We start from the raw sequence: 115,343 nt of genomic DNA on the forward strand, positions 1-115,343 counted from the left end.
CCTTCTCATCCCCCTGCTGAATCCTTTGGACGATTTCCTTCTCTATCTCCTCACCTCCTCAGTGCTGTTTTCACTTTATATACCCCGATAAAAAGCAAAATGTTTTCGTTTTCGATAACAAAATCTTAATAAATTCTGTATAAAGCCATTCATGAATTTTTTTATTTGCAATAGCAATTTCCTATAAACTCTTTCATACGATAAATAAAGCTTACTTGACATATCGGTTTTTAATCATTAGAGTAATTTTACGTGTCAGGAGGGATTGACGATGAATGTTTACCTAATCATTTTCAACATTGCTATATTGCTGTTATTGATTGGTGTTTTGGCCTATATGCAAAAGAAACATGTTTCCTTCTCCAAACGGGTGTTTACTGCTCTTGGACTAGGAATCGTCTTTGGTTTCGCATTGCAGGGAGTGTACGGGGCTGGTTCCGCTATCGTCCAGCAGTCCACCCAATGGTTTGACATTGTCGGCACAGGATATGTAAAGCTATTACAAATGATTGTTATGCCATTAGTTTTCATTTCTATCGTTATGGCGTTTACCAAACTTTCTATATCTAATCATTTAGGAAAAATTGCCACGCTCATTATTGGGCTATTATTGGGCACTACGGCGATAGCTGCTTCTATCGGCATCATGGCCTCATTAGGATTTCAATTAGAGGCGATGGAAATTCCTTCAGGAGAAGCGGAACAGACACGTGGACAGGAGTTAGAACAAAAATATGAACAAATTCAAAACCTGTCTTTCCCGCAAAAAATTATCGAGCTGCTTCCGGCAAATCCATTTTTAGATTTCACGGGACAACGCAGCACATCCACCATAGCGGTTGTTATTTTTGCGGCCTTTGTCGGCATTGCTTATTTAGGGGTTGCCAGAAAACAGCCTGAACAAGCGGAAATGTTCAAAAAAATAGTGGATGCCTTGTACGCTATTGTCATGCGTATCGTCACGTTGGTGCTCCGTTTAACGCCTTACGGAATTTTAGCCATTATGTCCCGAGTGACTGCGACAAGCGATATAGACGCAATCGCAAAACTAGGAAAATTTGTCGTCGCTTCCTATATTGCACTTTTCGTTATGTTTGCCATTCATTTGCTAATTTTAGCGCTGGCCGGACTAAACCCTATTACTTACGTAAAAAAAGTGCTGCCGGTACTGTCGTTTGCATTCACTTCCCGTTCAAGCGCGGCCACTCTTCCATTGAATGTGAAAGCACAAACAACCGCGCTTGGCGTTCCGGAAGGCATTGCCAACTTTGCCGGCTCATTTGGGCTGTCAATTGGGCAAAATGGCTGTGCCGGCATTTATCCTGCCATGCTTGCAGTGATGATCGCGCCAACCGTCAACATCGATCCAGCTTCCCTTTCCTTTATTTTGACGCTTATTCTAGTCGTCACCATCAGTTCGTTTGGGGTTGCAGGCGTTGGCGGTGGGGCTACGTTTGCGGCGATTTTAGTGCTATCGACTATGAATCTGCCAGTAGCATTAGCAGGATTGCTCATTTCCGTAGAGCCGTTGATTGACATGGGAAGAACTGCCTTGAACGTCAGCGGAAGCATGACCGCCGGTGTAGTCACCAGCCGCATCACTAAAGAATTGAATTTAAATGTCTATAACGAAGAAGCGCAAAAACTAGAAGCATAAGGCTTGGATATGTTTCTCGCTTTCCCGCACGCCAAAACATCCAGCTGCACTTGCACGCGGTAAATGAAAGAAGAAGGCCTAAATATGGTGAACGGGCATCGGTCAAACAGATACGTGTAAAAGAATTACGGCATGGGTTTAGTATTCAACAGAACCCATGCCGTATTCATTTGTGCTTCTTCAACAGTTTGCGGCGAAACGGAAACATGTCATGGCACCACAGATTATAGAAAAAATTCTGTTCTTCGATGGGAGTAAGAAATCGTTCACATTTTTAAATTCCATCCTGTATAAACACCTGCTAAAAATATTGTCGTAATCACAATAAAATGGAAGACAATCCATCCCCATCTTCCATAGCGAAAAGATTTAGATTGTATCGGTTTTCTTGAATGAGTTGGAACAATTTTTCCACCAATCCACTCAAAAAGAAGCAAATAAATCCACCACCATGTATAAGAGTCCCAAGCATCCCAGTTTTCTTTGTAATCCATTATCTTAACTGGGGGGAATAACACGAAAATTTCTAAAAGCATCGCGATATGAACCATCCCCCAGTAAAAGGGGATCTTCCATCCCCATTTAGCCGGACTATATCTCACTCCGAAAAGAACATAAAAAGGAATGACCGTAAACATTTCAATGATAGGTATTGGTGACATAGGGATAAGTCTAGCCGGAAAAGAGTAAAATCCGATAGAAACAAATACAAAACAAAGGAAAGCTCCCGTCAAACTGCTTATAAAATAGAGCAACCCATATCGTTCGAAATTGTTTCTTAATATAAAAAAACTTCCAATAAGACTAAGGATCACTGCTGTTATTTCCATCATTTGTGTCGCTTTTAACCCATATATCATCAGTACTTACCCCTTTGCAATGACCTCATTTGTATAACATCCCCAATTATCAGCTATTTAATGAAACTGCTCAGAGTTGAACATTCAACGTGAACCAGTCTATCTTAGTATTTCTAATGAATGTTTCTTCCCCTTCCCCATTATTCCCTAACAAAAAAAGAGAAACAGGAGCCCATCCCGTTTCTCTTGAAAAATTGTTTATTTTTCATCCTAACCAGTTCAGTAAACTGGATGGAGAAGGATTTTCCTTTTTCCTGTTATTTATCAAAACTTTACTTCGGTTTTGGCAAGAAGAGTTTTTTATTTTTAGCAAGAGTTTATTTATGCTCTTATCTTTAACACTAATCGCGCTACACTTTCTACATGAGCGGTATGCGGGAACATATCGACCGGCTGGATGTAATCGACATGGTAGCTTTCCGAAAGCACATCGATATCTCGCGCAAGGCTGGACGGGTTGCAGGAGACATACACAACCGTTTTCGGCTGGACACGGAGAATCGTTTGCAGCAGCGCCCTGTCGCAGCCGGTGCGCGGCGGATCGACGATGATGACATCGGGCTTCCAGCCTTCCTTCACCCATTTTGGAAGCAGCGTTTCCGCTTTGCCTGTCGTATACATCGTATTGGCAAACCCATGTTTTTTCGCGTTTTTCTTGGCATCTTCAATCGCTTCTGGAATGACGTCCATGCCGCGCACTTCACGGGCGTCTTTGGCAAGCCAAAGCCCGATCGTGCCGACGCCGCAATAGGCATCGACGACTTTTTCTGTTCCGGTTAAAGCGGCGGCCTTTTTCACTTCGTCGTACAGTTTTACCGTTTGCACCGGATTCAGCTGAAAAAACGCCCGCGCTGACAGTTCAAACGATAAGTCGCCGAGCACTTCCTGGATGTATTCTTCTCCTTCCAGCAGCTCCGTTTCTTCCCCGAAAATGAGGGATGTCTTCCGTCCGTTAATATTTTGCACAATCGATTTTACTTCCGGAAGACGCCGCTTTATTTCGTCAACCAGCAATTGTTTACGCGGAATATCTTTTGTCGCCGTAATGAGCACGAGCTGCACGTCCCCCGTATGAAACCCGACCCTAGCAACAATCGTGCGGACAACCCCGGTCTGCGTCCGCTCGTTGTAAATCGGAATGCGCAAATCTTGGAGAATCATTTTCACAATGTTGGTCACACGGTTCGTAGCCGGATGCTGGATGAGGCATTCGGAAATGTCAATGAGCTGATGGGAATTCAAGCCGTACAAACCGGCGATGACCGTTCCTTTTTTGATACCGACTTGAAACTGGCTTTTATTGCGGTAATGCCACGGGTCATCCATTCCGATCGTCGGGCGGATCGACAGCGTTTCCACCGGCAGCCGGCAATGCCGCTCGAGCGCCTGAATAACGATATCGCGTTTTTCGCGAAGCTGCGCTTCGTAATCAAGATGTTGCAGCTGACAGCCGCCGCATTGTTCGTAAACAGGGCATCTTGGGGTAACGCGGTATGGGGAACGCTTGCGAATTTTTTTGATTTTCGCTTCCGCGTATTTCGGATGAATGTTCGTCGCCTCTACGACGACTTCCTCTCCCGGAAGCGCGCCTGGGACAAACACCACTTGCTTTTTAAAATAGCCGACTCCTTCCCCATTGATGCCGAGCCGCTTAATCGTCAATGGAAACTGTTGCCCCTTCTTGATCGTAATTGCTTGCTTCGTCATATGCATGCCACTCCTCTATTCAATGCTTCTCCATAAGTATAACGATGCGTAGCTTAAATACGGCTCCCATCGATTGCTTAGCTCTTCCATTTGTTGGGCTGACGGCTTTTTCGAAAGACCGAAGAGGCGCTGGATCGCCCGCTGCAAACCGATATCTGCTTTTGGAAACACGTTTGGTTTTCCAAGCCCAAATAGAAGAAAATTTTGCACCGTCCATGGCCCGATGCCGCGAATCGATAACAATGCTTCCATCACTTCCGCCTCGCTTTTGTGCACAAGCTCCTCTAATGAAAGCTTCCCTTCGGCAATGAGCCGTGATGTATCAATGATATATTCTGCTTTTCGTCCGCTTAACTGCAGTTGTTTCAGTTCATCATAGGAAAGAGCGGCAATATCTTCCGGCCGCGGATAAAACCAAACGCCATCGATTTGTGTTCCGAACGTTTTTACAAACCGCTCTGTCAGGCGATAAGCAACTTTCAAATTTAATTGCTGGTGAATGAGACATTTCATTAAACAAAAATAAAGATCAAAATCTAAAATAAGCGGCATTCCTTGATATTCAGTAAAAAGCGGTTGTAATTCAGTCCGCTGAAAATGTTCATGAATCGGGGCAAGCGGCGTATTCCATTGAAACAAATGGGAAATCCGCTCGATGATTTCGTTTTTTCGTTCTGGATATGGCGCCGTAACAAGAAAGCTCGGCTTATCCTTTGTCCCAATGCTTTCGACCGTAACAGCGGCCGGGATCTGTTGAACATAAAGCGGAACAATGACTTTCTGTTTCGCTATATCCACCGATGTAAGAGGATCGAGCGCAAGCCGCTCCAGCGCGTGGGAAAAATCATACGGAGGGGCGACATCAACTCGCTGTTGCCACATAACCAATCACCTTATTCATCATCGTTAATACCCACATTATAACGAAAAATACCCCTTTAAACAAAACGTTCAAGGGGTAAAAAGCCATGGATGCAAATTCATTTTTTCGATCATCAGATCATCAAGGCTTTTAAACGTGTAACCTTGCTTGCGCAAATCGTCAATCACTTTCGCAAGCGCATCCGCATTGTCTTTCGAGACGGTATGAAGCAATAAAATCGCGCCCGGATGAATTTGTTTCATAATGTTATCGTATGCGTACTTCCATCCTTTTTGATTGTTCGTCTGCCAATCAACAAACGCAAGCGACCAAAATACATGGTAATAACCAAGCTCGCGGGCGATCGCCATCGTTCGTTCGCTGAAAATGCCCCTTGGTGGTCGAAGATACATCATTCCTTTTTGCCCCGTCAGCTCTTCCGTTTTTTTACGAACGGATTCCAGCTCCTCCCGCAGCTGTTCATCGCTCACTTGCGTTAAATCAGGATGATGCCACGAGTGATTGCCGACAATATGCCCTTCTTTTGCCATTCGTTTTACTAAATCAGGTGCGGTGTTTAAATAATGCCCCGTCACAAAAAACGTCGCTGGCACTTTTTTTTCTTTTAAGACATCTAAAATTTTCGCTGTATAACCGTTTTCATAGCCGTTATCAAACGTTAAATAAATTTCTTTTTTATTTGGATTTCCTAAATAAAATGCGTCGTATTTGGCAAGCAGTTGATCCAACTCTTTTCCCGCAGAAGGAGGCTCGTGATTCTCGCTTCGCTTAAACCCCCAATGAATCGCTTTATTGCTTGCGGCTTCCGCAGAAGCAGGAACAAATGATAAGATGATGGCACTGAAAAACAACCATATCGTCCATTTTTTCATCCGTCTTTCCTCCTTGTCGTGCTGCTAACCATTAGTTTTTTCCACCATTGCCGCTTTAACCGCGCCATTTTTTGCATAAAAAATCACCGCCAGCACTTAGCTGACGGTGATATATTTTTCTTATTTAAAAACCGGCTCTTTAAATTGCGCGAGTTTTTCTAATGACGATTTTTCTACATCTTCATGCAGACTGTTGCCATGAGAGTCCATCGTGACGACGGCGGTAAAGTTTTCGACGCGCAAGTGCCACATCGCTTCTGGGATGCCGAACTCCAATAAGTCGACTCCTTCTACCGACTTAATACAGTCCGCATAATATTGCGCCGCGCCGCCGATCGCGTTCAAGTAGACGCCGCCGTGTTCTTTTAGGGCTTGCAGCGTTTTCGCGCCCATTCCGCCTTTGCCGATGACTGCACGGACGCCGAATTTTTTCATAATGTCGCCTTGATACGGCTCCTCGCGGATGCTTGTCGTCGGGCCGGCTGCTTTGACTTGCCAATTGCCGTTCTCATCTTTCAGCATCACCGGGCCACAGTGGTAAATAATTTGTCCGTTCAGATCGACAGGCGCATCATGATCCATTAAATATTTATGAATCGCGTCGCGGCCGGTATAAATAATGCCGTTAATGCGCACGACATCGCCGACTTTCAGCTGGCGGATTTGCTCTTCTGTAATCGGCGGCTCGAGGACGATTTCACGCACTTCGCCAAGCTCCGCCGTCGCGGCTGTTTCCGCTTTTTCCAGCTCTTTTTCAAAGTCGACGTCTTCGCCTTCCTGATACAGCCATTCGATAATCTCGCCGGTCGCTGGATCAATTTTCACGCCAAGGCGGCGGAACGCCCAGCAGTTATAGGCGACAGACACGAAGAAGCTGGCCGGAATGCGGTGCATCACGCCGATTTTACAGCCTAACAGCGTCGATTCGCCGCCAAATCCCATCGTGCCGATGCCAAGCTTATTGGCGTTTTCCATAATATATTCTTCTAGGCGGCGCAAATCTTCATTCGGATTGACATCGTCAACGGAACGGAAAAGCTGGTCTTTCGCCAGTTCATAACCGGAAGCGCGATCGCCGCCGATGCCGACGCCGATAAACCCGGCGCTGCATCCTTGTCCTTGCGCTTGGTATACCGCATGCAAAATGCATTTGCGGATGCCGTCTAAATCGCGGCCGGCGCGGCCAAGACCTTCCAGCTCGCAAGGCAGGCTGTACTGAATGTTTTTGTTTTCACAGCCGCCGCCTTTTAAAATCAGGCGGACATCAATGTAATCGTTTTCCCATTGTTCAAATTTAATAACCGGAATGCCGACACCAAGATTGTCACCGCTGTTTTTGCCGGTTAGCGAATCGACAGAGTTCGGACGGAGCTTTCCGTCTTTTGTCGCCTGCACAATCGCAGCATGGATCGCTTCTTTCATTTTGATTTGGTTGACGCCGACCGGCACTTTAATTTTAAATGTCGGCAGCCCGGTATCTTGACAAATTGGCGACACGTTTTCTTCCGCCATCTTGATGTTTCCGGCAATCGTCGTCAGCGCCATCGCCGCGCGCGTTCCCGCGTTTTCCCGCGCTTTTGCCCGAGCGATCGCTCGACGCACATCCTTTGGCAGTTTCGTGGACGTCTCCACGATGAGTTGATACATGCTCTGCTGGAATTGTTCCATGTTCAACGCCCCTTCCCCTTTTGGTCGTCCTATGTAGTTGACTATCACTACAATCTTTATTTATTATACTCCTTTTCACTCTCTTGTGTAAAAACAAAAAGTTGTTACCATATTATTTATTCATAAAATTCCACTTATTTTTAATACTTTTATTTCCTGCTCCTTTCTAGCGGAATTTTACATATTCCCGTACAATGATAAATAAGTTAATTTTAAGGAAAAACGAGATTTGTTATTTCTTAGAATGAATGACGGGACGCAACTTCGATGAAGGAAGAGGAGAAGGCTATGAATTCATTGACACTTCAACCGATTACCCCATCCTATGATCCGTGGGAAGCGTATTTGGATGTCGAACAATATGGGGAACTTCAGTTGACAAATGTGGAATTCACCACAACTGCGTTGTGCAATATGCGCTGTGAACATTGCGCCGTCGGCTACACGCTGACAACAAAAGACCCGGAAGCACTCCCGCTTGATTTGCTTATCAAGCGGCTCGAGGAAATCCCGCATTTGCGCTCGCTGAGCATCACCGGCGGCGAGCCGATGCTATCGCTGAAATCGGTAAACGACTACGTCGTTCCCCTGTTAAAATATGCCCGCGAGCGCGGGGTGCGGACACAGCTCAACTCTAATTTGACGCTCGATTTAGAGCGCTATGAAAAAATTATTCCTTATTTGGACGTCTTGCATATTTCCCATAACTGGGGGACGATCGAGGATTTTATCGAGGGCGGGTTTGCAATGATGGAGCGCAAACCAAGCATCGCTCAGCGCGAAAAGTATTTTCAGCGCATGCTCGATAACGCCAAAGCATTGTCGAGGGCGGGAGTCATGGTTTCTGCAGAAACTATGCTAAACAAACGGACGGTCCCTCATTTAGAAACGATTCATCGGCAAGTGGCCGGGGAAATGCAGTGCAAGCGCCATGAAATCCATCCGATGTACCCGAGCGATTTCGCCAGCTCGCTCGAGGCGTTAAATTTAGACGAATTGCGCCAGGCGATTCACCACCTTTTGGATATTCGTGATGAAAACGTATGGATGTTGTTTGGAACGCTGCCGTTTTATCCTTGCAGCGCCAACGAAGAAGACTTAACATTATTAAAGCGGCTTTACACAAGCAAAAACGTCACGGTCCGCAACGATCCGGACGGGCGGTCACGCTTGAATGTCAACATTTTTACCGGCGATATCATTGTCACCGATTTCGGCGATGAGCCGGCACTTGGCAACATTCAGCATGATACCCTGCTTGACGCATACAAAAAATGGCGGAAGTCCGCCCTTGCCAAGCAGCTCCTTTGTCATTGCCCTTCCGTTCAATGTCTCGGACCAAACGTACTCGTCAAAAACACTTATTATAAAGATGTTGATTTTACAAAGCGGAAAGCGCGGATCTAAAAATAAAACGTCAAGGTTTTTCCTTGACGTTTTATCTTGGCTGCTCGCTGACAATGTATGAAAAATAAAGGCGGTCTTGCACCGGAATCCAGGCGCCGACTCCGCGTGTCGTTACGTTTTTCACAACAATTTTCTTTTTATTTCCTTTCAGCACGATATACACTTCGCCATACGTCACTTTCCCTTTTTCATTGACAGCTGGTGCATATGCATACAAATAGCCGATCTTTTTTGCCGGCACTTGATACGGCTGATCTTTTTTTGTCCCAATCCCTACTACCGTACTAAACGCCAGCGGTAAGTTCGTCTTTTCCATCGCCTTATTTAGCATCATTTTTTGCACCGCTTCTTCGTTTGGAATTTGCGCCGTCAGCCCGCCGCGCACATGCTTTTGTGTTTCCTGTTTATAGTACAATTTTTGCGAAACATTCCCGCCACGGTTATCGAGAAAATTCGTATTAACTTTTTGATATTCCCAGTTCGTTGACGTTTCGAGCGACTGATAATTCAGCGGCCACTGTCCTAAATAAATCGTTGCCCGATATCCAAGTGCAAACGGAGTGCTCGAAACAGAAGATTCGTTAAGAAGATGAATCAATTCTGGATTTTCGATTTTTACGTTGGCTGAATCCAGGAGCTGCTTTGTGAATTTGCTTGGCTCTAAATGCGGCAAATCTTGCGTCGGGTTTGGGTACGTATTTTCTTTTGTAATATCCACCACCGTGCTCGGCTGCGCTTGTCTAGAAGCCGCATCGGCGGTAAAAGCCGTCATATACATCGTTAATACGCTAATAAAAAAGCAAATACTCCATTTTTTCATCCTATCGACTCCTTTCACCGCTATTTTCACCGTTATTTTCTTTCAAAAAAATAGTGTTTATCCGTATAGAAAAAAATTTATCATCTTTGTTCAGAATATTTTTTAATTCGCGATAAATCATTACGTTTATTGCCAGATAGAAAGAGGCTCTGCCGTCCAAGCAGAGCCTCTTTCTTATCCCTGACTACAACAAATAAAAACCGATGCCCATAATCGTGTAGGCGGCAAGCAGCGTTGCCCCTTCAAACCAGTTTGTATCCCCATCGTTGGACAGAACGATCGTCAACAATACCGATACCACCATGGCGATTAACTCTGGAAGCGAAAAAACAAGCGGCATCTTCTCTGGAAAAAGCAGTGAAACAAGCACCAGCACCGGCGCGACAAACATTGCGATTTGCAAGGTCGAGCCGACAGCGATTTCGACCGCGACGTTCATTTTGTTTTTGTATGCCATAATGACAGCAGAAGCATGTTCCGCCGCGTTGCCAACAATGGCGACAATGATAATCCCGATAAACAATTCGCTCCAGCCGAAAGATTCCGCCACCGTTTCAAACGTATGGACAAGCCGCTCGGATATGTATGCGACCGCAATCGTCGCCAGCGCCAAAATCAATATGGATTTTCCTTTCGTCCATTCCGGTTTCTCATGTTCCTCGATGATTTCGGATTTTTGCTGATACACGCCGCGATGCGTGACAAGCCTAAAGTATAAGGCAGCTAAATATAAAATAATCATAATGATCGAAATGCCGACGCTAAGCGCTAGCTTGTCCTGATCAGACATGTCCATTGTAAACACTTCAGGAATGACAAACGCCACCAAAATGGCAAACGTAAGCAGCCCCGCGTTATGACGGGCATCATACACGTTAAATTCCTGGCGCTTATACTTTAGGCCGCCAACAAAAAAGGACAACCCTGCGACTAATAACAAGTTGCCAAGCACCGATCCGGTGAGAGAAGCAAGCACCACTTCGACGAGCCCCGCCTTTAACGCAAAAATAGAAATAATCAGCTCTACCGCATTGCCAAACGTCGCGTTCAATAGCCCGCCGATGCGCGGGCCGGCTACAATCGCCAAACTTTCCGTAGCGCGCCCCATATAACTAGCGAGCGCAATGATTGTTAAACAGTATATGACAAACATCAACAACGCAGACCAATGAAAAACACTCCCGATCACAGATAAGGGAACACCGATCCACGCCATCCATGTAAATACTTTATTCATCTTTTCTTTTCCCGCCTTTCTCTTCTGAAGTTTTCTAGACAAATATCAGTCAAGCCGTGGAATGCGTATGAAAAAATAAACGGATTCATCTCCTATGAATGAGGCAGACCTTCCATATGTGTACAATCCCTATCCTTTTTGCTTGCCTTACGCTCCCATCCTATGTACCATGGATACGGATATCCAATGTTCGAAAACGAGGTATCATGCGATGCGCTTTTGGATTTTAATCACCATTGTTGCCATTTCCGGCCTTTCGCAAGGAATGCTGCTGCCATTGCTTTCGATGTTGCTTGAAAAGCAGGGGGTTTCCTCTTCTGTCAACGGCATGCACGCGGCGGCGCTGTACATTGGCGTTTTATTGATCTCGCCGTTTTTAGAAAAGCCTTTGCGCAAATATGGATATCGTCCCATGATTATCGTCGGTGGTTTTATTGTAATACTATCACTCGTCTTATTTCCAGCTTTTCCATCGTTTTTTCTTTGGTTTTTTCTGCGCCTTTGCATCGGAATTGGCGACCATATGCTTCATTTTGCCACGCAAACGTGGATTACTGATTTTTCGCCGCCAGACCGGCGCGGGCGCAATCTATCCTTATATGGATTATCTTTTGGCCTTGGTTTTTCAGCAGGCCCACTGCTGGCATCGCTTGCTTCTTGGCACGAATGGCTTCCTTTTTATGTATCATCGCTATTTAGTCTTGTCAGTTGGTGCGCCATCTTTTTCCTGCAAAACGAACAGCCAAAGGAATGGGCGCAATCCGATTCAACGAATGTTGCCCAGCGTTTGCTTCATGTTTGGAAATACGCATGGGTGGCGTTATTGCTTCCGCTCACTTACGGTTTTTTAGAAGCGACCATTCATACGATTTTCCCTGTTTATGCTTTACGCGAACATATTGGGCTAGACCAAGTCGCATTGGTTTTGCCCGCCTTCTCCTTTGGAGGGATTGCATTCCAGCTGCCGCTCGGGGTATTAAGCGACCGCTTCCCGCGGAAACAGGTTATTGCAGCTGCTCTGTTCATCGGCAGCGCCAGCTTTTTTAGCGCTTATCTGTTTCACCACTCCCTCATTGGGATTGCCATTTGCTTTTTTATTGCCGGTATGTTTGTTGGCTCTTTGTTTTCCCTTGGCATCGCCTATATGGCTGATTTGCTGCCGAAACAACTGCTTCCCGCCGGGAACTTGCTATGCGGCATGCTGTACAGCATTGGCAGCATGATCGGTCCGTTCGTGACCGGCCTGGCGATTCAGATCGGCACTAATCAAAGCTTTTTCTTTATGATGTTTACTCTTCTTTTTCTCCTTTTTCTTATTATGCTTCAAAAGCAGCAAAAGAAGCGGATTAATTAATCCGCTTCTTTTTTTATTTTTCAAAAAATTATTGACCTTTTTATTTATACTGTTATATAATAATGCCAACAAATAGATAATCTGTTTTAAAACAGAATAAATCATGAAGGGAGTTGCTTATTTTATGATTAGAGCAGAGCGGAAAAATATGATTGAATTTATCGAGAAAGTAAGAGGGATTACAAAAGAACAGCTTGCGTATATGACGGATGCGGAAATCGAGTATATTTACGAACTGTACTACTACAATCATGAAGAAATCGCTGAGTGAAAAAGAATCATTCGCTTGACCGCTTTATTTTTTAGTCTCACCCAGCTTCGTCCATCATCGAAACATCCTCGCCAAGAATCCCAAAACTTAGGACAAAAAGGTTCTCGCCTTCCCGAGAACCTTTTTTTTGCGCGCATCGCCAATTTTTCTATCGTCTCCCACAGATTAATGATATCCGTTTTGGCCGTTGGCACTGCCGCTTGTTTTATGTTTCGGCTTATTTTTTCCCTTTTGTTTTGTGCCGCCATCTTTTTTTGTATGTTTGGTCATAGCAATCCCCCTCTCATCCTCAGTAATCCCCCTTACAATTGTTACTATTTCCCCGCCGCTTCCGTTTATGAAAGGAAGTTTATGCATCATTAACGTTCGCGCCTTCTTCCTTCCCGCTCACAATCAAAAATCGCATTCATTTCGCCGCCTAATACAATAATCATTCCCGACAAATAAAACCAAATCATTAAAATAATGATTCCTCCAAGGCTTCCGTACATAGCAGTATAGTTAACAAAATTATTAACATAATAAGAAAACGCAAGCGATGTGATAATCCAGCCAATCGTCGCAAAGATAGCGCCGCGGATGACATTGGCGCAACGCAGCTTTTTATTGGGAGCAAAGTAATATAAAGCCGTAAAGACAATCAGCAAAATTAGCGAACTAATCACCCAGCGAAAGGCATTCCAAAGCGTTAAAAATTCTTTAGAGAAGCCGAATACGGAAAATAAAAACAGACCGATCATCTTGCCGAATACAGGCAATACCAAGGCGACAATGATGACAAAAATTAATCCGAAGGTAAGCAAAACAGACACGCCGCGGGCAAGCCAAAAGGGGCGGTTCTCTTCAACGCCGTACGCGCGGTTAAACGCGCGCACGATCGCATTCATTCCGTTTGATGCCGACCAAATGGCACCGACGATGCTAATCGACAGCAATTTTCCATTTTGATAATCCATAATGCGGTGAATGTTTGTCTCAATTAAATGAAGCGCTTCCTCCGGAGCATACTGACGGACCACGGAAAGCACGTCTTCATGCGGAATCGGCAAATAAGCAAGCAACGTCATTAAAAAAATCAGGAAAGGAAATAGAGAGAGAAGAAAATAATAAGCCAACTCCGCTGACAGCCGGGGCACCTCATCTTCATAAAACCTCCGCACCAATTCACGGATAAATGTTAAATTAATCAGCATTTACTGTTTCCCCCCTTGTCATTTTATTCGGGGACGATCATCCTCTTTCCAGTTATATAATTCTTTAACCAGTTGTATAACTTCCGGTGTTTTTTCCGCTATTTCCTTCAGTTTTTCCATGATAAATGCAGTATCTTCCGCCATTTCCTCTACGGACTGGCGCCACTGTTTCAACCTCATCGGCCAGGAAAGCCGCTCTTGTTTTGCTTCTTTTTTGCTCATCAAGAAGGAAAAAGCAGCGCCCAGCGCCGCCCCAACCATCATTCCCTTCCATATGTTTTTTCGTTCCTTCATTTATTCTCTCCCCTTCACTTCTAATTTTTTCTCTTTTATAATCGTCTCTAATAAATGTTCACATCCTTTTTGAATCAGCTCGTATACTTGTGCAAAATTCCCGGTATAATACGGATCCGGCACATCAGCCATCTCGCTGTCAGGAACAAAGTCAAGCAGCCGGCCGATAAACCCCGTTTTATTGTACCCGGCCAATCTCCGCAAATTTCCTACATTTTCTGCATCCATCGCAATAATGTAATCAAATGTCTGCAAGTCCCTTTGATCGATTTGCCGGGCGCGAATTCCGGAAAAATCAATATTATTTTTCTTTAATATGAGTTGGGTGCCTTCATGCGGCGGTTCGCCAACATGCCAATTTCCCGTTCCCGCTGAATCTACAGTAATTTTTCCTTCCAATCCCTTCTCCTTCACTAAATGCCGAAAAATCGCTTCCGCCATCGGCGAGCGACAGATATTCCCCAAACAGACAAACAACACTTTTACCATCGTTTCACCACTCCTCTCGACCTCATTATATACAAAAACAGTAGTACAATGTATTTCTTTCTGTGGTACAATACATATAACCTGGCAAAGGAGGGAGTAAAAAAATGGATTTGTCAAAAAAATCAACAGAAAATGTCGAGTATATGGTAGAAAAAATAAAAGCAAAGTTAAAAGTATTAAATTTAGACGCAATTAAACCTTCTCATTTTTCGGAAGAGTGGTATGATGAGTTGAAAGAAATATATGACATGGTAATGAAAAGAGAGACGTTCAGCCCGAGCGAAATGCAGGCGATTGCCGAAGAGCTGGGAAATTTGCGAAAGAAATGAAATTCCTTTTTCGTTTCTTTCCAATGTGGCAGGAAGCTTTATATCACGGCTTTTTCGCTTCGGTAATCGCGCTGACCAATGCCGGATTTGATATTGCCGGTTTGTCCCTCATTCCATGATTGCGATGCTTATGTTTATCGGCCACATCGGCATTTTATCCTTTCTTTTTCTCATCCTCGGCATAGAAATAAAAGAAACATACCATTCCCCAAAAGAACGCGTCACTGATCGGATCAACCAAGGTACAGCAAAGCACCTTGGTTTTTACATGTGAAAAACAGATCAACAAAGAAAGCTGATTCTTGATGCCCATAGCCAAAAAATAGTTCCTTTTTCCCTTTACAAAAAAATAAATTCCCATAGAAAAACTAGGATTGACTTCCGTGTGAATTGTGTTAAAATTTTAATCAATTACAATTACATAAAACTTATCAAGAGTGAGGGAGGGACTGGCCCGATGAACTCCGGCAACCTGCTTGGCCGAAAGCAAGGTGCTAATTCCAGCAAAATGGGTACCATTTTGGAAGATAAGGCGCTATCAGTGACCGGTTGGCTCTTCCAAAATGGGAGAGCGTTTTTTATCAGCGCTCGTTCTCTTTCTATTCCAATATAACCAATTAATCCACTTTATTTTCTTTGACTTCAAAGGAGGGAGAAAGATGCTCACTTATCAAACGTGGGAAACGGAAGAAAAACCGTCATTTCCTCACGATAATGAAACAAAAGGGGCGCTTGATGTCCTCGCTTGGGCATACCGCCAATATGAGAACAATATTGTGTATGCCTGCAGCTTCGGCATTGAAGGAATCGTGTTAATTGATTTAATTTCGCAAGTAAAGCCAGATGCGGAAATCGTATTTCTCGATACCGGTCTTCATTTTCGTGAAACATACGAGACAATCGAAAAGGTAAAAGAAAAATATCCTTCCCTCCGCATTGTAATGAAACAGCCAAGCTTATCCTTAGACGAACAGGCAAAACAATTCGGGGACGAATTATGGAAGCACCATCCAAATAAATGCTGTGAATTGCGGAAGGTGATTCCACTGCGCGAAGTATTGACCGGGGTAACCGCTTGGATTTCCGGCCTGCGCCGCGAACAATCGCCGACACGCAGCCACGTCCAATACATTAATAAAGATGACAAATTCCAATCGATCAAAATCTGCCCGCTCATTCATTGGACATGGAAAGACGTATGGAACTATGTATATAAATACGAGCTTCCGTACAATGTGCTTCATGATCAAGGTTATCCAAGCATCGGCTGCGAGCCATGCACAGCCCCTGCTCTCGATCCGAACGACTTGCGTTCCGGCCGCTGGGTCGGTCACAAAAAAACGGAATGCGGGCTTCATATCTCATAGGGAGAGACACGAATATGCTCCTTGTTGTTGCTTTTATCGTATCCTTTTTCTTTGCGATGAATATCGGTGCCAGCGGCGCCGCCGCCGCAATGGGAGTGGCGTACGGATCCGGCGCCATCAGGCGGAGATCAACTGCCCTTCTGCTTTGCGGATTAGGAGTGTTTCTTGGCAGCCTCGTCGGCGGCGAGGTCGTCAAAACGATCGGTTCCGGGATTATCCCGTCTTCCATCTTGACCATCAAAATTGTCGTGATCATTTTAACTGCCGCGACAATATCCTTATTCGCCGCCAATATCATGGGCATTCCGCTCTCTACGAGCGAAATTACGGTCGGTTCGGTTGTCGGCGTCGGCATTGCCTATCAAACCGTATATTTTCATAAATTGCTGTTTATTGTTTCCATATGGATCATTATCCCCATCATCGCCTTTGCATTTACGTTTTTCGTAGGAAAATGGTTTTTATCGCTAAAGCGAAAATATCCACAATTAGAACAAGGCAGATGGGGAAAAACGTTCGTCACGCTTTTAATTGTGACCGGCTTTTTTGAAGCTTTTTCGGCTGGAATGAACAATGTTGCCAATGCGGTCGGCCCACTTGTCGGCGCCGGATTAATTTCCGTTTCCCATGGAACGATATTCGGCGGCATATTCGTCGCCCTTGGCGCCATATTGCTTGGAAGACGCGTTTTAGAAACAAACGGAAAAAAAATCACGAACTTCTCTCCGTTTGAAGGCAGCGCGATTTCCGGCACCGGCGCAACACTCGTCATTCTTTCGTCCATTTTCGGGCTGCCCGTACCGTTAACCCAAATTACTACCTCTGCCATCATTGGCATCGGGACAGCAAAAAACGGCTTTTATATTTGGCAAAAGCGCATTGTCATTCAGCTATTAAAAGTTTGGTTTGTATCACCTATTTTTTCGCTAGTTATTTCGTACAGTCTCGTTAAACTGCTGCTTGACAGCGATCTTTATACAATCATCGCCATTTTCAGCGTTTGTCTCGCTACCCTTGGCATTATTAGCCTAAAGAAAACCATCGCCGAAGAACAGCGGTCCTTGCATGAAAGCGGCGGTGGCATTTAACCAACGATAAAACTTATTTTTCCGATAAAATAAATAAATTTAGGAGGTATCAACATGAGCTTAAGCATTCCACATGGCGGCACTTTAGTGAATCGTTGGAACCCTGACTATCCAGTAAATACCGTCACAAAAACGATTGAGTTGTCTAAGGCGGAATTAAGTGATTTAGAGCTAATCGGAACGGGAGCTTACAGCCCGCTTACCGGCTTTCTGACAAAAAACGATTATGATTCTGTTGTCGAAACCATGCGGCTCACTGATGGCACCGTATGGAGCATTCCGATTACCCTTGCTGTAACCGAAGAAAAGGCAAAAGAGCTTTCTGTCGGCGAAACGGCGAAACTCGTTTGCAACGGAGAAGTATATGGAGTCATTGACATTCAAGAAATCTATCAACCTGATAAAACAAAAGAAGCAGTTCTTGTCTACAAAACAGATGAACTCAAACATCCAGGCGTACAGAAACTATTTGAAAAGCCAAATGTGTACGTAGGCGGGCCAATTACATTAGTTAAACGGACCGACAAAGGTCGGTTTGCTCCGTTCTACTTTGATCCGGCGGAAACACGCAAGCGTTTTGCCGAGCTTGGCTGGAACACGGTGGTCGGCTTTCAAACGCGAAATCCTGTCCATCGCGCCCATGAATACATCCAAAAATGTGCGCTCGAAATTGTCGACGGTCTCTTTTTAAACCCGCTTGTCGGCGAAACGAAAGCGGATGACATCCCGGCGGACATCCGCATGGAAAGCTATCAAGTATTACTTGAAAACTATTATCCGCAAGACCGCGTATTTTTAGGAGTGTTCCAAGCAGCGATGCGCTATGCCGGACCGCGGGAAGCAATTTTCCATGCGATGGTGCGCAAAAACTTCGGCTGCACCCACTTCATTGTCGGCCGCGATCATGCCGGCGTCGGCAACTATTACGGCACGTATGATGCGCAAAAAATCTTCTTGAATTTCACTCCGGAAGAACTTGGCATTACGCCGCTGTTTTTCGAACATAGCTTTTATTGCACGAAATGCGAAGGCATGGCGTCAACGAAAACATGCCCGCATGATCCGAAATACCACGTTGTATTATCCGGCACAAAAGTACGGGAAATGCTGCGCAACGGACAAGTGCCGCCAAGCACGTTCAGCCGTCCGGAAGTCGCAGCGGTATTGATTAAAGGACTAAAGCAGCGCGAAGCTGTCACCTCATCTACACGTTAAAGGAGGAGCGAGATTGAGCACGAACATCGTTTGGCACCAAACAGCGGTTACAAAAGAAGACCGCCGCAAACGCAACGGGCATCACAGCTGCATTTTATGGTTTACCGGGCTTTCCGGCTCCGGTAAATCGACGATCGCCAATGCCGTGTCAAAAAAGTTATTTGACCTTGGCATTCAAAACTATGTATTAGACGGAGACAATATCCGCCATGGACTTAATAAGGATCTCGGCTTTTCCGCCGCAGACCGCACGGAAAATATTCGCCGCATCGGCGAAGTCGCCAAGCTGTTTGTCGACAGCGGCCAATTCGTCCTAACGGCATTTATTTCTCCTTTCGCGCAAGATCGCGAGCTTGTGCGCCGTTTAGTAGAAAAAGACGAGTTTATCGAAATTTATGTGAAATGCCCGCTAGAAGAGTGTGAGAGACGCGACCCAAAAGGGCTGTATAAAAAAGCGAGAAACGGCGAAATTCGCGATTTCACCGGCATCGATTCTCCGTATGAAGCGCCTGTCTCGCCGGAACTGACGATTGAAACCCATCGCTACACGATCGATGAATGCGCCAATCAAGTGATTGCTTACTTGTGCGATCGAAATTTTATCAAGGGGGAATCTTAAAATGGCGTATGAAAAAGTATGGGCAAATAACCCAAATTTAAACAAAGTGGAATTAAAAAAGCTCAAAAAAGACGGATTAAAAATTTTTGATGATATTCCTTATTATGCAAAACACGGATTCTCTTCTATCCCGCAAGAAGAATGGGATCTTTTCAAATGGGCGGGGCTTTACCTGCAGCGCCCTAGAGAAGCCGGCTATTTTATGATGCGCGTTTGCGTTCCTTCCGGGATTTTGAATAACGAGCAACTCGAGACGCTAGCGGGCATCGCCCGTGATTACGGACGTGGTTTGTTTGACATTACAACCCGTCAATCTGTTCAATTCCATTGGCTGCGAATTGAAAACATTCCTGATATTTTTGAACGCTTAAAGCGGGTGGGGCTATCTACCGCCGGTGCCTGTGGCGACATTACGCGCAATATCGTCGGCAACCCGCTTGCCGGCATCGATCCGGACGAACTGTTCGACACGAGAGAAATCGTCCGCGAAGTATATGAATTTTTCCAACGCAATGAAGATTTCTCCAACTTGCCGCGCAAATACAAAATTTCAATCAGCGCCAACGTCTATAACACGGTTAACGCGGAAATCCATTGCTTGTCGTTTACGCCGGCGAAAAAAGTAATCGACGGCAAAGAAGTTCTTGGATTCCATGTGAAAGTCGGCGGCGGTTTATCGTCTGCTCCATATCTTGCCCAAACGCTGGATGTGTTCGTGACGCCAGATCGCGTGAAAGACGTCGCTGTCGCCGTTACAACGATTTTCCGCGATTACGGCTATCGTGAAAAACGCCATCGCGCCCGCCTCAAATTCCTTGTCGCTGACTGGGGCGTCGATAAATTTAAAGAAAAATTAATTGAGCTCACAGGGCCTCTCCCATCGAAAGGTGAAGACGTACAAAAAGGTTGGAATCCTGGCTATTTCTACGGCGTCCATCGCCAAAAACAAGAAGGATTAAACTATATCGGCTTCAACGTTCCATTAGGCCGCTTAAGCGCGGATGAAGTATTCGAAATCGCAAGAATCGCCCGTCAATATGGCACCGGCGAAGTCCGTACTTGCAATTCGCAAAACTTAATTATTCCAAATATCCCAGATGAATACGTTGACGCTGTGTTGCAAGAAAAAGTGTTTGAACGGATTACTATCCGTCCGAAAACATTCACCGGTTATTCTGTTTCTTGCACCGGCACTGAATTTTGCAATTTGGCGCTCGTCGAGACGAAGGAACGGATGCGGCGCGTCGCTGAATATTTAGACGAACGTTTGGAACTGGACGTTCCAGTACGCATTCATATGGTTGGCTGTCCAAACTCATGCGGTCAACGGCAAATCGCTGATATCGGCCTACAAGGCATTAAAACGAAAACAAAAGACAGAGGCATGATCGAGGCGTTTGAAATTTACGTCGGCGGCACATTGCTCAACGGCGGAAAGTACAATCAAAACCAAAAATTAAAAGGAAAAATAGACGCGGAGCAAATTTCCGAAGTGCTTTTACATCTATTAACCTATTTCAAAGAAACAAAATTGCCGGGTGAAACGTTCTTAGCGTATTTAGACCGCGTCGGCATCGAAGCGCTGCAGGCGGAACTTGACCGCATTTTAGCGCAAGTCAGCACGGTGGCATAAAAGGTGGCTGCAATGTTTCTGTACCGGTTTGAAGTAACAACGAAAACAGAAGTCATTTATGTCGTCATCGCCGCCACCGATGATGAACAAGCGTTTCGCCTTGTTGAAGTAGAATTAGAAAAACATTTTTTAAAAGTTCCTGATTATACGGATATTTCTCTACATGAAAAAAAACCGATTCGCCGCGGTGGCGGGTTCGTTGTCTACAGCGAACCCCGCCATTCTTCCTGAAAACAAAGCAAATGGAGAAAGGGCTGAAACAAAGATGGGAAAAGTGTACCTTGTCGGCGCGGGTCCCGGCGACCCTGAGCTGATTACCGTTAAAGGGCTGAAATGCATCCAGCAAGCCGATGTCATTTTATATGACCGCCTCATTAATGAGGAACTGCTGTCCTATGCTAAAAAGGATGCAGAGCTCATCTTTTGCGGCAAATTGCCGGGCTATCATACGATGCAGCAAGAAACGATTAATCATTTCCTTGTTCGGCACGCCAAAAAAGGAAAGACGGTCGTCCGTTTAAAAGGCGGTGATCCGTTTGTGTTCGGCCGCGGCGGTGAAGAAGCGGAAGCGCTGGTCAAGCATGGCATCGAGTTTGAAATCGTTCCTGGCATTACCTCGGGAATCGCCGCTGCTGCTTACGCCGGCATTCCGGTCACCCATCGCGATTTCAGCTCTAGCGTTGCTTTCATCACCGGCCATAAGCGGAAAGGAAGCGAAGAAGAAATCAAATGGGAAACCCTTGCAAAAGGCATTGATACGCTTGCCATTTACATGGGCATTAGCAATCTCCCGTATATTTGCAACCAGCTGATGAAATACGGAAAATCTCCTTCCACGCCTGTGGCCGCTATTCAATGGGGAACGACTGTAGATCAGCGGACGGTAACGGCTACTTTAGCGACGATTGCCAATGTCGTCGCTAAAGAAAAAATCGAAAACCCAAGCATGATCATCATTGGGGACGTCGTGAAACTGCGGGCAAACATTCAATGGTTTGAACAGCTGCTTGCCAAACAAAGCGCGGCCGCCAATACGGCGTTGTAACGAGGGGAAAGATGGAAGCGGTATTGTATGTTTCTCACGGCAGCCGCGTCCCCCGGGCGCGGCAGGAGGCGGCTGCGTTCGTCGAAAAATGCAAAAGAAGTATCGACGTCCCCATTCAGGAACTTTGTTTTCTTGAACTGGTTGAGCCGGATATCATCACCGGAATTGATATTTGCGTGCAAAAAGGAGCAACCCGCATCATTGTTCTCCCGCTCCTGCTTTTATCTGCCGGACACGCTAAACACGATATCCCGGAGGCGCTCCGCCAAGCGAAACAGCGTCATCCCCATGTGGAAATCGTATGTGGGAAACCGTTCGGCGTCCATGAAACGATGATTGACATCGTCATCGCCCGAATCCATGAACAAGGGGTACCATTAGACGGCAAATCAATGATTCTCCTCATCGGAAGAGGCAGCAGCGATCCGGATACAAAGCGCGATATCGAGAAAATCGCCAAACGTCTGCAGTCAAAAACAGACGTTCCGTGTGTGGATGTCTGCTTTTTAGCCGCCATCCGTCCAACGCTGGAAGAAGGTTTGGATAAGGCAAGCCGTTCATCTTATAAAAACATCTTTGTCGTTCCTTACTTATTATTTACCGGCGTATTAATGAAAACGATTGAACGAAAACTACACTCTTTTCAGTCGCCGCATCAGCAATGGATTTTATGTCATTATCTAGGATACCATCCTTTTTTGCAACAGCTGGTCAAAAAAAACATCGAAACATTATTGCGCGCTGCGAAGGGAGCCTAATCTCCACTTAGGCTCCTTTTTTCTTCTCTCCGATTGCATACACAAAATCCCTTGTCTATTGTATGATGAGAATAGAAACATAGTTGGCAAGGAGAGAGAATAGATGAAGCGTTTTCATCTTATCGTTCACGGACGCGTTCAGGGCGTCGGGTTCCGCTATTTTACACAGTATGAGGCGCTAAAGCGGCAGCTGACCGGCTGGGTCAGAAATAATGACGATGGCACAGTGGAAATGGAAGTTCAAGGAAATAAAGAAGCAATTCAGCTATTTATGGACACCATCCGTGAAGGAACGATGTTTGCCAAAGTAACAGAGATGTCCGTGCAGGAAGTAGCGGTGAATCCAAAAGAAAAACAATTTCGCATTATATATTAAAGGGCTGCCAATAAAGACAGCCTCTTTCTTCTATTACGCCAGAAGCGGGTGCGTCGATGCATAGTGAAAACACGTTTCCATAATTAAGAGATTGGCATGCTCATTTTTCCGATTGGCTTCCCGGCAAGTAGGATGGAAGATATCAATGGAAGCTTGCGGGTATTCACCGCATACATCCACGCCGACAACCTTTTTATGGAGTAATAAATGGCGTAAACAAGCAAGCAAAAACGATAACGGCATCGTCCCTTGATTCCAGTTTGTTACCGCATCATCGCGGCGAAGCACATCTTTATCGATACTAATATATACACTGTGAGTTGGAATGATGGAAAAAAGCATACTTGGAGAAACATTGTAACGATCCAGCGAGAAGACAGTAATGTTAGGAGATAGACGAAGATGCTGTGGTGAAGATTTTGGACCGATCATAACGACCTTTTTTAAATAAGGATGCTTTAGCGCATATGATACCCATGAACCACAGGAAATAACAGGATCATCCCCGCTTCCAACATCGGTATGATGATCGAAAAGTACAAGAGTAAAAGGTTCTTTGATTTCTTGAAGAAGCAAATAAGAAACATAATGATAGTTTCCGTTGCCGATGAACACCGCTCCTTTTTGGCGGCGAAGGCGCAGCCGTTTTTCGATTTCCTGCAAGGACTCCGGCTCACAATACAAGTTCGTATGGGCTAAATCAGTGAAATCAATCCATTCATGCGGAAAGCGAAACAGCTGTTTTTGCGACGGGTACGTATGATCAAAATTTAAAAATGTTATACCATTCCCTTGAAAACTCATCAATACCACCTCTTTTTCATATTGGTGCGTATTTCTCTATTGATGAGTCTTAGATGCGTATTCTTTTTTATTATAATAAAAAATTTTGTAAAACGAAATATTTCCGTTCTTTCGCTTGTTTCAGGTAAAATAGTAAAAAATGAACGACTAGGGAGGAGATTGGCTTGCAACCCATTGACGTTCGCGAAGTGCAAGCAGCCATCAGCCGCTTTGCCAACCAAGACGTATATATTCATTTAGAAACAACGAACGGTGCGTACGCCTCCCATCACAACGAAGGATTTTTTTCTGCCGGAGCCTACATCCGTAACGCGCTGATTCGTTTCAGCCGCGGCAGAATCACAGGAAACGGACCGTACCGCGTCGGTCTGAAATTAGATTTTGGCTGGGTTTATGCGGAAGGATTAACCCATTGGGAAATAACCGAGAAAGGGCAGCTGCTATTAGCCGGCCATGATTACGAAGGAAGATTGGCGGTTGCCCTGCAGCTGAGCCACGAGCCGTTTTAATGCATGGAGGGAGGGCTGAAGCATGAAGGAAAAACACGTACTCGTTGTATTTCCTCACCCTGACGATGAAGCGTTTGGAGTGTCAGGAACGTTGGCACAGCACATCGAAAACGGAACGCCTGTCACCTATGCCTGTTTAACGCTCGGCGAAATGGGACGAAACATGGGGGCGCCGCCGTTTGCGAACCGCGAAACGCTGCCGCTGATCCGCAAAAAAGAATTGGAAGAAGCATGTAAAGTGATTGGCATTCATGACTTGCGGCTGCTCGGTTACCGCGATAAAACGGTGGAATTTGAAGATGAAGAATTGCTCGCCGACCGCATCGGCGAAATTGTCGCTGAAACAAACCCATCGCTTGTCATTACGTTTTACCCAGGCTACAGCGTCCATCCGGATCATGACGCATGCGGCGCTGCCGTCATTCGCGCTCTCAAGCGCCTGCCAAAAGATAAGCGTCCGACCGTTCACTGCGTCGCGTTCGCGAAAAACTGTGAGCAAGACTTAGGCAAGCCAGATGTCATTCGCGATGTCAGCCCGGTCATCGAGAAAAAACTTGCTGCCATCCAAGCGCACCGCTCGCAAACGGAAGGATTGATGAAAGCGGCGAAAAAACGTGGCGGCGACGCGTTAGAGTGGCTGAAGACCGAGCGGTTTTGGACGTATAAATGGGAGGATTGAACCAACGAGCAACTTTCTCCATAGAGGGAAGGTTGCTTGTTCCATATTTCTATCAGTCTACTAACTCACCTTTCCATACGGCTACTGCTTGTCCAGACAGTCCCACCCTATCATGATTTACTTTGACTTTGACTACTCCTCCTCTTTTCGACGCCTGATAAGCTATAAGCAATGATTTTCCTAACTTTGTCTCCCAATAAGGCCCCAAGCAGCAATGCGCCGAACCGGTGACGGGATCCTCCGGGACGCCAATCGCAGGGAAAAAGCAGCGGGAAAAAAAATCAAATTTCTCCGTTGAGGACCGGCTTGTGACAATAACCCCGCGTGTTTTGACTTGCTGTAATAAGGTGAAGTTCGGCTGCAATTCCCTCAGCTGTTGTTCTGACTCTATTTCAATGAGGTAGTCAAACCGATTTCTTCCAACAAACAGCGGCTCCACTCCAAGCGCTTCGACTAGTTCATCTGGATAGGCAGCAATCGGTGCCGGCGGCTCGCTCGGAAAATCCATCTGTATCCACTCACCATCTTTGCGGGTTGTCAAAATGCCGCTTTTCGTATAAAACGAAATCATCTCATCAGGATCGACCTTCCCGAGTTCCCACAATATATGTGCGCTCGCTAATGTCGCATGGCCGCATAAATCCACCTCTGCATTTGGAGTAAACCAACGCAGCAAGTATCCATTTTTATGCGGGGACAGAAACGCCGTCTCTGATAAATTCATTTCCGCCGCTACCTTTTGCATCCATTCTTCTGACATTGGGGCAGAAAGAAGACAAACAGCAGCCGGATTTCCGCTGAATCGCTCGTTCGTAAACGCATCTACGACATAGATTGGTATCGTCATCCTACTCTTCCTTTCGCCTAATTTCCTCTTTCATAGCATTCTCTAGCAGCTGTTCAAACTCCTCCTCCCAATTTCCCCTCTTGCAAAATGATTCATCAGCAATTGCTTTAAATAACGCTTTCCTTTTTTGTTCATCGCGCACATGCCGTAAAATCCATTGCCGGCATTCGTAAAGAAAATCGATATACCGCCCGTAGTCATCATCGTACAGTTCCTCAAGCCGGCGGCGGATTTGCTGCGCGATGGTCGGGCTTGCGCCGCCTGTCGAAATCGCAATCGTCAATCTGCCGCGCCTTACGACCGCAGGAACATGAAAATTGGACCGTTCCGGGTCATCGGCAATGTTGATAAGCTGATAAGGCTTCGCCGCTTTCGCCACCGCTTCGTTCACAGCCCGATTGTTCGTTGCGGCAATCACGATCCACGCTTCTTTCATATCATCAGGAGAAAACGTTTTTTGCCGCCAAATCAGTTTTTTATCTGCGACTAACTGTTCAATCCCCGTTGTAATCGTGGGGGCCACTACCGTAATTTTTGCCTTTGCTTCCAGCAAGCCGTAAATTTTCCGTTCCGCCACCTTTCCTCCGCCGACGACGAGAACGCTTTGATTTGCGACATTCAGCATAATTGGATATCCCATACCATTTTCCCCTTTACAAAAAACGGCCGTGTAGAAATCCACGGCCTTTTTCTTCATTATATTATCTTTGCGTCGCTTCTTGAATCCATTCTGCAAACCGTTCATTTTCTTTTTTCATATGCTTTAGCCATTGCGGAAGCAACTCAGCAAGCGCTTCTTTATCATTTTCTTTCATCGCCTCATATGTTTTATGATGAAGCTCGCGCAGTTTTTGCTTTTCTTCTTTGGACATCCATTTTTTCTTCTTGTATAATTGTTTCAACCCTTGCTTAAATTGTTCTTTCGTTATTTCTTTGTTTGCGAGGCGGTCAATCAGCCGATCGAGCGCTTGCTCTCGCTTTTGCTTCATCTCTTTGCATTTTGTTTTCAACGCTTTTTTCACTTGTTCATCTTGCAGTTTTGCCCGCAATTGTTTGCGCTCATTCAGAACTTTTTTCCATTCATCGGCTTGGTCTGGCGTATATTGTTTGACTATTCCCATCCATTTTTGTTCATCGAGTTCTCCGTGCTTGAACATATGTCCGGCAAATGAATGTTCCATCGCGTGGTTAGCTTTGACAATACTGCCTTGTTGCACCGAGTTGGAATCCGGATTGGCGGCCAGCACTCCTGCCGGGATGGTCAGCATCAAAACAGTTAGGAAAGAAATCCACGTTTTTTTCATCTGACTCACACTCTCCTTTTTCCTTTGTATTGTTCACACCATTTTGGCATTAGCCGTTGAAAAGTTCCATCTGCTAATACGACAACAATTTTTGTTCATCGGAAACGCACCTCTTCTTTTGCTCCCATAAAAGCAGGAATGCCATTCACCAGCATCATCCCTATTTTCCCCATTTTTCCACGCTCCTTTCACATAAAATGAAAAAAAAGAGCTTGCTGCTTTTTCACAGCAAGCTTTTCCGTTGATTACCGGAATTTCTCGTCAATTCGCCGCTGGTAGTCGCGCAATGCTTGGGAATTTGTTTTATTCCGCTTTTTCATGAGCGCATTCCAGCGCAACAATTTCTCATTTAGCTTCTTCTTCAATTTCTTTTTCTCCTCTTCATCTTCACAGCAGCGCAACAAATCTTCTAACGTCATTAAATCTTTTTTTAACTCGACTTCCTCAGAGACATAGCCGGCATTTTTTAACATCAAATAACCGATTCGCAAGTCTTCGGGAATATGGGATAAATCCTCCAGTTCAAGCGGTTTTCCAAAACCAGGAAGATTATCAAATTCTCCGTTTTTCATCGCTTCGCGAATTTTATCTTCCGCTACTCTCCAAAAAATATCCATCATTTCATCTCCTGTATCCGCAATTCATTCCGGTGCTGCCCACGCAGAAAGCTGAGAAACGCTTCATACGGCAGCGGCGGGGCAAAATAATATCCTTGCGCCTCATCACAACGCTTATTTCTTAAATAGGCCGCTTCCGTTTCCGTCTCTACTCCTTCAGTGAGCACCTTCACACCAATATTATGCCCGAGACGAATAATCGCCGGCAAAATCGCATCTTTTTTTCCTTGAATATTTCGAACAAACGAACGGTCAATTTTTAAGCGGTCAATCGGCAAGTCGGTTAAATAACTGAGCGAGCTATAGCCTGTGCCAAAATCGTCCATGCTGATCGTAACGCCGATCGCTTTCAGCTTGGTTAAAATCGCGATCGCCCGCTCTGTATCCATCGCCATCCGCTCCGTAATTTCCAAATCTAAATGATGCGGTGGCAACCCTGTCTCCTCAAGCAGATTTGCCAGCTTATCGACAAAACGACGGTTTTCAAACTCATAACAAGATAAATTAACAGATACTGATAAGTTAGGGAAATATTCCAATAATTGTTTTGTTTGCCGACAAGCGGTACGAATCACCCATTCGTTAATCGGGATAATAATGCCAGTTTGTTCGGCGACGGGGATAAATGTATGGGGCGATATAATCCCTTTTTCCGGGTGGTTCCAGCGAATTAACGCTTCCATGCCGGTAATGGCACCGTTATCTAGCCGAATTTGCGGTTGATAATAAAGTTCAAATTCCCCTTTTTCCAGTGCCCGGCGCAATTCCCGCTCCATGGCAATCTTTTCGTGAAGCACGAGGGCCATTGGCTCCTCAAAAAACAAAAATTCGCTTGCTACCTTTTTCCGGGACCGGTATCTCGCAATATCTGCTTTTCGAATTAATGTTTTTGAATCCATTCCATCCTTCGGATATAAACTAATGCCAATTTTTATTGTAACATATAATTCCAAGCCTTCTACCACAATTGGTACATCAGCAATTTCACTAAACTGTTTAGCAACCATTTCCGCCTTTTCTTTCGTGCTTTTGGACAAAATCGCAATAAATTCATTGCCGCTCCATCTTCCTAGCAACACATTTTCGCCGCTTCGTTTTTTCCATTCCGTTACGATTCGCAGCAGCACCTGATCGCCTACGGCATATCCGTAAAAATCGTTAATCGTCTTCATCCCGCTAATCTCAAGAAACATAATAGCCACTTCTTCCTGGCGGGAAGATGCCTCCTGAATACTTTTCTCAATGGCATGGTGGATTGCTTCCTTATTGGGCAGTCTGGTTAAATCGTCATGCGTCGTTATATAGCGCATTTTTTCTTCATTTTTCTTCTGTTCTGTAATATCGCGAATCACCGTGAAATTTACCTTTCTACCATCATGGTCATACTTGCGCTGCACGATTTCTGCCGGCAAAACGGTGCCATCTTTCCTCCGAAGTTGAATTTCGTAGCGTTCTTCCTGGCAATCATCGTGCTCCATTTTCTTCAACGAACCGGCGACTATTAAATCGTCAATCGGCATATGGATCAGCTCACTTTCCACATATCCAAGCAGCTGGCAGGCAGCGCGGTTCGCTTCCATCACTTGGCCGTGCCCATGAACAATAATTCCTTCCATTGTCATTTCCATGAACCGTTTAAAGCGATTTTCGCTTGCTTCTAATTCCCGCTTATATTTTTCCAGCGATTTTCGTTTTACTTGGATATATATCGCCAGCAAATAGACAAGCAACACGAGAAAACTCATCCATAAAATATATTCGATTTCTTTCGACATAAACAATCACCATCATCTATTATTCGATTTCTTTATGAACATTATAGAAAGATTGTTTGTCCCCTTCTTTCCTACCCCATTCCTATTCATTCGACAATTTACGACATAATCGGTGTGCATTTTAGTACATAAGTATTGATTTGTAGTGAACTTTTACATATTAATAAAGAAAAAATTTATATAAGGAATTAGGACTAGGTTATATATTTGTAACTTGGCTGTAACATTATTTAATTCAACTGTAAAAAAAATGAGTCCTATCCTTTGTTATACTATAGTCAAGTTAAGTCGAATCGGAAAATTTGTTGTCGGGGGTTTAGGGAAAATGAAGAAATTTATCACACTAGCTTCACTATCGTTTTTAGTTCTATTTTCCTCTTTATTCGTAAACACTTCCAGCACTGAAGCAGCAGGGAACACGAAGTTATTAATTGCTGAAGCGAAAAAACTGATTGGCACTCCATATCGATATGGCGGCACTACACCAAGAGGGTTTGATTGTTCCGGGTTTGTATATTATACACATAAAAAAATTGGAATAACTTTGCCTCGTTCTTCTAAACTGATGTACCAAAAAGGGAAAACCGTATATAAATCAGGATTAAAGCCTGGCGATTTAGTATTCTTTAATACATCCAAAAGCAGAAAAGGCGTTTCCCACGTAGCGATTTACATCGGGGACAACCGCATCATCCACGCCGTATCAAAAGGAGTGAAAATTGACAATTTAAATAATTCTTATTGGAAGAAAAGATATGTCGGAGCAAAACGATTATAAGGAAATAACAAAAACTCTCTGGCATATTAAGCAAGCGTGCTTAATGTGTAGAGAGTTTATATTACAAAAAAGTTGCCCTCCCGATATAGGAGGGCTTCTATATATTCATAGGGGATCGGGGGAATACTTGGAAAACTTTACGCTACTATTCATTTCCCCTTTTTTATTATTTTATACATGGAAAGAAAAAAATTTTTTTCCATCCGTTAGGAATTTTTCCTCTTAGCCATATTACCTATCGACATATTTTTCTCTTTTTCGCATTTCATCGTCATAAAAGAAACAATGGGATCGAAAGTTATATATGTATGAATGGAACTCTGCTTATCTGATTCAAACTGCTGCTTACGCTTTCGGTAAATCCATTCTTGTATAAGGCAGGTGTTAAGCATGTTTGCTTCTTCGGAAATTGGGATTGATTTAGGAACCATGAATATACAGCTGTATAGTAAAAATAAAGGCATTATTTTTAACGAACCAGCAGTGATTGCCTATGATGTTCAAACGAACGAAGTACTGGCGATTGGCAACGAGGCAAAAGTGATGATCGGGAAAACCCCAAATCATGTCGAAACGACTTATCCATTAAAAAATGGGGTGATTGCTGATTTTGACAAAGCGGCAACGATGCTCAAACAAGTGTTGAAACTTGCCGGCAAACGCATCGGTTTTTCGGTCAAAAAGCCAAACGTCGTCATCAGCGTCCCATTTCACGCTACTTCCGTAGAACGCCGTTCTTTTTATGAAATCGCCAAACATTGCGGAGCGAAACACGTACACCTAATTGAAGAACCGGTTGCTGCGGCGATCGGCGCTGACTTGCCGGTCGATGAGCCGGTGGCCAACGTCGTCGTCAATCTAGGCGCCGGCAAGACGGAAGCGGCAATTATTTCGTTTGGCGGAGTCGTTGCCTGCCAATCGCTTCGTGTCGGCGGCAATCAGCTAGATGATGATATTATTCAATATGTAAGACAACATTATAACTTATTAATCGGCGAGCAGACAGCGGAACAAATTAAAATGGAAATTGGCCATGCTCCTGGCATCCATGAAGAACGAACCATGGTCATTCATGGCCGCGACTTGGTGACCGGCTTTTTAAAAGCGGTGACGTTGAGTTCTACAGAAGTGCAAAAAGCCATCGAAGAATCGCTTTTCGAAATTCTTGGCGCCATCCATACGGTACTGGAAGAGTGTCCGGCAGAACTAAGCGGTGATATTATTGACCACGGCATTGTGTTAACCGGCGGCGTCGCCCTTCTTCACGGAATCGAACATTGGCTTAGTTCCGAGCTACACGTTCCGGTTTACACTGCACCTAATCCGATTGAAGCGGTAGCGATCGGTACCGGAAAAGCCCTCCAGGCCGTACCAAAGATGATCAGCACGGTTCTATAAACGCTTCGGTGAAGAAGCCCCGCGTTACTGTTGATGTAACGCGGGGTTTTCACTTTAAGCAAGGCTTGTCCACTCTTTCCTTTTGCGATTATGACGTTTTGCGAATGTGTTCTTCCTGTTCAGACGCCTGAATTCCTTTGGCTGCTTCGAGAAGAAAATCAACAAGATGGACGGCTCGGACGCGATCCGCAAGCCCCGCCCGCTCAATGCCAAGCTTCACTTGCAAAAGACAGCCGGGGTTGGCCGTCACAATCGTGGCCGCCTTTGTCTGTTTGGCCATTTCCATTTTGTAATCGAGAATCTGCATCGACATTTCCGGCTCGACGATATTATAAATGCCCGCCGACCCACAGCAGCGGTCGGCATCTTTCATCTCGCGAAACTCCACTCCTTCAATCGCGCGAAGCAGCTTTCTTGGCGCTGCAGAAGTCTTCATGACGTTGCGCAAATGGCAGGAATCTTGATACGTCACGATTTGCGGCGGGACTTTCAGCCGTTTTTGCTGAAAATCCAATTCAACGAGCACTTCGGAAATATCTTTTATTTTCGCCACAAAAGCTTTCGCCCGTTCGCTCCACTCCGCCTCGTCTTTCAGCAAATGGTCGTATTCCATTAAGAAGGCGCCGCAGCCGCCGGCATTGGTCACAATATCATCGACTTCTAACCGTTCAAATGCTTCGATGTTTCGTTTTGCCAGCTCTTTTGCTTTTTGTTTCTCCCCTCCATGTCCATGCAGCGCGCCGCAGCACGTTTGCGCCGGCGGAATAATCACTTCGCATCCGGCTAACTGCAATAAGCGCATCGTCGCGTCATTCGTTGCCATAAACATCGTGTCCATTAAGCAGCCCGTGAAAAAAGCAACACGCCGCTTTACTGGCCCTTCCGGCGCAAGATGATGCGGCCGCTCTTTCATCTCTTTTAGCGGTGGCACATTTGGCAGTACTTTTTCCATTTGTCGTAACGAAGAAGGCAAGATGTTTAGCAGGCCGGTTTTCCGCGCGAATGACTGCAGGCCGGAACGCTGGTAAAAGCCGATCAGTCCCATCGCCATCCGCATCCGCTCCGGGTATGGAAACAGCTCATGAAATACAAGCTTGCGAACAACGCGGACTAGAAAAGAATGTTTTTTATGCTGCTGAATAATGTCGTGTGCTTCTTCAAGCAAGTGTCCGTAGCGGACTCCGGAAGGACAGACCGGCTCGCATGCCCGGCAGCCTAAACACATATTTAACGAGCGCTCGACATCCTCATCCGGCTCAATCAGCCTGTCGACGACTGCTTTCATGAGAGCGATGCGCCCTCTTGGGGAATGGGATTCCTGAAACCCCGATTCAATGTACGTCGGGCATGTCGGCAGACAAAATCCGCAACGCATGCAGTTCATCAGCTCGTCTTCATCCATCCGCTCCTGAAACTGCTTCTGGATGATCTCCCTTTCTTTTTCCGTCGTCATCGTGTCACCACCACCCGTTTTCTTGTGCTTTTCGCGAATACTTTGCCCGGGTTCATAATGTTATTCGGATCGAGCGCCTGCTTAATAGCCTTCATCGCGGCAATGCCCGCTTCGCCGAGCTTCCACTCCAAATACGGCGCTTTCATCGCCCCGACTCCATGCTCGCCGGTAATCGTTCCGCCAAGTTCAATCGCTTTTGCGAAAATTTCCTCAAACGCTTTTTCAACCCTTTCCATCTCATCGCGGTCACGTGCATCTGTCGGACAGGTCGGATGCAAATTGCCGTCTCCGGCATGACCAAAAGTGCATATTTTCACATTGTATTTTTCCGCGATTTCATTAATTGCTTTTACCATTTTCGCAATCTCGGAACGCGGCACGGTCGCATCTTCCAAAATGGTGGTCGGTTTGAGGCGGGCAAGTGCGGACAAGGCTGTGCGTCGTGCCGTTCGCAGTGCCTCGGCCTCTTCTTCGGAGCGGGCGAGCTGTACGGAAACGGCTTGTTCCTTTTTGCAAATTTCCGCCATTTTTTTCATATCCCGCTCCACCACTTCCTTCGGCCCGTCCTGTTCAATTAACAGCACCGCTTGAACATCGGTTGGCAAGCCGATTTGCGCGTATGCTTCTACTACTTCCAATGTCGGCTGATCAAGAAATTCAAGGGTGGCTGGGATAATTTTGTTGGCGATAATTTTCGAAACCGAGCGGGCCGCCGCCTCCAGATCTTCATATAGTGCAAGCATTGTTTTCTTCGTTTCCGGCATTGGAATCAGCTTTAACGTTGCTTCCGTAATAACGCCAAGCGTCCCTTCCGAACCGACGAACAGACGGGTTAAATCATATCCTGCTACGTCTTTGGCTAATTTGCCGCCGGTGCGAATAATTTCTCCGTTGGCGAGCACCACTTCAAGCCCCATGACATAATCGCGGGTAACACCGTATTTTAGCCCGCGCAGGCCTCCCGAATTTTCATTAATGTTTCCGCCGATCGTCGAAATTTTCATCGAACTCGGATCCGGCGGGTAAAACAATCCTTTCGCCTCGACCGCATTCATTAAATCGAGCGTAATCACGCCTGGCTGAACGGTAACCGTTAAATTTTCTTCGTCAATCTCTAAAATTTTGTTCATATGTTTGAACACAAGAACGATTCCGCCTTCGACCGGACACGTGCCCGCACAAAGGTTCGTCCCTGACCCACGCGGAACGATGGGAATGCGGTGTTCATTGCAAATTTTCACAACTCGCGAAACTTCCAGCGTATTTCTTGGCGCAATCACCGCATCAGGCAGCGATTGAAATTGCGGGGTGGCATCATAGGAATAAACAAGTCTTCCTACTTTGGAATCATCGTAATTTTCCTCCCCGACAATACGGATCAGCTGCTGTTTTACTTCGTTAGAAATCAAGTTTCTCACCCTTTCATTTCTCTTTTTCGGCTGCGCAACATGCCGGTTTCACCATGCGCGCAGAAAAGGGACAAAGCCTAGCGCACCCTTCATGTCGTCCGCTAAGCACCGTCCCTAACCGTCTAAACACGCTATGGAATCATCCATGATAAAACATTAGACTGCAAGAATACAAGAATGCCAATCAAAATAATTAAGAAAATGCTATGCTTCACGGTAAACCGGAATAAATCGGACTCCTTTCCGGCCAGACCTACCGCTGCACACGCAACTGCAATGGACTGCGGCGAGATCATTTTCCCGACAACCCCACCGGAAGAGTTCGCCGCCAGCGCTAAAACTGGATCCATGCCGATGGATGTCGCCGTTACCTTTTGCAAATTGCTAAACAACAAGTTCGAAGACGTATCAGAACCAGTAATAAACACGCCGAGCCACCCTAAAAATGGCGAGAAGAACGGAAACAGGGCATCTGTCTTAGCCAACGCCATACCAAGCGTCGTGCTCATACCGGAAGCGTTGGTGACATAGGCAAAGCCGACCACCGAAGCAATTGTTATAATTGGGAACTTTAATTCATCCAACGTTTCAATAAATGTACGCCCCCAGTCTTTCCAAGACACGTTGACAATAAATTTCGTTACGAACGCTGCTAACAAGATGGCTGTGCCGGCCGCGCCGAGCAATTCTAATTTATATACTGCCGCAATCGGCTGACCGCTCGCATTGATAATTTTATTGTTCAATCCCGGCACTTCCGGCATAAATGTCAGATGGTAGCCAATCGAATTGATTAACTTTAACAATCCGTTTGTGCCCTCATAATGCCCTGTCAACGCCGCTTTTACTTGCGGTATCCCCCATAGAGAAATAAACGCTGTTAGCACTAGAAACGGAGACCAAGCTTTAAACACTTGCCCGCCTGTGTAGGAAACAGCTTTAGCCTGAGCAGTCGCTGCTACTTCCGATTCCGTTGAAAAACGATACGTGCTTTTTGGCTTCCAAAATTTCAAAAAAACAGCCAACGCAAACATCGAAACTAAAGCGGATAAAATATCAGGAAGCTCAGGACCTAGGAAGTTCGAGCTAAAGTATTGGGTAACCGCGAAAGAAACTCCTGATACAATGATCGCCGGCAATACTTCCATTGTTTTTTTCCATCCAGCCATAATAAGCACAAGATAGAATGGAATAAATATGGATAGAAAAGGCAATTGCCGCCCTACCATTTTTGAAATTTCCATTGCCGGAATACCTGTCGGTCCTTCCATCGAGATAATCGGGATTCCAATCGCGCCAAAGGCAACCGGAGCGGTATTAGCAATTAAACAGATTCCCGCCGCATACAACGGATTAAATCCCAGCCCGACAAGCAGCGCCGCGGAAATCGCTACCGGCGCTCCGAATCCAGCAGCTCCTTCCAAAAATGCTCCGAATGAGAACGCAATCAATAATGCCTGCAGGCGGCGGTCTTCTGTGATCGACGTCACCGAATTGCGAATAATATCAAAATAGCCGGATTTAACGGTCAGTTTATACAAAAAGACAGAAGTAATAATAATCCAGCCAATCGGCAACAACCCGTAAACCGCTCCTTGTGTGATCGACATGACAGCCATTCCCACCGGCATTCTGTAAGCGATTACAGAAATTAGCAAAGCAAGGAGCAACGTTGTAACCCCAGCAATATGCCCTTTCATTCGCTTGACAGCGAGCGCCCAGAAAAAATATAAAATTGGAATGAGTGCCACGATGGCTGACAGCCAAAGATGGTCTGCGATGGGCGTAAAATCCTGCTTCCACTGCATAAACAATCCTGGTTACTAAAATCTATAAAAATCGACACATCGCGATGGAACCAGGAAACACCGCTTGCCGCTCGGATTCTCACCGAGTTCCATCAGGAAGGGAGTCCCCTTGTCATTCACCTGCTGTGAAAGACACCCCGTGGTTCGCTGTTAGCGACGGCGCCTGTCGTGCACCATTCCTTCCATCGGTCCGTACACGACAACGATTTTAGCAACCAGGTCTACACCTCCTTTAGTTGAATTTGGTACTGGTTCAGCCAACAGAATTTGTGCAAGATGTTCCATAATGACCATTCATGTTCCTCTTTGAAGTTCTCTATCTTTTTCAACATCATCCCTAGATATTGTCGTTGTTTTGTTCCGCTTTTCGATTGCTTGTAGGATTCTTCCATCGACCCTAACACGGCAATCAAATGGCGTTTCACTTTCGTTTTTATGGTATTAATGAGTTCTTTTGGCAATCGCTCCTGATACCCTAATCCGCGTCTGCCAATCACCAAAGCGGCGCTTTCATGGACGGATAACCCATACTTTTTCATATACTTGAATCGTCCGATGACGCTGGTGTATGCCGGATTCACTTTTTTGATGCGAAACCCAAGCCGTAATCCCCGACGAAGGATCGTTTCCGTCAGTTTTTTCTTGTTGAAATGATGGGTCAAGCGATTGAATCGTTTGTCTGTATCGTGCCGCTGTCTTAGTTGAATGTTTTCAATGACCACTGCCCCAACATTTTCTTGAAGCAGCCAGTCATACACATCTCGTACGGTTTCTCCAATGATGTTGTTTCGCTTATTCGCTTTCACATATTCGAGTTCATGACAGTAAAACACTTTTGATTGAAGAAAGTTTCCCTGTTTCGAAACGATGCTTACAGCGATGCGGTCAATGTTGATGTCAATCCCAGCGATTCGTTCCGCTTGAATCGGTTCATCATAGGCAAGTTCCCTGCCATATACCTCTTCTTCATAGACGAGATGAATGTAATATTCCCCGTTCTTGCGTTTGATTTCAACAGTATATGGTCGATATTCGATAATGGGTTTTCCTTTTGCATTCACTCCGACTGATTCTCCTATGACGAGATCGATGATATCCTCTTCATATTTTTCAGGAACCAACACAGGGAATCGTAAACGGGGAGCGTGTTTCCCATTTTGTTGTTCCAGCGGGTTGGCGATTTCTACATACCATTGATTCGTGTTGTCGTCATACACCAGGCGAATATTTAAATTTCCTTTTTTGCTTTTATCGCCTCTGGCATACAACTGATTCGAGCGCAAATCTTTCCATTCTTCGTTCGTGATGTTTCCTTTCAAGCGCTTATAAAAGTTCTCTTTTCCACCAAAAATCACACGTGGAATTGTCCCTTGATCGAGATGGTGCTTTAGCTCGGCTTCTTTGGATTTCCATTTTTCTAATCGTCGGTGTAATCCGTCTAAACACGTTGGAAGATCGACTTTTTTCGGTGTTTTTCTTCCGTGTTGGTAGTCATCGATTTTCTTTTCCGTTTTTTCGATTTTCGCTTGCACATCCTCCAAGCTTATTGGAAGCAACTCACGTTGGGAAGAAATCAGCGATTGAGCAAGCAAGACCGCATCTTCGGCAAACCGTTTGTTGAGCCGAAATTGGCGCGGAAGGTGCTGGATGATGTCTTTGGCGTTCTTTCCCTCCAGCAGACGGTTGAACGCGTATCGCTTCGCGGAACCAAAAACGCGCATCAACTCATCTAATGAACGAAGCTGTGATTCATCATGAGAAACGATTTTCATCCCCCGAACCGTTTTCATCCCCTTGCCGTCCCCCTTGTTTGGATCCTTAAGAACATATATTCGCCAACTCTTCTTCCTTTCCTTTTTATATGCGGAAGGGGGAGATGATTTTTTATCATCAGACAGGTGGCGATGGAAAAGATGGAGAATGTCCGCCTCTCCACGTCCAATAACAGAAGATATTTACATGATCTTATACATTTTTATAGATGTTTATCAAACTGCTTATACCTCCCCCTTTGTGTAAATGTAATTGAACTATTCTCCCACCCCTGTAATGAAGATCATCCCAAGTCATCAGATGACCGGATAATAAAATTATAGAGATGATTTCCAGAAAACACAATAGGTGTTTTTTCATTTTTTTAAATTTTCATTTACTTTCCAAAATTTCCTAGGACAAAGAAAATTACTTGTTTCCTTTGTATTGAATGTATAATATATAAAACAATGGGAATTCTTTTACATTCCAACAAAAAGATGTGCCCACAAGTCTATAGATAAGAATGCAAAATATTGAGTTTTGCGATATCGAGGTGAATGCATTGAATTTTAAGCGCATTAAAACAAAAAAGATTTATGAGGAAGTAGCGGAAGCGATTTTTGATATGATCAAAAAAGGTGCACTAAAACCTGGAGATAAATTGGACTCTGTCCAACAGCTTGCCGAAAAGTTCCAAGTAGGACGGGCCGCCATCCGCGAGGCGCTGACCGCGTTAAAAGCAATGGGATTGATCGAATTAAAGCAAGGGGAAGGCACCTACGTGCGCGAATTTGACCCGACGATGCTCATGTTCCCGCTTTCCATGGCCGTGCTGATGAACAAAGAGGATATTTGGCACTTGCTTGAAGTGCGCAAGCTTCTTGAAGCCGGTGCCGCCTCTTTAGCCGCGAACAAACGGACAGAGCAAGATTTGCATGCGATGGAACAAGCACTTCGCGACATGAAAGATGGCATCGGTAACGACGAGCTTGGCGAAAAGGCGGATCTTGCTTTTCATATGGCCGTTGCTATCGCTTCCCATAATCCCATTTTAGTCAGCTTAATGAACAGCGTATCGGAAATGATGGTCGAAACAATGCGGGAAACGCGGCGGATTTGGCTGTTTTCGAAGCAGACGACAACGGAAAAGCTTCTGCGCGAGCATACGGAAATTTTCCAAGCGATTAAAGAAGGAAACGCGGAAGCCGCGCAGGAACGAATGCTTCAGCATCTGACCAATGTAGAAAACGTGCTTCATCGATATATAAGCACTCAGCGAAACAACTGAGTGCTTTTTTTATTATTTTACAAAAATTGCGTCAAAATATACTTCTATTCTCTGAAAATAGTATATAATAAATACAAAGTCATCTGATGACCTGTTCACTTCATCCTATGACTATTATTATGTGGAAGGAGATTTACCATGAAAGTTTCCTTGTTCGTCACCTGTCTCATCGATTTGTTCTATACGAACGCGGGAAAAGCAACGGTAGAGCTGTTGGAACGGTTAGGCTGCGAAGTGGACTTTCCAGAAGCACAAACATGCTGCGGACAACCTGCCTACAACAGCGGTTATGCCAAAGAAGCAAAGGAAGCAATGAAGCATATGATCCGCACGTTTGAACATGCCGACTACGTAGTCACTCCTTCCGGCTCGTGCGCATCCATGTTTAAGGAATATCCGCACATTTTCCGCGGTGATCCGGAATGGGAGCCAAAAGCGAAAGCGTTGGCTGCAAAAACGTATGAACTAACACAATTTCTTGTTGACGTGCTGAAGGTCGAAGATGTCGGCGCCAAGCTCGAAGGACGCGCCACTTACCATACGTCATGCCATATGACAAGGCTGCTTGGCGTGAAAGAAGCGCCTTTCCGGCTATTAAAAAACGTAAAAGGGCTGGAACTTGTTCCATTGCCGAATGCCCATCAATGCTGCGGATTTGGCGGAACCTTTTCCGTAAAAATGGGGCCGATTTCCGAACAGATGGTGGACGAAAAAATTGAACATATTGAAGAGACACAAGCCGATTATCTGATCGGAGCCGATTGCGGATGTTTAATGAATATCGGCGGACGCATCAAGCGGCAAGGAAAGCCGATTAAAATCATGCACATTGCCGAAGTGTTAAACAGCCGTTAAAAGGAGGGATTCGCATATGCCAATGAAAATAGGAAATCAACCGTTCTGGGAGCGAGTAGAGACAAACCTGCATAACCAATTTATGCGCGGTGCGGTAGCCGGCATGCAGGACCGCGGGTACGAAAGACGGATCGGGGTTACGAAAGAGCTTGGCAACTGGGAAGAATGGCGCTCTCTCGGCGAGGAAATTCGCCAGCATACCCTAGAAAATTTGGACTATTATTTAATGCAGTTGAGTGAAAACGTTGCCAAACGGGGAGGCCACGTCTTTTTCGCAAAAACGGCGGAAGAAGCGAATAATTACATCCGCAATGTGGCCATGCAAAAAAAGGCGAAAAAAATCGTGAAATCGAAATCGATGGTAACGGAGGAAATTAACTTAAACCCTGTGTTAGAAGCAATCGGCTGTGAAGTGATTGAAACAGACCTTGGCGAGTACATTTTGCAAATTGATGACCATGATCCTCCTTCGCACATCGTTGGTCCTGCCCTTCATAAAAATAAAGAGCAAATTCGCGACGTTTTCCGCCGCAAACTTGGCTATCAAAAATCGGAAAAACCGGAGGAGCTGGCGCTTCATGCACGGAAAATGCTGCGCCGCGAATACCTCACGGCCGATATCGGCATTACCGGCTGCAATTTTGCTATTGCGGAATCCGGATCGATTACGCTGGTGACGAATGAAGGAAATGCGGATTTAGTGACGTCGCTGCCAAAGACACAAATTACCGTCATGGGAATGGAGCGCATCGTGCCAACATTTGAGGAAATGGAAGTGCTTGTCAGCATGTTGACGCGCAGCGCGGTCGGGCAAAAATTAACGAGCTATATTACCGTATTAACCGGCCCGCGCGATGAAGGAGATGTCGACGGCCCGGAAGAATTTCATCTTGTGATTGTCGATAATGGCCGATCCACCATCCTTGGCACAGAATTTCAGTCCGTATTGCAATGTATCCGCTGCGCAGCTTGTGTCAACGTCTGCCCAGTGTACCGCCACATTGGCGGACATTCCTACGGCTCGATTTATTCCGGACCGATCGGCGCTGTCCTGTCGCCGTTGCTAGGCGGATATGACGATTATAAGGAACTGCCGTACGCCTCCTCCCTTTGCGCAGCCTGTACGGAAGTTTGTCCGGTTAAAATTCCGCTTCATGAATTGCTGCTAAAGCACCGCCAAGTCATTGTCGAGCGGGAAGGAAAAGCGCCGGTGGCGGAAAAGCTGGCCATGAAAGCGTTTCGGTTAGGAACCTCTTCACCGTTTCTCTATCAATTCGGCTCGAAAGTCGCACCAAACGCCTTGGCGCCATTTACAAGCGATGACCGCATTTCTAAAGGTCCTGGCCCGCTGAAGGCGTGGACGGAAAGCCGTGAATTCCCAGCGCCGAATAAAGAACGATTCCGTGACTGGTTCCGCAAACATCAAAAAGGAGGCGACAAGCAATGAAGACCGGAACGATTCATAACCGCGACGCTTTTTTACAAGCGATTGCCGACCGGCTCGGGCGGCAGCGCCGTGTATCAGGAGTATCTCGCCCGCACTGGAAGCATCAGCCGCAATGGAAAGTATTTGAAGGCTACAGCCAAGACGATTTATTGGCCGTGTTAAAAGCGCAATGCGCACTCATTCACACACAATACGTAGAAACGACATGCGACACGCTAGCGGAAACGGTAAAGCAAGTCGTTGCCCAATACGGGGGCGGTCCGGTTGTCACGTGGGACGATCCGCGCTTTGACGAATACGGATTAACCGGCTTGCTGCGCCGCGAGTGGCCAAACGAAAACGTGGAGGTTCACATTTGGAACGCTGCGCTAGGCAGAAAAAATATCGATTTTGCCGAAAAAGCGAACGTCGGCATTACGTTTAGCGATATGACGCTGGCCGAATCAGGGACAGTCGTGCTGTTCAGCGGAAATGGAAAAGGGCGCACCGTCAGCTTTTTGCCAAAAACATATATCTCGATCATCGCTAAAAGCACCATTGTGCCGCGCATGACCCAAGCCGCTGCTTATATCCATGAACAAATCGAAAAAGGGCATCTCATCCCTTCGTGCGTTAACTTTATTACCGGCCCAAGCAACTCGGCCGATATTGAGATGAATTTAGTCGTCGGGGTTCACGGTCCGATGAAAGCGACTTATGTGGTCGTTACCGATCGTTAATATCTTATATCTTAAAATGAAAACGGGCATGTCCCAAAATGGACACGCCCGTTTTTAGTACCCTTTTTCGATATCTACCCGGTTGAAAAGCGGCTGATTGTTTTCCATTCGCCACAGCGTTTGCAAAAAGCAGTCCACCGCTTCTTCCGCCGATGTCAGCGCAGCGATATGCGGCGTAATGATGACGTTTGGATGCAGCCATAACGGTGATGTCGGCGGCAACGGTTCCTCTTCAACCACGTCTAAAACAGCAAGACGAACATGACGGGTTTCCAATGCGCTCCATAGCGCCGTTTCATCGACCGTCGCTCCTCTGCCAACATTAATGAAGCAAGCATTATTTAAAAGAGAAAAAAACCTTTCATCAAACAGATGATACGTTTGTTTTGTCAGCGGAAGTGCGGCAATAATCCAATCTGCTTTTGGCAGCACCTCTTCCGCCTGTTCCGTGGAACACACCTCGGAAAAATACGGTTTTTTCTGCCCGCTTAATGAAACACCGATCGGTGCAACGCCAAACAGGCGCAGGTGGCGGGCAATCTGCTGTCCGATCTCGCCCGTTCCATAAATAACGACACGCTGCGTCCGCAGCAGCGTTGGTGCGACCGTCTTCCATTGCCGCTGGGATTGGTACCATCCATATACATCATGGCATTGTAAATCCCGCAGCATATAGCTAAGGCAATATTCGCTAATTTGTTCGCCAAACGAGCCGATCGTCCGCGTCAGTACCACATCTTCTTTCCACTCCCGGTTCCATAAAAACGCATCGACCCCGGCGCCAAGTGAGTGAACCCAGCGAATGTCGCCAAATTCAAAGGAAGGAACCGGACGAAAACCGACATACACATCCGCCCAAAAAAAATCATCGCGGCAAACCGCTTCTTCCGCAACAAAACGGAAGTTTTTATCCGGTCTCTTTTGTTGCAACAATGGCGCCATCTCCGCATACAGCCTTCCGGTCACCAAAATATTGTCGATCTTCATTGTGGTTCTTCTTTCCCCCCATCCGCGGACAGAGAAAGGACTATTTTTCTCCCTTAGACAATCGTTCCTTCCTTGCTTTCCGCTTTTTTATTGGTCGCATATCCGACAGCTAATACGAAAATGGTTAATCCTACGGTAATCGCGTAAGTGAGCGGTCCTTTCTGAAGATGAAGAAGACGCATAAATCCTTCATCTTCCATCACCATTTTTCCACCTGTCCATGCTAAAATTCCTGATCCGACATAAGCGATCCAGCGATGTTTTTCCATCACCTTCATAATGGCTTTTGAACCGAAAATCATAATGGGAATGCTGATGGCCACACCGAAGGCGATCATGCCGACATGTCCTTCTGACGCCCCCGCCACCGCTACAACATTATCCAAACTCATTACCGCATCGGCGGCGATAATCGTCATAATCGCTTTCAACAAGCGGTCTGATGACTGAACATGCGCTTCTTCCTCCCGTTCAACCAGCACTTTATAGGCAATCCACAGAAGCAATAGTCCGCCTGCTAAATGAACGAACGGCATTTCTAGCAAAAAGACAATGACAGTGGCAAATAAAATACGCAAAAGAACTGCGCCGCCTGTCCCCCAGAAAATCGCTTTGTTTTGCTGATGCTTTGGCAGCTTGCGGGTTGCCATCGCAATGACCACGGCATTGTCACCGGATAAAATAATATCAATCGCAATGATTTTCAATAATGCCAACAGCGCTTCTGAAGAAATAGTCAAACAAATGCACCTCTTCTCCTCTTTTAATGCTGCTTGTCCTCTCATAATCAAATAGTTTGTTCTTCTTCATCTTATCGTAAATATTTTCGGTCATCAACTTTGGCAAGACTGGTTCTTCGCAGCCACATAAAAAAAGAGCAAGGGCCGATGCGCCTGGCTGCTTGCTCGATCATTGGCGTTGAGGAAACTATTATTCTCGCCTGCCTCTCTTCCTCTTTCCTCTCTATTTTCTCTATTTCCATTTGCCATCCTTGTTCTTTACGAATACTGATTTTCCTTTTGCCAAAACGTCTCATCCATCTGCTTTAGCCATTGCGCGATAGCTTCGATGTCGCCGGAAAATACACGGTCATGGGTAATCGATGGTACGATGTTGCGCGCTTCTTCGTAAAGCTGCCGCGTTTTTGCCGCCATTTTTTCTACGCCGCGGTACTCGACCGCCTGCAATGCGCAAATCAATTCAATGGCTAGCACCCGCCTTGCATTTTGCACAATCACATAAGCGTGGCGCGCTGCAATCGTCCCCATACTGACATGATCTTCTTGGTTGGCCGACGATGGAATCGAATCGACGCTGGCCGGATGAGCGAGCGTTTTGTTTTCCGAGACGAGCGATGCCGCTACATACTGCATAATCATCGCGCCCGACTGCAGGCCGGGCTGTGGGCTTAAAAACGGCGGTAGGTCATTTAGCTGCGGGTTGACAAGACGCTCAATGCGCCGTTCCGATATGTTGGCCAGTTCCGCTACGGCAATTTTCATAAAATCCATCGCCAAGGCAATCGGCTGTCCATGAAAGTTTCCACCCGAAATAACAGCGGAGCCATCGTCAAAAATAAGCGGATTATCGGTGGCCGCGTTGATCTCGATTTCCAGTTTTTCTTTAACGTACTCGAGCGCCTGCCACGATGCCCCATGCACTTGTGGAATGCAGCGGAGCGAATACGCATCCTGCACGCGCAATTCCCCTTGTTTCGTCACCAGCTGGCTGCCGGCCAAATAACCGCGGATGCGCATAGCGACGTCGATTTGCTGCGGAAATCCACGGGCAACATGAATCCGTTCATCCAATGCATCAATAATGCCGCGCAGCCCTTCCATCGTCATCGCAGCAATCAGCTCGCTTTCATACGCCAGCTTCTCCGCTTCGATATAAGCCACCACTCCCATGGCCGTCATCGCCTGTGTTCCGTTAATCAACGCCAGCCCTTCTTTTGCTTTCAGCGCAATTGGCGCAATTCCTTCTTTCGCCATCGCTTCAAGCGCCGGCATTCGCCTGCCGTGATAAAACACTTCTCCCTCCCCTGTTAACACAAGAGCTAAATGGGCAAGCGGCGCCAAGTCTCCGCTGGCCCCGAGCGAACCTTGCTGCGGAATGACGGGATGAATGCGCGCGTTAAGCAAATCGAGCAGCCGTTCAATCACGATCGGCCGAACTCCCGAGTACCCTTTTAATAACGCATTCGCCCGTAACAAAAGCATCGCCCGCGACACCTCTTCCGGAAACGGCTCACCGACTCCGCATGCGTGCGAATGAATTAAATTGACTTGCAGCTGTTCGACGTCGTTGGCGTCAATCAGCACATCGCTAAACTTGCCGAACCCGGTATTAATGCCATAAACGATTTGCTGTTTTGCGACAATGTCTTCGACTGCTTTCCGGCCCTTTTCCACCGCCTTCATGCTTTCTTCTGAGGCAATGACGAGTTCGTTATGATAAAGAACTCTCTTCACTTCTTCGATCGTCAATGTGTTTCCCGTTAATATGACCATTTTATCTCCGCTCCTTTTTTCGTAAAAATCAAAAAGGAGGCTGCCGCTGTGAATTTGAACGCCACAGCATTCAGCCTCCTACTAAACTCATCGCTATAGGCTTTATATATGATTGATTCCTAATCCGACCGTCTCGTGCTCCAACCCGCGAATCGGCGCGCCGATCGTCCCGTATAAAGCAACAGCAATCCATTCTCCTTCCGCCGCATTTTCATACGGCGTCCCTCTGACAACAGCGAAACGAAGGCCGACCGTTCTCATTAAATCTCCTAGCTCCACTTGCCCCCTCGTTACTCCTTGCACCGCCTCGACAACCGCATGATAGAGCGCGTGCATTTCCCGATACAGCTCACCGTCAACAACATGGTTGCGCTTTGCCGCTGTTTCAATCGCAGCGACAATTTTTTGCAGCTCCATCGAGCCAACTTTTCCTTTACAATAACGCCATGATAAATAATCTAAATGCCTTGTGATCTCCAGTTCTTCTTCCCCGTCGAACATCGCCAGCAATATGGCGTTCCGTCCGATCCGCGCTTTTGCTTCTTTTAGCATGTGGTCATGCACCTTTTTTGTTTTAATTTTCTAAAAATATTTTATCGTTTATTTTCTCGTTTTGTCAATTTATTTTTACCATATTTTAACAAGTTAATGTGTTAGCAAATTATTAGAATAAAGGAAATAAAATATTTACATTTATTTCAAAAAGTGATATCATTTTAATATAAATTAGATATTAAAGAGGGGCGAAGTAAATGAAAGAAACAAAAACATGGTATATGAATGGATTTATCGGGATTGTATGCATCGCCGTCCTCGCTGCCGCAGCGTTGCTAAGCGTATTGCATGAACAAATCGTTGTTGCCGCTCTACTCCTTGTCGTCGCGGTCGTTTTCGCTACCGGCGTTACGATCGTGCAGCCAAATCAGGCAAAGGTAGTCATTTTCTTTGGCCGCTATTTAGGGACGATTCGCGACAGCGGGTTATTTCTCACCGTCCCGCTCACCATCCGTCAAAACGTTTCCTTGCGCGTGCGCAACTTTACGAGCAGCAAGCTGAAAGTGAACGATGTACAAGGAAACCCAATCGAAATTGCCGCCGTGATTGTATTCCGCGTCATTGATTCGGCCAAAGCGGTGTTTGACGTCGATCATTACGAAGAGTTTGTCGAGATTCAAAGCGAGGCGGCAATTCGCCATGTAGCGACGAAATACCCGTACGATACGTTCGGCGATGAAGATGAAATTACACTGCGCGGAAACGCCGATGTCATTTCCGATGTGCTCGCTGCCGAACTGCAGGAGCGGCTGCGCGTGGCGGGAGTGGAAGTGATGGAAGCACGCCTTACCCATCTTGCCTACTCTCCGGAAATCGCCAGCGCCATGCTCCAGCGCCAACAAGCGGCCGCTATTTTAGCAGCGCGGAAAAAAATCGTCGAAGGCGCGGTCTCCATGGCGCAAATGGCGATCAAGCAGCTTGACAAAGAGGGAATTTTGGAGTTAGATGATGAACGAAAAGCCAATATGGTCAACAACTTAATGGTTGCCATTGTTTCGGAACGGGCGACCCAGCCGGTCATTAACACTGGCAGTCTATATTAACGGTTGTGGAGTGCTATGGCAAAAAAGAAAAATTTCCCTCTTCGCATTGACCCAGCTCTGTATGAAGTCATTGAACAGTGGGCGCAAGACGAGTTCCGCAGCGTCAACGCCCATATTGAATTTTTGTTGCGTGAAGCCGCCAAACAAGCGGGACGGTTAAATAAGCGGAAAAGAAAAAATGATCCAGATGTGGAAAGAAGCTAGCGTTTCGAGATGACGAAACGCTAGCTTCTTTATTTTTCAGTCATCGCCATTTTCCAAAAGAATACAATGATAACAGAGCCTATTTCTCCGGTGAAATTTAGAAGCAAAATAATTTCCTCCTTAATGATCATACACTCAGTTCAATTGCAATCTACTTATTGATTTTCTCTATATGTGAACTAACGTCGTCATATTAAACAACCGCTTTACCACATAAAACGGATATGCAGGGAACGCCTCAAAATGCATCAAATCAACGCCAAAGCATGTTTATCTAGATGGTACATCATATTTTCAGAGAAACGTTGATACCATGAAAATTGGCGAGGGAAATAAAAATGGAAAGCTATCATGCCGTATTAGAAACGATTGCTTCCTCTCATGAACAAGGAGTATTAGCGACGATTATTCATGTCGATGGCTCCGCTTATCAAAAAGAAGGAGCATGCATGTGGATTAGCGAAAGCGGGCACACCACCGGACTGCTTAGCGGCGGCTGCTTGGAAGAAACGATCTCCATCCAGGCAAAAGACGTTTTGCAACATCAACGCGCTCATATTGCAACATTTGATATGAAACAAGAAGATGATTTGTCATGGGGGCAGGGGGTCGGCTGCAACGGAATCATTCACGTTCTGCTCGAGCCGGTCACAATGGAAATGCGCGCGGATTGGCTGGCTGTGAAAGCGTGCCTAGACCGCGGAGAGCATGTACTATTGGCAAGAAAGCTTGACAGGGAAACGGACGGACGGGAAAATTTTTTATTTTTTAGTGAAAGCGGCAGACGTTTTGGCGGGTTTCGCGGCGAAATTCCGTCGAAGTTAAAAAGTTTGCTTGATTCCGCTCCGCTTTTCCAGGGCAAAAACGGCATGCACACCATCGACGGCGTCCGATTTTACATCCAACATTACTGGCCAAAGCCGCGCCTCGTGATTTTCGGCGCCAACCCGGATGCAAAACCGCTCGTTTCTTTCGCCAAACAGCTTGGTTTTTTCGTCCTTGTCACCGATTGGCGCCCGGCGTTCTGCTCGGAAGAACATCTTCCCGACGCCGACGAATGGATCGTCGGCTTTCCTAGCGAGACAGTTCCACAGCTTTGCCTTAACGAACGCGACTTTGTCGTCATCATGACGCATCACTTTCAGCACGACCAGGAAATTCTTGCGCTGCTGCGAGATCAGCCGCTCTACTATCTTGGCGTGTTAGGACCTAAACAGCGCACCGCCCGGCTGCTTTCCGGCAGCGAAATGCCCAATTGGATTCGTTCCCCCGTCGGCCTTGCCATCGGTGCACGCGGTCCGGAAGAAATCGCTATCAGCATCATCGCCGAAATGATCAGCTTGCTGCGAAGCGGGCCGGCATCAAGGAAGGAAAAAACATGAACATGTCACGCATTATAGGAATTTATTTAGCCGCCGGACAAAGCCGGCGGATGGGGATGGATAAGCGCTCCCTTCCATTCTCAGGGAACACGCTCGGGGACGCCGCATTAAAAGCAGCGGTCCTCTCCCTCCTTTCCCATGTTCTTGTTGTTGTCCCGCCGGATGATACGCTTACTTGGCTAGCCCCTGAATTGGCGAAACATAAAAAACGCACGATTATCCGCTGTTTCGATTGTTCGCGCGGGCAAGCACATTCACTGCGTTGCGGGATAAAACGGGCCATGCAAATGCAGGCGGAAGCAATAGTTATTTTGCTTGCTGATCAGCCGTTTATCACAGAAGCGGTGATTAACGAGCTTATCCAACTGTATGAGCAATACCAGGCCGACTACATCTCCTTTACAAACAACGGGATCGTGATGCCGCCCGTTTTGTTTGCCCGCTCTACTTTTTTCGATTTACTGCTTCTTGACGGCGACGAAGGAGCACGAAAACTCCTCCGCAACCAAAGCAGATGGAAAGGCATCACGCAAGAAAGCACCACAGAAAAGATATTTTTCGATATCGATACGAAAGAGGACTATCTACATGCCATCAAACAAAGCGAAAAAAAGGAGGGATTCGATGGCTATCGGTAAAAGCGTCATCCGCAAAGACGCATGGGACAAAGTGACCGGAAGAGCCAAATACACAAACGATTTCAAAGAAAAAGGCATGCTCCATGCCAAACTCGTTACCAGTCCGTACGCCCATGCGCGCATTCGCGCGATCGATACCGAAAAAGCGCGCTCCCTTCCCGGCGTGCGCGCGATCATCACCGGCGAAGGGCTGCCGCTGACAGGAGAAGACTTGCGCGACCGTCCTCCCATCGCCTTTGATAAAGTGCGCTATCATGGCGAAGTCGTTGCCCTCGTCGTCGCCGATACACTTGTGCATGCAGAAAAAGCGGCCAACCTTGTTCATGTCGTCTATGAACCTCTTCCTGCCGTCGGCAAGCCAAGCGAAGCGCTAAAAGAAGGGGCCCCCCTTATCCATGAACAGCTAGGAAGCTACCAAAAGAACGAACATACCTATCCCGAACCGAATACAAACATCGCCCATCGCACCAAAATCCGCAAAGGCAATATAGAACAGGGCTGGGCGGAAAGCGACGTCGTTGTAGAAACGAGCGTGGCCTTTTCCCCTTCTGACCACGTGGCAATAGAAACGAGATGTGCTACTGCAGAAATTCTCCCCGATGGTAACATTATCATTTCCGCTTCCTCCCAGTCGCCATTTATGATTAAACGGCTCATCAGCACCTATTTTGGAGAGGATGTTGGCAACATTATCGTCCATACCCCGCTTGTCGGCGGAGCGTATGGCGGAAAAACGCCTGTGCAGCTGGAACTTCTCGCCTATCTGGCATCGAAAGCGGTGGGGGGAAGAAAGGTCAGCATCTGGAATGCAAGGGAAGAAGATATGATCACCTCCCCGGTCCATATCGGCTTGGAGGCCACCGTCAAGCTTGGCGCCACAAAAGACGGCTATATCAAAGCGGCGGAAATTCTGTTTTTATTTGATGGCGGCGCCTATTCTGATAAAGCAATCGATGTCAGCCGCGCCGCTGCCGTTGACTGCACCGGACCGTACCATATCGAAAACGTCTGGTGTGATTCGTTATGCGTCTATACGAATCATCCGTATGCCACCCCATTTCGCGGCTTTGGCCATAGCGAGCAAGCTTTTGCCATCGAACGGGCCATGGACTTGCTTGCCGAAAAGTTAGGCATGGACAAATGGGAATTGCGGCGGAAAAACGCGATTCGCCCTGGCCATACTACCCCGACGCAAGTGGTGTTAAACCGCAGCAACGTCGGCGATTTGCCAGCCTGCCTCGATCGTTTGCGCGAGCTAATGGAATGGGACGAATGGCAGCGCATCGAAATCGATGCTTATACCGTGCGGGCAAAAGGCATCAGCTGCGCGTGGAAAACGTCCACGATCGACCCCGATGCCAGTTCCGGTGTCCTTTTAACATTTAACCCCGATGGAAGCGTCAATGTCATCTCTGGCGTCGTCGAAATCGGAACCGGAACGAAAACGATCCTCGCCCAAATCGTTGCCGAGAAATTAAAAATGGACGTCAACGATGTCCACGTCAAAATGGACATCGATACGCAAACGACCCCCGAACATTGGAAAACAGTCGCCAGCCGTGGAACCTTTATGGCGGGAAGGGCAGCGCTCGAAGCGGCGGACGATGCCATCCGCCAGCTAAAAGCGATCGCGTCTTGCGTGCTCCGTGCATCGGTGGAAGATTTAGAAGTCGGCTACGGAAAAGTATTTTTGCGCGATGACCCTAGCATCTATGTTCCGGTTAAAGACATCGCCTACGGCTACAAATATCCAAACGGCAATGCGATCGGCGGGCAAATTATCGGGCGGGGAAACTATATTTTGCGCCACTTGACCCCGCTCAACAAAGAAACGGGCGCGGGCAAACCGGGACCGGAATGGACGGTCGGCGCGGAAGGAGTGGAAATTGAATTCAACCGCCGCGACTATACGTATAAAATCCTCAAAGCGTTTGCCGTCATTGATATTGGCAAAGTGCTCAACCCGAAAGCCGCACTCGGGCAGGCGATGGGAGCAATGAGCATGGGACTGAGTTTTGCGAGCCGTGAAACGTTTTTATTTGACCGCTACGAACGTGTGCTAAACCCACAATTGCGCACTTATCGGCCCATTCGTTTCGGCGAACACCCGGAATATATTGTGGAGTTTATCGAAACGCCGCAAATCGATGCGCCATACGGGGCGCGCGGCGTCGGCGAACACGGGCTGATCGGCATGCCGGCCGCATTGGCAAACGCTTTGTCGCTCGCCGCCGAAGTGCCGCTCAATGAACTGCCGCTGATCCCTGAGCTGATTTGGCGGAAAAAGAAAGGTGACAGCCATGATTCCATTTGAGATTACTTATCATCGCCCTCGCTCCATTGAAGAAGCGGTGCATCTGTTTGACACCTTGCAGCAGCAAGGCAAAAAACCGCTCTATTATGGGGGCGGAACGGAAATTATTACGCTCTCCCGCCTCCATCTTGTTGCTGCCGACGCGGTCATTGACATTAAACATATTCCCGAATGCCGTACGCTGGAATTCAATCCGCACGAACTCGTGCTCGGGTCGGCATTGCCGCTGACCACATTAGAAGAGGCCAATCCGTTTCCGCTCTTGACGAAAGCGGCGCGCGAAGTCGCCGACCGAACGGCGCGCAACCAAATCACCCTTGGCGGCAATATTTGCGGGCAAATTTTTTATCGCGAAACGGTATTGCCGCTTCTGCTTTCTGACAGTCAAGCAGTCATTGCCGGGAAAGACGGTGTAAAACAGTGCAGCATTCATGACGTCTTTTTACAGCACATTCGGTTAAAACCCGGACAATTTCTCGTACAAATGAAAGTCGACCGCTCCTACGCATCGCTGCCCCATTTCCATCGCAAGCGCCGCAAACAAGGTAAAGTCGGATACCCGCTTGTCACCGCCGCCGCCATCAAAAAAGACGGGCAAATCCGTGTGGCATTAAGCGGCGTATGCCCATTTCCATTCCGTTCGAAAGAGATGGAAGAGCGGTTAAATGCGCGCCATCTCCCCTTACATGACCGCATTGAGGGAGCGATCCGAGCTCTGCCGCGTCCAATTTTAGACGATATTGAGGGATCGGCAGCGTACCGTCTGTTTGTTCTCAAACAAATGCTTTTCGATATGATCGACGAGCTGGGAGGGGAGTAAGCAAATGGAATCCTCAACCAAATGTGAAATGCAATTGCTAGTGAATGGAGAAACAAAATCTGTCGTCGCTCGCCAAGGAGATACATTGCTCTTTGTTCTCCGTAACGAACTTGGTCTCACTGGGGCAAAACCTGGCTGTTTAAACGGCGATTGCGGCGCCTGCACCGTGTTGGTCGACGGAACGCCAATCAAATCGTGCATGATGCTTGCCATCGAAACGGTCGGAAAGGAGATTACTACGATCGAAGGACTTCATAACACGCCGATTCAGCGGGCGTTTGTCGAACATTTTGCCTTTCAGTGCGGCTATTGCACACCTGGATTTATTATAAACGCCTACGCTTTAACAGAACAGCATCCCGATGCGGACGACAGTACTATTCGAGAATGGCTTGAATCAAACATTTGTCGTTGTACGAGCTATAAGGAAATTGAGGCTGCAGTAAAAACTGTTTTAGCAAACCATTCAGCTATTTCTAACGACAAAAACAGGTGAGAAGCCACAAAGTACGGCATCTCACCCGCCGCCGCGAAATATAATTCCTGTTGTTCGGCTTATCGTCATTGGTATGTAACAGTGCAGCACGCCAGCGAGGATCGTAAAATGGTCAACACCTTGAAGCGTGAACGAATGAAGTTCACGCTTTCTTGTTTATGACGTAAATTGTACATAAAAAGCCACTCCGCCGTTTTCGTTTGCTGCCCACACCTTTGCCTTATGAAGCTCAGCAATTCGTTGAACAATCGCTAGCCCCAAGCCAAATTTTCCTTTTTGACCAACCTGAAACTTCTTAAACACTTGTTCTAGCAAATGTTCTTCCATCTGCGGGCCGTCATTCCAAATTCGTACAACCATGCCCCCTGTGTTAACTTGGATCTGCGTCTGAGCGTAGCGCATTTGATTGTCTAAAATATTTTCAAAAGCAATTTTCCACTGCTCCGCATCACCCGTAATCACCATTTCAGATAATTCCATTTTAAATTCTAAGTTCGGGCGATTCGGCTGCATTCGTTCTACTACTTCTTCAAGCAAATGAACGACGTTAACTGTCTCATATTTTGGCTCTTGTGTTGCGTAATAATCTAATTTCGTTAAATATAACAAGTCTTTAATTCGTTTTTCTAGACGCATTGCCTCTTGCTTAATGACACTAACAGAGCCTTCAAGATTCCCCTTCGGAAATATCCCGTCCTCTATCGATTCTGCATAACTACGGCGTTTTGCTATATCAATCGCATAAGGAGGAACGTGAACAAGCTGTGATGAACGTAACGGAACTGTTGACGATCTTTCATACACACGCGTTAACAGCTTTTTGGCTCTTATCACAAGCTCGCGTGGTAAAAATGGCTTGGCTAAATAATCATCACTTCCTAATTCAAGCCCGAGTATGCGGTCTAAATCTGCGTCGCGAGCTGAGATAAAAATAACAGGTACATCCGGGCTAAAGGCTTTAATTTCGCGTAATAATTCAAAACCATCAACATCTGGCAGCATGATATCCAGTATCCATAGATGCGGTTGATTTCTTTCCTTCAAAGCCATAAGCGCATCATTTCCATTAAAAAAAGAAGTTACGTTCCATCCTTCTTTTTCTAAATAAGAAGTAAGCAAATGATTCAAATTTTCTTCGTCTTCAACTAAATAAATATCGTACATCCTGCATCCCCGCTTATTGATTTGATTAAAAAAGGCCGTGTTCATAAACACGACCTTTTTAAACTATTATAATCCATTTTCTTTGTTAGCAGATTGATTTTGTTTCATCTTTTCAATCATTTGTGCTAATTTTTCATTTCCCACTTTTAGGTGTTCAAGTAATTTTGGTAATAGTTCAGCAATCGCTTTTTCATCTTTGGATTCTACCGCTTCACGGAATTGCTTATGAAGTTCTCTTTCCTTTTGAATATCCTCTTTTGCGGCAGGAAGATTTTCATCTTTCCATTGTTTTAATTGTTCCTTACCGCGGTCTCTTGCTTCTTTTAGCTTCTGCTTGAACTCTTCTTTCGTAATTTTTCCTGATACTAGCTGATTAAGAAGCTCATCTAGTTTGGCTTCTCTCTCCTTAATTATTGCCTCACGCTTTTCTTTTAACATCTCTTTTGGATTTAAATCGCGTAATTCTTTTAAAAGTGCTTGACGCTTATCGATGGTTTGCTGCCATTCATTTACATGTTCTGGCGCATATTGTTTAACCAACTCTAACAATTTCTGTTCTTGCTGTTCGTTTATTTGTAGATGTTTCACAAAATGTTTGCCGAATTTTCCATGGGCTTTTAATATTGGTGTTGCTTCTAGAAAGTTCTCAACTTTTTTTGGAACTTGAACGTCTTCCGCCCCTCCTTTTTCAGCGGCAAAGGCCGCCGTCGGAATCGCAATCATCGTTGCAAGCGCCACTGGAATCCATTTTTTCTTCATTAAGATATACACACCCCTTTTGCCATATGCTTTTGCTGCTTGCACGGTCATTATACATAAGGTGTGTGGAAAAATTATCAAAGAAATGTGGGAAATTGTGAAAAAAGGATAAACCCATAACAAGCAATTCCTTGGTTAAAATAGAGGTGTCAACAAACCATTCACATAAGAAGGTTCATGTTTCATGCATAAACTGCCACATTACCAAAAAATTTATATAGTCTTGGCTATACATACTATTCCTGTTGACAAAATCTAACATTAACGTTAATGTTATATTTATGGTAGTAACCTTTATTACAATAAACAAGTAAAGTGAGAGGAACGAGGATGCAGCGATTCAAAATTGACGACGTCGCCAAAGAAACAGGATTAACAAAACGGACGATCCGCTACTATGAAGAAATCGGCCTCATTAAGCCCCCCGAACGCAGCGAAAAAGGGACGCGTCTTTATACTAAAGAAGATGTTGAACAATTAAAAAAAGTGATTGCTGCCCGCGAGGTACTAGGATTTTCGCTGCAAGAACTGCACCACTTTTTGACATTGAAAAAGGCGATCGAATCTCATCATTTCGAGTATCGCAACGCTGTAGATCAAGACGAAAAAAAACAAGAACTGCAAAATATTGCTTCTATCCTTCGGAAACAAATTGACATGCTCGAGCAAAAGATGAAAAAAATGCTCGAACTAAAAAATGAGCTAGAACAACTCGAACAGCGAGTTCAAACGATTTTGCAGGAAGAGGAAAGGAGAGGATAAATCATGGAGGAAAGAAGACAAACACGCGCCCGCTGGATTACCGTGTTTGCGACATTTTTAGCATTTATGGGAATCGGCATTGTCGACCCGATTCTACCGGTCATTGCCAAAAGCATTGGAGCAACTCATTGGCAAGTAGAAATGCTATTTACCGCATATATTTTTACGATGGCAATCATGATGATTCCATCTGGAATGATGGTTAGCCGTATAGGAGACAAACGGATGATGGCAATCGGGCTTAGTATCGTTACTGTTGTTTCCTTATTGTGCGGCTTATCCAATACGATTCCGCAATTATCCATTTTCCGGGCTGGATGGGGGCTTGGAAACTCCATGTTTTTTGCTACCGCGATGACGTTATTGATTGCCTTAACCCCGCAAGCAAACACTGCCGTAGGCCTTTACGAAGCAGCCATCGGCCTTGGGATGGCAGGCGGGCCGCTTGTCGGCGGTCTTCTCGGTCAGCACTCATGGCGATACCCATTTATTGGAACGAGTATTTTCATTTTTATCGCACTTCTTCTGGTCGTCTTTTTTGTCTATGATCCGAATAAAGGAAAACCGAGAAAAGCAGTCGGCATGAAAGAAATGCAGCATTTATTAACGTTCCCGCCTTTTCTTAAAGGCGCAATCGGCGCGATGCTATATTATTATGGCTTTTTCGTTGTTCTTGCCTATTCGCCATTAATTATCGGGCTTTCCGCCATTCAAATTGGTTTTGTCTTTTTTGGATGGGGGCTTTGCCTTGCGTATGGATCAGCGATTTTGTCGCATCGCTTGGAAAAAACGTATACAACAAAACAAATTTTGCCATATAGTTTGTTAGTTTTTGCGGTGTTTTTGCTGCTATTGTTTATCACTAAAAACACATGGTTATTGATCGCTTTCATTATTTTATCCGGTCTTGTTTCCGGTTTAAACAATGCTTTATTTACAAGCTATGTCATGGAAGCATCTCCGTATGAACGCGGCATTACTTCCGGAATGTACAACTTCGTTCGCTGGATGGGTGCCGCTATCGCCCCGGTGTTATCGGGGATTATCGGTCATTCGGTTTCCGACAAAGCGCCATTTATGGTCGCAATGGTTTTATCCTTTATTGCCTTTGCCTTTTTAATTATCCGAAAACAACAACCTTCTCTGACGCAAACAAATTAAGACTGATTTTAGGTGGAGACTTTCCACCTAAAACCAGCCTTCTATTCATTCTTTTACATATCGTTTTTCTTTAATCACTACCCCCCGCTTTTCCATTTCCTTGATGTAAATGTCTCCTGGAACGATTTGCTCCGGCGGATAAACCCCCCGTTTTTGAATGACTCCGCTTCCGATCATTTGCGCGACGACCGAGATCGTATTGGCAGTAGTCCGCGCCATCGCTGTCACGTTGTTTTTGCGGTCTTTAAACGTTACCGTTTCATATTCCAAAATTGTCTCTTTGCCGTTTTTGACTCCGCCGACAATGACCCGCAATAGCACGACATCCTCTTTATCTTTTAAATCCAAGAGCGGCAATAAAACCGCTAAAAGCACGTCGCGCGGTTTCACTTTTTGTCCTTTTACTTCCACCTCGTAGTCGTCTCTTGTCAAATTCAAATCGACGAGCAGTTTAAATTTTTCTGCGTGCCCAGGGTAGCGGATCGTTTTATATTCCAAGCATTCCAATTGCGGATAAGAATGGGACAGCGTCGAAGTCCCTCCTGATGTATGAAAAGCTTCCAGCGGGCCAAATTGATCAAAATAAATCGTTTCCACTTCCGATAACGACGGGATTTCTTGCTTTTTCCCATCGCGAATAATGAGAGATGGATCGGTATAATGATCAAGTAGCCCTTCTAGTGAAAATACATGGTTGTATTCGAGCGGCGGCTCCGGGCGTACAGGAATTCCGCCAACATATAGTTTGATCGATTTTAACTCGTCTAATTTGCTCGCACCGTACCCTGACAAAATATTGATCATTCCCGGCGCGACTCCTAAATCCGGAATGATCGTAACACCAGCTTGTTTGGCGTTTTCATTTAATTGTAATACTCTGTCGGTAATATGATCGATATGCCCTCCTAAATCAACGGAATGCACGCCGACTTCGATCGCCGTTTTCGCTACGATTTCATTAAAACGATAAAATAACGCGTTAATGACAACATCGTGCTCACGCATCAGCGCCGCCAACTCTTTTTCATTCGCCGCATCAACTTGCTTTGCTTCTATTTTGCTAGAATGCAATTGTTGACAAGCTTTCTCCGCCTTTTTACGATCGACATCGGCTAAAGTGACGGCGGAAACGCTCTCGCTTTGCACTAAATCACGCGCCGCCTCTTTTCCCATCAGTCCGGCCCCAAGCACTAACGCTTTCATGGCATGCGCCTCCTTATTCTTTCGCTGATGAATTCGATTATTCGTCAATATCGATTTGAGCCCGTTGCAATTTGCCGCTGAAATCAATATACACGCTTTTCCATTCGGTAAACACATCAAGCGCCGCGACGCCAGAGTCGCGATGGCCGTTTCCCGTTCCTTTCGTGCCGCCAAACGGCAGATGAATTTCCGCCCCCGTCGTACCGGCATTGACATAGACAATACCTGTATCTAAATCGCGCATCGCTTGAAACACTTTGTTCACGTCTCTTGTAAAAATAGAACTCGATAATCCATAATCAACGCTGTTGTTGACAGCGATTGCTTCTTCTAAACTGCTTACCGAAATAATCGAGACAACCGGGCCGAAAATTTCTTCGCGCGCAATGCGCATCGTTGGTTGAACATCCGTAAAGAGAGTAGGAGCATAATAATAGCCTTTTTGATACTCTCCATCCCGCAAAATATACCCCCCGGTTAATAGCTTTGCCCCTTCTTCCTTGCCGATTCGCACATAACGGTCAATTTTTTGCAGCGCCTCGTCGCTAATGACCGGGCCGACTTTGACGTTTTCGTCCAATCCGTTTCCAATCGTTAATGTCTTCATTGCTTCTAGCAATCTATTTTCTAATTCTTCCTTCACCTTTTCATGAACAATGACGCGGCTGCATGCCGTACATCTTTGTCCTGACGTGCCAAATGCGCTCCACAAAATGCCTTCTACCGCTAACGATAAATCGGCGTCATCCATGACAATGACAGCATTTTTTCCACCCATTTCCAGAGACACTTTTTTCAAGTGGCGGCCGCACTTTTCGGCAATAATCCGCCCGACTTCGTTTGACCCGGTAAAGGAAATCACTTGCACGTCCGGATGCTCTACCAACGCATTTCCTGTCGTTGGGCCGTCGCCGTGAACAACGTTGAACACCCCTTTTGGCAATCCTGCTTCTTCGAATATTTTCGCCAGCTCCTGCGCCATAAATGGTGTTTCCAACGCTGGCTTCCATACGACCGCATTGCCGGCAACAATGGCCGGAAACGATTTCCACGTTGCGATCGCAATTGGAAAATTCCACGGAGTGATGATGCCGACAACTCCAACTGGCACACGAACGCTCATCGCAAATTTATCTTTTAATTCCGAAGGAGTCGTGTCGCCGAATAACCGTCTTCCTTCGCCAGCCATATAAAACGCCATGTCAATTCCTTCTTGCACTTCCCCGCGCGCTTCCTCGAGCACTTTTCCCATTTCCTTCGTTAATAGTCTAGCAAGCTGTTCTTTTCTCTCTTTTAATAAATAGCCGACTTTATATAACACTTCCGCCCGTTTTGGCGCCGGTACGAGCGCCCATTCTTTTTGCGCGGCTTTCGCCGCTTTTACCGCTTCATCGACATCCGCTTCGATCGAAACCGTTACTTCTCCAATCGTTTCGCCGTTTGCCGGATTGATCACCGGAGCAAATTGTTTGCTAATCGACGCTTTCCATTCCCCATTAATAAAATTCAATACTTTCACAAGCCAGATTCCTCCTTAATCATTTATTTTTCTATTAAAAAATTTATGCATTTACTATCATGGCTATTATGCAAATGTTTACCGAGAATTCGACCGCTTTCGCAGCTCGTCGATCGTCGCGGTCACGGAAATTTGGTTTGGATCTGTCATGACTTCGATCACCGTTGGTTTTGTTTCGTTAAAGGACTGAATAAGCGCTCTAGTAAATTGGTCTTCTGTTTCTACGCGAATGCCGTTGGCGTTTAAACATTTCGCCAATTCGGCAAACGACACATGCCCTAAGTCCGTCCCGATGACCCGTTTTGGAAAGTGAAGCTCTTGATGCATGCGGATGGTTCCATACATGCTATTATTAAAGACGATACTAATAATCGGAATATGATATCTAGAAGCGGTTTCTAGCTCTTGCATCGTCATCATAAAACCGCCGTCTCCTGATAGAGAAACGACGACTCGCTCCGGAAAAGCAAGCTTAGCGCCAATCGCCGCCGGCATGCCGTATCCCATCGCGCCGGAAGTAGGACCGATATACATCTGTGTTTCGGTAAATTGGAAAAAGGCATGAAGCCAGCCGGCGAAATTGCCAGCATCATTCGTAATGATCGCATCGTTTGGCAAATGTTGTTGCAAGCTGGCGATGATCGCTTCATTAAAGTTCCGTTTTTCCGCCGGAAGCGCCGATGCTTGCTCATATTGTTTCCGCCTCGCTGCCGCCCAATCGCCCCAAGATGGCTCTACAGCAGTTTCCAGCAATTTGGCAAGCGCCTCTTTGCAATCTGCTACAATCGCTGCAGCCGGCGGGTATACTTTTCCTAACACATCGCTGTCGATATCGATATGAATCAGCGTCTGATCCGGCGAAAGCAAACGATAATCTTGCGTCGTCACTTCCGATAATCGCGTCCCAAGGGCGATCACGACATCGGCCTGTTGTACCGTTTCGATGATCGATTTGGGCGTTCCTAATCCAAGATGGCCGACATAAAGCGGATGGTCGTTTGGAAACACGTCATGCCGCCGGAAAGCAGCCATCACAGGAATGGAGTATTTTTCAGCAAATAACCGCAATAGCTGTTCTGCCTTCGCTAGCTTGACTCCTCCACCGGCAATGACAACTGGCCGCTTCGCCCTTTGCAATATTTCCTGCACGCTCCACACATCCTCTGCGCTTGGAGCAGGTCTCGGTATATCTATATCCGAAATTACCGCTTCGCCAATATCTTGAAGAAATATATCTTCCGGAAGCGAGATGACGACAGGTCCTGGCCTGCCCGTTTGGGCGATGCGAAACGCCCGCTGCACCAGCTCCGGTATTCGTTCCGCCTCGCGAATTTCCACGGTCCATTTCGCAATCGGCTGGAAAAACCGGTCTAAATCGACTTCCTGAAATCCTTCCCTGCCGCGGAAATGGCGGTGCACCTGTCCTAACAATATGACCATCGGCGTGGAATCCTGTTTTGCTGTATGGACACCGATTGCCAAGTTAGCGCCTCCGACTCCCCGCGTCGCCAGCACAACACCCGGTTTTCCCGACGCTTTTGCATAGCCTTCCGCCATAAAGGAAGCGCCGCCTTCATGGCGGGCCGAAATCAGTTGAATTGAAGGTTCATCAAAAATTGCATCCATCAGCGGCAAATAGCTTTCTCCCGGCACGCAAAATATGTGAGAGATGCCCTCCCGTTTCAGACAATGAACGATCGCTTTGGCCGCTGTGATGTTGCGGATCGTCTGTTTCATCGTTTCTACGCCTCCCAATTGACTTGTTTCAACCGCTCAACCGCCTGCCGCAGCCGCTCTATCGGCGCAGATAAGGATAATCGGACATATCCTTCCCCCGACGGCCCAAACGCTGTTCCTGGAGTGACAATCACGCCCGCTTCTTCGAGCAGCTTCGCGGCAAATTGCGCGGATGAATATTCTTTGAAAATAGGAATCCATAGAAAAAATGTTGCTTTCGGACGCTGCACTTTCATTCCCAATGCCTGCAGCGCTTCGACCATCATATTCATTCGCTGCTCATAGATTCGGTTATTTGCTTGCACAGACTTGTGATCGCTCATCAGTGCTGCCGCAGCCGCTTTTTGAATCGGAAGAAACTGGCAAGTGTCCGTGTTGCTTTTTATAATCGAAAGCGCTTTAATCACATCTTTGTTTCCGACGATATAACCGATGCGGCAGCCCGCCATGTTGTAGCTTTTCGATAAGGAACCGAATTCGACCGCTACTTCCTTTGCCCCGTTTATTTGCAGAATGCTCGGCGCTTTAAATCCCTGGAAAGTAACAAACGAATAAGCGGAGTCGTGGACGATGAAGATGCGGTGCTTTCTTGCCAGCGAAACCGCTTCGGCGAATGTATCCATGCCGACAGTGGCCGTCGTTGGATTACTCGGATAATTTAAAAACATGATTTTGGCATTCTCATAAATGGTCGAAGGGAGCTTGGAAAAAAGAGGAACATAATCATTTTCTGCATCGAGCGGCAAATAAACGCTTTTCCCCCGTGCGAAATGCACTGCAGTGCGGTAAACAGGATAACCTGGGTCAGGAACCAATACAATCTCGCCTGGATTGAGCACAGCCTGCAGCAAATGAACAATTCCTTCTTTCGACCCGATTAACGCTAACACCTCGGTATCGGGATCCAACTGCACTCCATATTCCCGCTCGTAAAAATGTGCTACTGCTTCCCGATATTCCTTGCACCCCGCATACGGCGAATACGTATAATTGGTTGGCTCGTTTAACTCTTCTTTTAACTTTTCCACCACAAAAGACGGCGGCGGTAAATCAGGAGCGCCGATTCCTAAATCAATGACATCGATCCCCTTCTTGATCAACTCTTCTTTCTTCTTTTGAAACTGCGAAAATAAATAAGGAGGCATCGTTTGGACGATATCGGAAAACATATTCATCCCTATCCCCTCGTATGAAATAAATACCTTCCCTCTTAATCTATGCTTTTGCTTGCTTATTTAAACATTTTTCCCGAGAAGTTTCCTTCCTCTAAACGAAGAGAAGGGGGAAATGAATCGGGAGGTTTTTGATTCCTAAAAACGAACATATCTACAGATTGAGTATGCAAGAAGTAGTAGAAGGGGCTGGACCGCCCCATCGGTTGGGTGCCGATGTTGCTTACGAAATCCATCGGAAAAACTTCCGATGCAGGCATCGAGTGGAAAGTGATCGCCTTCTTCTATGCAGAAGCTTCTTCGATGGGGATGGCAAGAAACTCCCTCCTCTCAAAAAATGTAGGAGGAATCGGTTCATCCCACAGCATCCTAAGTTGACGAACCTGTAAACAACCTAACAGAAACCGTTTCGTCCAAATAAAAATAAACGGCCAGTATCATCAAGCAATGATGATGAAACTGGCCGTTGTCTACGCATGCAGATCGCCGATAAAGGCGCCGCAATAGACTACGCAGTTTTTTTCACTATCATACTTATGCAACCAGGAAGTCAGTCATGAATATTTTTTATATCGCTGCTCTTGCCATGAGTGGCGGCAAAAACGTCATGTTACAAGGATCGAATCCCCATCGATACGTATTTCAATTCGACGAATTCGAAAATCCCTTCTTTGCCGCCTTCTTTCCCCAATCCTGATTGCTTCACGCCGCCAAACGGCGCTTCGGCCACAGCCGGGAATACATCATTAATGCCGACGATGCCATATTCCAGCTTCTCCATCACACGATACGCGCGGTGAAGCGAGTCGGTAAAAATATAGGCAGCTAGACCGTACGGCGTATCGTTCGCCTGACGGATCACTTCCATCTCATCGGCAAACGGCTGCAGCGGCAGAAGCGGGCCGAACGTTTCCTCGTTCATCACTTTCATCTCTTTCGTTACATTCGCCAACACCGTTGGTTCAAAGAAATACCCTGGATACGCCCCTTCCCATCGTTTTCCGCCATAAAGAACGGAAGCTCCTTTTTGCACGGCATCGTCCAAATGGTCTTGCACTTTTCTTACCGCTTCTTCGTTAATCAATGGACCGATATCGGTTGTTTCATCCAATCCGCTGCCAATGGAAAGCTGTTGTACTTTGGCTGTTAGTTTTTTTACAAAAGCGTCCCAGACCGTCTGCTGCACATAGACGCGATTGGCGCAAATACACGTTTGCCCACAGTTGCGGAACTTGCTCGCCAGCGTCAGTTCCGCCGCCAAATCCAAATCGGCGTCCTCAAATACGATGACCGGCGCGTGGCCGCCCAGTTCCAGCGACAGTTTTTTCACTTGATCCGCGCTTCCTTTCATTAACAGACGCCCGACTTCGGTCGAACCAGTAAACGTAATCAGACGCACGTCTGGATGGCTCATCCAACACTTTCCGATCGAAACGGCATCACCAGTGACAAGGTTGACCACGCCAGGAGGAAGCCCCGCTTCTTCAAGGATTTTCACGATTCGATACGCGGTCAGCGGCGTCTCCGGCGCTGGCTTCAACACGACCGTACACCCAGCGGCAAGAGCCGGCGCGAGCTTTCGCGTAATCATGGAAGCCGGGAAATTCCAAGGGGTGATTGCGGCGACAACGCCAATTGGCTGCGGGATGACCATCAGCCGTTTATGCTTGTTCGAGGAAGGGATGATTTCTCCATAAAGACGGTTCGCTTCTTCCGCGTACCAAAGGAAATAGCTGGCGGCGGAATCGATTTCAGCGCTCGCCTCTTTCAGCGGCTTTCCTTGTTCAGACGTCAAAATAGCGGCAAGTTCTTCTTTTTGTTCCTTCATTTTTTCATAGGCGGCGTATAAAAATTGAGATCTCTCTCTTGCCGTTTTCCCTGACCATTCCGAAAACGCCTGACGGGCGGCACGCACCGCTTGCTCTGCGTCTCTTTCATCCCCATGCGAAACTTCTGTAATCGCTTCCAATGTTGCAGGATTTTGTACTAGAAGCGTTCTTCGGCTTTTGGCGTCCTGCCACGTTCCATCAATAAAAATTGTTTTTGTGTAGCGAGAAAAGGTAGTCATCGCCAATTTCCTCCAATAAAGAACAATAGTGTTTGAGCGCCTTGCCTACGACACAAATTCACTAAATAAGAGGTGATCTTCATTTCAGATGTACCATAAAAACTTCATTATCGAAATGATAGGACTACTAAAAGTCAGGAATGCATCTTTGTTCATTAAAAGAGAATTCCACATTAGCTATTTTATTAAAGAAAAGGCTTCACAAAATGATATACCTCATTAAATAAACAGAGATCCCTACATCAATGCTCTTTATTCGCTATGGAAAGTTAGATAGCGCAATGAAACTATTAACTTCTATCAATATAGACTATTTCGATACTTATTTTGAAATATATTTTATGCTTGTTTAAACAAATCCGGAATGAATTGGTACTCGAGCTAACAATATGATAATAAATTTTGCATAATTTGTAAATATATTCTTGGTATTTATTTTAAAAATTACAATATTTCTAAATAATAAAATTATTTAATTAGAGCTTTTTGATCATCGTCGAATAAACAGGAGGTGAGTTGATGGAGCAAATATTTGAACATATAGACGGAAATTAGAAAGCGTTTACAATCATGCGAAATAAAAAATTTTTTGCCCAAAAGCATTCCCAATTCCTTTGCTTAATTCTGTTCATTCCCAAACTCGTCATTTGATAAAAAGGAGTGATTTATTGATGGAAACATCGACAAAATCAATGGTTACCGCTTCTGCTGTTTTACATTCCGAAAGCGGGCTAAGACGAAAATTAAAAACCCGCCATTTAACGATGATTTCCCTCGGCGGCACCATCGGCACAGGTTTGTTTTTAGCCAGCGGCGGGATGGTGCATGCCGCGGGACCGGGCGGGGCGCTTGCCGCTTATATCGCCATCGGCGTTATGGTGTACTTTTTAATGACAAGTCTTGCCGAAATGGCTGCCTATATGCCCGTTTCCGGATCGTTCAGCACCTATGCGACGAAATTCGTCGACCCTGCGTTAGGATTTGCGTTAGGCTGGAATTATTGGTATAGCTGGGCGATTACCATTGCGGCGGAGCTTTCCGCGGTGACGATGATTATGAAATTTTGGTTTCCGAACAGTCCATCGCTTTTATGGAGCGCGCTTTGTTTAGCGATTATGTTCTTATTAAATTATTTATCCGTTAAAGGGTTTGGCGAAGCGGAATATTGGTTTTCCATTATTAAAGTGGCAACGGTAATCATCTTTTTGATTGTCAGCTTTCTGATGATCTTTGGCATCATGGGCGGCGAAGCGGTCGGCTTTAAAAACTTTACCATCAAAGATGCACCGTTTCACGGCGGCTTTATGGCGATGCTAGGAATCTTTATGGCAGCGGGATTTTCCTTCCAAGGAACAGAATTGTTAGGCGTCGCCGCCGGAGAAACAGAAAATCCGAAAGAAAGCATTCCCCGTGCCATTCGCCGGGTGTTTTGGCGCATTTTGCTGTTTTACGTGCTGGCGATTTTGGCCATCGGTTTGTTAATCCCTTATACAGATCCTAAGCTGGCTAATGACGACGTGTCGGTAAGTCCATTTACGCTTGTGTTTGACAAAGCAGGAATTGCCTTTGCCGCGTCCGTCATGAATGCAGTCATTTTAACCGCCGTATTATCCGCAGGCAACTCCGGCATGTACGCATCGACCCGCATGCTTTGGGACTTGGCCCGCGAAGGAAAGGCGCCGAAATTTTTAGCGAAATTGGATAAGCGCGGCGTGCCCGTCAATGCACTCATCGTTACTTCTTCTTTAGGAACGCTTGCGTTTTTAGCTTCATTCTTTGGCGACGGGGTTGTGTATACGTGGCTGCTTAACGCCTCGGGAATGGGGGGATTTATCGCCTGGCTTGGCATCGCCATCAGCCATTACCGTTTCCGCAAAGCGTATGTGGCACAAGGAAAAAGTCTTGATGATTTACCATATAAGGCAAAATGGTTCCCATTCGGTCCGGTATTTGCTTTTGTTCTTTGCTTGGTAGTGATTTTAGGGCAAAATTACCCGTCGTTTATTGGCGGGACGATCGACTGGTATGGATCGCTTGTTTCTTATATCGGCTTGCCTCTTTTCATCATCGTCTGGCTCGGCTATAAATTCGTGAAAAAAACAAAAGTTATTTCATTACAAGAATGCAACTTAGAGATGAAATAGAAGAAGTGGCATTATGTTAAGAAAACAGAAACCTCCGTATGTAATTTTACTTCTAATCGATTGTATGAAAATAACCAAGTTTGGTTAATGGCCATTTTTGTTAAACACGTTTTGCTTTCTGACCTTGTCAGAGAATGGAGGTGTTAGCACCTTTCATTCCCTGACAAGGAAACAGATGATCATTTACGCCGTTTTCACACATTACTCTAAAACGACTTAATTTCAAAACATTTTCTAAATCCTTTTATCAAAACACGGTAATCCGTTGAACCAGAGCCAAAGTTTTCTCTTTCAACTCGGAAATGTTCTTTTGCAACACCTATCCCTTATTGGTAAAGGGAGGAACCATGTTCGACAAACTCCTTCGCTTTTTGTTTCATCCCTTCTTCTTTAACCGCTCGTTGCAAATCATGCGAAATTTTCATCGAGCAAAATTTCGGCCCGCACATGGAACAAAAGTGGGCGATTTTCGCTCCTTCCGCCGGCAATGTTTCATCATGATATTCTCGAGCGCGATCTGGATCAAGCGAAAGGTTGAACTGGTCATTCCAGCGAAACTCAAAGCGTGCTTTCGATAGCGCATCATCCCGCTGCTGCGCGCCTGGATGTCCTTTTGCCAAATCAGCGGCATGGGCAGCGATTTTATAAGCGATGACTCCTTCGCGCACATCTTCTTTATTTGGCAGGCCTAAATGTTCTTTCGGCGTGACATAACAAAGCATGGCCGTTCCATACGCGCCGATAATCGCCGCGCCAATCGCCGATGTAATATGGTCATATCCCGGAGCGATGTCGGTCGTGAGCGGACCTAGCGTATAAAACGGCGCTCCTTTGCAAATTTCCACTTGCTTGTCAACGTTTTCCTTAATTTTATGCATCGGCACATGCCCCGGACCTTCAATCATCACTTGCACATCATGCTTCCACGCGATTTCCGTCAATTCTCCGAGCGTTTCTAATTCGGCAAACTGCGCTTCGTCATTGGCATCGGCAATCGAGCCTGGCCGCAGCCCGTCCCCAAGCGATACAGCGATATCATACGTTTTTAAAATCTCGCATATTTCTTCGAAATGCGTGTATAAGAAGTTTTCTTCATGATGGGCTAAACACCATTGCGCCATAATCGAGCCGCCGCGTGAAACAATGCCAGTCGTTCGGTTTACCGTCATCGGTATGTAACGAAGCAGCACCCCCGCGTGAATCGTAAAATAGTCTACCCCTTGTTCCGCCTGCTCGATCAACGTATCACGGTAAATTTCCCACGTTAAGTCTTCGACGACGCCGTTTACTTTTTCGAGCGCCTGATAAATCGGAACCGTCCCGACAGGCACTGGGGAGTTGCGAATAATATATTCTCGTGTCGCATGAATATGTTTTCCCGTCGATAAGTCCATAATCGTGTCTGCTCCCCAGCGCACCGCCCAAAGCATTTTTTCTACTTCTTCTTCAATGGATGATGTTACTGCGGAGTTGCCGATATTCGCGTTAATTTTTACATGAAAACGACTCCCGATAATCATCGGTTCACTTTCCGGATGGTTAATATTCGAAGGAATGATCGCTCTGCCTGCTGCAACTTCTTGGCGTACGATTTCCGGATCGATATTTTCACGAATCGCAACAAATTCCATCTCCGGTGTAATAATCCCTCGTTTTGCGTAATGCATTTGCGTAACGGTTTTTCCTTTTTTTGCGCGCAGCGGTTTTCTCTCGAAAGGCAGAATAATCTCTGATTGTTTCCCATTACGGAATCCGTTATCTTCCGGTTTCACTGGACGACCCTCGTATTCTTCAACGTCCCCTCTTTCTAAAATCCAGCGTTTTCTTAGCGGCGGCAATCCTTTTTGAATGTCCGGCTGAAAATCAGGATCGGTGTAAGGACCAGTTGTGTCATAAACACGAACAGGTTCATTTTCGCTGATTCCTGTTTCTGTCTTCGTCGGACTTAACGTAATTTCCCTCATTGGAACACGAATATCTGGACGTGAACCTTCGACATACACCTTTTTACTAGCGGGAAACTGCATAAAAGACGGAATGTTTTGCATGTAACTTTTCTCCTCCTTCAAAATAGTGGTGAGGACCTGAAGTTACACCAAAACGCAGGGCGAGGTAGGAGACCATATACGGAAATAAAAATCGGGTTCTCTAAGAGAACCCGATGGAATGCCAATAGCGAAACGTACGCAACAAACACATACACTTCCGCTATCTACTTCCCTACGCTGGCATAACCCAGATCAGGTTCAAAGGGTCAAAGAACTTAAGCGCGTTCTTTTCTCAGTCCAAGCTATTGGACTCCCCTAGTAGATAAGCGACAAAGCTATTTAATTTTTCTTAATATTAACACGTTTATCAAGCAATGTAAATAGTTTTATACCGTAAACCGCTTTAACATCGTTTGCATATCTTCCGCCATTTTGCTTAACGATGAGGCGGACGCAGCAATTTCCTCCATCGATGCCATTTGTTCTTGTGTCGCCGCCGAAATATTCGCTGCTCCGGAAGAAGATTGTTCCACAATCTCTGTCATGTCCTCAATGGATGCAGCTACCCGTTGCGCGTTTTCCGTCATTTGCTCGATCGCTGTGGATACTTGTTCGATTTGGGCATTGACTTCGCTGATGGATTGGCGGATTTGTTCAAACGATTGTCCAGCCGTTTGCGCAACATCGAGCCCTTGTGATACTTCGCTAACTACTGTTCCCATCGATTCGATCGCTTTTTCCGTTTCTTCTTGGATATAGCCGATCAGCTGCGAAATTTGCTGTGCGGACTGAGCAGACTGTTCCGCCAATTTGCGGACTTCATCCGCCACAACGGCGAACCCTTTTCCTTGCTCCTCGGCTCTTGCCGCCTCAATCGCCGCATTTAAAGCAAGTAAATTCGTTTGCGAAGCAATCCCTGTAATCACTTGCGTAATTTGACCGATTTCATTCGAACGCTCTCCAAGACCTTTGATAACTTGTCCAAGCGATTGGACATGCTCATAAATAAACTGCATTTGCTCTTGCATTTGTGAAATCGACTGTTTTCCGGATTGCGCTTTTGCCGATGTTTCATTTACGTTCGTTGATACGTGCTTCGTATTCGCCGCCACTTGCATAAGCGTATCAGAGATATCGTTCATCGCTAACGACGTTTCTTGCACCGTCTTCACTTGCTGTTCCGAACTTAAGGAAATCGTTTCCATTGTTGACGCAATTTGCTCCGTTGCTTTCGTCGTCTGGTCTGCGATGGCTGTTAACTGTCCGGAAAATTGCGCCATCTCATCGGAATGGCGCTGAATGATGGCAATGACTTCCTGCCACGCTTGGGCCATGTTATTGAGCGAGAGCGCGATCGGCTTTAATTGTCTTACTTCATTCATAGGAACACGTGTGGACAAATCTCCATTTGTCATTTTGTCTAAATGATGATTGATAATAGCAATGGGTGCGATAAATCGCCGATAATTCAACCTAGCAGAAATGACCCCAACAATGGCTCCAAGTAATACCGTAATCGAAAATGTCCACCAAAATGCCGCGCCATGGAGGCCATTCCCTAAACATACACCAATGATTATTAAAGCGGTACCAGGAATGACAACGAACATCGTGCGTAAAATATAGCTATATAACGACAACCCTCTCCCCTCCCTTTTTCTGTATATAAACAATTTTACTATTAATTACAGAATGCGAGCAAGAACCCTCTAGTTTTCAGCTATAGGGATGAGAGCGAGCGGCGGGCGGGAGAAGGGGTTAACCCTCTCGCGAGTCCGACATTTTTTGTAAAGACTCTTTGATTAACTTCTCAATGATCTTGCTGGCATCTGTATTCTCTTGAACAGCTTTAGTTGCTTAATCACTTCTTCATCTAAAGAAGTGGTAATTTCTTTCGTGTGTCTGAGAATTATTTTTGCATTACTACTTTCCTATTAAACACTCTCGTTTCCAAACACGCAAAATGCCTATCCGAAGCGAATAGGCATTTCCTTTATTTTCTATATAATAACAATTGCGCGATGCCAATAAAATATTCTGACTCACGAATAATATGGTTCAGCACCACTTTTGCCGTTGGATTTTGGCTTACTGCTTTGCTTTCTGTTTTTATTTGTCGGCATAGCTTAATAAAATCAAGACTTTGCTGCAAACAATGAGATACTAACTGCAGCACTTGTTGGTAAAGCTGATAAGGAACGTAATATCCCGTGCGAATGACCGACTCAATGTACCTTACTACTTGTTGATGTGTCGCAGAAAGAGCTTCTTCCCATTTTTTCAGCGCCTCGACATAAGACGGCTCCAAGCCGCTAACAAGCTCGCGAATAACGACCGTATGCTCTTCTTCTTGATGTTTCCAAAATTCCGCTTCGTCTAAAATACGCAGCGGCATTTGCTGGCCATAATAAAATTGCATATCTTCCCCCTCCCCCATTTTCATCTTTTCGTTTTATGTGTATGGGAAAAAGAGAAAAGATATACTTAGCCTCCGCTAGTATACTATCATGCTCTTACTCCTTCTCTAGCGTTTATTGTTTGATCCCTATGTATTTCCTTCATTCGTCTTTTTGCTACAAGATGATCATAAACATAGCAAGCAACGATAAATGGGATGCCGCAATATAGAGCCATGCGCTGTCCTGGAATAAACGCAAGACTGATAATAATGACTAGATTGAATGCAAAAGCAAGAAGCGGAACAAATGGATAAAGCGGTGTTTTATACTTTAGTTCACGAACGTCTCCACCTTGGCGAAGAAATGCTTTTCTTCCTAAATAATTTGATAAAGCGATCGACGCCCACACCGCCACAGCGCCAAATCCTGCAATCGACGTTAACCAAACATACACCGTATCTTCCGCGTAAATGCTGCATAATAAGGAAAGGCATCCAATTACCATACTTGCGATAAGCGCGTTAATCGGAACACCGTTTTTCGATAGTTTGCTAAAAAGCGGACTAACCATCCCTTGGCGTGACATCGACCATAATACACGCGATGTGGCATATAGGCCAGAATTGGCAACCGATAACACTGCCGTAATAATAACAAAATTGATAATGTCCGCCGCATACGGGATTCCGATACTATCAAACACAACAACGAACGGGCTTTCAACTAAACCAGCCTTTTCCCACGGGAACAGCCCGGCAAGCACAAAAATAGCTAGAACAAAGAAAAGCAAAATGCGCCATACCGTGTTGCGAATCGCTTTTGGCACCGTTTTTTCCGGCTCTTTGCTTTCTCCCGCCGCAACACCAACCAATTCCGTTCCTTGGAACGAAAAATTAACAACGATCATTGTCACAAGAATAGCACCAAGCCCCTTTGGAAATAGCCCGCCATGGTCCGTAAAATTGGAAAGCATTGGCGCTGGTTGGCCGTTTTTCATGCTAATAATGCCAAACATCGCAGCTAATCCCAAAATAATAAACAATATCACTGTTATTACTTTAATACTTGAAAACCAAAATTCAACTTCCGCAAAACTGCGTGTCGATAAAGCGTTAATCAAAAACAACAGCACCGCGAAAATAACGCACCAAACCCAAGATGGAACGTCTGGAAACCAACGTTTCATCAAAATACTTACCGTGAGTAACTCAATCCCTACCGTAACCGACCAGTTTAGCCAAGACAGCCAACCGATGCAATATCCTGCTGCTGGCGAAATAAACTTTGTCGCATACGTTTGATAAGACCCCGCGTCCGGCAACGCTACGGCTAATTCCCCGAGACATAGCATCGTTAAATACATGACAAGCCCACCGAATAAATAGGCGACAATTGCTCCTCCTGGTCCTGCTTCATGTATTGTGTAGCCCAAACCTAAAAATAACCCTGTACCAATCACTCCCCCAAGCGCAATCATAAATAAATGCCTGCTTTTTAATTCTCTCCGTAATTCTTGTGGTTGCTGCATAGCCAATCTCCCCTTGTCGTCCATCTATTTGTAAGCGCTTCACAAAAATTAGAAAGAATATTTATATTTATTTTAATATTAACATCAAAAAGAAGAAATGCAAAAACTTTTTGTTAGAATATTAAAAATATAAACTAAATACTTATTCTATCGCTCATAAAAGTATATTTACAATATTTATTAACTTATGTATATAATTTTCAAAACATAAAAATAGACATAAGCAACTTATTTGAAAAACTTGTTGCCTATGTCTGATTCGATCATGCTCATTGACCTTCCTTAATTATTTGCGCAAGCAATTGGTGGAATTTTCCCCAGCGCTCTCGGAAAAAGGACGATATCGCTCATCTCTCGATAAATATAACCACCCTTCAATCTGGGATAAGATTTGCTGTTTGACATCCTTTGTAAGCTAACTAACCGAGAATCGATCGATCAGATCTGTCAATTTTTTCTCCGCTGTTATGAAAAATAACCAGTCATTTTTTTACAATTATATCCTGTGTAATAAAAAATGAGTGTCTATTGTCTTAGACACCCTTTTTTATGTTCATTACAATATCCAATTATGCCGGCTTCTCCGTCGTCACATACGTCCCGGCAATAAAGTCATGGATCGAGCGTTTGTCTTCTCGCGCCGCCACCATAATTGCGCTAATAATCACCCCGATGCCAAGTGTGATGACATAAACGAGCCCGCCGACAACGGACCGTAAAAACATCGTTCCGATTCCGACTTTTCCACCATTGACTTTGGCGATGCGAATGCCTAACAGCCTTTTTCCTACCGTATATCCAGACCAAACCGCTGGCACTACTAAAGCATAAACAATGTTCGCCAATGAAGTAAACCAGTTTTCCTCCCAGCTGTTCGTAATCAAATATCCGATCAACGAAATAGGAATACCGACAATGATGCCATCTAATAAATTAGCCGCTAACCGCTTCCAAAATCCCGCCGGGTTTTTCACCATTAATATGCCATCCCCCTATCTTTGCCTTCATTACTAATAATGTATTCACTCCTAATGGATCCGATTCATGGAAGTGAGATTTTCTTCAGGATACTTGATCACCGTCTCATTGGCAACAGTGATTTACCATAATTTTGCCACCACCACCGAAAGATCATCCGGAAACTCCCTTTTTTCTTCAAACTGGTTATGAATAAATTTTATCATGGTTTTGCTGTCTAAATGAATATGCGGCTTTAATTGTTCACGAAACCTTTCGATATTTGTGCAAACTGAACGGCTGGCTCCTTCGATCGCACCGTCCGAATACAACACTAGTGTTGCTCCCGGCTCGTAATGCAGCTTGCCGGTTTCTACGTAAAGATGCGGCAGTAACCCAATCGGCGCACACCCCTGATCCAGCTCCTCCACCAAACCGTTTTTCTGGAATAAAAATCCAGGAGGGTGCCCTGCCGAAGCGTACTCAATAAATCTTTCCTTCGTATTTACCAGCACATAAATAGCTGTAAAATAATACATCATTCGTCCATTTTCATGATACAGCTGCCGCATATGTTTATTTAACTCTCCAAATACTTCTTGCGGATCAATACCTTTGCGAATCACTCCGTTGAGTAAAGAGCGGACCGACATACAAATGAGCGATGCGGCCGTTCCTTGTCCCATGACATCCATCAAAAAAATTCCATATCGTTCTTCATCGATTCGGTACCAGGCATACATATCGCCCCCTAATTCCCGTGAAGGAATATACATTCCATAAATATTAATACGGTTGGCCGTCAACGGTTTGCTTAGCACACGTTTTTGCACTTCCCTCGCCAGCTTTAAATCATCCTTTACAGTGGCTGCCGTTTTGTTGTTTGGCCACATGTCGGTAAGCAAAAAAAGATAAAAAATGACCTTTCCTTCGCAGTCGCGAATGGCCGTAACAATCGTCTGCTGAACATAGGCTTTCCCGTTTTTCCGCCGCCACCGCATCTTTCCGGCCCACTTTCCTTTTTCGATCGTCGTTTTCTTCACAGTGCTGTAAAACCGCTCATCATAATAGCCGGCACACAACACATGAAACGACTTACCGATGATATCCGCTCCATATCCTGTTATGTTCGTAAAAGCGGGATTAACCAATTGAATCACTAACTGTGCATCAGTAATCAATAGCGCCTGCTGCGTATGTTCATATACTTTTTCTGCCAGCAGCAACTGCTCGTCCATTTTTTTTATTTTGGTAATATCGGTAATAATTCCGCTTATCATCGCTACATTCCCGGCTTCACCGAAAACGGGAAACGCTTGCTCCAGAACCCAGCGGACCGTCCCATTTTGCTGATGGACAATGCGGTATTCCTGCTCAACGCTCTCCCCGTTCCAAAGAACGGACCTCGTTTTTTCCAGCTTTTCCTTATCTTCCGAGTAAACGACTTTTTTCCATAGCTCTGCATCTTGATAGAAAGCTTCAGGCGGCAGCCCGTACATCTTTTCACAGGATGCGGAAATAAAAATAAACCGCCTCTCCGCCAAAGTTGCGATCCAATACACTTGATCCGCTTTATTGCAGAGCACGTTTCGCTCTTCGAAAAGCTGCAGTAATTCCTTTAATGTAAAACCTTTTTCTTTCTCTATTTTTTCTAAAAACTTGCCAATCATATGTTGTCATTCTCCATGAAATAATGTATTGCCTCTTTTTCTGTTTTAAACAGTTTAATAAAAGAAGAAAACTTAACGATATGAAAAATTTCCTGAAGGGAACCTTGAACACCGGCAACGACCAGCTCTTTTTGCTGTTTTCTCGCCGTCATCACTCCATCGGCAATAATGCCGAGGCCCGCGCTATTAATGTATTTCACTTGCTCCATATTTAATATAAGATGGTCGGCTGGCTCTTCAATCAGCTTTGCCATCGCTTTGCGAAACTGTTCCGTATTGTTTAATGTAATGTCTTCGTTCCAAGTGAAAACATGAATAACTCCATGTTTCGTTCTCATCATTCTATTCCCCCAACCATCGCTCATTTTTCTTGCATTTGCACATATAAAACAAAACATAATTTCCTCTTTGTTTGACATAAACGTGGTCAACAATATGAGCAATTAGCTGCAATCCTCTGCCGCGCGAGCCTCTATTGACCCCATCCTCTCTTTTGATGGCAAATTTCTTTCCGCGTTGTTTCACGACAATAATTAAATGTTGCCTTTCCCCTTTCCAAAATACTTTAAAAGGCAGTTGATTGGTTTTTTGGCAATATTCATACGCGTTTGTGCATGCTTCCTCCGTCGCCAATCGGAGAAACAGGCAATCACGCGATGAAAACCCCATGCCGCTTGCTATCCGTTCCGTAATCTCCATGGCTTTCACAATGTCCGCATCTTTCGTGACCGAAATGTTTTTGATCACTGTTCCATTTTTCATCTGTATTCCTCTTATTTCCATGTGCTACATGACACCTTTGCCTGCAAAAGTGACAACCTCCAAACATATAGCTCGTTTCCTTCGCAAGGAAAAACATCTTGAAATATTATTTCATCGTATTATTGACACCTTATATGACTAAAGATATAGTTCTTATGTACTATAAACAGATGATGTATAAAATTTTGTGTAAAGCATTTTGCTAGAACAAAAGAAAAAAGGTAGGGTATTCTCTGATTTGGACCAACACATTCCAGAGAAAGGAGAACCCTACCTATGTCTAAAAGTATACCGAATGTCGACTGGACAAATCAACTGGAAAGCGTCATTCGTCAGTTTGTAAAGGAAAAATTAGAACTGATCATGCGGGAAGAAATCAAGAATTTCCTCGAAATAGAACAAGCCGGAACATCGAATATGAGAAACGGCTACTATCAACGAAATCTAGATACGCAATATGGCCGGATTGAAGGTCTTTTGGTCCCTAGAGACCGAAACGGAGAATTTCAAACGCAGCTGTTTGCCCCTTACCAACGCCACACGGGCTGGCTGGAGGAAGCCATCATCAGGATGTATCAAAGTGGCATGAGCACACGTGAAATTGGCAAGTTTATTGAACGAATTTTAGGCAATGCCTATTCTCCTGCAACGATCAGCCGTATTACCGATGTAGTGAAGGAAGACATCGAGAAATGGCACACTCGTCCACTGCACAAGCGTTATTCTGTCTTATATTTGGATGGTTTATACGTAAAACTTCGTCGCGAAACCGTGGAGAAAGAAGCCATTTATGTGGTGTTAGGGGTGAATGAAGAAGGATATCGCGAAATTCTTGATTTCTTTGTGGGAGGACAGGAAAGCGCCTATGTATGGCAGGAGATTCTTCAACAACTATACAACAGGGGCGTCAAGGAAGTGCTTCTGGGCGTATTCGATGGACTACCGGGGTTGGAGGAAGCCTTTAAGGCGGTTTATCCGAAAGCCGATGTGCAGCGTTGTGTCGTTCACAAAGTCCGCAACACGCTCCATCGTGTTCGGAAAAAAGACCAATTCGAAGTGGCCGAGGATCTCAAGCTGATTTATCGCGCGCCGAATAAGGAGATGGCGTTACAAATGTTTCAACAGTTTGAGTCGAAATGGTCCAGCAAATATCCAAGAGAAGTTCAATCTTGGGCCAATGAGTTGGATGTCCTCCTTACATTTATGGATTATCCAAGCAGTATTCGAAGTGTGATTTACACGACCAATGCCATCGAACGAACGATCAAGGAGATTCGGAAACGCCTAAAACCGATGAACAGTTTGAATAGTTTAGAAGCCGCTGAAAAAATCGTGTATTTGACCATTCAAGATTTTAATGAGAAATGGGCAGGGCGAAAGTTGCGAGGATTTGCCGAAGCGCATGAAGCCCTTCAACGAATGTTTGAAGAACGTTATCATTAACCAAATACTGTAAATAAACAAAATAGGGGGATTCTCCCTTTCCACACAGGAGACTGAATATTCAGTCTCCTGTGTGGAGGAAACTAGTTCCCTATTCATTCCAAATCCATTTCAGAGAAACCCTACCCCCATTATATTACACAAAATTCTTGACGGTACCTATAAACATTATAATATAAACTTTATTCAATTCCAATTCCTGTATAAAAAATAAAAAAAGGAACATCATTTCATCGATCTTGTACCGAATGATGTTCCCAATTGATTTTCTTTCCGATGGTTTAGCTGATAAACGAGAGCAATAAGCTGTGAGCGGTCGTTCACTCCAATTTTTTGGAAAATATTTGTAATATGATTTTTCACGGTATGAATGCTAATAAACAGCCGATCCGCGATTTCGCGGTTGCTGCATCCTTGAACCAATAAATGGAGTACATCCATCTCCCGGGCGGTTAGATGTTCCGCAAGCATGTCGATATTCAATTCCTGCTTTGGCATATAATCATAGTTTTGTTTCATCATCATCGTACCGACGCCTATGAGGGCGGTTACATACGCTTCTGCCTCTTTCGTATCTTCTAAATGTTTCATATGTACAGACATTACTCCATGCAGCTGTTCGTGAACAAAAAACGGAATTTCCATTATTGTTCCCAGCTTTGTTGCCTGCAATGTCGGTATATTGTTGGACCACTTACCTTCTGCCTCGAAATAACGATGACAAACATCTTCGTAATATTCTGCAATTTCCCTTTCAGGAACCGCACCGCCATACACTTTAATGTTTCTGTTCCGGTCCTTTAGCACTGTAAATGCAAAATTACCATAGGCCAGCTCTGCCACAAAATCAGTCATCATCCGCAAAATTTCCTCATTGTTTTTCACTACGTTCATCGCCCGGCCTATTTCGATGAGCATCGATAGCCTCATGAAATGGCGGTCCATTTTGACGTAAGCAGACTCGCATTTTGTATATAAACTCCAATACTTGATCATAATGGAACCAATCGGAGCTGCGGCTTTTGGCAACGAACTGGTTGTTTCGCTGCCCATCACAATCCATCCTTCTATTGCCTCATCCCGTAAAATCGGGTAGGCCAAAACAACTTTAGGTCTAATTCCGTGTGTGATAAAAAACGAAAAGCGCGGATCTAGTGCCGCATTTTCAAAACAAGAGACACTAGGTGGATATGGGGAGTCTGACAGCGGAGGAAAAGCGGTTTTGATCGGTTTTCCACACATCCGTTCTGCTTTCTCGCCAACAGCGTTGGCAACCATCCACTCGCGGTCCCGTTTCTGTATGTACAGCAAAAAGTCAATATGATCATCTATTCTTTGCAATAGATGTAGAAAATCATCTACGTTTAGCGAAACCTGCTGCACGCGGTCGGCTGCCGAATCCAGCAAACGAAAATAGCGTTCGTATTGTTGTTTTTGTCTGTCGCTGTGAATTAGCTCGCTGCATACTAATGACATTTTTTCAATATCATGAAGCTTTTGTTCCACCGCCGATATCGGTTGCTCTATTGCATGTTCAATTGCCGGAATCCATGCTTCAGAATTAGGAACATGGGCACATTGCTCTCGGATGACCAGCTTCGTCTTCTCCTCAATAAACGCTCCCGCCCAGATCCAATACTCTACTCTCTGTTCCACAAACACCGGAGCAACAATCGCTTTAACTCCCCAATATCCTGTCTGAACAATCATTGGCCGCCGCCACTGCGTACCGTTCTCCGAAATGCAGATGAAAGGACGCAGTTTTTCCACTCCATCCGGGGAAAACAACACAAGCTCTGCCAACTCTGTAACATTGGAAACTTTCGTGACTGGCTGGTGCTGCAAATCAAACATAATAATGCTTAACCCTGTCAACGCCGCGTATGCGTCTTGAACGCATTGCAAAAGACTGTTTATGTTCAATTCCCCCTCAACTCGCTTACGTTTTTATCTTTATATCCCTATTTATTATTGACAGACGAGTATAAAGAAGTCAAGTTTAGGAAATAGAAGAGAAGTTTTACATACGATGGATCCAAAAAACGGCAAGATCAAATTTTAGAAACCCTTCCCCTTCGCTCATTGGAACAAGAAAGCAAACTGCGTGCGCTTAAGCGGATTAAGTAGCACATTGATACAGCTTTCTAAAGGCTACCATGAAATAAGGAAGCAGGCACCACACAAGGTGCCTGCTTCCTCTTTTTGCACGAGCTTTGCTACACACTCGCACTCAGCATGCGTAGACCGCTGACTATATAAAAAACCATCTTTAAAAGGATGCAGCCTTGTTCATCCTCATTGTTTTATGCTTGTAACATCAGATCGAATAGCTCAAACAGAAGACAGGCAAAAAAACAGCAACGTTCTTGCTACCATTTTTTATGACATTTGTAAATTGATTTTTTCGTCTTGCTCAATTAACGCATCTGTTCATATTATGCTTCTGCTATTTTGTAAGTTCTGTTTCTATCAGATTTCTTTTTACATCATAAGTAGTATTTTCTATAATCGTAATTTTCTCGTATTCACCTTCTCTTAGAACGCTTTTGTCCCCTTTCATTAAATAGGTATAGACACCAATAGCAATAAATAATCCGAACGTCCAAGCATTATCCCAGAGAAAGCGGAGACCTGGAATGAGTAAGCCCAGTACAGGGATGGCTACGCCGATCACAAGTGCATAAATTCCGTTTTTATTAAAGCCGGTAGCGTAATTGTAACGACCATTAGGTTCATATAACTCTTTAAGATCCAATTGTTTCCGGCGAACAAGCCAGTAGTCTGCAATAGCAATGCCATCAATCGGACCAAGTAAAGCAGCATATGTTCCAAGCCAACCAAATATATAATTCCCAAAATTCGACATGATATACCATGGCTGCAACAAAATAGCAAACAACCCGGTAATAAGAACACCAATTCCAAACGTCATTCGTTTCGGGTATAAATTCTCAACAGCGCGAGCGGGAGCTACAATGTTAGCCCCAATGTTAATGGTTAGGGAAGAAATAACAATTACAATTGTTCCTAAAAGAATAACAAATGGCGGGAACTTGGCAAGCAGTTGTACAGGATCCCAAATCGCTTGGCCGAAAATGACGACAGTTGCTGATGTAACTGCTATTCCAATGAAAGAAAAGACGGTCATCGTAATTGGGAGAGAGAAGCTTTGAGCAACCATTTGCGATTTCTGGCTTTTAGCGTAACGACAAAAGTCAGGAATATTCAAAGCAAGTGTAGCCCAGAAACCGATAACACCTGTTAGGGCTGGAAAAAATACTTTTAAAAACTCCCCAGTGGTTTTGAATTTCGATGGCTGCTCTAAAATAGGTCCCCAACCTCCCGCGTGAGTGAACGCCCAGACGAAGAGAATGATGGAAGAGATGCCCACGACAGGAGCAGCAATGGAACTTAGTCTTTTAATGGCTTCGGGGCCTTTATAAGCAACCCCTACATTCAGAGCCCAAAAGAAAGCAAATACGATGGCCGTATGTCCTGGGAAGTTTCTCCAAGCAGGGAATGAGGCTGCTAACAATGTATCAATCGCACCTGTTCCAATCCACGTATTAATCCCGAACCATCCAGCGGCTACAATCGCGCGGGCCAAGGCCGGAATGTGTGCTCCTTTATCTCCGAACCAAAGCCGTGCAAAAACAGGATACGGAATTCCAAATTTTGTTCCGGCATGTGAATTTAATAAAATGGGGATGAGGACAATCACATTGCCAAGAAAAATAGTTCCAACCGCCTGCCACCAGTTCATGCCTAGAGCAATCATACCACTGGCCATGGTGTAGGAAGGGATGCATAAACACATACCGATCCATAAAGCAGCAAAGTTTAAGCCTTTCCATGAATGTTCCTTAAATGTTGTCGGCCGCAAATCATCATTCCACAATTCACTTCCATTCAGCCTTTTAGCCTCTTCTTCTGTAAGGGTTACAATACCATTTTGTTCAATCTGTGTTTTCATCAAGAACCCCCCTTTTTAAATTATTTGAAGTCTCATGTATGTGTCGGGACGACGATCTCGATAAAGTTCCGTGCATCGCACACTTCTTGAATGACTTGCTGATTGATTGCTCCGATGATAACTTTGTCTCGATCACGGCTCTCAATAGCCATGATGTTGCCACGCAGGTCTGTTAAACAGGATTATCCGTAAAACTTCGCCATGTTTCCAAAAGCTTCTCCTCCAACTTAATTCGCAGAAGCAATATAACATCCGTTTGCTTTTTCATGATTGCGAGGTTTGTTCCGCGCAGAAATAAGGGCCATAGACACCTGACTTTTTTCACTTCACGAATAAATGTGAGGTGTTCGTTCAATCCTTTGACTTTATGCACCTCAACCGATTCATCCCCGCGAACATCGTATGATGAATCAACTTACTTTTCACTTTGTCGCCCATATTCATTTCACCCCTATTACTTGATTTTGGCTTCTTCCAATATCCTTCTTGCCCTACAAATGTCTTATCTGAATAATACAGGCTTCACGCGAAAGGACAGTGATGACTTCTCTACGTACTTTCATTCCCTCAACTGGATTGCAATCCACGCTCATATGAGCGGGGCTCTTGCAGAAATCGCTCTTTTTATTGGTGGATCAGAAAGAACTAGGGCAGCATCTGCGCCAACAGTAGTTGTATTTTTTAGTTTGAATATTCTGAATAATTTAGCTGCTTTTGTAGATATGATATCAACGGGCTGATTATGATATCAACGGGCTGATTCAGGCTCAATCTTCCAGCAGCAACCACTTCCGGAGTATATACACAGGATGGCGATTTTCAATCAGTGGATTTTAGCAAAATCCCACTCCCAATTTCTTTTTGATCCCTGAAGCTGAAGGAATACATATCTGAACTGCCAGTTTGTCAATTCCCGTTTTTCATACGATTCCGCAGTACATCCTCCAAGCATTGGTGACCATACATCCTTTGGCATCTTCAAAAACAGATTTTGCTAATGCGCCCTGATCGAGCATGAGGTATTGGTGGCACATCACTTCCTTGTTTCCGAGCTTCAGCAAGCGGACTCGACGGATACGTGAACAATATAGAGAGGGGGGCCTGCCCGCCAGAGCAGTTAATGCAATGACTCTGCCTGCCGGTCTTTTGGAGAAAGTGCTGGGCGACAAACACCATTCTCACTATTTAAACCAATACAGGCCAATTGCTCGATTCATTCCTGGAACCTCTTTCGCTTCATCGATGCCTCAGCTTAGCCATTTTGGTACATTTCCTTTATTAGATCGATTCTTTGGTGTTATGAATACTAAAACTTATATATTATTGTATATAATCAAATAACCCCATTCATTGGACAAAATGTAAAATTATTTATATCGTTTGTTATATGTTTTGTATATTTGCTGGAGAACTGACATGGCCTCTCAAATGACAGTTTAGGATGCTATTCCGTACAATCAAATCAATGGATTTCGGCTTTGATATCTGCACAACTTCTAATGGATATCAAAAAATCAGGATATATACTGATTTTTGAATACGACAGTTTTGGAGGAAGAGCCCTTATCATTCGATTTTTTGAAAAGAACGTTTTTTGAAAGACGTTAGTTTTTCATAGCACACAAAAAAAAAAAGCCCAGCACGTTCGTATCATGCCAGGCTTCTATATTCGCTGCTCATGATTCCATTAGCTTTTTTGTTCTGCCGCCTCTTTGTCAATGCTCCGATTTTGATATATTTTTATGATCTCGCATGTATACAAGGAATGACGAACTTGCAAACCATGCAATTAGACCAAAAATAAAACTTACCCACCAATTGTGTGTAAGCTGTAGGGAAAATAACACTGTTAATACACAAATCAAACAACCGATCATTCCATAAACAGATCCTTGCGCTGTTTTTGCTGCTTCTTTAGATCCGTTCTTCATGCCAACCATCATCACGGCAACGACCATAACAGCTGGGAATGCCGCAAAAATTCCTCCAATCACTTTCCATGGCAACAGTTTTGCCGTTACATAACTTAGTACAACTGCAGAGCCACCAAATAAAAAACGGAAAAATAAATCACGTCCATCCATAACGATCACCTTAATAACTTAGAAATATGTTGAAATAAAAGCATAAACAATAGAAACAAGAAACCATCCAGCTAGCGATTGTGTAAGCCCGCGTTTCCAACCTTTTCTCGTACAAAGATAAACGACCGCTATTGCACACATAATATTTATGAACATCCCAACAATAGCTCCTTGGGATAAAACAATCGACTTTTCCACTAACTCGCTGCTTTTTGCATCTAACCGAAGTGTCAATAACGCCGCGAAAAATACAGCGGGAAATGCCGCGAAAATTCCTCCCATTTTTGATCCTAATTTTCTTGAAACGATGGTAGAAGCAACGACCGCTCCTCCACCTAATAAAAATCGAATAATGATTCCACTAACCGATAATATCCCCAAGATAGATCCTTCCTTTCTGTGATGTACAATCCAACATGATGAATATTATTTTTATATATTTATTTGTGATGATTTTCACGTATATATTGTAAACGATGCTAGCCTAAACACTTATGAACTTTTATTTAATTTTTTGATTGTAACGCTTACACTTCCAAATTTATGACAAATATTTGAACAAAACTTAATGGTTTCAAAGTCTTTTCTTACTTTCGACCATGACACTCATTATTTTTATTTTTATATAATTTACAGTAAATCCATTTAGCCATCTTCTGAACAACAAAAGTATAGCAACTTATAATGGAAACATTTTTGGCTTGCCTTCTCAATTATAACTACCAAGAAAACAAAACAGCGCTGACCCGAACAGCATGGACCGTTCAGGTCGGCGCCGATACGAATTGCGATCCAACTTCAATCGCGATCTGCATCACCACGGGATGGTCAAGTTAAGCGGCGGCTCGCCGAGTACGTCAGCCAGCTGCTGCTTGATATCGGCTAATGCCTCCGGTGACGTGGCTTCGGCGCGCAGAACAAGGATAGGCTGCGTATTCGACGGACGCACCAACCCCCAACCGTCTCTGAACTGGATGCGGGCACCGTCCACGTCTACGACCTCGTTAATGCTCGCAAACCGCTGTTTGACCGCGGCGATGGCTTCCGCCTTCTGCTCTTCCGGACAAGGCACGCGCGTCTCCGGAGTGGCGTGATACCGCGGGACATCGGCAAATAGCTGCGACAGCTTGCGGTCATCGTTGGAGAGTATTCGCAACAGCCGTCCCGCCGCGTACAGGGCGTCATCATAGCCGTAGAACTCGTCATTGAAGAACAGATGTCCGGACATTTCACCTGCAAATGGAATCTCTGGCCGGCTGCGCAGCGTCGCCTTGATGTGTGAATGGCCAGTTCGATGGAAGAACGGTTTGCCGCCGAGCCGTTCGATTTCTTCCACCAACGCCTGAGAACACTTGACCTCGACCGGCGCTTCGGCTCCCGGATAGCGGCGAAGAATCTCGCGCCAGAATAAAATCATCAGTTGGTCGCCCCAGAGGATGTTTCCTTCCTCATCGACGACACCCAGCCGGTCACCGTCACCATCAAATGCCACACCGAGATCCGCCTTTTCCCGTCGCACCACGTCAATTAAATCCTTCAGATTTTCCGGCACCACCGGATCCGGATGGTGATTAGGGAATGTTGGGTCGGATTCGCAGTACAAAGGGATGACCTCGCATCCCCATGCCTCCAAGGCTTTCGGTGCAATCGTCGAAGCGGTCCCATTGCCGCAATCGACCACTACCTTGAGCTTGCGTGCGCCCAACTGGATCTTGTCTTGCAGCATTTGCAGATAGGCCGGCTCGATGTCAAGCGTCTCCACATATCCTTCCTTCCACGAGTCGCTGCGGTTGATCCCTTGTGAGTTGAGAATCCGTTCCATCGTCCGCCGCAGCTCCTGGATGCGCTCGCCATAAATAGTAGTCTTATTCATCGCAATCTTAAAACCGTTTTCGTCGCCCGGATTGTGGCTGGCGGTGACGATGATGCCGCATGGCACATTGGTGTACTCAAGGCTGTAGTAGAACATCGGGGTTGTCACCTGACCGATGTCGATCACCCGGCATGACGCCTGGCTAAGCCCTGCAATCAGTGCACGGTGTAATGCCGGCGAAGAGATGCGGTTGTCGTGGCCAACCACCACCTTCTGTTCACCGGCTTGCCGGACCATTTCCGCAAACGCCGCTCCTAACAAGTAGGCAAAATTCTCGTCCAGTTCCTCTCCTGCGCGCCCGCGAATGTCGTACTCCTTAAACACGTGCGGTGGCAGAACGGATTGTTGTGCCATCGAAAAGCTCATCGAGAACCACCCCCAACTGCAAGGATTTTGCCATGGCTTCCGTCAACAGATAGGAAAGTGTCGACTCTGCGCCCCGGTTCAGATTCGGCCCGTCCGGGGTAAGGCCGTCACAGCAACTCCCATCGCTCGGATCGACGAGGGGAATGCCGAGGTCGTTGTCGCCGTAAAACCAATCGCGACAGCGGCGAACGACTTCTCGGTACGCGTCGTCTCCCAACACCCGATAGGCCTCGCGCGCAGCCAAAGCCAATTTCATCACGTCGATGGGCTGTTGATCCCAGTCCGCACGCCGATGGCCGTCACACCAACCGCGATTGCCGATGGGACGGATGACACCATCGCGACCGCTCATCTTATCCACCAGGAAGTCGAGGCTCTCCTTGGCTGCTTCTAGCGTATCGACGCGTCTGTGGTACCGATAGGCCACAAACAGCGCCCACGGCAATAGCCCATTGGCGTAGGTGATTTGCGGCTCAAACCACCGCCAGTCATCCGTCCTGTGCGTGCGGTAAGCATCGAGCAAGCGCTGCTCGAACACGTCCGCCAGATTGATGAGATCGGCTTCAGTCACTCCAGAAGGCAAAGTCGAACCGTCTCTTCGCTTAGACAGCAGCAGGCAACAAGTTGCGAGACCCCAGGCCTGGCCGCGCAAAAACTGCAACTCGCCGCTGGCCGAAAGCGACCGGCGCAGGATCTCGGCGGCCACGCGACGCCGGGCAGCGTCTTCGAGATTCAAGTACGCCGCTGCCGCCGCCCATAGGGAGCGGCCCAGACAGTCGTCCGAGCGCGACTCTGATTCCGGCATCCGGTTAAAATAAAAGTTGTTCTGAAACCAGCCGTCCTCCCTTTGCGCCCAAAGCAAGAAGGCCAAGTACCGATCCAGCAGCTGGTATAGTCTTCGTCGTTCCGCGGATTCATCGTCTCTAAGCAGATCCAACCACTCCATGCACGCCCAGATGGCGCGCGCGTTGTCATCGGTCGAGTAACCTTCTTGCCGGCGCGGGATGCGCCCGAGGCAATGCTCGAGCAACCCCGTGTCGTCAGTCATGCGTTCCAGATGATCGAACTTAACGACTGACGGGGACAATAGGCTTCACCTCTCCTTCACTCCGCTCTGCAGCCTTTGCATCATCGTCCGTTTCGCTGCAGAGCTTCGCAAACAGTTTCAGGTATTGTTCGCCAACGTGTGGCCAGTGCGTCGCTGCACCGATCTGTCTGATCTTCTCCTCCCATTGCCGCATAGTTGCTTCATCCGCTAACAGCCGCCGCAGTTGCCGCTCCCAAGCGGCAGTGTCGCCATACGGTAACAGCAGTTCCTCACATCCGCGCAGCAGGTCACGGGCATGTTCATATGGCGTCGAGAGAACCGGACGACCCACGCCAACCGCATAGGCCAAGGTGCCGCTGGTAATTTGCTGCATTCCCGGATATGGGGTGACGTAAAGATCACACGCTGTCAAGTAGTCGATCAGTTCCTCCTCGCTGAAATAGCGATCAATCATCCGTACGTTCGCCTCCAGCCCAAGGCGACGGATCATCTCCTTTAACTCCTCGCGGTATGCTTCCCCCTCGCGCTTTTTCACTTCAGGGTGTGTCTGTCCGGCAATGACGTATAGAGTCTCTGGCACTTTGCGGACCACTCCCGGCAAGGCAGTGATCACCGACTCGATGCCCTTGCCGCGACTGAGCAATCCAAAGGTGAACATGACCTTGCGCCCCTCGAATCCCAGGCGACGGCGGAGGAGATCCCGATCCTCGCCACTTGGCTCCGGTGCACCGTGCGGAATGTAGAAGATTTTACGCTCCGGCAAGTTAAACGCTCTGGTCAGATACGAAATCGCCTGACGATTCATAACCACGATAGCGTCGCTCGCATCAGCGATTTGTTGCTGAATACGGCGATAAGGCGGTTGAGGATCGGCAAAGATGGTGTGAAACGTCGTGACGAGCGGCTTCTTCAGGGCATGGACGAAGTCGAGTATGTATTCACCCGCTTCGCCTCCGAAAATGCCAAACTCGTGCTGCAGGACCACCACCGAGACATCGCTGCGGTTGACCTGTTCCGCCATCTGCGTGTAAGCCGCACGGTCCTGCGCCGGTAAAGGCCAGAACTTCGGATCGTTTCGATAGGCCGAGTCGCCATCGGTTTCGTTATAGAGTACAATCACCGGATCAACATCGCGCCGTTTGCCGGCGATGCGCACGCTGTTGAGAAGATGCTCGGTGAATGTGGCGATGCCGCAACGACGCGGTGGAAATGTACTGACGTATGCGATCCGCTTCATGCCTGCATCACCTCTTTCGGTTGGTTGATAATGGAATTATTGAATACCTCGCCGGCAGGCGCCACGGTCCGATACCCGAAAATGCTGTTGCTGAGGCGGCTGCCCTCACGCACGACTGAACGATCCCAAAGGATGGAGTGCGAGCAATGCACGCGGGCACCGATGCGGCAGTTATCACCAATCACCGCGTATGGACCAATCACCGCCTGGTCGCCTATCTTCACATTGTTCCCAATCAACACCGGCGGCACCAAGAGGGAACCGGAACCGAATTCGACGTTTTCCCCTGTCCAAACACCAGGCTGAACCTGACGCCCTTGCATGGAAAGAGGAAAACGTCGGTCGAGCACATCCCAATGAACCTGGCGGTAACGGGCCGGAGTCCCCATGTCGCGCCAATAGCCTTGGCTTACCATACCATATACGCCGGCGCTTTCCCGAATCAGACGCGGGAACGTTTCACGCTCAATAGAGACCTCACGTTGCGCCGGGATATAACGCATGACCTCCGGTTCTAGTATGTACAAACCGGCGTTGATCCGATTTGACGGCGCCTCCTCAGGGCGAGGTTTCTCAATAAAACGCAAGATCCGTCCGGCATCATCCTGTTCAACTACTCCGTATGAAGAAGGGTCTTCTACTTCTGTCAGCGCAATAGAGGCGATTCCACCATGCTGGCGGTGAAACTCAAGAAGAGGAATCAACTGCGGCAAGTGGACAATGTCAGCGTTGACGACCAGGAACCGCTCATCGAGCAATCGCTCCGCATTCTTGATAGCTCCTGCCGTCCCCATCGGAAACGGTTCGAGAGCGTACTCAATCTTCACTCCCCAGCGCCGTCCGTCTCCGAAGTAACGGCGAATCACATCCGAACAGTGGTGCGCGGCTATAACAAACTGATCGACGCCTTGTTCATGTAGATAGGTGATGAGGTGTTCCAACCATGGGCGATTCGCAATGGGTGCCATTGGTTTCGGCAGATTTTCAGTTAATGGACGTAGACGTGTACCTAAACCTCCAGCTAACAACAATGCTTTCATTTTGTCATCCCTCCCATTAGTTTCGAGCTTCACAGGGTTCACTTAATATTATGAAGGCCGAAACAGATGGATGATGAAAAAATGAAAGAAATGAAAAAATAGATGAGAGATAAGTTGTTAGCACTCAATATATCTGGTTGCTAATAATAGTATACATAATATTCCATCATGATGGCAAGTAAAATGCTTTTTAGTATAATCGCCGCGGCATCGATGTCGTTTGGGTGGATCACACCGAGTTTGCTTAGTAATGCTACTGCAGTTGCGGAACAATTCTACCGTTCCGCGACTTTAAGTGCCGCCCATGCTGAAACGGACGCAAAATGAAGAGCGTCAGAGGCCATCTTTGCGGTATAATACAATTGTCAACATAATATAGATTAATAGGGATTCATTCGTGATAAAGGAGGAGAAGACGCGATGCCTTATCCGCTCCCACCATACCGCGTGGGTATTGCCGGCGCAGGCGCTTTTGCTGCGTTCTTGGCCGGCGCGCTCGCGCCGTTGCCTGAATTTCAATTGATAGCCGTCGCTGGCCGTACTGACGAAAAGCGCCAGCGCGTGCTGGCCTCCTATCGCCACCGTCGATCCGATGTGGCTGCCCCGCGCGAATATCGGGAAGCGGCCGAACTCATCCGTGATCCGGACATCGACGTGGTGATCTTGACGACACCGCCCCATCTCCACGCACCGCTCGGCGAACTGGCATTGATGCAAGGTAAGCACCTACTGCTGGAGAAACCTGGGGCACTGACTTCAGCGGCGCTGAAAGACAATGTCCGGCTCGCCGCGAAACAACAGCGCGCGCTCGCCGTCAACCTAGTCTTGCGCTACAACCCGTTGGTGGAAGTGGTCGAATGGATGCTCCGTCACCATTTGTTAGGTCGTGTACACCACGCCAGTCTCCACAACGCCGCACACCGTGTCGCAGCCGGGCATTGGTTCTGGAACCGCGAACAGAGCGGAGGCATCTTCATCGAACATGGGGTTCACTTCTTCGAAGTCGGCCGGCACTGGTTTGGCGAACCTGAAGATGCGCGCGGTTTTGCTGTAACCGAAGCGAACGGCGAGCAGTCACGCGTGTGGGCGAGTGTGATTCACCGCAGCTGCACGCGTCAGGACTATGTACAGGAAACGCAAGTGCCGACAAAAAGGGCAGGCGCCGAACTCCTGCACGAGTACGTACCGGTTCAGTACTACCATGGATTCACAATGGAAGCGGACGCTCCCGAGTCGACGCAGTGGGAAGTCCACTGTGCTCAAGGGCGGATTGTGCTTGAAGGCTGGATTCCTCAACGGCTATACGTCGAGGGCATGCTCACGGCAGAACAGGCGGAACAGATCGACGCCCTGCTTGACACCGTGCCTACGCAACCAGCGGCAGACGCTGGAGAACGGGTACGGGCATGGGCCGCATCGCGGTTGTCTCCTAGTGCGTCGATGTCCGATCGTGCATCCTCATCTTTCGTTTCCCGCCTACCGTATCGGCGGACATTGTCATTGGTTGATCGACAAGAATGGTATGAGGCGATGGCCCAGGCCCGCTTCCTGGACTTATGCCGGATGATCCAAGATCCGAACTGGAGCGGACTGGTGACGCCCGACGACGCCGTATCCGACCTAGCTCTGGCCGAAGCCTGCATAGCTTCTAAAGTCTGGCAAGAGAACGGAGTGCAGAACTCTTCATCCAATCAGACGAGACTGCTTTAGCTGGATTCGTATTCGCACACGACCATCTTCCTCTCCGAACATCACGACTGTTGGGCGTACAAAAAACCGCCAACCAGGCGTTTCGCTGGTTGGCGGTTTCGGTTTTTTATGGTTCTGGCATTGGAAATCAAAACCACGCTATCATTTTCCTTTGCACGACTGCATTATACCTGCAGGAGCTTTTTCCACTCGCATAATCATAAACTGAACATCTTTCATGACGAAGCTAAATTTTAAGAACCGATCAATAAAATGAAAATAAAAAATGCAAATAGTTAGGTCTCTTATATCCTTTTGCACCCATGCTGGTTAGCATGGCTAGCTATAGCACAAACAAACATTCTTTATAATAAAAGAGGGAATATCTCCTTTCGGTTGTCTGTTCTCCGAATATTCAATCGCCCTAATTTTAATAAAATAAGCACTTGTACAATCAGACTTATATCTTTCTCATATTTTAAAGTAACTTAATTCAAAGGAGATGAAATACATTATCGGAACATTGGTAATATTGTGATAGTAATCATAAAAAAGAAAAATGTAATTGTAAACAGGTATGTAGATGTAAAAATTTGCATGTGACGGTGCATGGACCTGCAACACAAGGACCTCCAGGGGCCGGCGCTATCATTCCGTATGCATCTGGAATAGCTCCTGTTGCACTATCTACAGTTGATGTTGCAGGTGTAATAGTTAGTACTGGAGCTATCGTTGGATTCGGAAGTTCTGCGCCAACTACTGATATTAATACAGGAACACTAACTCTAGGTGTCGGTGCCGGGAACATCCCTGACTTCGCGTTTGTGGTTCCTCGTGCCGGAACCGTCACATCCATATCTGCATTCTTTAGTGCTACAGTGGGTATAACTTTAGCTGCAGCTGGAACAGTTCGAGCAGAATTATGGAGAAGTACTACTGGAGGTGTACCTGATCCAGCTAGCAACACCTTTACTCCAACAGGCGTTTTTGTAGATTTAGTACCAGCCTTCGACCCTGTAGTTACCGCTGGCAATACTGCAGCTGGTACTGCCCCGGCGGCATTACCGGTAGCTGCAGGTGACAAACTATTACTGGTTGTTTCCTTAAGAACATCTGGACCTACTCCAATTAATATCGGTGCCCTTACAGGTTTTGCAAGTGCGGGTGTTGGAATCAGTTAATTTCAATAGCCCGCGACCTAGTCGGCACAAATGGGAGACATCCTCATAATGAGGGTGCCTCTTTCTTCAGTTTCTTGTTTCCCCGATTTTACACCAAGGTACAACACTTGCAAGCAATATGTGCGTCCTGCGACACCAAAATCGATTCCTAGCTTTGCTGCGGTATTGTTCCTTCAAAGGCATACTAGTCATTCGGAAAAGGCTACTTTTCAAGGATGGACTTCTGATAATGAATACTTAAAAAATCTACAAGAGAAAGAGAGAATACCTCCTTTTGGCTATCTCATTCTCCGAATATTAAATTGCCTAATGTTGATAATATAAACGCTTACTCTATAACTAACTTATGATCCTACTCATATATTGAAATAATTAAAGTGGAAAGTAGGTGAAACATATTGTCTGAACATAAGAAAAATATGCAACAGGTGAGAGTGACATGTGGTTGCACCAATATGCAAATCGTGAAAGTGCATGGACCTCTGCCAGCAGACACTGCGTTAGCTGCTGTTAATGCCGCAACCACTGTTCCGGAAATGCGAGCCGCCATTGAAAATCCTTTGCTTGGATTAAACCTTACAGAATATAACATGTTATCAGAAGCAGCTAAAAATGATGTTGCCCAGCAATTGCTCAATAATCGGCCTGCTTCAGGTTACCCTTCCGTTGCTAGTGTCCAAGCCGCTCTTGATCAAGCCGTAAATCAAGTTGTCGGTTTAGCTGCTGTCAACGCCGCAACCACTGTTTCGGAAATGCGAGCTGCCATTGAAAATCCTTTGCTTGGATTAAACCTTACAGAATATAACATGTTATCAGAAACCGCTAAAAATGATGTTGCCCAGCAATTGCTCAATAATCGGCCTGCTTTAGGCTACCCTTCCGTTGCTAGTGTCCAAGCCGCTCTTGATCAAGCCGTAAATCAGGTCGTTGATTTAGATAATATTTATGTTCAAGCTGGTGCTGTTGGTGGAAATGGCAGTAGAGCAAATCCTTTTGGAACCATTCCTCAAGGAATTGCCGCGGTGAATCCAGGTGGAACTGTTCATATTCTAAGTGGAACGTATCCAATTACATCACAAATTGTCGTCAATAAGGCTGGAATTACTTTAAAAGGAGAACCGGGTACCCTGCTATTCTTACAAGCGAACATTATTGCAATGCTAATTACTGCCCCAAATACGACAATCGATGGTTTAACGATGACAAGCAATATTCCTTATACAAAAGAATTTATCCAAATTGGTGGAAATAATACGACAATCATCAATAATACCATTTACGGGCCACCTCAAGCATTGCCTATGAGCAGCTGGATTGTTAACAGAGCCATCGTATCTCAAGGAGGCCTTGCTATTTCGGTGATGAATAATACTTTCCATTCTTTAAGGACAGGAATGTATATTAATCCGAATGTGACAGGTCCTATTAACAATAATGTGGTTTACAATACAAAAGGAGGATTTTTAGTAGACCGTGCATTCACCACCTTCTTAGGAAACTCATGGGGAACCCCACCGAATGAATTTGATATTGTTTTGCTTGTAGGTACAACATCTGGTCCTCCATATGATAATCTTGCTCTATTAAGTGCACTTAATAATAATGCAACCATCTCGGATCAAAGATGAAAGAAAGAAACTAGAAATCCATTGTCAAAGGCAAAGGTTTGAGGGATAAGGGTCTTTCCTTTTCTCTCAAACCTTTATCCTTGCTAAAAGCACAACTTTACCGAAATAGTCATTTTCGTTTACCAAAAAACTGTCGAGTCGCTCCTTGAAAAGTTGAATATGAATATCCTCTCTTATGTTAATAACGGCAAATAACCATAAAACTACCATATGTTTACTCGAAACAAAACCAAAGCTTTACTCTTGGCTCTCCTAGCTACGCAAACTCCCTTTTAACCAAGCGCGAGAACGATAGGGTCCGATTGGAATTTGGATTAAGCTTGTTTTCCCTCGCGAATCGATCTTGTAAAGTTTATCACATAAGTTCACATCAAATCCGAGAAGCGGATGCCCACCCATCCCCATGGCAGACGCCACCAAGAGCAGTCGTTGCACGAACATCCCCGCCTCCATTTGTTGAATGCGGTATCCTCTGTACCCTAATTCCTTTTGCAGGTGATCCCTGTCTCCTACCACATGCAGACAGAGCGGCACTTGGAACAGATTAACATTGTCCATTGACATTCCGTATTGCAGGTAGTGACGATAATCTCCAGAACGTATCCGTCCTAACGCATGAACAGCACTATCATAGTAGTAAGCACCATTTGGAACATCTTCAACGTTATAAAAACAGCCATACAGGGAGACACGGGACGGCGGCTTCTCATATTCTCCATCTAAATCATTTCGATACGTGAAAGAAAGCGTCGCCTCTTTTAGCAAAGTAGCCAATTGTTCTTGACTTACCTTTCCCAAAACAAAATCCATACCTGGTGAATATCGCTTCTGGCAGACGGATGCCAGATCATACGATAACCGCTTCACACAAGGCAGAACTACCGCTTGGACCCCACAGGTACCTTTCTCCTCTACCTTAATCTGCCGAAATGATCGTGATGATTCCAACATCGACGCTTCATTCATTTTTCTCAGCATCGGATAGTCCATGATCCTCCGCGACCGAATATAGTAATGATGCTGAACTGCTGGCAATTCTCTGCACAATTCAGTGGCAGAAACATTTTCTTCTAAGTTATTATCGTTAGCAAACCAAGTGATCGAAGACTCCACAGATAATGCAATAACGGCATATACACTCTCTTCCTGTCCGGATAGTCCAATCAGATGGTTGATCGCCCTATCAAGAAATTGAAAATACACTGTCGATGCGAAGCCGAACTGTTTCGCCACTTCCAACAGCTGCCCGATTAGCACGCCAGCATCCAGCCCTTGCAGGCGATAAGCAAAATTATTGTATTTAAAGAAATTTTTCCAAAACATTGTCGATACAAAAACAATACCGAAACAAGCCGACACGTCACAGCGATTGCCCAAGGCCCTAGTTAGATAGGAATCGAAATTGCCTTCCCGCAACAATACCAAACGATGGTGTGCCACATCGTAATGGTACACTCCTTCTGGAACATCCTCCATTTTCAAATACACGTATAATTCGTTTGGATACAGCGCCCCGCCCGAGGGAACAAACCGCCGGTACAAGTGCATTAGGTTTTCCGCTTGTTCCGTCGGACCCATGGAAAAGGCTAGCTGACAAAATTGAGTAAGGCCGAAAACGTACCAAAGAAAATGACCTATTTCTTCTAGGTCGAGATTTCCAGGCGCTTCCCTTCCCTCGAACGTTAACGGTACTTCTGAAGAAAGCGGAATCACTGGCAAATTGCGGTACAACTTATACGGAAGCGGCGCATCTTCCCAATCTACCTCCCAATCTGGCGGCATAATCTTATCGATGTCAAAATGAAGATGGTGTAAAAACGTATCTAGCTTCATCCTCCCGCCTCCTATGGGAACGGATGGGGATGTGGATTAAGCTGTTCAAGTGTGAGCGGTTGTTTCGTATACCCGAGTTCCATCGGTACCCGGAGCACCCTCTCGAGACCTGTCACGCGGGTAAGGTGATGTCCAAATGTCATCGGTAACATTCCTGGAATCAGTACTTTCACGCAATATAATCCGTTTCTTTTGATTACGGGTGTTGTCTGGTCCACCACAATTACCTCGAGGTTCAATCGTCGAAACTTCTGAAGAATATCCCGCAGATCATCCGTCAAGTCCGCACTCTTCGTTTGCTGTTTGAATTCTTCTTCAAACGTTCGCAACGGACGATTGTCATCCAACAAAAATTGCAGACGTTCCTCTGCTTCCGGCAAACCGTACAGCATGCCATGGTCCTCCATCTGCTGCACTAATAACGGATCATGTAACATTTTCTCATATTTCTTTCGGTTTGCCTCCAATTTCTCGTCAAGCACAAGCATCATGCCAGCTAACTCGTGAATCGCGCTTTTCACCGCCCGTATGGGGTCCGGATGAGCTCCAGCGGCACAAATAAGATTCAACCCCTTTTGTTTTCTGTTTTTCGCCACTGCCCAAACGCTTGGAATCCCGTGCTCCATCGTCGAGTTGAAAAAATACAGATCATATCCCGCCACTGCACGCACACGTTCGACCATCAACTGTAATTCTTTATCGTTAGCGGAACGAAGGTCAAGACGCGGAAGAGACAGCTGCGCATACCAAGTCATTAAGAATGAATCACGCTCCACCACCTCCAAAATGGCATGGAAAATCGCTTCCTCTAAACTCCCGCCTAATGCACATCCGTTGGAAGTTTCGTAGACAAAGCCATCCCCACCTCCTAAACTGTAATATGCGAGCAACTCTGGGACCAAAATCGGACGCTCTTGTAAAAACGAATAGCCCCATACCCAATTCATTGGACGATCAGGATGGAACGGTTTGAACGGAAAATCGGGTCGCGCATACTGTTCCTCTGCATGCACTCCTACCTTTAATGGGTTGAGTGCTTGATCTGCTAGATTTCGGTAACTGTCATAAACCACCGTTCGTTTGCCACGAGGTTCGATGCCGCAATATCTCTCCAATCCCTCCAAAATGGCGGTTAACTCGCTAATCTCATAGGAATGAGTCCGTCCTGCCACTCCCTCGTCTCCTATAAACAACGGCATATTGACAACGACATCCGCAAACGGCAGCACGAAATGATGCATTTTACCATTCAATAATCCAGTTCGGTAATCTAGATAGTCTTTGACCAGTACTTCTTTCAACTCTTCTATCGGACGGCAGCGGTAATTGTCAGCGCTGATCTTTGGACTTGGTTGCAGCGATATTTGGGCTGCTGTCGGTGAATCGTCGGGTAATTGACCACATACCGTACATAATGGGTCGGGCAGAAAGAAGTGACATGAGTTCTTTAATGTTTTCAGGTTGATTAGGAACACCTTTTCTTCTAAGTGGGCACGACTGCCTTCTAACACCCTCTTCGTTTCCGCGGCGATCAGGTAGGCCATCTGCAAAAGTCCAGTTCGTGATACCCATGCATCACGTTGTATTCCTCCTTGCACCGCCATCATCTGTTGCAGCTCCCACATTTCCTTACGGTCGTACCCCGCTATAAGGCGTCGCATATCAGCACACTGAGAACATCCCGGTGTATTAGGGCGAACTAGCGGACCGATCACGCCCTCACCAAATGAAACGAAGCCCCGAAGCCATGGAATGCCTAACGGTCGTAGCACCTCTTCCGCCTTGTGATGAGCGGAGGGATGCCAAGCATCGTGCAACACTAGAGCCAAACCCGTTTCTTCCGGAACTCCTTTCTCGAAATCAATTTGCCGAACCACCTGATATTGAACGGACAATTTTTCATACACAAAATCTGCCAATACCCCTTCTCCAACCATCAATACGCAAGCACCCATCAGAAATTCTCCTTTCTTAACAGCACGCCAAACACCCCTGCCAGTTCCTCTTTCAAAAAAGGTTCTATCGCTAAATCAAAGACGAAAAGTCGTATCCTATTCTGTTTCAAGACCTGCATGGCGGACTGCAAGAGCTCCAATTGTGCCGTTTCTTCACAAGCAGGGATCTCAAGTCTTAATGGCTCCTCTTCGTTTAGAAGAATGGAGGAATCATCCAGCACTTGTATTCGAAGTGAAGCCGCTTGAGCTTGATTTTGTGCATCCATAAGCGCCTGCTCTAGCGCTTTCCGCAGCGCCATTGTGATATTCAAGCCGGCACTGCCATACCAGCGGCCTCTCGTGCCGACCCATACCACAGGAAAGCCTGACACCTTCTCTCCCAAACCGATCGTCGGCGGTCCATGCATCGTCGTCAGTGCCTGCAAATAAAAACGGCAGTGCTCATCCCCCACCGTACCCAACCATGCCCGAAAAATAGGTTCCCTGCGATTAACTTGCCGTTTGCACAGCTCCTCGTCCAAGCACTTTTGCAATCCCCGGCAAATGCCTTCCGCAATCGTTTCCCCTGCCCCGACACCGATAAATTCCTGTGGTGTGATCACACCAACTTCTTTTTCGCGGTTTAAAGATGCCTTAACAAGTAAATCTATCATTGGCGATACATACGCTTCAATCCCAGCCAACCCAGCTTCCCGCCGTGCCTCCTCATGTGTCAGACCCGCACAGACAACTTCTGGAAGCAGCTCAGCCGGTCCCTCCGATAGTGGGTTCACAGCTTGAACGCAGCACTGGGCCAACGGAAGCTGTTTCAAGCCGCCTTCCTCCCATATATGGAAAATTCCTGATTCTGCGGATGTCAATTGATTGAAATAATGAAACAATCTACTCGGATCACTGCGGCTCGAATTCTGTTTCAGCCTCCAATCCAGATCTTGAATCAATTCAGCCGCCACACATTCATTCGTCACCATTGGATGTTGTATGAACGAATGCCAGTCACCTTCCAATGTTTCCAGATCGAGAAGGAAAAACTGATTTCTCTGTTCCGATTTCGTCACTCCTGTAACTTTTTTGAATAATTCAAATACTATCACATTTGCCAACATCGCTCCCGCTGTTGAAGAAAAAGTTTGCGACGGTCGGTCTTCGCGAAGCGCGGATCGATGTATGCGACGCCATGCAGACTCCCAGCATCCCTCAGAGTCCGGATGCACTAATGGACCAGCTAAACCCACTTGCTGCAAAGATATGGCAGGGAGAAACCCCTTCTTCTCCTCCCTGCAAACGGCATGAAGGGCCCGCAGCTCCTCTACATTGCCTTCCTGCGAGACATATAAAATCCACTCAAATGGCTGTACCACTTCTCGCCAAGAACTCTCCCCCGCTCCCTTCTGTAGAGTTATCTCCTCTATTGCTACTTCGGAGTCCGTTTTGCGGGCATTCTCCGCCAGTTCCTTCAACCGCATTCGATTAGTAGGCATCGAATCTGTAATCAGAACATGGAACTTAGGCAATCCTGATTCGGTCAACGCAGAAACCAATGAGACCAAAAATGGGCCAGAGCCGATTGCCAATACTTTAGATTGACGATATACTTGAAAACGGAACGCACCGGAATCAACGAAACTTTCTATAAATTCAATTTGTGAAGCATACTTTTGGAGGATCTTGCTGTCCAATTGATGCGGACGGTCTTGGCTCACATCCCGAACAAAGCCGTTTTTGTACAGAATTTCTGCAATTTCATACACCCTGTTCCGATATGGGGCCGATAATCCTTTTGTCAATTCTCCCAATGTGTGCTCTCCGTTAAACATGGGCATCAGTTTTTCAATCCACTGATAAATTGTATTGCCTTTCATACGAAATGAGCTGGAGTTATTCCTAAAATACACACCACCGTTTGGATCAGGGATAAAAAACGTGTCTCTTTTCACCTTCAGACGCGAGGAAGCGTTCAGATTTTTCATTCTACCCCTCCGTATCCGTGAGTTGTTCCTAAATGCGTAGTATCATTTTATGTACATCTATTTGTCCTTTATGTTCATTTCATAAAGCGGGGCCCCTGCAGAGAATTACGCAGGGGCAGTCCATTCTTCTTAGGTAATCACCTTTTTGTGCTAGGGGACTAGAAAGTTCCGCCAAAACCTCCCCCCCAGCAATGGAAGCAGCTAAAGCAACTAAAGCAGTTGAAACAACGGCCAAAACAATGTCCAAAACAACGGCCAAAACAATGTCCACCGCAACGGCCAAAACAATGTCCACCACAACGGCCTCCGCAACGTCCTCCACAGCGTCCACCGAATTGACGAGCATCATCAACCAAATAGGTCTGGGTTTGAGGATCCCAAACCATCACCTCATCCGCCGCGAAATCATCCAACCCTAACATTTGAAGTTCATCTTGGAAATTATACATTTCACACCATCCTTATTAAATTTTGTAGTTTCTGGCGACTTAACCAGAGACAGGGATGAGAGTAGAACGAAAGTAATCAGAAAGATATCTGCAAATTCAGATAAATCCACCGACTACTTCGAGTACTCTCATCAACAAGCTATGTACTCTGTTGGGTGGTTGTTACTGATTGAAGTGCCTATTTTACTGATTGAAGCGCCTATTTCATTGAGGCTTCGTAAAACCGTATGAACCTCTCTCGCCTTCATTCCATTTAGATGATCGAGCGGCTGTATTGGAGAAAATAGCCTTTCGCCAATCGAAGACATTCATTCCAAATGTGGGCGGACTCCAGATTGCAGTCGTACAATCGCTCCAAATCCACTTTGAATGCTCGGAAGAACACTTTTTAGCCAAGAAGCGTGAAAACTACCTTCTTTCCTTCCTCATTGGATGGGTTAGTTATAAAACATATGTTCGTTTTTGTGAATCAAAAATTTCCCGATTCATCTCCCCCTTTACTCCGTTTAGAGGAAGGGAGACTTCTCGGGAAAATGTTAAAAACAAAGGCTGGAGGGATAAGGTTTTCCCTTTTCCCTCAAGCCTTTTTCCAACCATTTATCAAAATTTTATTTCGACTTTGGCAGGAGTTTTTTTATTTAGTTTCTACAACTTCAAGGTTAGTTTAGCGACACACTCCACATGCGCGGTATGCGGGAACATATCAACCGGCTGCACTTCCAATGTTTTATACCCGCCGTCTTCGAGAATTCGTAAATCCCTTGCCAATGTCGCCGGGTTGCAGGAAACGTACACAACGCGCTTCGGCTTCATGGCAATGATGGTTTGTAAAAGCGTTTCATCGCAGCCTTTGCGAGGCGGGTCGACAACGATACAGTCCGCGCGGATGCCTTGTTCGTACCATTGCGGGATGACCGCTTCCGCCTCGCCGACGGCAAATTCGACGTTGGTGATGCCGTTTAATTCAGCATTGCGTTTTGCATCTTCAATCGCTTCCGGCACCACTTCGACGCCGTACACTTTTTTCGCTTTTTTCGCTAAAAACAAGGAAATCGTACCAATGCCGCAATAAGCGTCGATCACCGTTTCCTTTCCCGTCAAACCAGCATATTCGAGTGCCTTTTCATATAGCACTTTTGTTTGTTCCGGGTTGACTTGATAGAAAGATCGAGCCGAGATCGCGAATTTAATGTCACCGATGTAATCGTAAATGCATTCGGCTCCCCACAATACTTTCGTCTCGTCACCCATAATCACATTCGTCTTTTTTGGGTTAATGTTTTGGATAATCGATTTTACATTTGGCACGGAGTCAATAATTTCTTGCACAATTTTCTTTTTATGCGGCAACTCTTCCGTGCGGGTAATGAGGACGACCATGACTTCTTTCGTCGCCGCCCCGTAGCGCGCCATAATATGGCGGAGCACCCCTTTATGCGATACTTCGTTATAGGCAGGGATGCGGTATTTTTCGCAAATTTTTTTCACCGTCTGTACGACGACATCGTTCATTTCCTGCTGGATGAGACAGGCATCCATATCGATAATTTCATGGCTGCGCTCTTGGTAAAATCCCGCGACCAGCCCACCTTCGCGCTCGCCGACAGGCACTTGCGCTTTGTTGCGGTAGCGCCATGGGTCTTTCATGCCGATGACAGGATGAACGATGACATTTTCCAATTTGCCGATACGCGCCATTACTTCTTTCACATGTTTCTGTTTTGCTTTGAGCTGTCCTTCGTAGCTTAAGTGCTGCAGCTGGCAGCCGCCGCACTGCTTGTAAATCGGGCACAGGGGCGCGACGCGGTCCGGGCTTTGCTCATGCAGCTCGATAAGGCGTCCGTAGCCATATCCTTTTTTCACTTTGATGACTTTGATTTTCGCCTTCTCGCCCGGCAGCCCGTTTTTGACAAAAATGGGAAACCCGTCAATTTTAGCGACTCCTAAACCGTCATGTGTCAAATCTTCAAATGTCACATCATAATATTCGTTTTTCATTACTGGTGCTTCGATGTTTGCCATTGTTCTTCACCTTTCGAGGAACTAGCTCTGCTATATCGTCTTTTGAACTTTTTATCCAAGAATCACGATGTTTTCCGACTGTCGGTGACCGAACAACAGCCTGCTTTGCAGACAAATATATTTGTCTGCCAGCGCGTTGTTCGGTCATCTGCCACGCATTAGCGTGACGAAGGCAAATCAAAGACTTGCCTCCGACAGTCGAAAAAATCTGTGACAAACTTCTTATCCATCAGAAGTCTTATATAGACATATTAAGCGTAATCAGTATCCATCGTCCACACAGTGCTGTCATGATTGTAGCACACAATTCTGTGCAGCACAAAAAGAGAACAGGGATTAGTACCCTGTCCTCATTTGCTCTGCTTTTTCTTTAGATACCAATACTTCCAAATGCCGGTACAAATTGACGAATTCCCCCGGAAGCATGCCGCCGAACTCTCCGTCTAAATTTAACTGCATCGGCGACATCACTTTAATGCGGTTTGCTTTCGTGTAAATGAGATTTGGGTCATTAATATGTTCGCCGCGCGCCGCGAGCGTTACAAGCCGGATAAACTCAGCCAAATTCGTTTTCTTTAAAATAATTAAATCAAACATGCCGTCATTCAAAGACGAATCCGGCGCCAGTTTTTCAAAGCCGCCGACCGAGTTCGTCAGCGACACTAAAAAGAGCATAATTTCGCCTTCAAATATTTTGCCGTCATATTCAATGCGCGCTTCTGTCGCTTTGATCGACGGAAGCATCTCGATTCCTTTTAAATAGTAGGCAAGCTGGCCGAGCATGGTTTTTAATTTGCTTGGCACTTCATAGGTTAATTCGGTTAAACGGCCGCCGCCGGCAATATTAATAAAATAGCGGGTTTTCCCTTCATTCATGACGCAGCCGATATCGATCGGAACAGCTTCCCCGTTGGCGATAATGTCGCATGCCCTTTCGATCGAACGCGGCACGCCGATCGCGCGGGCGAAATCGTTCGTCGTCCCGACTGGAATAATGCCAAGCTTGGGGCGATAATCTTGATCGGCAATCCCGTTGACGACTTCGTTGATCGTTCCGTCCCCGCCGGCAGCCACCACTAAGTCAAATTCGCGCTCCACTGCTTTGCGGGCCGCTTCCGTCGCATCGCCCGCCCCGGTTGTCGCATGGCATGATGTTTCATATCCCGCTTTTTCCAATTGTACTAATACTTCCGGCAAATGCCGTTTAAATATTTCCCGGCCTGACGTTGGATTGTAAATGATCCTTGCACGCTTCATCGTTTCATCATCCTACTTTATTAATGTCAATTCCACTATTTAACATAATAGCGGAATCGCCCAGCGGTTGCAACGATGACATCTCTCCATCAAGAAAGGGCTGATCGTCTCAGCCCCTTTGATTATTGCCCTGCTGTTTTCCGTTGCTCCGCCGCTTCTTCATTCGCTTGGGCGCTTGACGGTTCCACATTTCCTTTCGCCGCAAAGTTTTCTAACAATTGTTTCACATCGATCCCCGCGGAAGCTTTCAATGTTTCCTGCAGGCTGGCCATTAAGTTGGTCGCATAGCCGGTGATGCGGTTCGCACCGCCGTTTGTGCTATTAGAACCCGTATCGACAATCGTAATTTTATCAATATTGGCAAGCGGGCTCGCCACTTGTTTTGCGTATTCTGGAAGCATTTTGATGATCATGTCGAGAATCGCCGCTTGACCATAACGCTCGAACGCTTCGGCGATTTTTTGTTTTGCTTCCGCTTCCGCCAAACCTTTCAGACGGATAATTTCTGCCTCGGCTTCCCCTTTTGCTTTTTCTGCTTCCGCTTTTGCCAATCCATCGAGACGGATGCGCTCCGCTTCGGCTTTCGCCATTGCTTCGATCCGGTATTTTTGCGCGTCCGCTTCAGCTATTAGCTTCGCTTTTTCCGCCGCCGCGGCTTGCTCAATCGCATAGCGTTCGGCGTCCGCTTTTTTCTTCACTTCCGAATCATATTGCCGTTCGCGGCGCAAAATTTCTTTTTCTTCCAATTCGATTTGCTTTTGCCGCTCAATAATTTTAATTTGCATTTGCTGCTCGGTGACTTCCTGTTTCGCTTTAGCTTCTTCCAAATGATACGCCTGATCGGCGCGCGCTTTGGCGATATCTTGTTCCCGGCGGAATTCGGCAAGCTTCAATTGATTGATTTTTTCCGCTTCCGCGATTTCCGTCAGGCGCTCGAGCTCCGCTTTGCGCGCTTCTTTATCCGCTTCTGCGCGTTTAATGCGTGTTTCTTTTTCCGCTTCCGCCGTCGCGATATCGGCGTCGCGCTTCACTTGGGCGATGCGCGGTTTTCCGAGCGCGTCTAAATAGCCGTTTTTATCGCGCACATCTTTAATCGTAAACGAAACGATGACAAGCCCCATTTTTGCCAGGTCTTGCGAGGCGACGCGCTGCACTTCTTGCGAAAATTTATCGCGGTTTTTGTAAATTTCCTCCACCGTCATCGAACCGAGAATGGAACGAAGATGGCCCTCTAGCACTTCCTTCGCTTCATTTTCCATATCCTGGCGTGTTTTTCCTAAAAATTGTTCCGCTGCTGTGGCAATCTCGCCGATCGAACTGCCGACTTTAATGATGGCGACGCCGTCCGCCATGACGGGAACTCCTTGTTCCGTATACACTTCCGGCGTTTGCACGTCTAGTTTAATAGAAAGCAAGCTGAGCGGTTCGGCCTGCTGGAAAATCGGCAGGACAAACGTGCCGCCGCCGCGGACAATTTTAATTTTATTGCCGGATTCATCGACATGCACATTTTTGCTTCCTAAATAACTGCCTGTCACAATGAGCGCCTCATCTGGGCCGACCGTACGGTAACGGGTGATAAAAATGGCGATTAATCCGACAAGAAGCAGTACAACCACTCCAATGACTACTAACAATGGCGTCATTCCATATATCCCCCTTTATGTAATGATGAAATATCATATGGATCGTGCTTCGCCACCACGGCGACGCCGTTTTCCATTTTCACAACGATCACTTCCGTTCCGGAGGCAATTTCTTCGTTGTTTATGCTTTTGGCCGCTTTTGAAACCGCGCCGCTTTTGCGCGTCAATAAAATTTCGCCAAATCCATCACGCGGAACGGTGACGATCACTTTAGCAAGCGAGCCTTCCAAGTCCGTATCGGAATAGTTTAACGATGTTTCTGCCGACCGAAGCGGAATAAAGACGAAAAAATGCAAAAGCAATACAACAATGAGTGCAATTCCCCCGCTCATCGCCGCAATCAACCAGGCAGGCAGCTCCGTATATCTTTCTAACAAAAAACCGGATGCGCTGCCAACTGTGAAAAATGATAAAACGAGTTGCGGGCTAAATAACGGATGATCGGGCAGCTCGAAAACGCCATCCACCACATCGCTAAAGAAAATATATAAGAGTGTCAAGCTCCCGCTTACAATCAGGACAGCAAGATACACCGTTTCCAATGGATAGCCGAACACCCCCGTTTCCCCCTTCCCTCGTCATTTACCTTATCATACGAAAGACATCTTGCTTTAGTTTCATCCATTACATTTTTTCGACAACTTTCCTCATATTTCCTCTATCTTTTTCAAAAAATACCGTTTGCACGGTACAAACAAGGTCCGTTTACCACATACATCGAATGTCGCTACATACTAATCGTTGTTTGCTTTAACATGGATAGGCAATTGCAGCGCGCTCTTTGGATGTTGCTTTTTCTTTCTCCATGCGGCAAATAAAGCCATTCCATAAAACGCCATGTAGGCGAAAAAGCGCGGGCGACCCCTATGCCCGCGCTTCCCTAGAGGCGATGCATTTCTTCCCACACAGTGATGACAACCACCAGCGCTTTTTCATTTTCATTTCTATGTCAAAACTTCTTATATAATCCATTTTTTAATCACTCAAAAACGGGAAATTAAGCTATTTGTCCTATATTTACATAATATTCGAAAAGTTTAATTATCATTCCTGCAAGCCAAAAGTAGTATGATGCACGGTATAAACGGTTGTTTCGAAAAAAATAGCCTGTCCGTCCATGCGAACAGGCATCAGTGGATATCATTATGATTCGCTGTCTCCTCTCGCCCGCAATGTAATGGAAGTTGTTTTCTTTTCTCCATTGCGATAAAAGACAACCCTCACTTTCTCACCAATTTTCGTTTTCGTATATAAATATCTTCGCAACGCACTGACGCTGTCTACCTTTTGCCCATTCATTTCGACGATGACATCTTTCGATTGAAGTCCCGCATCCGCAGCTGGAGAGAACGGTTCTACCGCTGCCACCGCCGCTCCTGCCGTTACGCTGTCTGGCAATTGCAGCTGTTCTTTTCGCACCTCATCGGAAAGATCGGCGACATCCACAAGCTGCACGCCAAGATACGGACGCTTTATTTTCCCATATTGCATCAGCTGTTCCACAATCGGCTTGACATCTTCGCTTGGAATGGCAAATCCTAATCCTTCCACTCCCGTTTCAGAAATTTTTAAACTGTTAATTCCTATCACTTGCCCCGCACTATTAATAAGCGCGCCGCCGCTGTTACCCGGGTTAATCGCAGCGTCGGTTTGAATCACGTTTAACTCCCATTCGCCAGCAGAAGTGGAAACGGGCATGGTTCGCTTTCCGCTCACAATTCCTTCCGTCACCGTCCTCGATAAATCAAGGCCAAGCGGATTGCCGATCGCCGCAACTGGCTCCCCGATCCGCAACTTGGACGAGTCACCGAAACTTGCTACTTTGGTGACGCGGCTGCCATCAATTTTTAATACCGCTAAATCCGTTAGCGGATCGGCTCCTACAATCTCTGCTTTCACCTTTTTGCCATCAGCCAGCGATACTTCTACTTTGTTCGCCCCTTCAATCACATGGTTGTTCGTGACAATATACGCGGTATTTCCATCTTTTTTAAAAATGACTCCCGAACCGGTTCCCGCTTCCTGGTCTTCTGTACGATCAGAAAAGAAATCTTCCTGCTTTTGAATGTTCACGACACCGACAACGGCATCCGTGACGTTTTCAATTGCGGTTATCATATTATTGGATACGCTTCTCGTCGGCTGCAGCGGGAGAGCCTCTGTAGATGTAGAAGTGCCGGTCTGTTTCGTTTCTCCTGCAGATGACGAAGGTGACGAAATGCCAACCTTCGGCGCAGCGTATAACGTAATCGCACTGCCAAGCACCGCCCCAGCAAGCGAAGCGGCAAGCCAAGAAAAGAAACGGCCTTTTTTCGGCGGTCGAACGGTTTGTGGTTCATATGGTGGCATCATATTCATATCCATCGTTCCTTTCTCCTTTCTTCATCTGTTGTTTTATTCCGTGGGACAGGCAATGGCCGTTTTCTTTTGCGATGGCGCTGTGCCACAAGCAATCGAAGCGACACATAAATTCCTGATAGCGTTAATAAAATAATTGCCACAGCGGCGATATCAATCGCCCATTTAACATTGAAGGAACCAAGTCTCCCCTCATGCAGTCCGCGGATGATGCCAGCAAGCGATTGTACAGACCCGCCCGCTTCCCGTACCTGCCTGCCCTCTTGGAAATTGTTGAAATGCTCTGGTGTCGATGAATTCGGGGAAAGGAATTCGCGATGTTCTCCCCTTTCTTGCTGACCAATCAGCCACGGCTCTGCCAGCAAAAGCCCTGTCACTGCCTCCGTTAGCAGGAAAATAGAAGTAATTAATCCTATCCATAAATGCGCTTGCCTGATTCGTTTCACTATACGATTCCTCCTTTAATCTCGTCGGAAAACAGTATAAGCAAAAAAAGTGAAAATATGGTGAAAAATTGATTTTTGTCAACCCGTTTCGCGTTTTCATCGATTTTTCACGAACATCTGTTATGATTATTCATAAGGAGAAACGGAAATGAGAAAGGAAGAAAAGACGATGAAAATCTTGCTTGCTGAAGATGACTTGTACCTAGGGGAATTAATCGTTCACCTGCTAAAGAAAAAAGGTGTTGACCATATCGATTGGGTGCAGGAAGGAGAAGAGGCATACGATTACGCGCTTGCCTCATTTTACGATGTATTGGTGCTGGATTGGATGCTGCCAAACGGGGACGGCGTGGAGATTTGCAGACGGCTTCGGGAAAACGGCTACACGGGCGCCATTCTGATGCTAACGGCAAAAGATGCGGTACAAGACCGCGTAGAAGGGCTGGAGGCAGGCGCCGATGATTATCTCGTCAAACCTTTTGAAATTGATGAATTAATGGCTCGCCTTAAAGCGCTGGCGCGGCGCACATTCCTGCCGCTTCAGGAAGACATCGTGCATTTCCATGGCTTCGTGTTAAACCGAACGAGCCATACCCTTCACCGCGGCAACGAAGAAATATTATTGACTCCGCGCGAATTTCAAGTATTAGACCTTCTTTTACAAAACCGCGGACACGTCGTACCGCGTGAAACAATCCTTGACCGCGTATGGGGATGGGATACCGATGTGTCGATGAAAACGATTGACGCCACCATTAAACTATTACGGAAAAAGCTAAAAGGAGAGATCATTCAAACGGTGCGCGGGGTGGGATATAAAATTGATAAATAAATGGAATGATTGGCTGCAGAAAATCAAAAACAGCGACCTGTTTCACCGCACGCAATGGCGCCTGACCGCATTATATAGCGGTATTTTGATGGTGTTTCTCACTTTATTTATCGCAATTGCTGCTTTTCTTTTTTATTTGGTTGCCACCAACGACCAAGAACGGCGGATCATTAGCTTGGTCAATCAAGAACAAAAAGCGATCGAACAGTTTCTGTTGAAACAAAGCGATTTTGATTTTTTTGACGAGGAAAGCGTCGTATTATTAAACGAGGATCAATTCTTTTTTTACGTCGTAGGCACGGATGGACAACTGATTGCGGGAGATGAGGTCAACAAATATATGAGGCCGTTTTTATTAAAAGCCTTGCAAGAATCAAGGGTAAATGAACATGTGCCTACTTATGTAACAGTCGATATTCCTGAACAGCTGGCTGCATTTACCCGCCTTCATTCCCATGAATTGCGGCTTTTGACCGCCGCACGTCCCGTTGTTCTGCATGGAAATGTCATTGGCATCTTGTATGTCGGCGTGGATGTCACATCCTTTTTTAACATCTTTCGCTGGCTATTAGTCGTTTTGATCGGTCTAGCTATTTTATTTATCGGCGTTGCCGTTGTATTAAGTTATTTTATGTCCAAACGGGCGCTTATTCCGATTCAAGAAGCGTATGACCGCCAGCGGCAGTTTGTCGCCGACGCATCCCACGAGCTGCGGACGCCGCTTAGCGTCATTTTTTCCTCTGTCGAAGCACTCGCAATGGAAGAAGAAGTAACGAAAAACGAATTTGCGCACAAGCTGTTAACGCGGCTTCGGGAAGAACTCAAACGGATGACAAAGCTTATCAATGACTTATTGACGTTAGCGCGTGCAGATGCAAAACATGCCTCCTTGCAGTTGGTCAAAGAAACATTTGATTTCCGCCCGTACGCTGAACGCACGCTCCAGTTATTATCCGAATTAGCGGCAAAAAAACAAATTCAAATGCATCTTCACGCTCCCGAGTCAATCATCATTACCGCCGATGCGGACAAGCTGACACAGCTTTTATATATATTGCTTGACAACGCGATCAAATATACTCCCGATCACGGCGAAGTCTCTTTATCTCTTCGCCTGGAGCCTTGGAAACAGCAGAAACGGCTGACGATCTCGGTAAAAGACACGGGAATCGGCATTCCTCCTGAAGCAATCCGCCGCATTTTTGACCGCTTCTACCGTGTCGACAAAGCGCGCTCGCGCCAACAGGGCGGTCACGGGCTCGGCTTGTCGATCGCCAAATGGATCGTTGATGCGCACGGCGGCACGATTGACGTGCAAAGCGAAGTCGGCAAAGGAAGCGAGTTTATCGTCAAAATCCCGTGCTAAGCGTCTTCCGATCATGGAAGGCGCTTTTTTTTATAAAAAATTTTTTGCTTTCGTTTTTTCACCTAATTTTCTCTTTTCTTTTTTACAATGCAAACTGCACGAGGGAAAAACCAAAAAACATTCCCCTTTGCGTCCATGTCCGCGATCTTTTCTAAGCGCTGGCTTTATTCGCGGACAAGCGAAGCACCGCAACACCGTCCACACCATATGGAAAAGGAGGTGACAGCGTGCATGGAAAAAAGAACAGCTGTCCTGCTTGCCGTTTTGTTTCTTGTGGGATACGGGGTGATGCATATGATTCCGTTTTGGTTTGGAAGCCGCTTGATCATTTTCGATATGGACATGCCTTATTACGGCGGACCGTTTGCCGGGCATCGCCATTTTGCCTTCTATCAAGGGCCAGCGGGCATGATGGCTCCCCATGTCTGGATGATGTTTGGAATCCTTGTCTTTCTTTTTCACCTATCGTTGCTTGTCATCGGCTGGGTATGGTGGAAAACGGCAGGATCTTTTAAATGGCTGGGATTGGCGTTGATGGCGTGGGGGCTCATTGGCTTGCTGCCGAAATGGGCATTGATCGCGTTGGCGTTTGTCGCTGCTTATCTTCTGAAAAAACGCCAACAGCAACAGACAAGCTCCATCGGATCATGGCCAACGCCGTCCATTCAAGCGGCACATATTTTAGATGAATGGGAAAAAAACATAAAAAAGGAGGATTCGTAACATGGGATTATTCCGCCGTGTCAAAACGATGATACTTGCTGATTTGCATAAACTGGTCGATCAATGGGAAGACCCGATCGCCATGACAAAACAATACTTACGCGAACTCGAGGAACATATTCAACAAGGCCATCAAGCCCTCACCCAGCAAATACTCGCCGAACAGCGCTATGAAACGTTGATCGCGCAAACGAAAGCGATCATCGAAAAGCGAGCTCGCCAAGCAACATTGGCGCTCGAACGGAACGAAGAAGCGATAGCGAAGCTCGCGCTGCGGGAAAAACTATTGTATGAGAAAAAATTATCCGCCTATGAGCAACAATACAAAACGGTGAAAGAAAAAACCGCATACGTGACAGAACAATTAAAACAGCTACAGGAAAAATATGACGAGCTTTCAGCAAAACAATTAGAATTGATCGCACGTGCCAACGCCGCCAAAGCGCTGAAACAGATGGATGCCTCCCTCGCTTCCTTCCATCCCGATCACGCGCTGCGCGGATTCGCGCGCATGGAAGAACGTATCCTTGCTTTAGAAGCGGAAACCACCGCCGCCCGCCACTTCTTGGCGTCTAAACATTATCGCCCTTCCTCTCTGGAAGAAGAGGTAGAAAACGAACTGGCCAAATGGAAAGAAGCGCAAGCAAAAACAAACTAATCAATCCCCCCCTTTTTATATAGATGGGTGGCTGATCCTCAAAACTTTCGGGATCAGCCACCTCTTTATTTCTATTCTTATTGCTGGCAACACAACCGGCTCGTACCTTTGTCTGTAGGCCAGCTTGATAAAACAGATCGATGTAGCTGTTCAATTCACTTTTACACTGCATTTCATTATTACATCCCCTCTTGTTACTACGCTATTCTTTGCGATATATTCTAAATCTCCCGCTTTATCAAGCAGATTGGTAATAACAATCGGGGTTACGATTTCTTTATGTTTTTGCTCTAAACAATCGAGGTCTACATTCAGTAAAGGGTCTCCCACTTTCACTGTTTCGCCGGCGCTTACCGCGACTTCAAATCCTTCCCCATTTAGCTCTACAGTCTCTAATCCAATATGAATAAGTATTTCTAATCCTTCCTCTGAAACGAGGCCGACTGCATGCTTCGTAGGGAAAATTTGCACAACCTTTCCGTTAATAGGGGAAACTACTTTTCCGTTTTTCGGAATAATCGCTAAACCGTCTCCCATCATTTTCTGGGCAAATACAGGGTCAGGAACTTCTTCTAGCGGTATTGCTTCCCCATCAAGCGGGGAATGTATTTCCACTACTCTCGTCTCTATTTTTTTACTAAATAATTTTTTCAGCATATCTCAACCCACTTTCTATCCGTTTTTAAAATGTAATTTTAATGAATAAAAATAAACAAACGATAGAGAGAAAAAATACTAATGTACTACCGAAAAGTCTCACACATGCTCCTTTATGTTTGAGCTCTATCTTTCCTTCTTTTAATAACGTTGGTTGTTCTTTTCTTTGTTGATGCAAGCCGAATAAGAGAATGATGCTGATCAAGAGATTGCCAATAAGCAATTGAGATGCGGCTACCATCCACAATATCACATATGATAACTGGACATATTTTTTGTTTTCTAAATCATTTACCGCTACTTTGGTTAATACAGCAAAAAAAGGATTTAGCATCGCTATAACAAACATAATGGTGATGATCGGCTCGCGGATTACCGGAGTGAAAAAGGTTTGGTGCGTATGAAGCGTCACTAAGTACAGGTAAGTGACAAAAATCAATGGTACTGTATAAAAAAAGTAAATGGCTGCTTTAAAAAATACAGTGCTTTTAGCCATGATGGCCTGAGAATTCCAAGCTAAAAAATTTTTCGATTTTCTCATGACGATTCACCAGTTTTTTCATTGATTTGCAGTTGCTTGAGATAATCGACATAGTGACTAAAAAGCATTTCTCCTATAATAAAAAAAGAAGCAAACGTGTTAAGTTTAGTGCCATCGCTTAATTCGCTGCTCGAGCTATTGGCATACAAGTTAAAAGGAGCCATCCTTGCCAACCGATTATTTTTTAAGTTTGTTACTGAAATAAATGGTATTCCTTTCGCGACCAATGACTGTACTGCGGAAAAAATCGTCGGAGTATCTCCAGAAAAAGAAATAATAATGACTAAATCATCTAGCGTCAGGTCTTTAATTACCATTTCAAATTCCGTTTGCGCCTGAATGACATGCAAATATTTTTGTACGGCCAGAAACATTCGTTGTAATTCAAAGGCACAATCTAATTGCGCCGTACCGGTTCCATAAATAAATATTCTTTGCGCGTGATGGATTAATTTGCACATTTCAGAAAAATCTTTTGTCTTGATATACTTTAATGTTTCGAGAATATCGTTGCTTAAAATTTCGACTTGGCTTTTATCGCTATTGTTCCCTTCTTGTTCCTGCCATTTCAGAAACACACGAAACTCACTATATCCGCTAAACCCAAGCTTTTGGGCCAATCTTAAGATGGATGAACGCGAAACATTGCACTTTTCTGCTAAACTGTTGATTCCTAATTTGTGGCATTCGCTTTTATGATTTAAAATATGGAAATCGGTCTCATTTAGCCGATTATAATGTTTATTAATCAATTCTTCGATTTTCATTGTTTGGCCCTCCTTCCTTTAAAAAAGTTTACTAAATAACTATTTCTTTTTAAAGGAAGGAGGAGGAATGAAACAAAAAGACGAAGTGCTGTACTTTTTGTTTCGTATTCTTTTTAATGCAATTCTGGCCAATATCCTTTATTTGCTTCGATTAAATCATCTAATATTTGTTTTGCTACTTTCGCGCTTGGTACTGTTTTAGATAGTGTTATAGCTTGCCATAATTTTTGGTAAGATCTTGTTATCCATGCTTCTACCACTAACTTTTCCACAGATACTTGTTGTTCCATTAATCCTTTTTGGAATTGCGGGATTTCCCCGATCGATAGCGGTTCAGGCCCGTTGCTGCCGACAATGCATGGAATTTCCACCATTGCAGTCGGGTCAAAATTAGAAATAGCCCCTTTGTTCTCTACAATAAGCAACATTCTTTCATGAGTGTTATAGGCAATGGCGCGCGCTAAATCAACAATGTATGAAGCGTGTTCGTCAATATGAAGAGCGCAGCCTTCTGTTGATTGGTTTTCAATGACTTTTTTGCATTCCGTAAATACAAATTTTTCGCGTCCATCCATTACTTCATTTGCTCTTGTATAATTCGGGTTAGAATGTGCCACTACTTCATCCGGGAACAAATAGTATTTTAAATATGTGTTCGGTAATGTATCCGGATCTAACGCATATACGTCTCTCGCTTTTAAGAATGTATCTTGCCAGCTAGCATCAACATGCTGATTGTCCCCACCGTCGTTTACAAGGTATCCGTACTTTGCAACATGCTCCTTTAACTTAGGCATTAAATCATTTCCTTCTTTGTCGCGAATATCTGTCCACCATCCAAAATGGTTCAATCCATAATATCTTACCGTCATTTCTTTGCGGGATTTTAATCCTAAAATCCGCGCCATACGTTCTTCAATCGAAACAGGCATATCACAAATGTTAAGTATTTTCGAATGAGGACGGAGACGGCGCATTGCTTCAGCTACAATCGCTGCTGGATTGGAATAATTGAGCATCCATGCATTAGGAGAGTATTTTTCCATATAATCAATTAATTCTAATACTCCTCCAATAGAACGCATTCCATATGCAATTCCACCTGGCCCGCACGTTTCTTGGCCTACCACGCCATATTTCAACGGAATTTTTTCATCTAATTCACGCATAGCGTATTTTCCAACCCGAATGTGGGCCATGACGAAGTCAACGTCGGTAAATGCTTCTTCCGGATCAGTAGTAGCGAGAAACTCAATTTCTGGAGCTTTTTCTCTTAAAATAACTTCACACGCTCCGGCAATGATATCTTGACGTTCTTTATCAATATCGTACAATTTTAATTTACGAATTGGAAATTTATCTAAGTTATCCAATAACATTAACACAATCCCCGGAGTAAATGTGCTTCCCCCACCTGCAATCAAAATGGAAAACTTTTTCATTTTTCTTCCTCCTTTTTATAGTGAGCGCTTTCACTACTGTTATAGCAAACCGAAAATATGGGAACAATGGATTCCAGCCATTCTGGACCTAATCACACTTTCCGTTCTTTTTCACATTAGATAAGAATTTTCCCATCTTTTTATCCATTATGAGATGATTGTTATGACCCTGTTTTAAATCCCTTTTCTTCTAAAGCTTTCTCGAACTGCTCTCGCACTTGCGGAACCGATAAACCAACGATCACTTGAATTGCTTTGCCATTACGAACGACACCATGGGCCCCTGCAGACTTGAACACACTATCCGGCGCGACTTTTGATTCATCA

Annotated in this window: 101 protein-coding genes, 2 pseudogenes and 2 riboswitches (1 of these 105 running past the window's edge); of the genes and pseudogenes, 40 read left to right on the forward strand and 63 right to left on the reverse strand. The window is 45.8% G+C overall.

Annotated features, from left to right (window positions below; translation table 11 throughout):
- Nucleotides 1-271: 271 nt before the first annotated feature.
- Nucleotides 272-1,657, forward strand: coding sequence for an L-cystine transporter (locus BV455_RS06455; RefSeq protein WP_218687865.1), 1,386 nt, complete (start codon nucleotides 272-274; stop codon nucleotides 1,655-1,657).
- A gap of 266 nt (nucleotides 1,658-1,923) precedes the next feature.
- On the opposite strand, the gene BV455_RS06460 is transcribed toward BV455_RS06455, so the two are convergent.
- The 5 genes from BV455_RS06460 to BV455_RS06480 form a co-directional block, all read right to left on the reverse strand.
- Nucleotides 1,924-2,517, reverse strand: a complete 594-nt coding sequence (locus tag BV455_RS06460) for a CBO0543 family protein (protein ID WP_042410839.1) — start codon at nucleotides 2,515-2,517, stop codon at nucleotides 1,924-1,926.
- A gap of 321 nt (nucleotides 2,518-2,838) precedes the next feature.
- Nucleotides 2,839-4,224: a 23S rRNA (uracil(1939)-C(5))-methyltransferase RlmD gene (gene rlmD / locus BV455_RS06465; protein WP_042410840.1), complete on the reverse strand. Its 1,386-nt coding sequence runs from the start codon at nucleotides 4,222-4,224 to the stop codon at nucleotides 2,839-2,841.
- A 15-nt stretch (nucleotides 4,225-4,239) separates the two neighbouring features.
- Nucleotides 4,240-5,106, reverse strand: a complete 867-nt coding sequence (locus BV455_RS06470; protein WP_061580468.1) for a DNA-3-methyladenine glycosylase family protein — start codon at nucleotides 5,104-5,106, stop codon at nucleotides 4,240-4,242.
- Nucleotides 5,107-5,175: 69 nt separating this feature from the next.
- Nucleotides 5,176-5,979: a delta-lactam-biosynthetic de-N-acetylase gene (gene pdaA / locus BV455_RS06475; RefSeq protein ID WP_017436589.1), complete on the reverse strand. Its 804-nt coding sequence runs from the start codon at nucleotides 5,977-5,979 to the stop codon at nucleotides 5,176-5,178.
- A gap of 120 nt (nucleotides 5,980-6,099) precedes the next feature.
- The gene (locus BV455_RS06480; protein ID WP_017436072.1) at nucleotides 6,100-7,647 is read right to left on the reverse strand and encodes a fumarate hydratase; all 1,548 of its coding nucleotides are present in this window, start codon (nucleotides 7,645-7,647) and stop codon (nucleotides 6,100-6,102) included.
- Between the two features lie 288 nt (nucleotides 7,648-7,935).
- Here BV455_RS06480 and yfkAB point away from each other — a divergent pair, with 288 nt between their 5' ends.
- The gene (gene yfkAB, locus BV455_RS06485) at nucleotides 7,936-9,054 is read left to right on the forward strand and encodes a radical SAM/CxCxxxxC motif protein YfkAB (RefSeq protein ID WP_042410844.1); all 1,119 of its coding nucleotides are present in this window, start codon (nucleotides 7,936-7,938) and stop codon (nucleotides 9,052-9,054) included.
- 31 nt (nucleotides 9,055-9,085) lie between these two features.
- Here the strand turns inward: yfkAB and BV455_RS06490 are convergent, their stop codons facing one another.
- Together BV455_RS06490 and cax are read right to left on the reverse strand one after the other, a co-directional pair.
- On the reverse strand, nucleotides 9,086-9,874 hold the full coding sequence (locus BV455_RS06490; RefSeq protein WP_042410846.1) for a YfkD famly protein: 789 nt from the start codon (nucleotides 9,872-9,874) through the stop codon (nucleotides 9,086-9,088).
- Between the two features lie 184 nt (nucleotides 9,875-10,058).
- Nucleotides 10,059-11,111, reverse strand: a complete 1,053-nt coding sequence (gene cax / locus BV455_RS06495) for a calcium/proton exchanger (protein WP_042410848.1) — start codon at nucleotides 11,109-11,111, stop codon at nucleotides 10,059-10,061.
- A gap of 211 nt (nucleotides 11,112-11,322) precedes the next feature.
- Here cax and BV455_RS06500 point away from each other — a divergent pair, with 211 nt between their 5' ends.
- The gene (locus tag BV455_RS06500) at nucleotides 11,323-12,465 is read left to right on the forward strand and encodes an MFS transporter (protein WP_081160848.1); all 1,143 of its coding nucleotides are present in this window, start codon (nucleotides 11,323-11,325) and stop codon (nucleotides 12,463-12,465) included.
- 124 nt (nucleotides 12,466-12,589) lie between these two features.
- On the forward strand, nucleotides 12,590-12,736 hold the full coding sequence (locus tag BV455_RS06505; RefSeq protein WP_017436077.1) for a BH0509 family protein: 147 nt from the start codon (nucleotides 12,590-12,592) through the stop codon (nucleotides 12,734-12,736).
- Between the two features lie 359 nt (nucleotides 12,737-13,095).
- On the opposite strand, the gene BV455_RS06510 is transcribed toward BV455_RS06505, so the two are convergent.
- Genes BV455_RS06510 through BV455_RS06520 form a run of 3 tightly spaced genes read right to left on the reverse strand, consistent with a single transcriptional unit; the run spans nucleotide 13,096 to nucleotide 14,712 of the window.
- The gene (locus BV455_RS06510; RefSeq protein ID WP_017436078.1) at nucleotides 13,096-13,929 is read right to left on the reverse strand and encodes a YihY/virulence factor BrkB family protein; all 834 of its coding nucleotides are present in this window, start codon (nucleotides 13,927-13,929) and stop codon (nucleotides 13,096-13,098) included.
- An 18-nt stretch (nucleotides 13,930-13,947) separates the two neighbouring features.
- Nucleotides 13,948-14,223: a hypothetical protein gene (locus BV455_RS06515; protein WP_017436079.1), complete on the reverse strand. Its 276-nt coding sequence runs from the start codon at nucleotides 14,221-14,223 to the stop codon at nucleotides 13,948-13,950.
- Nucleotides 14,224-14,712 (reverse strand): low molecular weight protein-tyrosine-phosphatase, encoded by a 489-nt coding sequence (locus BV455_RS06520; protein WP_017436080.1) that lies wholly within the window; start codon nucleotides 14,710-14,712, stop codon nucleotides 14,224-14,226.
- Nucleotides 14,713-14,816: 104 nt separating this feature from the next.
- Here BV455_RS06520 and BV455_RS06525 point away from each other — a divergent pair, with 104 nt between their 5' ends.
- The 10 genes from BV455_RS06525 to BV455_RS06570 all read left to right on the forward strand — a co-directional run bounded on the left by BV455_RS06525 (nucleotide 14,817) and on the right by BV455_RS06570 (nucleotide 23,142).
- Nucleotides 14,817-15,041, forward strand: a complete 225-nt coding sequence (locus BV455_RS06525; protein ID WP_017436081.1) for a DUF1128 domain-containing protein — start codon at nucleotides 14,817-14,819, stop codon at nucleotides 15,039-15,041.
- A 425-nt stretch (nucleotides 15,042-15,466) separates the two neighbouring features.
- A riboswitch (SAM riboswitch) is annotated at nucleotides 15,467-15,575 on the forward strand.
- Nucleotides 15,576-15,700: 125 nt separating this feature from the next.
- Nucleotides 15,701-16,408 carry a phosphoadenylyl-sulfate reductase gene (locus BV455_RS06530; RefSeq protein WP_017436085.1) on the forward strand — a complete coding sequence of 236 codons (708 nt, stop codon included), beginning with the start codon at nucleotides 15,701-15,703 and terminating at the stop codon, nucleotides 16,406-16,408.
- 14 nt (nucleotides 16,409-16,422) lie between these two features.
- The gene (locus tag BV455_RS06535; protein ID WP_218687866.1) at nucleotides 16,423-17,496 is read left to right on the forward strand and encodes an inorganic phosphate transporter; all 1,074 of its coding nucleotides are present in this window, start codon (nucleotides 16,423-16,425) and stop codon (nucleotides 17,494-17,496) included.
- A gap of 54 nt (nucleotides 17,497-17,550) precedes the next feature.
- On the forward strand, nucleotides 17,551-18,711 hold the full coding sequence (sat, locus tag BV455_RS06540) for a sulfate adenylyltransferase (protein WP_218687867.1): 1,161 nt from the start codon (nucleotides 17,551-17,553) through the stop codon (nucleotides 18,709-18,711).
- A 13-nt stretch (nucleotides 18,712-18,724) separates the two neighbouring features.
- Complete coding sequence (gene cysC, locus BV455_RS06545) at nucleotides 18,725-19,330, forward strand: adenylyl-sulfate kinase (RefSeq protein ID WP_042410851.1); 606 nt, start codon at nucleotides 18,725-18,727, stop codon at nucleotides 19,328-19,330.
- 1 nt (nucleotide 19,331) lies between these two features.
- Nucleotides 19,332-20,963 (forward strand): nitrite/sulfite reductase, encoded by a 1,632-nt coding sequence (locus BV455_RS06550; protein ID WP_042410853.1) that lies wholly within the window; start codon nucleotides 19,332-19,334, stop codon nucleotides 20,961-20,963.
- Between the two features lie 12 nt (nucleotides 20,964-20,975).
- Nucleotides 20,976-21,194, forward strand: coding sequence for a DUF3906 family protein (locus BV455_RS06555; protein WP_017436090.1), 219 nt, complete (start codon nucleotides 20,976-20,978; stop codon nucleotides 21,192-21,194).
- 34 nt (nucleotides 21,195-21,228) lie between these two features.
- Nucleotides 21,229-22,008, forward strand: a complete 780-nt coding sequence (cobA, locus tag BV455_RS06560) for a uroporphyrinogen-III C-methyltransferase (protein ID WP_061580462.1) — start codon at nucleotides 21,229-21,231, stop codon at nucleotides 22,006-22,008.
- Between the two features lie 11 nt (nucleotides 22,009-22,019).
- Nucleotides 22,020-22,766: a sirohydrochlorin chelatase gene (locus BV455_RS06565; protein ID WP_017436092.1), complete on the forward strand. Its 747-nt coding sequence runs from the start codon at nucleotides 22,020-22,022 to the stop codon at nucleotides 22,764-22,766.
- 103 nt (nucleotides 22,767-22,869) lie between these two features.
- On the forward strand, nucleotides 22,870-23,142 hold the full coding sequence (locus BV455_RS06570) for an acylphosphatase (RefSeq protein WP_017436093.1): 273 nt from the start codon (nucleotides 22,870-22,872) through the stop codon (nucleotides 23,140-23,142).
- A 33-nt stretch (nucleotides 23,143-23,175) separates the two neighbouring features.
- Here the strand turns inward: BV455_RS06570 and BV455_RS06575 are convergent, their stop codons facing one another.
- The gene (locus tag BV455_RS06575; RefSeq protein WP_061580461.1) at nucleotides 23,176-23,946 is read right to left on the reverse strand and encodes an arginase family protein; all 771 of its coding nucleotides are present in this window, start codon (nucleotides 23,944-23,946) and stop codon (nucleotides 23,176-23,178) included.
- A gap of 164 nt (nucleotides 23,947-24,110) precedes the next feature.
- Between BV455_RS06575 and BV455_RS06580 the strand changes: the two genes are divergently transcribed.
- Complete coding sequence (locus BV455_RS06580) at nucleotides 24,111-24,455, forward strand: YojF family protein (RefSeq protein ID WP_017436095.1); 345 nt, start codon at nucleotides 24,111-24,113, stop codon at nucleotides 24,453-24,455.
- Nucleotides 24,456-24,477: 22 nt separating this feature from the next.
- Entirely contained in the window at nucleotides 24,478-25,134 is a 657-nt protein-coding gene (bshB2, locus tag BV455_RS06585; RefSeq protein ID WP_042410859.1) for a bacillithiol biosynthesis deacetylase BshB2, read from the forward strand.
- 52 nt (nucleotides 25,135-25,186) lie between these two features.
- Here bshB2 and BV455_RS06590 read toward each other — a convergent pair whose 3' ends face one another.
- From BV455_RS06590 to BV455_RS06610, 5 genes and pseudogenes are all read right to left on the reverse strand, one after another.
- Nucleotides 25,187-25,981 carry a PhzF family phenazine biosynthesis protein gene (locus BV455_RS06590; protein WP_061580460.1) on the reverse strand — a complete coding sequence of 265 codons (795 nt, stop codon included), beginning with the start codon at nucleotides 25,979-25,981 and terminating at the stop codon, nucleotides 25,187-25,189.
- A gap of 1 nt (nucleotide 25,982) precedes the next feature.
- Entirely contained in the window at nucleotides 25,983-26,621 is a 639-nt protein-coding gene (locus BV455_RS06595; RefSeq protein ID WP_174407503.1) for an NAD(P)-binding protein, read from the reverse strand.
- A gap of 61 nt (nucleotides 26,622-26,682) precedes the next feature.
- Complete coding sequence (locus tag BV455_RS06600; protein WP_081160837.1) at nucleotides 26,683-27,285, reverse strand: hypothetical protein; 603 nt, start codon at nucleotides 27,283-27,285, stop codon at nucleotides 26,683-26,685.
- A 245-nt stretch (nucleotides 27,286-27,530) separates the two neighbouring features.
- On the reverse strand, nucleotides 27,531-27,902 hold the full coding sequence (locus tag BV455_RS06605) for a DnaJ family domain-containing protein (protein WP_042410865.1): 372 nt from the start codon (nucleotides 27,900-27,902) through the stop codon (nucleotides 27,531-27,533).
- Nucleotides 27,902-29,671, reverse strand: a pseudogene (locus tag BV455_RS06610) (putative bifunctional diguanylate cyclase/phosphodiesterase); the annotation flags it as partial. The gene BV455_RS06605 and the pseudogene BV455_RS06610, both read right to left, overlap by 1 nt.
- Nucleotides 29,672-30,002: 331 nt before the next feature.
- Here BV455_RS06610 and BV455_RS06615 point away from each other — a divergent pair.
- Nucleotides 30,003-30,455: a C40 family peptidase gene (locus tag BV455_RS06615; protein ID WP_042410867.1), complete on the forward strand. Its 453-nt coding sequence runs from the start codon at nucleotides 30,003-30,005 to the stop codon at nucleotides 30,453-30,455.
- A 390-nt stretch (nucleotides 30,456-30,845) separates the two neighbouring features.
- On the forward strand, nucleotides 30,846-31,853 hold the full coding sequence (gene mreBH / locus BV455_RS06620; RefSeq protein ID WP_017436105.1) for a rod-share determining protein MreBH: 1,008 nt from the start codon (nucleotides 30,846-30,848) through the stop codon (nucleotides 31,851-31,853).
- A gap of 88 nt (nucleotides 31,854-31,941) precedes the next feature.
- Here the strand turns inward: mreBH and BV455_RS06625 are convergent, their stop codons facing one another.
- The 4 genes from BV455_RS06625 to BV455_RS06640 form a co-directional block, all read right to left on the reverse strand.
- On the reverse strand, nucleotides 31,942-33,306 hold the full coding sequence (locus BV455_RS06625) for a (Fe-S)-binding protein (RefSeq protein ID WP_061580458.1): 1,365 nt from the start codon (nucleotides 33,304-33,306) through the stop codon (nucleotides 31,942-31,944).
- A complete protein-coding gene (gene glcD / locus BV455_RS06630; RefSeq protein WP_218688019.1) occupies nucleotides 33,303-34,715 on the reverse strand; it encodes a glycolate oxidase subunit GlcD in 1,413 nt (470 codons plus the stop codon). Before glcD ends, BV455_RS06625 begins: the two co-directional genes overlap by 4 nt.
- A gap of 131 nt (nucleotides 34,716-34,846) precedes the next feature.
- A complete protein-coding gene (locus BV455_RS06635) occupies nucleotides 34,847-36,523 on the reverse strand; it encodes an L-lactate permease (RefSeq protein WP_017436108.1) in 1,677 nt (558 codons plus the stop codon).
- A 221-nt stretch (nucleotides 36,524-36,744) separates the two neighbouring features.
- Nucleotides 36,745-38,313 carry an IS200/IS605 family accessory protein TnpB-related protein gene (locus tag BV455_RS06640; protein ID WP_183363813.1) on the reverse strand — a complete coding sequence of 523 codons (1,569 nt, stop codon included), beginning with the start codon at nucleotides 38,311-38,313 and terminating at the stop codon, nucleotides 36,745-36,747.
- 527 nt (nucleotides 38,314-38,840) lie between these two features.
- On the opposite strand from BV455_RS06640, the gene BV455_RS06645 reads away from it, so the two are divergent.
- From BV455_RS06645 to BV455_RS06660, 4 genes are all read left to right on the forward strand, one after another.
- Nucleotides 38,841-39,566, forward strand: a complete 726-nt coding sequence (locus tag BV455_RS06645) for a FadR/GntR family transcriptional regulator (protein WP_143420809.1) — start codon at nucleotides 38,841-38,843, stop codon at nucleotides 39,564-39,566.
- Nucleotides 39,567-39,704: 138 nt separating this feature from the next.
- Nucleotides 39,705-40,421 carry a (Fe-S)-binding protein gene (locus BV455_RS06650; RefSeq protein WP_017436110.1) on the forward strand — a complete coding sequence of 239 codons (717 nt, stop codon included), beginning with the start codon at nucleotides 39,705-39,707 and terminating at the stop codon, nucleotides 40,419-40,421.
- 16 nt (nucleotides 40,422-40,437) lie between these two features.
- Nucleotides 40,438-41,868, forward strand: coding sequence for a LutB/LldF family L-lactate oxidation iron-sulfur protein (locus tag BV455_RS06655; protein ID WP_017436111.1), 1,431 nt, complete (start codon nucleotides 40,438-40,440; stop codon nucleotides 41,866-41,868).
- Nucleotides 41,865-42,587 (forward strand): LutC/YkgG family protein, encoded by a 723-nt coding sequence (locus tag BV455_RS06660; protein WP_061580455.1) that lies wholly within the window; start codon nucleotides 41,865-41,867, stop codon nucleotides 42,585-42,587. The genes BV455_RS06655 and BV455_RS06660 overlap by 4 nt, the downstream gene beginning before the upstream one ends.
- 54 nt (nucleotides 42,588-42,641) lie before the next feature.
- On the opposite strand, the gene BV455_RS06665 is transcribed toward BV455_RS06660, so the two are convergent.
- From BV455_RS06665 to hutP, 4 genes are all read right to left on the reverse strand, one after another.
- Nucleotides 42,642-43,574, reverse strand: a complete 933-nt coding sequence (locus tag BV455_RS06665) for a D-2-hydroxyacid dehydrogenase (RefSeq protein WP_017436113.1) — start codon at nucleotides 43,572-43,574, stop codon at nucleotides 42,642-42,644.
- Between the two features lie 53 nt (nucleotides 43,575-43,627).
- Nucleotides 43,628-44,359: a TerC family protein gene (locus BV455_RS06670; protein ID WP_175245535.1), complete on the reverse strand. Its 732-nt coding sequence runs from the start codon at nucleotides 44,357-44,359 to the stop codon at nucleotides 43,628-43,630.
- A gap of 213 nt (nucleotides 44,360-44,572) precedes the next feature.
- Nucleotides 44,573-46,087, reverse strand: a complete 1,515-nt coding sequence (hutH, locus tag BV455_RS06675; protein ID WP_061580470.1) for a histidine ammonia-lyase — start codon at nucleotides 46,085-46,087, stop codon at nucleotides 44,573-44,575.
- 102 nt (nucleotides 46,088-46,189) lie between these two features.
- Nucleotides 46,190-46,639, reverse strand: coding sequence for a hut operon transcriptional regulator HutP (gene hutP, locus BV455_RS06680; RefSeq protein WP_017436117.1), 450 nt, complete (start codon nucleotides 46,637-46,639; stop codon nucleotides 46,190-46,192).
- A 200-nt stretch (nucleotides 46,640-46,839) separates the two neighbouring features.
- On the opposite strand from hutP, the gene BV455_RS06685 reads away from it, so the two are divergent.
- The 7 genes from BV455_RS06685 to BV455_RS06715 all read left to right on the forward strand — a co-directional run bounded on the left by BV455_RS06685 (nucleotide 46,840) and on the right by BV455_RS06715 (nucleotide 53,539).
- On the forward strand, nucleotides 46,840-47,685 hold the full coding sequence (locus BV455_RS06685; protein ID WP_061580452.1) for an SPFH domain-containing protein: 846 nt from the start codon (nucleotides 46,840-46,842) through the stop codon (nucleotides 47,683-47,685).
- A 15-nt stretch (nucleotides 47,686-47,700) separates the two neighbouring features.
- A complete protein-coding gene (locus BV455_RS06690; protein WP_017436119.1) occupies nucleotides 47,701-47,889 on the forward strand; it encodes a type II toxin-antitoxin system antitoxin in 189 nt (62 codons plus the stop codon).
- A gap of 338 nt (nucleotides 47,890-48,227) precedes the next feature.
- Nucleotides 48,228-49,271 carry an XdhC family protein gene (locus tag BV455_RS06695; RefSeq protein ID WP_218687868.1) on the forward strand — a complete coding sequence of 348 codons (1,044 nt, stop codon included), beginning with the start codon at nucleotides 48,228-48,230 and terminating at the stop codon, nucleotides 49,269-49,271.
- Complete coding sequence (locus BV455_RS06700) at nucleotides 49,268-49,909, forward strand: NTP transferase domain-containing protein (protein WP_061580450.1); 642 nt, start codon at nucleotides 49,268-49,270, stop codon at nucleotides 49,907-49,909. Before BV455_RS06695 ends, BV455_RS06700 begins: the two co-directional genes overlap by 4 nt.
- Nucleotides 49,896-52,223 (forward strand): xanthine dehydrogenase family protein molybdopterin-binding subunit, encoded by a 2,328-nt coding sequence (locus BV455_RS06705; RefSeq protein ID WP_081161074.1) that lies wholly within the window; start codon nucleotides 49,896-49,898, stop codon nucleotides 52,221-52,223. The genes BV455_RS06700 and BV455_RS06705 overlap by 14 nt, the downstream gene beginning before the upstream one ends.
- Nucleotides 52,210-53,043 (forward strand): FAD binding domain-containing protein, encoded by an 834-nt coding sequence (locus BV455_RS06710; protein ID WP_017436123.1) that lies wholly within the window; start codon nucleotides 52,210-52,212, stop codon nucleotides 53,041-53,043. Before BV455_RS06705 ends, BV455_RS06710 begins: the two co-directional genes overlap by 14 nt.
- A 4-nt stretch (nucleotides 53,044-53,047) precedes the next feature.
- The gene (locus tag BV455_RS06715) at nucleotides 53,048-53,539 is read left to right on the forward strand and encodes a (2Fe-2S)-binding protein (RefSeq protein WP_017436124.1); all 492 of its coding nucleotides are present in this window, start codon (nucleotides 53,048-53,050) and stop codon (nucleotides 53,537-53,539) included.
- 156 nt (nucleotides 53,540-53,695) lie between these two features.
- Here the strand turns inward: BV455_RS06715 and BV455_RS20770 are convergent, their stop codons facing one another.
- The 3 genes and pseudogenes from BV455_RS20770 to BV455_RS06725 form a co-directional block, all read right to left on the reverse strand.
- Complete coding sequence (locus tag BV455_RS20770) at nucleotides 53,696-54,175, reverse strand: sensor histidine kinase (protein ID WP_321200818.1); 480 nt, start codon at nucleotides 54,173-54,175, stop codon at nucleotides 53,696-53,698.
- A gap of 117 nt (nucleotides 54,176-54,292) precedes the next feature.
- A pseudogene (locus BV455_RS20280) lies at nucleotides 54,293-54,703 on the reverse strand (response regulator transcription factor); the annotation flags it as partial.
- A gap of 66 nt (nucleotides 54,704-54,769) precedes the next feature.
- Complete coding sequence (locus tag BV455_RS06725) at nucleotides 54,770-55,462, reverse strand: hypothetical protein (RefSeq protein ID WP_061580447.1); 693 nt, start codon at nucleotides 55,460-55,462, stop codon at nucleotides 54,770-54,772.
- 330 nt (nucleotides 55,463-55,792) lie between these two features.
- Here BV455_RS06725 and BV455_RS06730 point away from each other — a divergent pair, with 330 nt between their 5' ends.
- Complete coding sequence (locus BV455_RS06730) at nucleotides 55,793-56,224, forward strand: MerR family transcriptional regulator (protein ID WP_017436127.1); 432 nt, start codon at nucleotides 55,793-55,795, stop codon at nucleotides 56,222-56,224.
- Between the two features lie 3 nt (nucleotides 56,225-56,227).
- Nucleotides 56,228-57,385 (forward strand): MFS transporter, encoded by a 1,158-nt coding sequence (locus tag BV455_RS06735; protein WP_017436128.1) that lies wholly within the window; start codon nucleotides 56,228-56,230, stop codon nucleotides 57,383-57,385.
- A gap of 45 nt (nucleotides 57,386-57,430) precedes the next feature.
- Here BV455_RS06735 and BV455_RS06740 read toward each other — a convergent pair whose 3' ends face one another.
- From BV455_RS06740 to BV455_RS06755, 5 genes are all read right to left on the reverse strand, one after another.
- On the reverse strand, nucleotides 57,431-58,588 hold the full coding sequence (locus BV455_RS06740; RefSeq protein ID WP_061580446.1) for a saccharopine dehydrogenase family protein: 1,158 nt from the start codon (nucleotides 58,586-58,588) through the stop codon (nucleotides 57,431-57,433).
- Nucleotides 58,589-58,625: 37 nt separating this feature from the next.
- Complete coding sequence (locus BV455_RS20285; RefSeq protein ID WP_017436130.1) at nucleotides 58,626-60,107, reverse strand: aldehyde dehydrogenase family protein; 1,482 nt, start codon at nucleotides 60,105-60,107, stop codon at nucleotides 58,626-58,628.
- Between the two features lie 78 nt (nucleotides 60,108-60,185).
- The gene (locus BV455_RS06745; protein WP_042411551.1) at nucleotides 60,186-61,844 is read right to left on the reverse strand and encodes a thiamine pyrophosphate-binding protein; all 1,659 of its coding nucleotides are present in this window, start codon (nucleotides 61,842-61,844) and stop codon (nucleotides 60,186-60,188) included.
- A gap of 5 nt (nucleotides 61,845-61,849) precedes the next feature.
- Nucleotides 61,850-63,019: an LL-diaminopimelate aminotransferase gene (locus BV455_RS06750; protein WP_061580444.1), complete on the reverse strand. Its 1,170-nt coding sequence runs from the start codon at nucleotides 63,017-63,019 to the stop codon at nucleotides 61,850-61,852.
- Between the two features lie 607 nt (nucleotides 63,020-63,626).
- Nucleotides 63,627-65,084 (reverse strand): NAD-dependent succinate-semialdehyde dehydrogenase, encoded by a 1,458-nt coding sequence (locus BV455_RS06755; protein ID WP_061580443.1) that lies wholly within the window; start codon nucleotides 65,082-65,084, stop codon nucleotides 63,627-63,629.
- Nucleotides 65,085-65,755: 671 nt separating this feature from the next.
- Here BV455_RS06755 and BV455_RS06760 point away from each other — a divergent pair.
- Entirely contained in the window at nucleotides 65,756-67,228 is a 1,473-nt protein-coding gene (locus BV455_RS06760) for an amino acid permease (protein ID WP_218687869.1), read from the forward strand.
- Nucleotides 67,229-67,554: 326 nt separating this feature from the next.
- On the opposite strand, the gene thiC is transcribed toward BV455_RS06760, so the two are convergent.
- From thiC to BV455_RS06800, 8 genes are all read right to left on the reverse strand, one after another.
- Nucleotides 67,555-69,276, reverse strand: a complete 1,722-nt coding sequence (gene thiC, locus BV455_RS06765) for a phosphomethylpyrimidine synthase ThiC (protein WP_017434343.1) — start codon at nucleotides 69,274-69,276, stop codon at nucleotides 67,555-67,557.
- 152 nt (nucleotides 69,277-69,428) lie between these two features.
- A riboswitch (TPP riboswitch) is annotated at nucleotides 69,429-69,543 on the reverse strand.
- Nucleotides 69,544-69,602: 59 nt separating this feature from the next.
- Entirely contained in the window at nucleotides 69,603-70,856 is a 1,254-nt protein-coding gene (locus tag BV455_RS06770) for a methyl-accepting chemotaxis protein (protein ID WP_218687870.1), read from the reverse strand.
- A 353-nt stretch (nucleotides 70,857-71,209) separates the two neighbouring features.
- On the reverse strand, nucleotides 71,210-71,635 hold the full coding sequence (locus BV455_RS06775) for a DUF2935 domain-containing protein (protein WP_017434345.1): 426 nt from the start codon (nucleotides 71,633-71,635) through the stop codon (nucleotides 71,210-71,212).
- 86 nt (nucleotides 71,636-71,721) lie between these two features.
- Complete coding sequence (locus BV455_RS06780) at nucleotides 71,722-73,143, reverse strand: amino acid permease (protein ID WP_218687871.1); 1,422 nt, start codon at nucleotides 73,141-73,143, stop codon at nucleotides 71,722-71,724.
- A 569-nt stretch (nucleotides 73,144-73,712) separates the two neighbouring features.
- Nucleotides 73,713-74,120 carry an RDD family protein gene (locus tag BV455_RS06785; RefSeq protein WP_017434346.1) on the reverse strand — a complete coding sequence of 136 codons (408 nt, stop codon included), beginning with the start codon at nucleotides 74,118-74,120 and terminating at the stop codon, nucleotides 73,713-73,715.
- A 123-nt stretch (nucleotides 74,121-74,243) separates the two neighbouring features.
- Nucleotides 74,244-75,770, reverse strand: a complete 1,527-nt coding sequence (locus tag BV455_RS06790; RefSeq protein WP_017434347.1) for a SpoIIE family protein phosphatase — start codon at nucleotides 75,768-75,770, stop codon at nucleotides 74,244-74,246.
- Nucleotides 75,767-76,108, reverse strand: a complete 342-nt coding sequence (locus tag BV455_RS06795) for an STAS domain-containing protein (RefSeq protein ID WP_218688020.1) — start codon at nucleotides 76,106-76,108, stop codon at nucleotides 75,767-75,769. Before BV455_RS06795 ends, BV455_RS06790 begins: the two co-directional genes overlap by 4 nt.
- A gap of 4 nt (nucleotides 76,109-76,112) precedes the next feature.
- Nucleotides 76,113-76,532, reverse strand: a complete 420-nt coding sequence (locus tag BV455_RS06800; RefSeq protein ID WP_017434349.1) for an ATP-binding protein — start codon at nucleotides 76,530-76,532, stop codon at nucleotides 76,113-76,115.
- Nucleotides 76,533-76,808: 276 nt separating this feature from the next.
- Here BV455_RS06800 and BV455_RS06805 point away from each other — a divergent pair, with 276 nt between their 5' ends.
- A complete protein-coding gene (locus BV455_RS06805; RefSeq protein ID WP_081162984.1) occupies nucleotides 76,809-77,975 on the forward strand; it encodes an IS256 family transposase in 1,167 nt (388 codons plus the stop codon).
- Nucleotides 77,976-78,200: 225 nt separating this feature from the next.
- On the opposite strand, the gene BV455_RS06810 is transcribed toward BV455_RS06805, so the two are convergent.
- From BV455_RS06810 to BV455_RS06845, 8 genes are all read right to left on the reverse strand, one after another.
- The gene (locus BV455_RS06810; RefSeq protein ID WP_342393770.1) at nucleotides 78,201-79,898 is read right to left on the reverse strand and encodes a helix-turn-helix transcriptional regulator; all 1,698 of its coding nucleotides are present in this window, start codon (nucleotides 79,896-79,898) and stop codon (nucleotides 78,201-78,203) included.
- 523 nt (nucleotides 79,899-80,421) lie between these two features.
- Nucleotides 80,422-81,948, reverse strand: coding sequence for an NCS1 family nucleobase:cation symporter-1 (locus BV455_RS06815; protein ID WP_218687872.1), 1,527 nt, complete (start codon nucleotides 81,946-81,948; stop codon nucleotides 80,422-80,424).
- A gap of 1,715 nt (nucleotides 81,949-83,663) precedes the next feature.
- On the reverse strand, nucleotides 83,664-84,032 hold the full coding sequence (locus BV455_RS06820; RefSeq protein ID WP_218687873.1) for a DUF3147 family protein: 369 nt from the start codon (nucleotides 84,030-84,032) through the stop codon (nucleotides 83,664-83,666).
- An 18-nt stretch (nucleotides 84,033-84,050) separates the two neighbouring features.
- Nucleotides 84,051-84,413 (reverse strand): DUF3147 family protein, encoded by a 363-nt coding sequence (locus BV455_RS06825; RefSeq protein WP_218687874.1) that lies wholly within the window; start codon nucleotides 84,411-84,413, stop codon nucleotides 84,051-84,053.
- Between the two features lie 433 nt (nucleotides 84,414-84,846).
- The gene (locus BV455_RS06830; protein WP_061578710.1) at nucleotides 84,847-86,271 is read right to left on the reverse strand and encodes a phosphomannomutase/phosphoglucomutase; all 1,425 of its coding nucleotides are present in this window, start codon (nucleotides 86,269-86,271) and stop codon (nucleotides 84,847-84,849) included.
- Nucleotides 86,222-87,358: a YyaL domain-containing protein gene (locus BV455_RS06835; protein ID WP_042408819.1), complete on the reverse strand. Its 1,137-nt coding sequence runs from the start codon at nucleotides 87,356-87,358 to the stop codon at nucleotides 86,222-86,224. Before BV455_RS06835 ends, BV455_RS06830 begins: the two co-directional genes overlap by 50 nt.
- Complete coding sequence (locus BV455_RS06840; RefSeq protein ID WP_042408821.1) at nucleotides 87,339-88,556, reverse strand: glycosyltransferase family 4 protein; 1,218 nt, start codon at nucleotides 88,554-88,556, stop codon at nucleotides 87,339-87,341. The genes BV455_RS06835 and BV455_RS06840 overlap by 20 nt, the downstream gene beginning before the upstream one ends.
- A complete protein-coding gene (locus BV455_RS06845; protein ID WP_017434360.1) occupies nucleotides 88,553-89,596 on the reverse strand; it encodes a nucleotidyltransferase family protein in 1,044 nt (347 codons plus the stop codon). Before BV455_RS06845 ends, BV455_RS06840 begins: the two co-directional genes overlap by 4 nt.
- Nucleotides 89,597-90,016: 420 nt before the next feature.
- Between BV455_RS06845 and BV455_RS06850 the strand changes: the two genes are divergently transcribed.
- The 3 genes from BV455_RS06850 to BV455_RS06860 all read left to right on the forward strand — a co-directional run bounded on the left by BV455_RS06850 (nucleotide 90,017) and on the right by BV455_RS06860 (nucleotide 94,094).
- The gene (locus BV455_RS06850; RefSeq protein WP_218687875.1) at nucleotides 90,017-91,306 is read left to right on the forward strand and encodes a Gfo/Idh/MocA family protein; all 1,290 of its coding nucleotides are present in this window, start codon (nucleotides 90,017-90,019) and stop codon (nucleotides 91,304-91,306) included.
- A 578-nt stretch (nucleotides 91,307-91,884) separates the two neighbouring features.
- Nucleotides 91,885-92,466 carry an exosporium glycoprotein BclB-related protein gene (locus BV455_RS06855; protein WP_245005354.1) on the forward strand — a complete coding sequence of 194 codons (582 nt, stop codon included), beginning with the start codon at nucleotides 91,885-91,887 and terminating at the stop codon, nucleotides 92,464-92,466.
- Between the two features lie 398 nt (nucleotides 92,467-92,864).
- Nucleotides 92,865-94,094 (forward strand): hypothetical protein, encoded by a 1,230-nt coding sequence (locus tag BV455_RS06860; RefSeq protein ID WP_244404589.1) that lies wholly within the window; start codon nucleotides 92,865-92,867, stop codon nucleotides 94,092-94,094.
- A gap of 252 nt (nucleotides 94,095-94,346) precedes the next feature.
- On the opposite strand, the gene BV455_RS06865 is transcribed toward BV455_RS06860, so the two are convergent.
- From BV455_RS06865 to BV455_RS06910, 10 genes are all read right to left on the reverse strand, one after another.
- Entirely contained in the window at nucleotides 94,347-95,927 is a 1,581-nt protein-coding gene (locus BV455_RS06865; RefSeq protein ID WP_042408828.1) for a SagB family peptide dehydrogenase, read from the reverse strand.
- Nucleotides 95,928-95,938: 11 nt separating this feature from the next.
- Nucleotides 95,939-97,882: a TOMM precursor leader peptide-binding protein gene (locus BV455_RS06870; RefSeq protein WP_042408831.1), complete on the reverse strand. Its 1,944-nt coding sequence runs from the start codon at nucleotides 97,880-97,882 to the stop codon at nucleotides 95,939-95,941.
- A complete protein-coding gene (locus BV455_RS06875) occupies nucleotides 97,882-99,852 on the reverse strand; it encodes a putative thiazole-containing bacteriocin maturation protein (protein ID WP_218687877.1) in 1,971 nt (656 codons plus the stop codon). The genes BV455_RS06870 and BV455_RS06875 overlap by 1 nt, the downstream gene beginning before the upstream one ends.
- A 158-nt stretch (nucleotides 99,853-100,010) precedes the next feature.
- Entirely contained in the window at nucleotides 100,011-100,301 is a 291-nt protein-coding gene (locus tag BV455_RS06880; RefSeq protein ID WP_071997939.1) for a heterocycloanthracin/sonorensin family bacteriocin, read from the reverse strand.
- Between the two features lie 645 nt (nucleotides 100,302-100,946).
- Nucleotides 100,947-102,323: a 23S rRNA (uracil(1939)-C(5))-methyltransferase RlmD gene (gene rlmD / locus BV455_RS06885; RefSeq protein WP_218687878.1), complete on the reverse strand. Its 1,377-nt coding sequence runs from the start codon at nucleotides 102,321-102,323 to the stop codon at nucleotides 100,947-100,949.
- A gap of 336 nt (nucleotides 102,324-102,659) precedes the next feature.
- Nucleotides 102,660-103,580, reverse strand: coding sequence for a diacylglycerol kinase (locus BV455_RS06890; RefSeq protein ID WP_017434367.1), 921 nt, complete (start codon nucleotides 103,578-103,580; stop codon nucleotides 102,660-102,662).
- 122 nt (nucleotides 103,581-103,702) lie between these two features.
- Nucleotides 103,703-105,226 (reverse strand): flotillin family protein, encoded by a 1,524-nt coding sequence (locus BV455_RS06895; RefSeq protein ID WP_017434368.1) that lies wholly within the window; start codon nucleotides 105,224-105,226, stop codon nucleotides 103,703-103,705.
- Nucleotides 105,223-105,783 carry an NfeD family protein gene (locus BV455_RS06900; protein WP_042408843.1) on the reverse strand — a complete coding sequence of 187 codons (561 nt, stop codon included), beginning with the start codon at nucleotides 105,781-105,783 and terminating at the stop codon, nucleotides 105,223-105,225. Before BV455_RS06900 ends, BV455_RS06895 begins: the two co-directional genes overlap by 4 nt.
- A 586-nt stretch (nucleotides 105,784-106,369) precedes the next feature.
- Nucleotides 106,370-107,584, reverse strand: coding sequence for a S1C family serine protease (locus tag BV455_RS06905; protein WP_026078384.1), 1,215 nt, complete (start codon nucleotides 107,582-107,584; stop codon nucleotides 106,370-106,372).
- Nucleotides 107,581-108,030 (reverse strand): PepSY domain-containing protein, encoded by a 450-nt coding sequence (locus BV455_RS06910; RefSeq protein ID WP_218687879.1) that lies wholly within the window; start codon nucleotides 108,028-108,030, stop codon nucleotides 107,581-107,583. The genes BV455_RS06905 and BV455_RS06910 overlap by 4 nt, the downstream gene beginning before the upstream one ends.
- Before the next feature lie 169 nt (nucleotides 108,031-108,199).
- Here BV455_RS06910 and BV455_RS06915 point away from each other — a divergent pair, with 169 nt between their 5' ends.
- From BV455_RS06915 to BV455_RS06930, 4 genes are all read left to right on the forward strand, one after another.
- Nucleotides 108,200-108,862 carry a response regulator transcription factor gene (locus BV455_RS06915; protein WP_218688023.1) on the forward strand — a complete coding sequence of 221 codons (663 nt, stop codon included), beginning with the start codon at nucleotides 108,200-108,202 and terminating at the stop codon, nucleotides 108,860-108,862.
- On the forward strand, nucleotides 108,852-110,228 hold the full coding sequence (locus BV455_RS06920; RefSeq protein ID WP_017434374.1) for a sensor histidine kinase: 1,377 nt from the start codon (nucleotides 108,852-108,854) through the stop codon (nucleotides 110,226-110,228). The genes BV455_RS06915 and BV455_RS06920 overlap by 11 nt, the downstream gene beginning before the upstream one ends.
- Nucleotides 110,229-110,459: 231 nt before the next feature.
- A complete protein-coding gene (locus tag BV455_RS06925; protein WP_218687880.1) occupies nucleotides 110,460-110,951 on the forward strand; it encodes a hypothetical protein in 492 nt (163 codons plus the stop codon).
- A 1-nt stretch (nucleotide 110,952) separates the two neighbouring features.
- Nucleotides 110,953-111,609 (forward strand): PspA/IM30 family protein, encoded by a 657-nt coding sequence (locus BV455_RS06930; protein WP_218687881.1) that lies wholly within the window; start codon nucleotides 110,953-110,955, stop codon nucleotides 111,607-111,609.
- Between the two features lie 150 nt (nucleotides 111,610-111,759).
- On the opposite strand, the gene BV455_RS06935 is transcribed toward BV455_RS06930, so the two are convergent.
- The 5 genes from BV455_RS06935 to BV455_RS06955 form a co-directional block, all read right to left on the reverse strand.
- Nucleotides 111,760-112,266: a PTS sugar transporter subunit IIA gene (locus tag BV455_RS06935; protein WP_042408848.1), complete on the reverse strand. Its 507-nt coding sequence runs from the start codon at nucleotides 112,264-112,266 to the stop codon at nucleotides 111,760-111,762.
- Between the two features lie 25 nt (nucleotides 112,267-112,291).
- Entirely contained in the window at nucleotides 112,292-112,807 is a 516-nt protein-coding gene (locus BV455_RS06940) for a hypothetical protein (protein ID WP_218687882.1), read from the reverse strand.
- Nucleotides 112,804-113,574 (reverse strand): MurR/RpiR family transcriptional regulator, encoded by a 771-nt coding sequence (locus BV455_RS06945; protein ID WP_218687883.1) that lies wholly within the window; start codon nucleotides 113,572-113,574, stop codon nucleotides 112,804-112,806. Before BV455_RS06945 ends, BV455_RS06940 begins: the two co-directional genes overlap by 4 nt.
- A 113-nt stretch (nucleotides 113,575-113,687) precedes the next feature.
- Nucleotides 113,688-115,016 carry a 6-phospho-alpha-glucosidase gene (locus tag BV455_RS06950; protein ID WP_218687884.1) on the reverse strand — a complete coding sequence of 443 codons (1,329 nt, stop codon included), beginning with the start codon at nucleotides 115,014-115,016 and terminating at the stop codon, nucleotides 113,688-113,690.
- Between the two features lie 161 nt (nucleotides 115,017-115,177).
- Nucleotides 115,178-115,343 carry the end of an alpha-glucoside-specific PTS transporter subunit IIBC gene (locus tag BV455_RS06955; RefSeq protein WP_042408857.1) on the reverse strand. Its footprint extends 1,436 nt past the window's final position, so 166 of the gene's 1,602 nt are visible here — the last part of the coding sequence; its start codon lies beyond the right edge, outside the window; the stop codon is at nucleotides 115,178-115,180.

The organism is Parageobacillus caldoxylosilyticus (assembly GCF_019272935.1).
Lineage (GTDB): Bacteria > Bacillota > Bacilli > Bacillales > Anoxybacillaceae > Saccharococcus > Saccharococcus caldoxylosilyticus.

Excerpts from the sequence above, each read along its gene's own strand:
- BV455_RS06455 (WP_218687865.1), top strand. The coding sequence starts at position 272 with ATGAATGTTTACCTAATCATTTTCAACATTGCTATATTGCTGTTATTG.
- BV455_RS06460 (WP_042410839.1), bottom strand. The coding sequence starts at position 2,517 with ATGATATATGGGTTAAAAGCGACACAAATGATGGAAATAACAGCAGTG.
- rlmD (WP_042410840.1), bottom strand. The coding sequence starts at position 4,224 with ATGACGAAGCAAGCAATTACGATCAAGAAGGGGCAACAGTTTCCATTG.
- BV455_RS06470 (WP_061580468.1), bottom strand. The coding sequence starts at position 5,106 with ATGTGGCAACAGCGAGTTGATGTCGCCCCTCCGTATGATTTTTCCCAC.
- pdaA (WP_017436589.1), bottom strand. The coding sequence starts at position 5,979 with ATGAAAAAATGGACGATATGGTTGTTTTTCAGTGCCATCATCTTATCA.
- BV455_RS06480 (WP_017436072.1), bottom strand. The coding sequence starts at position 7,647 with ATGGAACAATTCCAGCAGAGCATGTATCAACTCATCGTGGAGACGTCC.
- yfkAB (WP_042410844.1), top strand. The coding sequence starts at position 7,936 with ATGAATTCATTGACACTTCAACCGATTACCCCATCCTATGATCCGTGG.
- BV455_RS06490 (WP_042410846.1), bottom strand. The coding sequence starts at position 9,874 with ATGAAAAAATGGAGTATTTGCTTTTTTATTAGCGTATTAACGATGTAT.
- cax (WP_042410848.1), bottom strand. The coding sequence starts at position 11,111 with ATGAATAAAGTATTTACATGGATGGCGTGGATCGGTGTTCCCTTATCT.
- BV455_RS06500 (WP_081160848.1), top strand. The coding sequence starts at position 11,323 with ATGCGCTTTTGGATTTTAATCACCATTGTTGCCATTTCCGGCCTTTCG.
- BV455_RS06505 (WP_017436077.1), top strand. The coding sequence starts at position 12,590 with ATGATTAGAGCAGAGCGGAAAAATATGATTGAATTTATCGAGAAAGTA.
- BV455_RS06510 (WP_017436078.1), bottom strand. The coding sequence starts at position 13,929 with ATGCTGATTAATTTAACATTTATCCGTGAATTGGTGCGGAGGTTTTAT.
- BV455_RS06515 (WP_017436079.1), bottom strand. The coding sequence starts at position 14,223 with ATGAAGGAACGAAAAAACATATGGAAGGGAATGATGGTTGGGGCGGCG.
- BV455_RS06520 (WP_017436080.1), bottom strand. The coding sequence starts at position 14,712 with ATGGTAAAAGTGTTGTTTGTCTGTTTGGGGAATATCTGTCGCTCGCCG.
- BV455_RS06525 (WP_017436081.1), top strand. The coding sequence starts at position 14,817 with ATGGATTTGTCAAAAAAATCAACAGAAAATGTCGAGTATATGGTAGAA.
- BV455_RS06530 (WP_017436085.1), top strand. The coding sequence starts at position 15,701 with ATGCTCACTTATCAAACGTGGGAAACGGAAGAAAAACCGTCATTTCCT.
- BV455_RS06535 (WP_218687866.1), top strand. The coding sequence starts at position 16,423 with ATGCTCCTTGTTGTTGCTTTTATCGTATCCTTTTTCTTTGCGATGAAT.
- sat (WP_218687867.1), top strand. The coding sequence starts at position 17,551 with ATGAGCTTAAGCATTCCACATGGCGGCACTTTAGTGAATCGTTGGAAC.
- BV455_RS06550 (WP_042410853.1), top strand. The coding sequence starts at position 19,332 with ATGGCGTATGAAAAAGTATGGGCAAATAACCCAAATTTAAACAAAGTG.
- BV455_RS06555 (WP_017436090.1), top strand. The coding sequence starts at position 20,976 with ATGTTTCTGTACCGGTTTGAAGTAACAACGAAAACAGAAGTCATTTAT.
- cobA (WP_061580462.1), top strand. The coding sequence starts at position 21,229 with ATGGGAAAAGTGTACCTTGTCGGCGCGGGTCCCGGCGACCCTGAGCTG.
- BV455_RS06565 (WP_017436092.1), top strand. The coding sequence starts at position 22,020 with ATGGAAGCGGTATTGTATGTTTCTCACGGCAGCCGCGTCCCCCGGGCG.
- BV455_RS06570 (WP_017436093.1), top strand. The coding sequence starts at position 22,870 with ATGAAGCGTTTTCATCTTATCGTTCACGGACGCGTTCAGGGCGTCGGG.
- BV455_RS06575 (WP_061580461.1), bottom strand. The coding sequence starts at position 23,946 with ATGAGTTTTCAAGGGAATGGTATAACATTTTTAAATTTTGATCATACG.
- bshB2 (WP_042410859.1), top strand. The coding sequence starts at position 24,478 with ATGAAGGAAAAACACGTACTCGTTGTATTTCCTCACCCTGACGATGAA.
- BV455_RS06590 (WP_061580460.1), bottom strand. The coding sequence starts at position 25,981 with ATGACGATACCAATCTATGTCGTAGATGCGTTTACGAACGAGCGATTC.
- BV455_RS06595 (WP_174407503.1), bottom strand. The coding sequence starts at position 26,621 with ATGGGATATCCAATTATGCTGAATGTCGCAAATCAAAGCGTTCTCGTC.
- BV455_RS06600 (WP_081160837.1), bottom strand. The coding sequence starts at position 27,285 with ATGAAAAAAACGTGGATTTCTTTCCTAACTGTTTTGATGCTGACCATC.
- BV455_RS06605 (WP_042410865.1), bottom strand. The coding sequence starts at position 27,902 with ATGGATATTTTTTGGAGAGTAGCGGAAGATAAAATTCGCGAAGCGATG.
- BV455_RS06615 (WP_042410867.1), top strand. The coding sequence starts at position 30,003 with ATGAAGAAATTTATCACACTAGCTTCACTATCGTTTTTAGTTCTATTT.
- mreBH (WP_017436105.1), top strand. The coding sequence starts at position 30,846 with ATGTTTGCTTCTTCGGAAATTGGGATTGATTTAGGAACCATGAATATA.
- BV455_RS06625 (WP_061580458.1), bottom strand. The coding sequence starts at position 33,306 with ATGACGACGGAAAAAGAAAGGGAGATCATCCAGAAGCAGTTTCAGGAG.
- BV455_RS06635 (WP_017436108.1), bottom strand. The coding sequence starts at position 36,523 with ATGCAGTGGAAGCAGGATTTTACGCCCATCGCAGACCATCTTTGGCTG.
- BV455_RS06640 (WP_183363813.1), bottom strand. The coding sequence starts at position 38,313 with ATGAAAACGGTTCGGGGGATGAAAATCGTTTCTCATGATGAATCACAG.
- BV455_RS06650 (WP_017436110.1), top strand. The coding sequence starts at position 39,705 with ATGAAAGTTTCCTTGTTCGTCACCTGTCTCATCGATTTGTTCTATACG.
- BV455_RS06655 (WP_017436111.1), top strand. The coding sequence starts at position 40,438 with ATGCCAATGAAAATAGGAAATCAACCGTTCTGGGAGCGAGTAGAGACA.
- BV455_RS06660 (WP_061580455.1), top strand. The coding sequence starts at position 41,865 with ATGAAGACCGGAACGATTCATAACCGCGACGCTTTTTTACAAGCGATT.
- BV455_RS06665 (WP_017436113.1), bottom strand. The coding sequence starts at position 43,574 with ATGAAGATCGACAATATTTTGGTGACCGGAAGGCTGTATGCGGAGATG.
- BV455_RS06670 (WP_175245535.1), bottom strand. The coding sequence starts at position 44,359 with ATGAGAGGACAAGCAGCATTAAAAGAGGAGAAGAGGTGCATTTGTTTG.
- hutH (WP_061580470.1), bottom strand. The coding sequence starts at position 46,087 with ATGGTCATATTAACGGGAAACACATTGACGATCGAAGAAGTGAAGAGA.
- hutP (WP_017436117.1), bottom strand. The coding sequence starts at position 46,639 with ATGCTAAAAGAAGCAAAAGCGCGGATCGGACGGAACGCCATATTGCTG.
- BV455_RS06685 (WP_061580452.1), top strand. The coding sequence starts at position 46,840 with ATGAAAGAAACAAAAACATGGTATATGAATGGATTTATCGGGATTGTA.
- BV455_RS06690 (WP_017436119.1), top strand. The coding sequence starts at position 47,701 with ATGGCAAAAAAGAAAAATTTCCCTCTTCGCATTGACCCAGCTCTGTAT.
- BV455_RS06695 (WP_218687868.1), top strand. The coding sequence starts at position 48,228 with ATGGAAAGCTATCATGCCGTATTAGAAACGATTGCTTCCTCTCATGAA.
- BV455_RS06700 (WP_061580450.1), top strand. The coding sequence starts at position 49,268 with ATGAACATGTCACGCATTATAGGAATTTATTTAGCCGCCGGACAAAGC.
- BV455_RS06705 (WP_081161074.1), top strand. The coding sequence starts at position 49,896 with ATGGCTATCGGTAAAAGCGTCATCCGCAAAGACGCATGGGACAAAGTG.
- BV455_RS06710 (WP_017436123.1), top strand. The coding sequence starts at position 52,210 with ATGATTCCATTTGAGATTACTTATCATCGCCCTCGCTCCATTGAAGAA.
- BV455_RS06715 (WP_017436124.1), top strand. The coding sequence starts at position 53,048 with ATGGAATCCTCAACCAAATGTGAAATGCAATTGCTAGTGAATGGAGAA.
- BV455_RS20770 (WP_321200818.1), bottom strand. The coding sequence starts at position 54,175 with ATGCGTCTAGAAAAACGAATTAAAGACTTGTTATATTTAACGAAATTA.
- BV455_RS06725 (WP_061580447.1), bottom strand. The coding sequence starts at position 55,462 with ATGAAGAAAAAATGGATTCCAGTGGCGCTTGCAACGATGATTGCGATT.
- BV455_RS06730 (WP_017436127.1), top strand. The coding sequence starts at position 55,793 with ATGCAGCGATTCAAAATTGACGACGTCGCCAAAGAAACAGGATTAACA.
- BV455_RS06735 (WP_017436128.1), top strand. The coding sequence starts at position 56,228 with ATGGAGGAAAGAAGACAAACACGCGCCCGCTGGATTACCGTGTTTGCG.
- BV455_RS06740 (WP_061580446.1), bottom strand. The coding sequence starts at position 58,588 with ATGAAAGCGTTAGTGCTTGGGGCCGGACTGATGGGAAAAGAGGCGGCG.
- BV455_RS06745 (WP_042411551.1), bottom strand. The coding sequence starts at position 61,844 with ATGAAACAGACGATCCGCAACATCACAGCGGCCAAAGCGATCGTTCAT.
- BV455_RS06750 (WP_061580444.1), bottom strand. The coding sequence starts at position 63,019 with ATGAATATGTTTTCCGATATCGTCCAAACGATGCCTCCTTATTTATTT.
- BV455_RS06755 (WP_061580443.1), bottom strand. The coding sequence starts at position 65,084 with ATGACTACCTTTTCTCGCTACACAAAAACAATTTTTATTGATGGAACG.
- BV455_RS06760 (WP_218687869.1), top strand. The coding sequence starts at position 65,756 with ATGGAAACATCGACAAAATCAATGGTTACCGCTTCTGCTGTTTTACAT.
- thiC (WP_017434343.1), bottom strand. The coding sequence starts at position 69,276 with ATGCAAAACATTCCGTCTTTTATGCAGTTTCCCGCTAGTAAAAAGGTG.
- BV455_RS06775 (WP_017434345.1), bottom strand. The coding sequence starts at position 71,635 with ATGCAATTTTATTATGGCCAGCAAATGCCGCTGCGTATTTTAGACGAA.
- BV455_RS06780 (WP_218687871.1), bottom strand. The coding sequence starts at position 73,143 with ATGCAGCAACCACAAGAATTACGGAGAGAATTAAAAAGCAGGCATTTA.
- BV455_RS06785 (WP_017434346.1), bottom strand. The coding sequence starts at position 74,120 with ATGGTGAAAAACCCGGCGGGATTTTGGAAGCGGTTAGCGGCTAATTTA.
- BV455_RS06790 (WP_017434347.1), bottom strand. The coding sequence starts at position 75,770 with ATGATTGGCAAGTTTTTAGAAAAAATAGAGAAAGAAAAAGGTTTTACA.
- BV455_RS06795 (WP_218688020.1), bottom strand. The coding sequence starts at position 76,108 with ATGAGAACGAAACATGGAGTTATTCATGTTTTCACTTGGAACGAAGAC.
- BV455_RS06800 (WP_017434349.1), bottom strand. The coding sequence starts at position 76,532 with ATGAAAAATGGAACAGTGATCAAAAACATTTCGGTCACGAAAGATGCG.
- BV455_RS06805 (WP_081162984.1), top strand. The coding sequence starts at position 76,809 with ATGTCTAAAAGTATACCGAATGTCGACTGGACAAATCAACTGGAAAGC.
- BV455_RS06815 (WP_218687872.1), bottom strand. The coding sequence starts at position 81,948 with ATGAAAACACAGATTGAACAAAATGGTATTGTAACCCTTACAGAAGAA.
- BV455_RS06820 (WP_218687873.1), bottom strand. The coding sequence starts at position 84,032 with ATGGATGGACGTGATTTATTTTTCCGTTTTTTATTTGGTGGCTCTGCA.
- BV455_RS06830 (WP_061578710.1), bottom strand. The coding sequence starts at position 86,271 with ATGAGCTTTTCGATGGCACAACAATCCGTTCTGCCACCGCACGTGTTT.
- BV455_RS06840 (WP_042408821.1), bottom strand. The coding sequence starts at position 88,556 with ATGAAGCGGATCGCATACGTCAGTACATTTCCACCGCGTCGTTGCGGC.
- BV455_RS06845 (WP_017434360.1), bottom strand. The coding sequence starts at position 89,596 with ATGAAAGCATTGTTGTTAGCTGGAGGTTTAGGTACACGTCTACGTCCA.
- BV455_RS06850 (WP_218687875.1), top strand. The coding sequence starts at position 90,017 with ATGCCTTATCCGCTCCCACCATACCGCGTGGGTATTGCCGGCGCAGGC.
- BV455_RS06865 (WP_042408828.1), bottom strand. The coding sequence starts at position 95,927 with ATGAAGCTAGATACGTTTTTACACCATCTTCATTTTGACATCGATAAG.
- BV455_RS06870 (WP_042408831.1), bottom strand. The coding sequence starts at position 97,882 with ATGGGTGCTTGCGTATTGATGGTTGGAGAAGGGGTATTGGCAGATTTT.
- BV455_RS06875 (WP_218687877.1), bottom strand. The coding sequence starts at position 99,852 with ATGAAAAATCTGAACGCTTCCTCGCGTCTGAAGGTGAAAAGAGACACG.
- BV455_RS06880 (WP_071997939.1), bottom strand. The coding sequence starts at position 100,301 with ATGTATAATTTCCAAGATGAACTTCAAATGTTAGGGTTGGATGATTTC.
- rlmD (WP_218687878.1), bottom strand. The coding sequence starts at position 102,323 with ATGGCAAACATCGAAGCACCAGTAATGAAAAACGAATATTATGATGTG.
- BV455_RS06890 (WP_017434367.1), bottom strand. The coding sequence starts at position 103,580 with ATGAAGCGTGCAAGGATCATTTACAATCCAACGTCAGGCCGGGAAATA.
- BV455_RS06895 (WP_017434368.1), bottom strand. The coding sequence starts at position 105,226 with ATGACGCCATTGTTAGTAGTCATTGGAGTGGTTGTACTGCTTCTTGTC.
- BV455_RS06905 (WP_026078384.1), bottom strand. The coding sequence starts at position 107,584 with ATGAATATGATGCCACCATATGAACCACAAACCGTTCGACCGCCGAAA.
- BV455_RS06915 (WP_218688023.1), top strand. The coding sequence starts at position 108,200 with ATGAAAATCTTGCTTGCTGAAGATGACTTGTACCTAGGGGAATTAATC.
- BV455_RS06925 (WP_218687880.1), top strand. The coding sequence starts at position 110,460 with ATGGAAAAAAGAACAGCTGTCCTGCTTGCCGTTTTGTTTCTTGTGGGA.
- BV455_RS06930 (WP_218687881.1), top strand. The coding sequence starts at position 110,953 with ATGGGATTATTCCGCCGTGTCAAAACGATGATACTTGCTGATTTGCAT.
- BV455_RS06935 (WP_042408848.1), bottom strand. The coding sequence starts at position 112,266 with ATGCTGAAAAAATTATTTAGTAAAAAAATAGAGACGAGAGTAGTGGAA.
- BV455_RS06940 (WP_218687882.1), bottom strand. The coding sequence starts at position 112,807 with ATGAGAAAATCGAAAAATTTTTTAGCTTGGAATTCTCAGGCCATCATG.
- BV455_RS06945 (WP_218687883.1), bottom strand. The coding sequence starts at position 113,574 with ATGAAAATCGAAGAATTGATTAATAAACATTATAATCGGCTAAATGAG.
- BV455_RS06950 (WP_218687884.1), bottom strand. The coding sequence starts at position 115,016 with ATGAAAAAGTTTTCCATTTTGATTGCAGGTGGGGGAAGCACATTTACT.